The 111,883-nt window shown below is 68.3% G+C and carries 117 protein-coding genes and 1 riboswitch (1 of these 118 cut by a window edge); of the genes, 77 read left to right on the forward strand and 40 right to left on the reverse strand.

The window, feature by feature from the left end; translation table 11 throughout:
• The first annotated feature begins 276 nt into the window (after positions 1-276).
• From pgeF to AB0M24_RS35235, 6 genes are all read left to right on the forward strand, one after another.
• A complete protein-coding gene (gene pgeF / locus AB0M24_RS35210) occupies positions 277-981 on the forward strand; it encodes a peptidoglycan editing factor PgeF (RefSeq protein ID WP_363777797.1) in 705 nt (234 codons plus the stop codon).
• Positions 978-1,676 carry a YggS family pyridoxal phosphate-dependent enzyme gene (locus AB0M24_RS35215; RefSeq protein ID WP_363777798.1) on the forward strand — a complete coding sequence of 233 codons (699 nt, stop codon included), beginning with the start codon at positions 978-980 and terminating at the stop codon, positions 1,674-1,676. Before pgeF ends, AB0M24_RS35215 begins: the two co-directional genes overlap by 4 nt.
• 67 nt (positions 1,677-1,743) lie before the next feature.
• Positions 1,744-2,400 carry a cell division protein SepF gene (locus AB0M24_RS35220; protein WP_363777799.1) on the forward strand — a complete coding sequence of 219 codons (657 nt, stop codon included), beginning with the start codon at positions 1,744-1,746 and terminating at the stop codon, positions 2,398-2,400.
• Positions 2,401-2,409: 9 nt separating this feature from the next.
• Complete coding sequence (locus AB0M24_RS35225) at positions 2,410-2,694, forward strand: YggT family protein (RefSeq protein ID WP_189254380.1); 285 nt, start codon at positions 2,410-2,412, stop codon at positions 2,692-2,694.
• A gap of 47 nt (positions 2,695-2,741) precedes the next feature.
• A complete protein-coding gene (locus AB0M24_RS35230; protein WP_112273169.1) occupies positions 2,742-3,560 on the forward strand; it encodes a DivIVA domain-containing protein in 819 nt (272 codons plus the stop codon).
• Between the two features lie 15 nt (positions 3,561-3,575).
• Entirely contained in the window at positions 3,576-4,088 is a 513-nt protein-coding gene (locus AB0M24_RS35235; RefSeq protein ID WP_363777800.1) for a hypothetical protein, read from the forward strand.
• Between the two features lie 114 nt (positions 4,089-4,202).
• Here AB0M24_RS35235 and AB0M24_RS35240 read toward each other — a convergent pair whose 3' ends face one another.
• The 3 genes from AB0M24_RS35240 to AB0M24_RS35250 form a co-directional block, all read right to left on the reverse strand.
• Positions 4,203-4,667 (reverse strand): hypothetical protein, encoded by a 465-nt coding sequence (locus AB0M24_RS35240; protein WP_363777801.1) that lies wholly within the window; start codon positions 4,665-4,667, stop codon positions 4,203-4,205.
• Between the two features lie 91 nt (positions 4,668-4,758).
• Entirely contained in the window at positions 4,759-5,910 is a 1,152-nt protein-coding gene (locus tag AB0M24_RS35245; protein ID WP_363777802.1) for a BTAD domain-containing putative transcriptional regulator, read from the reverse strand.
• Entirely contained in the window at positions 5,907-6,251 is a 345-nt protein-coding gene (locus AB0M24_RS35250) for a DoxX family protein (RefSeq protein ID WP_363777803.1), read from the reverse strand. Before AB0M24_RS35250 ends, AB0M24_RS35245 begins: the two co-directional genes overlap by 4 nt.
• Positions 6,252-6,507: 256 nt before the next feature.
• Between AB0M24_RS35250 and ileS the strand changes: the two genes are divergently transcribed.
• From ileS to AB0M24_RS35270, 4 genes are all read left to right on the forward strand, one after another.
• Positions 6,508-9,612 (forward strand): isoleucine--tRNA ligase, encoded by a 3,105-nt coding sequence (gene ileS / locus AB0M24_RS35255; protein WP_363777804.1) that lies wholly within the window; start codon positions 6,508-6,510, stop codon positions 9,610-9,612.
• A gap of 117 nt (positions 9,613-9,729) precedes the next feature.
• A complete protein-coding gene (locus tag AB0M24_RS35260; protein ID WP_363777805.1) occupies positions 9,730-10,692 on the forward strand; it encodes a hypothetical protein in 963 nt (320 codons plus the stop codon).
• Complete coding sequence (locus AB0M24_RS35265) at positions 10,689-11,615, forward strand: hypothetical protein (protein ID WP_363777806.1); 927 nt, start codon at positions 10,689-10,691, stop codon at positions 11,613-11,615. Before AB0M24_RS35260 ends, AB0M24_RS35265 begins: the two co-directional genes overlap by 4 nt.
• A gap of 128 nt (positions 11,616-11,743) precedes the next feature.
• Positions 11,744-12,304 (forward strand): methyltransferase domain-containing protein, encoded by a 561-nt coding sequence (locus tag AB0M24_RS35270; RefSeq protein WP_363777915.1) that lies wholly within the window; start codon positions 11,744-11,746, stop codon positions 12,302-12,304.
• Here the strand turns inward: AB0M24_RS35270 and AB0M24_RS35275 are convergent, their stop codons facing one another.
• Positions 12,305-12,766 carry an SRPBCC family protein gene (locus AB0M24_RS35275; protein ID WP_363777807.1) on the reverse strand — a complete coding sequence of 154 codons (462 nt, stop codon included), beginning with the start codon at positions 12,764-12,766 and terminating at the stop codon, positions 12,305-12,307.
• Positions 12,767-12,823: 57 nt separating this feature from the next.
• Between AB0M24_RS35275 and AB0M24_RS35280 the strand changes: the two genes are divergently transcribed.
• Positions 12,824-13,357, forward strand: coding sequence for a TetR/AcrR family transcriptional regulator (locus AB0M24_RS35280; RefSeq protein ID WP_363777808.1), 534 nt, complete (start codon positions 12,824-12,826; stop codon positions 13,355-13,357).
• Here AB0M24_RS35280 and AB0M24_RS35285 read toward each other — a convergent pair.
• Positions 13,354-14,292: a M28 family metallopeptidase gene (locus AB0M24_RS35285; RefSeq protein WP_363777809.1), complete on the reverse strand. Its 939-nt coding sequence runs from the start codon at positions 14,290-14,292 to the stop codon at positions 13,354-13,356. The two genes, AB0M24_RS35280 and AB0M24_RS35285, sit on opposite strands and share 4 nt — an antisense overlap.
• A 139-nt stretch (positions 14,293-14,431) precedes the next feature.
• On the opposite strand from AB0M24_RS35285, the gene AB0M24_RS35290 reads away from it, so the two are divergent.
• The 5 genes from AB0M24_RS35290 to AB0M24_RS35310 all read left to right on the forward strand — a co-directional run bounded on the left by AB0M24_RS35290 (position 14,432) and on the right by AB0M24_RS35310 (position 19,879).
• Complete coding sequence (locus AB0M24_RS35290) at positions 14,432-15,910, forward strand: potassium/proton antiporter (RefSeq protein ID WP_363777810.1); 1,479 nt, start codon at positions 14,432-14,434, stop codon at positions 15,908-15,910.
• A 74-nt stretch (positions 15,911-15,984) separates the two neighbouring features.
• Positions 15,985-16,099, forward strand: a riboswitch (SAM riboswitch).
• Positions 16,100-16,136: 37 nt separating this feature from the next.
• The gene (locus tag AB0M24_RS35295; protein WP_363777811.1) at positions 16,137-17,468 is read left to right on the forward strand and encodes an aminotransferase class V-fold PLP-dependent enzyme; all 1,332 of its coding nucleotides are present in this window, start codon (positions 16,137-16,139) and stop codon (positions 17,466-17,468) included.
• Between the two features lie 23 nt (positions 17,469-17,491).
• The gene (lspA, locus tag AB0M24_RS35300) at positions 17,492-18,283 is read left to right on the forward strand and encodes a signal peptidase II (protein WP_363777812.1); all 792 of its coding nucleotides are present in this window, start codon (positions 17,492-17,494) and stop codon (positions 18,281-18,283) included.
• Between the two features lie 41 nt (positions 18,284-18,324).
• Positions 18,325-19,209 (forward strand): RluA family pseudouridine synthase, encoded by an 885-nt coding sequence (locus tag AB0M24_RS35305; protein ID WP_363777916.1) that lies wholly within the window; start codon positions 18,325-18,327, stop codon positions 19,207-19,209.
• Between the two features lie 73 nt (positions 19,210-19,282).
• On the forward strand, positions 19,283-19,879 hold the full coding sequence (locus tag AB0M24_RS35310; RefSeq protein WP_363777813.1) for an NAD(P)H-binding protein: 597 nt from the start codon (positions 19,283-19,285) through the stop codon (positions 19,877-19,879).
• Here the strand turns inward: AB0M24_RS35310 and AB0M24_RS35315 are convergent.
• The gene (locus AB0M24_RS35315) at positions 19,857-20,750 is read right to left on the reverse strand and encodes a LysR family transcriptional regulator (RefSeq protein ID WP_363777814.1); all 894 of its coding nucleotides are present in this window, start codon (positions 20,748-20,750) and stop codon (positions 19,857-19,859) included. The two genes, AB0M24_RS35310 and AB0M24_RS35315, sit on opposite strands and share 23 nt — an antisense overlap.
• A gap of 23 nt (positions 20,751-20,773) precedes the next feature.
• Between AB0M24_RS35315 and AB0M24_RS35320 the strand changes: the two genes are divergently transcribed.
• Positions 20,774-21,610 (forward strand): inositol monophosphatase family protein, encoded by an 837-nt coding sequence (locus tag AB0M24_RS35320; RefSeq protein WP_363777815.1) that lies wholly within the window; start codon positions 20,774-20,776, stop codon positions 21,608-21,610.
• Here AB0M24_RS35320 and AB0M24_RS35325 read toward each other — a convergent pair.
• On the reverse strand, positions 21,579-22,433 hold the full coding sequence (locus tag AB0M24_RS35325; RefSeq protein ID WP_363777816.1) for an AsnC family protein: 855 nt from the start codon (positions 22,431-22,433) through the stop codon (positions 21,579-21,581). The two genes, AB0M24_RS35320 and AB0M24_RS35325, sit on opposite strands and share 32 nt — an antisense overlap.
• Before the next feature lie 10 nt (positions 22,434-22,443).
• A complete protein-coding gene (locus AB0M24_RS35330; protein ID WP_363777817.1) occupies positions 22,444-22,599 on the reverse strand; it encodes a hypothetical protein in 156 nt (51 codons plus the stop codon).
• Between the two features lie 58 nt (positions 22,600-22,657).
• Between AB0M24_RS35330 and dnaE the strand changes: the two genes are divergently transcribed.
• Complete coding sequence (dnaE, locus tag AB0M24_RS35335) at positions 22,658-26,239, forward strand: DNA polymerase III subunit alpha (RefSeq protein WP_363777818.1); 3,582 nt, start codon at positions 22,658-22,660, stop codon at positions 26,237-26,239.
• Here dnaE and AB0M24_RS35340 read toward each other — a convergent pair.
• Together AB0M24_RS35340 and AB0M24_RS35345 are read right to left on the reverse strand one after the other, a co-directional pair.
• Complete coding sequence (locus AB0M24_RS35340; protein WP_363777819.1) at positions 26,236-27,879, reverse strand: MOSC domain-containing protein; 1,644 nt, start codon at positions 27,877-27,879, stop codon at positions 26,236-26,238. The genes dnaE and AB0M24_RS35340 overlap by 4 nt on opposite strands.
• Positions 27,879-28,367, reverse strand: a complete 489-nt coding sequence (locus AB0M24_RS35345) for a CGNR zinc finger domain-containing protein (RefSeq protein WP_363777820.1) — start codon at positions 28,365-28,367, stop codon at positions 27,879-27,881. The genes AB0M24_RS35340 and AB0M24_RS35345 overlap by 1 nt, the downstream gene beginning before the upstream one ends.
• Before the next feature lie 83 nt (positions 28,368-28,450).
• Between AB0M24_RS35345 and AB0M24_RS35350 the strand changes: the two genes are divergently transcribed.
• From AB0M24_RS35350 to AB0M24_RS35370, 5 genes are all read left to right on the forward strand, one after another.
• Positions 28,451-29,296, forward strand: coding sequence for a DUF427 domain-containing protein (locus tag AB0M24_RS35350; protein WP_363777821.1), 846 nt, complete (start codon positions 28,451-28,453; stop codon positions 29,294-29,296).
• The gene (locus tag AB0M24_RS35355; protein ID WP_363777822.1) at positions 29,293-29,940 is read left to right on the forward strand and encodes an SDR family oxidoreductase; all 648 of its coding nucleotides are present in this window, start codon (positions 29,293-29,295) and stop codon (positions 29,938-29,940) included. The genes AB0M24_RS35350 and AB0M24_RS35355 overlap by 4 nt, the downstream gene beginning before the upstream one ends.
• A gap of 1 nt (position 29,941) precedes the next feature.
• Complete coding sequence (locus AB0M24_RS35360; protein ID WP_363777823.1) at positions 29,942-30,343, forward strand: VOC family protein; 402 nt, start codon at positions 29,942-29,944, stop codon at positions 30,341-30,343.
• Between the two features lie 36 nt (positions 30,344-30,379).
• Positions 30,380-31,585, forward strand: coding sequence for a cytochrome P450 (locus AB0M24_RS35365; protein WP_363777824.1), 1,206 nt, complete (start codon positions 30,380-30,382; stop codon positions 31,583-31,585).
• A 64-nt stretch (positions 31,586-31,649) separates the two neighbouring features.
• Complete coding sequence (locus AB0M24_RS35370) at positions 31,650-32,852, forward strand: adenosylmethionine--8-amino-7-oxononanoate transaminase (protein WP_363777917.1); 1,203 nt, start codon at positions 31,650-31,652, stop codon at positions 32,850-32,852.
• Here AB0M24_RS35370 and AB0M24_RS35375 read toward each other — a convergent pair.
• Positions 32,825-33,067 (reverse strand): glutaredoxin family protein, encoded by a 243-nt coding sequence (locus AB0M24_RS35375; RefSeq protein WP_363777825.1) that lies wholly within the window; start codon positions 33,065-33,067, stop codon positions 32,825-32,827. The two genes, AB0M24_RS35370 and AB0M24_RS35375, sit on opposite strands and share 28 nt — an antisense overlap.
• A gap of 36 nt (positions 33,068-33,103) precedes the next feature.
• Here AB0M24_RS35375 and bioD point away from each other — a divergent pair, with 36 nt between their 5' ends.
• From bioD to AB0M24_RS35395, 4 genes are all read left to right on the forward strand, one after another.
• Positions 33,104-33,823: a dethiobiotin synthase gene (gene bioD / locus AB0M24_RS35380; protein ID WP_363777826.1), complete on the forward strand. Its 720-nt coding sequence runs from the start codon at positions 33,104-33,106 to the stop codon at positions 33,821-33,823.
• A 70-nt stretch (positions 33,824-33,893) separates the two neighbouring features.
• The gene (gene bioB, locus AB0M24_RS35385) at positions 33,894-34,910 is read left to right on the forward strand and encodes a biotin synthase BioB (RefSeq protein ID WP_086666668.1); all 1,017 of its coding nucleotides are present in this window, start codon (positions 33,894-33,896) and stop codon (positions 34,908-34,910) included.
• Positions 34,907-35,095, forward strand: a complete 189-nt coding sequence (locus tag AB0M24_RS35390) for a hypothetical protein (RefSeq protein WP_363777827.1) — start codon at positions 34,907-34,909, stop codon at positions 35,093-35,095. The genes bioB and AB0M24_RS35390 overlap by 4 nt, the downstream gene beginning before the upstream one ends.
• Before the next feature lie 13 nt (positions 35,096-35,108).
• Entirely contained in the window at positions 35,109-35,699 is a 591-nt protein-coding gene (locus AB0M24_RS35395) for a DUF2567 domain-containing protein (protein ID WP_363777828.1), read from the forward strand.
• A 15-nt stretch (positions 35,700-35,714) separates the two neighbouring features.
• Here AB0M24_RS35395 and AB0M24_RS35400 read toward each other — a convergent pair whose 3' ends face one another.
• The 3 genes from AB0M24_RS35400 to AB0M24_RS35410 form a co-directional block, all read right to left on the reverse strand.
• A complete protein-coding gene (locus AB0M24_RS35400) occupies positions 35,715-36,437 on the reverse strand; it encodes a putative hydro-lyase (protein ID WP_363777829.1) in 723 nt (240 codons plus the stop codon).
• Complete coding sequence (locus tag AB0M24_RS35405) at positions 36,434-37,678, reverse strand: MFS transporter (protein WP_363777830.1); 1,245 nt, start codon at positions 37,676-37,678, stop codon at positions 36,434-36,436. Before AB0M24_RS35405 ends, AB0M24_RS35400 begins: the two co-directional genes overlap by 4 nt.
• Positions 37,679-37,789: 111 nt before the next feature.
• On the reverse strand, positions 37,790-38,386 hold the full coding sequence (locus AB0M24_RS35410) for a helix-turn-helix domain-containing protein (RefSeq protein WP_363777831.1): 597 nt from the start codon (positions 38,384-38,386) through the stop codon (positions 37,790-37,792).
• Positions 38,387-38,418: 32 nt separating this feature from the next.
• Between AB0M24_RS35410 and AB0M24_RS35415 the strand changes: the two genes are divergently transcribed.
• Both AB0M24_RS35415 and AB0M24_RS35420 read left to right on the forward strand, forming a co-directional pair.
• A complete protein-coding gene (locus AB0M24_RS35415; RefSeq protein WP_363777832.1) occupies positions 38,419-39,204 on the forward strand; it encodes an alpha/beta hydrolase in 786 nt (261 codons plus the stop codon).
• A 4-nt stretch (positions 39,205-39,208) separates the two neighbouring features.
• Positions 39,209-40,033 carry an alpha/beta fold hydrolase gene (locus AB0M24_RS35420; protein ID WP_363777833.1) on the forward strand — a complete coding sequence of 275 codons (825 nt, stop codon included), beginning with the start codon at positions 39,209-39,211 and terminating at the stop codon, positions 40,031-40,033.
• Here the strand turns inward: AB0M24_RS35420 and AB0M24_RS35425 are convergent.
• The gene (locus AB0M24_RS35425; protein WP_363777834.1) at positions 39,999-40,679 is read right to left on the reverse strand and encodes an LON peptidase substrate-binding domain-containing protein; all 681 of its coding nucleotides are present in this window, start codon (positions 40,677-40,679) and stop codon (positions 39,999-40,001) included. The genes AB0M24_RS35420 and AB0M24_RS35425 overlap by 35 nt on opposite strands.
• Before the next feature lie 10 nt (positions 40,680-40,689).
• Positions 40,690-41,358 (reverse strand): NUDIX domain-containing protein, encoded by a 669-nt coding sequence (locus tag AB0M24_RS35430; RefSeq protein WP_363777918.1) that lies wholly within the window; start codon positions 41,356-41,358, stop codon positions 40,690-40,692.
• A 100-nt stretch (positions 41,359-41,458) separates the two neighbouring features.
• Here AB0M24_RS35430 and nadA point away from each other — a divergent pair, with 100 nt between their 5' ends.
• Genes nadA through nadC form a run of 3 tightly spaced genes read left to right on the forward strand, consistent with a single transcriptional unit; the run spans position 41,459 to position 44,924 of the window.
• Positions 41,459-42,478, forward strand: a complete 1,020-nt coding sequence (gene nadA / locus AB0M24_RS35435; RefSeq protein ID WP_363777835.1) for a quinolinate synthase NadA — start codon at positions 41,459-41,461, stop codon at positions 42,476-42,478.
• Complete coding sequence (locus AB0M24_RS35440) at positions 42,478-44,091, forward strand: L-aspartate oxidase (protein WP_363777836.1); 1,614 nt, start codon at positions 42,478-42,480, stop codon at positions 44,089-44,091. The genes nadA and AB0M24_RS35440 overlap by 1 nt, the downstream gene beginning before the upstream one ends.
• A complete protein-coding gene (gene nadC, locus AB0M24_RS35445; RefSeq protein WP_363777837.1) occupies positions 44,088-44,924 on the forward strand; it encodes a carboxylating nicotinate-nucleotide diphosphorylase in 837 nt (278 codons plus the stop codon). Before AB0M24_RS35440 ends, nadC begins: the two co-directional genes overlap by 4 nt.
• Here nadC and AB0M24_RS35450 read toward each other — a convergent pair.
• From AB0M24_RS35450 to AB0M24_RS35460, 3 genes are read right to left on the reverse strand one after another with little or no spacing between them, the layout of a single operon-like run.
• Positions 44,895-45,323 (reverse strand): hypothetical protein, encoded by a 429-nt coding sequence (locus AB0M24_RS35450; protein WP_363777838.1) that lies wholly within the window; start codon positions 45,321-45,323, stop codon positions 44,895-44,897. The two genes, nadC and AB0M24_RS35450, sit on opposite strands and share 30 nt — an antisense overlap.
• 40 nt (positions 45,324-45,363) lie before the next feature.
• Positions 45,364-45,771 (reverse strand): cupin domain-containing protein, encoded by a 408-nt coding sequence (locus tag AB0M24_RS35455; protein ID WP_363777839.1) that lies wholly within the window; start codon positions 45,769-45,771, stop codon positions 45,364-45,366.
• Between the two features lie 5 nt (positions 45,772-45,776).
• Positions 45,777-46,550: a carbon-nitrogen hydrolase family protein gene (locus AB0M24_RS35460; protein ID WP_363777840.1), complete on the reverse strand. Its 774-nt coding sequence runs from the start codon at positions 46,548-46,550 to the stop codon at positions 45,777-45,779.
• A 25-nt stretch (positions 46,551-46,575) separates the two neighbouring features.
• Between AB0M24_RS35460 and AB0M24_RS35465 the strand changes: the two genes are divergently transcribed.
• Complete coding sequence (locus tag AB0M24_RS35465) at positions 46,576-48,075, forward strand: ABC transporter substrate-binding protein (RefSeq protein ID WP_363777841.1); 1,500 nt, start codon at positions 46,576-46,578, stop codon at positions 48,073-48,075.
• Here the strand turns inward: AB0M24_RS35465 and AB0M24_RS35470 are convergent.
• Together AB0M24_RS35470 and AB0M24_RS35475 are read right to left on the reverse strand one after the other, a co-directional pair.
• On the reverse strand, positions 48,068-48,559 hold the full coding sequence (locus AB0M24_RS35470) for a hypothetical protein (protein ID WP_363777842.1): 492 nt from the start codon (positions 48,557-48,559) through the stop codon (positions 48,068-48,070). The genes AB0M24_RS35465 and AB0M24_RS35470 overlap by 8 nt on opposite strands.
• 10 nt (positions 48,560-48,569) lie before the next feature.
• A complete protein-coding gene (locus AB0M24_RS35475; RefSeq protein WP_363777843.1) occupies positions 48,570-49,058 on the reverse strand; it encodes a hypothetical protein in 489 nt (162 codons plus the stop codon).
• 27 nt (positions 49,059-49,085) lie between these two features.
• Here AB0M24_RS35475 and AB0M24_RS35480 point away from each other — a divergent pair, with 27 nt between their 5' ends.
• Entirely contained in the window at positions 49,086-50,210 is a 1,125-nt protein-coding gene (locus AB0M24_RS35480) for an aminotransferase class V-fold PLP-dependent enzyme (RefSeq protein WP_363777844.1), read from the forward strand.
• Here AB0M24_RS35480 and AB0M24_RS35485 read toward each other — a convergent pair.
• Entirely contained in the window at positions 50,191-51,486 is a 1,296-nt protein-coding gene (locus AB0M24_RS35485) for a M14 family metallopeptidase (protein ID WP_363777845.1), read from the reverse strand. The genes AB0M24_RS35480 and AB0M24_RS35485 overlap by 20 nt on opposite strands.
• Positions 51,487-51,620: 134 nt before the next feature.
• On the opposite strand from AB0M24_RS35485, the gene hisD reads away from it, so the two are divergent.
• From hisD to AB0M24_RS35510, 5 genes are all read left to right on the forward strand, one after another.
• On the forward strand, positions 51,621-52,955 hold the full coding sequence (gene hisD / locus AB0M24_RS35490) for a histidinol dehydrogenase (protein ID WP_363777846.1): 1,335 nt from the start codon (positions 51,621-51,623) through the stop codon (positions 52,953-52,955).
• Entirely contained in the window at positions 52,952-54,058 is a 1,107-nt protein-coding gene (locus AB0M24_RS35495; RefSeq protein ID WP_363777847.1) for a histidinol-phosphate transaminase, read from the forward strand. The genes hisD and AB0M24_RS35495 overlap by 4 nt, the downstream gene beginning before the upstream one ends.
• Positions 54,055-54,654 (forward strand): imidazoleglycerol-phosphate dehydratase HisB, encoded by a 600-nt coding sequence (gene hisB / locus AB0M24_RS35500; RefSeq protein ID WP_045314317.1) that lies wholly within the window; start codon positions 54,055-54,057, stop codon positions 54,652-54,654. The genes AB0M24_RS35495 and hisB overlap by 4 nt, the downstream gene beginning before the upstream one ends.
• Positions 54,654-54,809: a hypothetical protein gene (locus tag AB0M24_RS35505; RefSeq protein WP_363777848.1), complete on the forward strand. Its 156-nt coding sequence runs from the start codon at positions 54,654-54,656 to the stop codon at positions 54,807-54,809. The genes hisB and AB0M24_RS35505 overlap by 1 nt, the downstream gene beginning before the upstream one ends.
• Positions 54,810-54,892: 83 nt before the next feature.
• Positions 54,893-57,598, forward strand: a complete 2,706-nt coding sequence (locus tag AB0M24_RS35510; RefSeq protein ID WP_363777849.1) for a TIR domain-containing protein — start codon at positions 54,893-54,895, stop codon at positions 57,596-57,598.
• Here AB0M24_RS35510 and AB0M24_RS35515 read toward each other — a convergent pair.
• Positions 57,585-58,187 carry a class I SAM-dependent methyltransferase gene (locus tag AB0M24_RS35515; RefSeq protein WP_363777850.1) on the reverse strand — a complete coding sequence of 201 codons (603 nt, stop codon included), beginning with the start codon at positions 58,185-58,187 and terminating at the stop codon, positions 57,585-57,587. The two genes, AB0M24_RS35510 and AB0M24_RS35515, sit on opposite strands and share 14 nt — an antisense overlap.
• Complete coding sequence (locus tag AB0M24_RS35520) at positions 58,184-58,705, reverse strand: RNA 2'-phosphotransferase (RefSeq protein WP_363777851.1); 522 nt, start codon at positions 58,703-58,705, stop codon at positions 58,184-58,186. Before AB0M24_RS35520 ends, AB0M24_RS35515 begins: the two co-directional genes overlap by 4 nt.
• 54 nt (positions 58,706-58,759) lie before the next feature.
• Between AB0M24_RS35520 and AB0M24_RS35525 the strand changes: the two genes are divergently transcribed.
• Positions 58,760-59,725 carry a hypothetical protein gene (locus AB0M24_RS35525; protein WP_363777852.1) on the forward strand — a complete coding sequence of 322 codons (966 nt, stop codon included), beginning with the start codon at positions 58,760-58,762 and terminating at the stop codon, positions 59,723-59,725.
• A 354-nt stretch (positions 59,726-60,079) separates the two neighbouring features.
• Here AB0M24_RS35525 and soxR read toward each other — a convergent pair whose 3' ends face one another.
• A complete protein-coding gene (soxR, locus tag AB0M24_RS35530; RefSeq protein WP_363777853.1) occupies positions 60,080-60,544 on the reverse strand; it encodes a redox-sensitive transcriptional activator SoxR in 465 nt (154 codons plus the stop codon).
• A 55-nt stretch (positions 60,545-60,599) separates the two neighbouring features.
• Between soxR and AB0M24_RS35535 the strand changes: the two genes are divergently transcribed.
• The 6 genes from AB0M24_RS35535 to priA all read left to right on the forward strand — a co-directional run bounded on the left by AB0M24_RS35535 (position 60,600) and on the right by priA (position 66,078).
• Entirely contained in the window at positions 60,600-61,262 is a 663-nt protein-coding gene (locus tag AB0M24_RS35535) for a thiamine pyrophosphate-dependent enzyme (RefSeq protein WP_363777854.1), read from the forward strand.
• The gene (locus AB0M24_RS35540; RefSeq protein ID WP_363777855.1) at positions 61,262-62,155 is read left to right on the forward strand and encodes a transketolase C-terminal domain-containing protein; all 894 of its coding nucleotides are present in this window, start codon (positions 61,262-61,264) and stop codon (positions 62,153-62,155) included. The genes AB0M24_RS35535 and AB0M24_RS35540 overlap by 1 nt, the downstream gene beginning before the upstream one ends.
• Positions 62,156-62,350: 195 nt before the next feature.
• Positions 62,351-63,163: a hypothetical protein gene (locus AB0M24_RS35545; protein WP_363777856.1), complete on the forward strand. Its 813-nt coding sequence runs from the start codon at positions 62,351-62,353 to the stop codon at positions 63,161-63,163.
• Between the two features lie 10 nt (positions 63,164-63,173).
• Positions 63,174-63,809: an imidazole glycerol phosphate synthase subunit HisH gene (gene hisH, locus AB0M24_RS35550; RefSeq protein ID WP_363777857.1), complete on the forward strand. Its 636-nt coding sequence runs from the start codon at positions 63,174-63,176 to the stop codon at positions 63,807-63,809.
• Entirely contained in the window at positions 63,806-65,350 is a 1,545-nt protein-coding gene (locus AB0M24_RS35555; protein ID WP_363777858.1) for a hypothetical protein, read from the forward strand. Before hisH ends, AB0M24_RS35555 begins: the two co-directional genes overlap by 4 nt.
• Positions 65,347-66,078 (forward strand): bifunctional 1-(5-phosphoribosyl)-5-((5-phosphoribosylamino)methylideneamino)imidazole-4-carboxamide isomerase/phosphoribosylanthranilate isomerase PriA, encoded by a 732-nt coding sequence (gene priA / locus AB0M24_RS35560; protein ID WP_363777859.1) that lies wholly within the window; start codon positions 65,347-65,349, stop codon positions 66,076-66,078. The genes AB0M24_RS35555 and priA overlap by 4 nt, the downstream gene beginning before the upstream one ends.
• Here priA and AB0M24_RS35565 read toward each other — a convergent pair.
• Both AB0M24_RS35565 and AB0M24_RS35570 read right to left on the reverse strand, forming a co-directional pair.
• The gene (locus AB0M24_RS35565; protein WP_363777860.1) at positions 66,044-66,745 is read right to left on the reverse strand and encodes a Clp protease N-terminal domain-containing protein; all 702 of its coding nucleotides are present in this window, start codon (positions 66,743-66,745) and stop codon (positions 66,044-66,046) included. The two genes, priA and AB0M24_RS35565, sit on opposite strands and share 35 nt — an antisense overlap.
• 313 nt (positions 66,746-67,058) lie before the next feature.
• Positions 67,059-67,439 carry a PPOX class F420-dependent oxidoreductase gene (locus AB0M24_RS35570; protein WP_363777861.1) on the reverse strand — a complete coding sequence of 127 codons (381 nt, stop codon included), beginning with the start codon at positions 67,437-67,439 and terminating at the stop codon, positions 67,059-67,061.
• 45 nt (positions 67,440-67,484) lie between these two features.
• On the opposite strand from AB0M24_RS35570, the gene hisF reads away from it, so the two are divergent.
• Genes hisF through hisI form a run of 3 tightly spaced genes read left to right on the forward strand, consistent with a single transcriptional unit; the run spans position 67,485 to position 68,946 of the window.
• Positions 67,485-68,243: an imidazole glycerol phosphate synthase subunit HisF gene (hisF, locus tag AB0M24_RS35575; protein WP_363777862.1), complete on the forward strand. Its 759-nt coding sequence runs from the start codon at positions 67,485-67,487 to the stop codon at positions 68,241-68,243.
• A complete protein-coding gene (locus AB0M24_RS35580) occupies positions 68,240-68,599 on the forward strand; it encodes a hypothetical protein (protein WP_363777863.1) in 360 nt (119 codons plus the stop codon). The genes hisF and AB0M24_RS35580 overlap by 4 nt, the downstream gene beginning before the upstream one ends.
• Positions 68,596-68,946, forward strand: coding sequence for a phosphoribosyl-AMP cyclohydrolase (gene hisI, locus AB0M24_RS35585; RefSeq protein ID WP_363777864.1), 351 nt, complete (start codon positions 68,596-68,598; stop codon positions 68,944-68,946). The genes AB0M24_RS35580 and hisI overlap by 4 nt, the downstream gene beginning before the upstream one ends.
• Here hisI and AB0M24_RS35590 read toward each other — a convergent pair.
• Positions 68,943-69,554, reverse strand: coding sequence for a TetR family transcriptional regulator (locus tag AB0M24_RS35590; protein WP_363777865.1), 612 nt, complete (start codon positions 69,552-69,554; stop codon positions 68,943-68,945). The genes hisI and AB0M24_RS35590 overlap by 4 nt on opposite strands.
• 38 nt (positions 69,555-69,592) lie before the next feature.
• On the opposite strand from AB0M24_RS35590, the gene AB0M24_RS35595 reads away from it, so the two are divergent.
• The 6 genes from AB0M24_RS35595 (at position 69,593) to AB0M24_RS35620 (ending at position 75,149) form a co-directional block, all read left to right on the forward strand.
• Positions 69,593-71,131, forward strand: a complete 1,539-nt coding sequence (locus tag AB0M24_RS35595) for an anthranilate synthase component I (protein WP_363777866.1) — start codon at positions 69,593-69,595, stop codon at positions 71,129-71,131.
• Positions 71,121-71,519 carry a hypothetical protein gene (locus AB0M24_RS35600; protein WP_363777867.1) on the forward strand — a complete coding sequence of 133 codons (399 nt, stop codon included), beginning with the start codon at positions 71,121-71,123 and terminating at the stop codon, positions 71,517-71,519. The genes AB0M24_RS35595 and AB0M24_RS35600 overlap by 11 nt, the downstream gene beginning before the upstream one ends.
• Before the next feature lie 132 nt (positions 71,520-71,651).
• The gene (gene trpC, locus AB0M24_RS35605; protein WP_363777868.1) at positions 71,652-72,461 is read left to right on the forward strand and encodes an indole-3-glycerol phosphate synthase TrpC; all 810 of its coding nucleotides are present in this window, start codon (positions 71,652-71,654) and stop codon (positions 72,459-72,461) included.
• Positions 72,462-72,473: 12 nt separating this feature from the next.
• Positions 72,474-73,694, forward strand: a complete 1,221-nt coding sequence (trpB, locus tag AB0M24_RS35610) for a tryptophan synthase subunit beta (RefSeq protein WP_363777869.1) — start codon at positions 72,474-72,476, stop codon at positions 73,692-73,694.
• Positions 73,691-74,482, forward strand: a complete 792-nt coding sequence (gene trpA / locus AB0M24_RS35615) for a tryptophan synthase subunit alpha (protein WP_363777919.1) — start codon at positions 73,691-73,693, stop codon at positions 74,480-74,482. The genes trpB and trpA overlap by 4 nt, the downstream gene beginning before the upstream one ends.
• Before the next feature lie 106 nt (positions 74,483-74,588).
• Complete coding sequence (locus AB0M24_RS35620; protein WP_363777870.1) at positions 74,589-75,149, forward strand: Uma2 family endonuclease; 561 nt, start codon at positions 74,589-74,591, stop codon at positions 75,147-75,149.
• On the opposite strand, the gene AB0M24_RS35625 is transcribed toward AB0M24_RS35620, so the two are convergent.
• Complete coding sequence (locus AB0M24_RS35625) at positions 75,146-76,294, reverse strand: FAD-dependent monooxygenase (RefSeq protein ID WP_363777871.1); 1,149 nt, start codon at positions 76,292-76,294, stop codon at positions 75,146-75,148. The two genes, AB0M24_RS35620 and AB0M24_RS35625, sit on opposite strands and share 4 nt — an antisense overlap.
• Positions 76,295-76,427: 133 nt before the next feature.
• On the opposite strand from AB0M24_RS35625, the gene lgt reads away from it, so the two are divergent.
• From lgt to AB0M24_RS35640, 3 genes are read left to right on the forward strand one after another with little or no spacing between them, the layout of a single operon-like run.
• Positions 76,428-77,420 (forward strand): prolipoprotein diacylglyceryl transferase, encoded by a 993-nt coding sequence (lgt, locus tag AB0M24_RS35630; RefSeq protein WP_363777920.1) that lies wholly within the window; start codon positions 76,428-76,430, stop codon positions 77,418-77,420.
• Between the two features lie 3 nt (positions 77,421-77,423).
• Entirely contained in the window at positions 77,424-78,086 is a 663-nt protein-coding gene (locus AB0M24_RS35635) for a response regulator transcription factor (RefSeq protein WP_363777872.1), read from the forward strand.
• A gap of 48 nt (positions 78,087-78,134) precedes the next feature.
• Complete coding sequence (locus AB0M24_RS35640) at positions 78,135-79,484, forward strand: HAMP domain-containing sensor histidine kinase (protein WP_363777873.1); 1,350 nt, start codon at positions 78,135-78,137, stop codon at positions 79,482-79,484.
• On the opposite strand, the gene AB0M24_RS35645 is transcribed toward AB0M24_RS35640, so the two are convergent.
• Complete coding sequence (locus tag AB0M24_RS35645; RefSeq protein ID WP_363777874.1) at positions 79,474-80,373, reverse strand: TAXI family TRAP transporter solute-binding subunit; 900 nt, start codon at positions 80,371-80,373, stop codon at positions 79,474-79,476. The genes AB0M24_RS35640 and AB0M24_RS35645 overlap by 11 nt on opposite strands.
• Positions 80,374-80,485: 112 nt before the next feature.
• Between AB0M24_RS35645 and dctA the strand changes: the two genes are divergently transcribed.
• From dctA to AB0M24_RS35665, 4 genes are all read left to right on the forward strand, one after another.
• Positions 80,486-81,835, forward strand: a complete 1,350-nt coding sequence (gene dctA, locus AB0M24_RS35650) for a C4-dicarboxylate transporter DctA (RefSeq protein ID WP_363777875.1) — start codon at positions 80,486-80,488, stop codon at positions 81,833-81,835.
• Between the two features lie 532 nt (positions 81,836-82,367).
• Entirely contained in the window at positions 82,368-86,891 is a 4,524-nt protein-coding gene (gene gltB, locus AB0M24_RS35655) for a glutamate synthase large subunit (RefSeq protein WP_363777876.1), read from the forward strand.
• Entirely contained in the window at positions 86,884-88,389 is a 1,506-nt protein-coding gene (locus AB0M24_RS35660) for a glutamate synthase subunit beta (protein ID WP_363777877.1), read from the forward strand. The genes gltB and AB0M24_RS35660 overlap by 8 nt, the downstream gene beginning before the upstream one ends.
• An 89-nt stretch (positions 88,390-88,478) precedes the next feature.
• On the forward strand, positions 88,479-88,898 hold the full coding sequence (locus AB0M24_RS35665) for a hypothetical protein (RefSeq protein WP_363777878.1): 420 nt from the start codon (positions 88,479-88,481) through the stop codon (positions 88,896-88,898).
• Here the strand turns inward: AB0M24_RS35665 and AB0M24_RS35670 are convergent.
• On the reverse strand, positions 88,882-89,214 hold the full coding sequence (locus AB0M24_RS35670) for a helix-turn-helix domain-containing protein (RefSeq protein WP_363777879.1): 333 nt from the start codon (positions 89,212-89,214) through the stop codon (positions 88,882-88,884). The two genes, AB0M24_RS35665 and AB0M24_RS35670, sit on opposite strands and share 17 nt — an antisense overlap.
• 67 nt (positions 89,215-89,281) lie before the next feature.
• Between AB0M24_RS35670 and AB0M24_RS35675 the strand changes: the two genes are divergently transcribed.
• The 4 genes from AB0M24_RS35675 (at position 89,282) to AB0M24_RS35690 (ending at position 92,224) form a co-directional block, all read left to right on the forward strand.
• The gene (locus tag AB0M24_RS35675; RefSeq protein ID WP_363777880.1) at positions 89,282-89,830 is read left to right on the forward strand and encodes a hypothetical protein; all 549 of its coding nucleotides are present in this window, start codon (positions 89,282-89,284) and stop codon (positions 89,828-89,830) included.
• A gap of 102 nt (positions 89,831-89,932) precedes the next feature.
• Positions 89,933-90,247 (forward strand): hypothetical protein, encoded by a 315-nt coding sequence (locus AB0M24_RS35680; RefSeq protein WP_363777881.1) that lies wholly within the window; start codon positions 89,933-89,935, stop codon positions 90,245-90,247.
• Between the two features lie 62 nt (positions 90,248-90,309).
• Complete coding sequence (locus tag AB0M24_RS35685) at positions 90,310-90,885, forward strand: carbonic anhydrase (protein WP_363777882.1); 576 nt, start codon at positions 90,310-90,312, stop codon at positions 90,883-90,885.
• Between the two features lie 13 nt (positions 90,886-90,898).
• Positions 90,899-92,224: a SulP family inorganic anion transporter gene (locus AB0M24_RS35690; protein ID WP_363777883.1), complete on the forward strand. Its 1,326-nt coding sequence runs from the start codon at positions 90,899-90,901 to the stop codon at positions 92,222-92,224.
• On the opposite strand, the gene AB0M24_RS35695 is transcribed toward AB0M24_RS35690, so the two are convergent.
• Both AB0M24_RS35695 and AB0M24_RS35700 read right to left on the reverse strand, forming a co-directional pair.
• Positions 92,183-92,734, reverse strand: coding sequence for a tetratricopeptide repeat protein (locus tag AB0M24_RS35695; RefSeq protein WP_363777884.1), 552 nt, complete (start codon positions 92,732-92,734; stop codon positions 92,183-92,185). The genes AB0M24_RS35690 and AB0M24_RS35695 overlap by 42 nt on opposite strands.
• 81 nt (positions 92,735-92,815) lie before the next feature.
• Positions 92,816-94,069 (reverse strand): CHRD domain-containing protein, encoded by a 1,254-nt coding sequence (locus AB0M24_RS35700; RefSeq protein WP_363777885.1) that lies wholly within the window; start codon positions 94,067-94,069, stop codon positions 92,816-92,818.
• A 167-nt stretch (positions 94,070-94,236) separates the two neighbouring features.
• Here AB0M24_RS35700 and AB0M24_RS35705 point away from each other — a divergent pair, with 167 nt between their 5' ends.
• Together AB0M24_RS35705 and AB0M24_RS35710 are read left to right on the forward strand one after the other, a co-directional pair.
• Entirely contained in the window at positions 94,237-94,686 is a 450-nt protein-coding gene (locus AB0M24_RS35705) for a hypothetical protein (protein ID WP_363777886.1), read from the forward strand.
• An 84-nt stretch (positions 94,687-94,770) separates the two neighbouring features.
• The gene (locus AB0M24_RS35710) at positions 94,771-95,583 is read left to right on the forward strand and encodes a DNA/RNA non-specific endonuclease (RefSeq protein ID WP_363777887.1); all 813 of its coding nucleotides are present in this window, start codon (positions 94,771-94,773) and stop codon (positions 95,581-95,583) included.
• A gap of 4 nt (positions 95,584-95,587) precedes the next feature.
• On the opposite strand, the gene AB0M24_RS35715 is transcribed toward AB0M24_RS35710, so the two are convergent.
• Both AB0M24_RS35715 and AB0M24_RS35720 read right to left on the reverse strand, forming a co-directional pair.
• Positions 95,588-98,452, reverse strand: coding sequence for an NACHT domain-containing protein (locus AB0M24_RS35715; RefSeq protein ID WP_363777888.1), 2,865 nt, complete (start codon positions 98,450-98,452; stop codon positions 95,588-95,590).
• Positions 98,453-98,504: 52 nt separating this feature from the next.
• On the reverse strand, positions 98,505-100,424 hold the full coding sequence (locus AB0M24_RS35720) for a helicase-associated domain-containing protein (protein ID WP_363777889.1): 1,920 nt from the start codon (positions 100,422-100,424) through the stop codon (positions 98,505-98,507).
• A 75-nt stretch (positions 100,425-100,499) separates the two neighbouring features.
• On the opposite strand from AB0M24_RS35720, the gene AB0M24_RS35725 reads away from it, so the two are divergent.
• Positions 100,500-101,156 carry a DUF2461 domain-containing protein gene (locus tag AB0M24_RS35725; RefSeq protein WP_363777890.1) on the forward strand — a complete coding sequence of 219 codons (657 nt, stop codon included), beginning with the start codon at positions 100,500-100,502 and terminating at the stop codon, positions 101,154-101,156.
• Here AB0M24_RS35725 and AB0M24_RS35730 read toward each other — a convergent pair.
• Positions 101,129-102,481, reverse strand: coding sequence for an FAD-dependent monooxygenase (locus AB0M24_RS35730; RefSeq protein WP_363777891.1), 1,353 nt, complete (start codon positions 102,479-102,481; stop codon positions 101,129-101,131). The two genes, AB0M24_RS35725 and AB0M24_RS35730, sit on opposite strands and share 28 nt — an antisense overlap.
• The gene (locus AB0M24_RS35735; protein WP_363777892.1) at positions 102,426-102,794 is read right to left on the reverse strand and encodes a VanZ family protein; all 369 of its coding nucleotides are present in this window, start codon (positions 102,792-102,794) and stop codon (positions 102,426-102,428) included. Before AB0M24_RS35735 ends, AB0M24_RS35730 begins: the two co-directional genes overlap by 56 nt.
• A gap of 64 nt (positions 102,795-102,858) precedes the next feature.
• On the opposite strand from AB0M24_RS35735, the gene pyk reads away from it, so the two are divergent.
• The 5 genes from pyk (at position 102,859) to AB0M24_RS35760 (ending at position 106,941) form a co-directional block, all read left to right on the forward strand.
• Positions 102,859-104,283 (forward strand): pyruvate kinase, encoded by a 1,425-nt coding sequence (pyk, locus tag AB0M24_RS35740; RefSeq protein ID WP_363777893.1) that lies wholly within the window; start codon positions 102,859-102,861, stop codon positions 104,281-104,283.
• A 177-nt stretch (positions 104,284-104,460) separates the two neighbouring features.
• Positions 104,461-105,360, forward strand: coding sequence for an acyl-CoA thioesterase II (gene tesB, locus AB0M24_RS35745; protein WP_363777894.1), 900 nt, complete (start codon positions 104,461-104,463; stop codon positions 105,358-105,360).
• Positions 105,357-105,680 carry a hypothetical protein gene (locus tag AB0M24_RS35750; RefSeq protein WP_363777895.1) on the forward strand — a complete coding sequence of 108 codons (324 nt, stop codon included), beginning with the start codon at positions 105,357-105,359 and terminating at the stop codon, positions 105,678-105,680. The genes tesB and AB0M24_RS35750 overlap by 4 nt, the downstream gene beginning before the upstream one ends.
• Positions 105,681-105,736: 56 nt before the next feature.
• A complete protein-coding gene (locus AB0M24_RS35755; protein WP_363777896.1) occupies positions 105,737-106,276 on the forward strand; it encodes a Uma2 family endonuclease in 540 nt (179 codons plus the stop codon).
• Between the two features lie 113 nt (positions 106,277-106,389).
• A complete protein-coding gene (locus AB0M24_RS35760; RefSeq protein ID WP_363777921.1) occupies positions 106,390-106,941 on the forward strand; it encodes a Uma2 family endonuclease in 552 nt (183 codons plus the stop codon).
• A gap of 1 nt (position 106,942) precedes the next feature.
• Here AB0M24_RS35760 and AB0M24_RS35765 read toward each other — a convergent pair whose 3' ends face one another.
• Positions 106,943-107,449 carry an Lrp/AsnC family transcriptional regulator gene (locus tag AB0M24_RS35765; RefSeq protein WP_363777897.1) on the reverse strand — a complete coding sequence of 169 codons (507 nt, stop codon included), beginning with the start codon at positions 107,447-107,449 and terminating at the stop codon, positions 106,943-106,945.
• Between the two features lie 59 nt (positions 107,450-107,508).
• Here AB0M24_RS35765 and AB0M24_RS35770 point away from each other — a divergent pair, with 59 nt between their 5' ends.
• Entirely contained in the window at positions 107,509-108,102 is a 594-nt protein-coding gene (locus AB0M24_RS35770; protein WP_363777898.1) for a LysE family translocator, read from the forward strand.
• On the opposite strand, the gene AB0M24_RS35775 is transcribed toward AB0M24_RS35770, so the two are convergent.
• Entirely contained in the window at positions 108,099-108,386 is a 288-nt protein-coding gene (locus AB0M24_RS35775; RefSeq protein WP_363777899.1) for a DUF2218 domain-containing protein, read from the reverse strand. The two genes, AB0M24_RS35770 and AB0M24_RS35775, sit on opposite strands and share 4 nt — an antisense overlap.
• Positions 108,387-108,508: 122 nt before the next feature.
• Between AB0M24_RS35775 and gndA the strand changes: the two genes are divergently transcribed.
• Positions 108,509-109,939, forward strand: a complete 1,431-nt coding sequence (gene gndA / locus AB0M24_RS35780) for an NADP-dependent phosphogluconate dehydrogenase (RefSeq protein ID WP_363777900.1) — start codon at positions 108,509-108,511, stop codon at positions 109,937-109,939.
• Entirely contained in the window at positions 109,936-111,480 is a 1,545-nt protein-coding gene (gene dacB, locus AB0M24_RS35785; protein ID WP_363777901.1) for a D-alanyl-D-alanine carboxypeptidase/D-alanyl-D-alanine-endopeptidase, read from the forward strand. Before gndA ends, dacB begins: the two co-directional genes overlap by 4 nt.
• Before the next feature lie 53 nt (positions 111,481-111,533).
• Here dacB and AB0M24_RS35790 read toward each other — a convergent pair whose 3' ends face one another.
• Positions 111,534-111,883, reverse strand: partial view of a bifunctional SulP family inorganic anion transporter/carbonic anhydrase gene (locus AB0M24_RS35790; protein WP_363777902.1) — the end only. The gene runs 1,858 nt beyond the window's last position; the window shows 350 of its 2,208 coding nt (coding positions 1,859-2,208); its start codon lies off the right edge, out of view — the gene reads right to left on this strand; its stop codon occupies positions 111,534-111,536.

Here is a 111,883-nt window from a genome sequence, read left to right on the forward strand (position 1 = left end):
TGGTGGGGTGGGTCCCGTCACGAGTCGCGTCGGAGCGAGCCACACCAGGGAGGGGAGGTCAAGTCGACGAAAAGCGTGTCGACTTGACCTCCCCTCCCTGGCGCGGCAGACGTTCAGCCACGACTCGTGACGGGGGCCACCGGAGCGCACGGTTTCAGGCAGCTCGGCTTCGCCTTCGCCACTGCAGCTCGGCTTCGCCTTCGCCCTGCCTCGGCTTCGCCTTTGGGGCGCCTCGCCTGCGGCATCGGCGGGGGTGCGGCGAACTAGGGTGTGAGGGTGCGTATTCGTCGTGTTGTCACCACTCGTGCTGGTGGCGTGTCCAAGGCTCCGTACGACTCGTTCAACCTCGGCGACCACGTTGGGGACGAGGAGAAGGCCGTTGAGGCCAACCGGGCTCGGCTTGCCGAGGGGATTGGGCTGACGCCCGATCGGTTGGTCTGGATGGAGCAGGTGCACGGGCGGACTGTCGGGGTGGTGGACGGGCCGCAGGGGGAGCCGTTGGAGGCCACCGACGGGGTTGTGACGAAACAGGCTGGTCTTGGGCTTGTGGTGTTGACGGCGGATTGTGTGCCCGTGTTGCTCGGGGATGAGGAAGCCGGGGTTGTCGGTGCTGTGCACGCTGGGCGTGTCGGCGCGCGTGTCGGGGTTGTGGTCGAGACGCTCAAGGCGATGATGGCTCAGGGGGCCGAGCTCGAGCGGATCGAGGTTCTGCTGGGGCCCGCTGTGTGTGGTGAGTGCTATGAGGTGCCCGCCGACATGCAGAAGGACGTGGAGAAGCATCTGCCTGGGAGTGCGTCCAAGTCGCGGAAAGGGACGCCTGCGCTGGATCTCCGGGCCGGGTTGTGGAACCAGTTGGCGAGTGCCGGGGTCGGGAAGATCGGTGTGGACCCGCGCTGCACGTTCGAGGAGAAGGATCTTTTCAGTCATCGGAGGCAGGCGCCGACGGGGCGGTTGGCCTCGGTCATTTGGATCGAGCCGTGAGCAGGCGGGAAGAGCTCGCGCAGAACCTCGCCGAGGTTGAGGAGCGCATCGCGAAAGCGTGCGAGAACGCCGGGCGGCAGAGGGCCGAAGTGATGTTGCTCGCGGTGACGAAAACCTGGCCCGCGAGCGATGTGGAACTGCTGTACGAGCTCGGGTTGCGGAATTTCGCGGAAAATCGCGACCAGGAGGCCGGGGCCAAGGTCGACCAATTGAGACATCTTCAAGGTGCGAGATGGCACATGGTCGGCAGATTGCAGCGGAACAAGGCCAAGTCCGTTGTCGAGTGGGCCGATCAGGTCGACTCCGTGGACAGCGTGCGATTGGCCGAGGCGTTGGCGCGAGCGGCGCACGCGAAAGGCGTGAAGCTGGACGTGTTGTTGCAGGTCAGCATCGACGGCGACACGTCGAGAGGCGGCTGTGCGGTTCCTGATGTTCCGGAACTGGCTGGCGCGATCACTCGTTCGGGTGATCTTATTCTTCGTGGTGCGATGACTGTCGCTCCCCTGACGATGAAGCCATCGCAGGCGTTCGAGGCGTTGGCGTCAGTCGTGTCAGGCCTACGTGATGATCATCCCACTGCCACCCGGGTGTCAGCGGGGATGAGCGGAGACCTGGAAGATGCCATCTCGCACGGATCGACCTGTGTGCGTGTCGGAACGGCGTTGCTCGGCAGTCGGCGGCTAACGTTGCCTTAGGTTGTCGGGAACCTCGGGACCGTCCGCACCGTCCCTATAAGTGGGGCACCGCCGAGGAGGGGCTGGAATGAGCGCTTTGCACAAGCTGAAGGCCTACTTCGGGATGGTCCCCGCCGAGTACGCAGACGACCCCGGCTACGACGACGACCGAGGCCGCTACGGCGACTACCGGTCCGAGTACGCGGCCGAGGCCGACGACTACGACCCCTATCCGCGGCGCAACCGCGTGTTCACGCCGGGCCGGTCGGAGCTCCAGGGCTCCGGGTACCGGACCGAGATCGACGAGTCGGACGACTACGAGCCGGAGACGCGGCGCGGGGGCGGCAGCCCCTCGAGCACGCGGCGCTGGAACGCCGATGCACCCGTGCACGGCGCACTCGCGGTCGAGCCGCAGCGCGAGCCCGTGAGCAGGCTGCGTCCGGTGGCCGAGCCGGCAGGCAACCCGTTGGCGCGCATCACCACGCTTCACCCCCGTAACTACAGCGAGGCGCGCACGATCGGGGAGCACTACCGCGACGGCACTCCGGTGATCTTGAACCTGACCGACATGGACGACGCGGACGCCAAGCGTCTCGTCGACTTCTCGGCCGGTCTCGCGTTCGCTCTGCGCGGGTCCATGGACAAGATCACCAGCAGGGTGTTCCTTCTCTCACCGCCCAACGTTGACGTGACGGCGGAGGACCGGCGGAAGCTGGCGGAGGGTGGGTTCGGGAACCACGGTTAGAGTTGACCCGTGGACCCGATCCGTCTCGTCATCTTCTACGTCCTGTTCGCGTTCTCCCTGTTCCTGACCGCGCGTGTCGTGGTCGAGATGGTGAGGACGTTCGCGAGGGAGTGGCGCCCCGCGGGCGGCGTAGCCGTGACGCTGGAAACCGTATACACCGTGACCGACCCACCGGTCCGCGCTGTCCGTCGGATCATCCCGACTGTGCGGATCGGGGGCGTCGGGCTGGACCTATCGATTATTGTGCTGTGGCTGGTCGTTATCATTCTGATGCGATTCGCAGATCCCAGGTGACGGGGAACCGGGGATGACCGCAGCCCAGGAGTGCGAGAGGTGATCCGATGCCGTTGACCCCCGCTGACGTGCACAACGTCGCGTTCAGCAAGCCGCCGATTGGCAAGCGGGGCTACAACGAGGACGAGGTGGACGCGTTCCTCGACCTGGTTGAGGGCGAACTGGCCCGCTTGATCGAGGAGAACAACGACCTCCGTCAGCAGGTCGAGCAGCTCGACCAGCAGCTCGAGACCGCACGTGCCGACCTCGACGATGCGCGCGCGAAGGCTTCCTCCGCTGGCCCCATGACGAGCCGTATGCCGGTCGAGGAGCCGCGCCGCCTGGCGCCGGTCCCGCCGCCCACGGTGATGGAGCAGACGTCCCCTGGTGGGGGCGGCGACCACCACGTTCAGGCCGCGAAGGTCCTGGGTCTCGCCCAGGAGATGGCGGACAGGCTGACCGGCGAGGCCAAGGCCGAAGCCGACGGCATGCTGTCCGAGGCCCGCACGAAGTCCGAGCAGCTGTTGTCCGAGGCTCGCGCCAAGGCCGACACGATGGTCAACGAGGCGCGCACGCGTGCCGAGACCATGCTGAACGACGCGCGCACGCGCGCTGAGACGCTCGAGCGGCAGGCCCGTGAGAAGGCCACCGCGCTCGACCGCGACGCGCAGCGCAAGCACGCCGAGGTGATGGGCAACATCACCCAGGAGAAGAACACGCTCGAGAAGCAGATCGACAAGCTGCAGACGTTCGAGCGCGAGTACCGCACGCGACTGAAGACGATGCTCGAGTCGTCCCTGCGCGACCTCCAGGACCGCGGCCCGGCCGCTCCGTCCGAGGGTCGTTCCCAGGGCTACTCCTTCGGCGCACGCGCCGAAGCGGGCTGAACTACTGTCCATTAGGTGCTCTTCGTAGTTCTACTTCTGGTGCTGGCTGCCCTCGGGCTGCTCGTTCCTGCGCTGACCACGTCCAACACGATCTGGGCGTGGTCGTCCGTGGGCGCGAGCGTGCTCGCCGCCCTGGTTCTGATCTGGGACTGGTGGCGACGACGTCCGGGGGACCCCGCAGCCGTCGCGCAGAGTGTAGATCAACTCGCTGTAGCTGATGATCAACGGGTAGTGGTGCCGGCAGAAGCCGACACGCCGCCCGCTGACGAGGAACCACCGGAAGAGGACACCGACGCGGCAGACCTGCTCGCGGTGGCCGATCTGGTGGACGAGGTGCGGGTGCTGGACGAGCGGCCCCGGTATCACCTGAGCTCGTGTTCCTGGCTCGCCGGGAGGCCCACGCTGGGCCTCCCGGTGCAGGAGGCACGGCAGCTGCAGTTCACGCCGTGTGCCGTGTGCCGGCCCGACGCGACATTGGTGTCCCGTCACCGCGCACCACGCCAGGCAGTCTCCGACGACCCGGCCTGAGGGCTCGGCTGGGCGCGCCCAGTTCGTCCGAGCTGAACAAGAGCGTGCCGGCCGACCTTCCTCGAACGCCGGCGGCCGTGCTCCGCAGGCGGAACACGACCACCGTGCCCGGTGTCAGCGGCGGTAGCTGACCTTCGCGCGGAACGTCGTGTTCGGCTGATCCTGGTAGTGGTGCTCGACGGCGCCGTCGAACTCCGAGATCAGGCCCTCCGCGTTGTAGGCGATGTGCTCGACGGAGAAGTCGCCGCCCTTGTCGTACCAGCCGAATCCCTGGTTCACGACCAGCACCTTCTGGTCCGCGTAGTGCCCCTCACCGATGCGCTGCCCGTCGTTGCGGTACAGCTCGATCATGAGGTAGTCCCGGCCGTCCGGGGACTCGCCCTTGATCCGGATGAGGTTGTTCTCCTCGGGGTCCTCGCGCACCGAGAAGAGCTCCGGCGGCGTCCAGCTGCCCGAGCGGCCCTGGGTGGGCCACGCGTCCTTGTCGGAGTCCCAGATGAAGTAGCCGGTGGCGTCTGCCGAGGCCGGTGTCGCGGTGGCGACCACTAACGCGGCCGCGGCCAGCACTGAGCGAATCATGAAGCCCCCACTTCTGTCGGCGGTGATCCCCCGATCACCTCGACGGCAAGTCTGGGGGAGGCGGCGACGGGCACGCCATGAGTGGATCTACTCAGAGCACGACGGGGCGGGCGCCGTGGGCCGTGACCAGGCCCGGGAGGCGTTCGCGGCTCGTCACGACCACGCGGCACCGCGGTGTTCCGGGCAGCAGCGGGACGACCTGGGCCGTGTCGGCGGCGTTGTCGAGGACGATGAGCATGCGCTTGTCGGCCAGCAACGTGCGGTAGAGCGCCGTCTGGGCGTGTGGCTCCGGCGGGATGCCGTCCGGTGAGGTGCCCAACGCGGTGATGAACGCGCGGACGACGTCGGCCGGGTCGCTGCCGCTCAGGTCGACGAACAGCTGACCGTCCGGGTAGTCGGCGGCGTGCGCGTGTGCCCAGTGCAGTGCGAGCCACGTCTTGCCGGTGCCCGCGGGCCCGGTGATCGTGACGATCGGCCCGTCCTCGAGTGCCGCGAGCTCGGCTTCGCGGCCCGTGAAACCTTGTGGCGCCAACGGAAGCTGGTGCGGACTCCACTGTGGACGCTGGGTCAGCGACGCGTGCAGGTCGCGCAGGGCGGGTCCGGGGTCGAGGCCAAGTTCGTCGGCGAGCCGGTGCTTGAGCCGCGAGTAGTGGGCGAGGGCATCGGGCCGTCGGTCGGCACCGATCAACGCGCGCATCAGCTGTCCGGCGAGCCGTTCGTCGAGCGGGCGTTCGGTGGTGCGTGCGGTCAGTTCGGTGACGAGGGACCGGTGTTCGCCCGCGGTGAGCCTTTCGTCGGTGTGATCCAGTTCGGCGGCCGTGATCTCGCCGGCGAGCGTCTCGCGCAGACCGTCGAACCACGCGCCCTGCAGCCCTTCGAACGGCACGCCGCGTACGAGCGCCACGGCCTCACCGTGCTTGTTCGCCGCCACGAGAGAGCGGAACCGGTGCAGGTCGATGGACGCGGGATCGGCCTCCAGCACGTAACCCCCGGAACGCCGGAGGATCGGCAGCCCGTCGAGCGCCGTCCGCAACCGGGACATGTAGCTGTAGAGCGCGGACTTGGCCTGCCGCGGCGGCGCCTCGCCCCACACCCGCGAGAGCAGCTTGTCGACGCTGACCACCTGGTTGACGTCCACCAGCAGCACGGCCAGCACACTCAGCTGCCGCGCGTGCCCCACCTCGACCAGCGCGCCGTCGCGCCGGACCTCCGCAGTGCCGAGGACGTGGAAGGAGTAGCTCACCGGTCCAGGAACAGCAGCGTGATCAGCAACGCCAGCAGCACCAGGTCCACGACCATGCCGGTCGGCTTCGAGTCGTACCTCAACCGGGTGATCGTGGCGCCGACCATCAGCAGCCCGAGCCCGACGGTGGCGGCGTGCGCCACCCAGTCCCACGTGACCAGCCCGACGACCAGGCCCACCGCGCCCGCCCACTCCAGCGCGCCGATGGTCCGCCACAGCGTCCCGCTCATCCGGAAGTGGTCGCGAGCCTCGATCGACTTCTTCGCTCCCAGCACCTTGCCGGCACCGGTGGCGACGAAGAGCAGGGCCAGCACGATCGACAACGCGATGGTCAACGTCATCCGGCGAGCATACGGTTTGCGCGCCCCCGTACCCTGTAGCTACAGGCACCGATCCGGCCATCACCGGGGAGCCTCCGGAAGAACAGGTTCAACGTCCGGTTTGAACCTCAGTAGAACCGGACGGGACCGGCCCGTCACAGCCGAAGAACGAGAGGCTCACCCCCGCGGTGAGCAAGCGGGGTGGTACCGCGGCCTGCCGGGCAACGTCCGGCGTGTCGTCCTCGCGTGTCGCATCAGACCGCGAGGAGCAGTGGAGATGGCCTACCCCAGGGCCGGACAGAACGAGGTCCCGGCGCAGCCGTCCTTTCCGAACCTCGAGCAGGACGTGCTCGGGTACTGGAAGGACGACGAGACCTTCCAGGCGAGCATCGACCGCAACCCGGTGGGCGAGAACGGCCAGAACGAGTTCGTCTTCTACGACGGCCCGCCGTTCGCCAACGGCCTGCCGCACTACGGGCACCTGCTGACCGGCTACGTCAAGGACGTCGTGCCGCGCTACCAGACGATGCGCGGCAAGCACGTCGAGCGCCGGTTCGGCTGGGACACGCACGGCATGCCGGCCGAGTACGAGGCCGAGAAGCAGCTCGGCATCACGCAGAAGCACGAGATCGACGAGCTCGGCATCGAGAAGTTCAACGAGGCCTGCCGCACGTCGGTCCTGCAGTACACGGACCAGTGGCGCGAGTACGTGACGCGCCAGGCCAGGTGGGTCGACTTCGACAACGACTACAAGACTCTCGACCTCGACTACATGGAAAGCGTCATGTGGGCGTTCAAGGCCTTGTGGGACAAGGGCTTGATCTACGAGGGCTTCCGGGTGCTCTGGTACTGCTGGCGTTGTCAGACGCCGCTGTCCAACACCGAGACCAAGATGGACGACGCGTACCGCGACCGGCAGGACCCTGCCGTCACGGTGGCGCTGCGCCTCGAGTCCGGTGAGAAGGCCCTGGTCTGGACGACCACGCCGTGGACGCTGCCGAGCAACCTGGCGGCCGCCGTGCACAACGACGTCGACTACGTGACGGTCGTCGGCCAGGACGGTGAGCGCTACCTGCTCGCCGAGGCCCGCGTCGCGGCGTACGCGCGTGAGCTGGGCGAGGAGCCCGAGGTCGTCGCGCGCTACAAGGGCTCGGACCTGGTCGGCAGGAAGTACCTGCCGCCGTTCGACTTCTTCGTGGGCCGCGAGAACGCGCACCAGGTGCTGGCCGCGGACTACGTGACCACCGACGACGGCACGGGCATCGTCCACATCGCACCGGCGTTCGGTGAGGACGACAAGGTCGTGACGGACGCGGCGGGCATCGAGGTCGTCGTGCCGGTCGGGCCGGACGGCAAGTTCACCGCCGAGGTGGCGCCGTACGCGGGCGTGCACGTCTTCGAGGCGAACAAGCTGATCATCCGCGACCTCAAGGAAGCGGGTCTGCTGCTGCGCCACGAGACCTACGACCACCCGTACCCGCACTGCTGGCGGTGTGCGAACCCGCTGATCCAGCGCGCGCTGTCGGCGTGGTTCGTCGCGGTCACGCAGTTCAAGGACCGGATGGTCGAGCTCAACGGGCAGATCAACTGGGTGCCCGGCCACATCAAGGACGGCCAGTTCGGCAAGTGGCTCGAGAACGCGCGCGACTGGAACATCTCGCGCAACCGGTACTGGGGCTCGCCGCTGCCCGTGTGGACCTCGGACAACCCAGAGTTCCCGCGCACGGACGTGTACGGGTCGCTGGACGAGCTCGAGCGCGACTTCGGCGTGCGCCCGGACAACCTGCACCGGCCGTTCATCGACGAGCTGACGCGGCCGAACCCGGACGACCCGAGCGGCCAGTCGGTCATGCGCCGCATCCCGGACGTGCTCGACTGCTGGTTCGAGTCGGGCTCGATGTCGTTCGCGCAGGTGCACTACCCGTTCGAGAACGCGGAGTGGTTCGAGAACCACTACCCCGGTGACTTCATCGTCGAGTACAACGGGCAGACGCGCGGCTGGTTCTACACGCTGCACGTGCTCGCGACGGCGTTGTTCGACCGGCCCGCGTTCCGCGACTGCGTGGCGCACGGCATCGTGCTCGGTGACGACGGCCAGAAGATGTCCAAGTCGCTGAAGAACTACCCGGACGTCAACGAGGTCTTCGACCGCGACGGCTCGGACGCCATGCGCTGGTTCCTCATGGCGTCGCCGATCCTGCGCGGTGGCGACCTGGTGGTGACCGAGCGCGGCATCAGGGACGCGGTGCGCCAGGCGGTGCTGCCGTTGTGGAACTCCTGGTACTTCCTGGCGTTGTACTCCAACGCCGCCGGGAAGGAGGGCACGTGGCGCGTCGACTCGAAGAACGTGCTCGACCGGTACGCGCTGGCGAAGACGCACGACCTGGTGCGCGACGTCCAGGCGGCGATGGACGTCTACGACATCTCCGGTGCGTGCCAGCTGGTGCGCGAGTACCTGGAGGTGCTGACGAACTGGTACGTGCGCCGGTCGCGGCAGCGGTTCTGGGACGGCGAGCAGGACGCGATCGACACCCTGCACACCGTGCTGGAGGTCGTCACGCGGGTGACGGCGCCGTTGCTGCCGTACACGACCGAGGTCGTGTGGCGCGGGCTCACGGGTGGGCGTTCGGTGCACCTGACGGACTTCCCGTCGGTGTCGGACGTGCCGGCCGACGACGCTCTCGTGGCGGCGATGGACGAGGTCCGCGACGTGTGCTCGACGGCGTTGTCGTTGCGCAAGGCGAACAAGCTGCGCGTGCGGCTCCCGTTGGCGCGCTTGACGGTGGCGTCCCCGGTGGCCGGTTCGCTGGCGGACTTCGCGGAGATCGTGCGCGACGAGGTCAACGTCAAGGACGTGTCGCTGTCCACGGACGTCGACGCGTACGGCCAGTTCCAGCTCGTCGTGAACGCGCGCGCCGCCGGTCCGCGCCTCGGGCCGAACGTGCAGAAGGTCATCAAGGCCGTGAAGGCCGGCGACTGGTCCGAAGTGGACGGTCGGGTCGTGGCCGCCGGTGTCGAGCTGTTCGAGGGCGAGTACGAACAGCGTCTGGTGGCGACGGATCCGGCTGCCACCGCGGCACTGCCCGGTGGTGCGGGTGTCGTCGTGCTCGACACGGCCGTGACGCCGGAGCTGGAGGCCGAGGGTGTCGCGCGTGACCTGGTGCGCGTGGTGCAGCAGGCCCGCAAGGACGCCCAGCTCGACGTGTCCGACCGGATCACGCTGACGCTGGAGCTGCCGGACGAGGTGCGCTCGGCCGTGGAGCCGCACCTGGAGTTCGTCCAGGCGGAGACGCTGACGTCGTCGGTCGTCTTCGGCGCTGGTGTCGCCGAGGGCACGGTGGGCGACGGCCTGAAGGTCAAGGTCGCTGTCGCACGAGTGTGATCGCAGTTGTACGGGGCCGCTGTCTTCGGACGGCGGCCCCATGCCATGTCAGAGGCGAAAAAACTGTCGGACCCCCTCGCTACGGTCGAACCAGGCCAACTAGCAAGGGGGATTGCAATGGCTATCTCTGGGGGATGGCGCGTCCTGGTGGGCGCACTGGTCCTTTCGGCTTCCGTGGTGGCACCCGCCACCGCGTCGGCCGATCCGGTCACCTGCGCGCGGTGGACCGAGTCGGACCTGCCGGGGGTCGAAGGGCTGCGGACGAGCAACGTGTCCGATGCCGCCGGGTCCTACGTCGTCGGCAACGGTGTCTTTCGCTGGGGCACCGGCTCGTCGATCCTGATCTGGAAGGACAGGCAGCTGGTCGACGAGCTGTCGTTCGGCAAGCACGGTCCGCACGCCAGCGACGTGAACTCGTCCGGTGTGGTGCTGGTGAACGCGGCCGCCGGTTTCTCGGGGGCGTCGCGCTGGCAGGCGGGCGTGTACACGGGCCTGAAGGGCTGGCAGGGCGAGTACGACGTGAAGGCCGTCGACATCAACGAGCGCGGTGACGTGCTCGGGGAGTCGGGCGGCAAGCCGGTGCTGTGGCCTGCCGGGTCCGACGAGGCCCAGCTCGTGCCGGGCACCGACGAGTCCTGGTCGGCGATCGGCCTGGCTGACGACGGCACGATCCTGGCCGCCACCACAACGGGCGTGTACTGGCTCGGGGGAGCCGAGCCCGTGCAGCTCAGCGGAGGCACCGACGTGCAGGTGAAGGCAATGCGGAACTCCTACGCCGTGGGCTGGTCCGGCCAGGGGATCGTGCGCTGGGACAGGCAGGGGCAGGTGAGCCCCGTGTACACCGGCGCGATGGAGGTTCAGTCCGTGAACTCCCACGGCCAGATGGTGGGCGTCTTCAACAACCAGACGACGGTCGGGATGCCCGCGGTCTGGTATGACCCCGAGCAGTATCCGGTGTCGGCGGGTACGAGCTCGTGGCTCAGTGTCATTGCTGACGACGGCACCCTGTACGGCTCGTACGCCTACGACTCGTGGAGCAGCCGTGCGGTCGTGCTCGACTGCGAGGGTGCTCGACGATGAGAGCCTTGCTGGTCGCGGCTTTCACGGCTTCGGTGGTGTTCGCGCCCGGCTCGGCTTCGGCGGCCGCGTGCTCGTGGACCTCCGCGGACCTGCCGTTACCCGCGGACACGCGTTTCTCGGCGATCACCGGCGCGGCGGACGACGGCAGCCACGTCCTCGGCTACGGCTCCGCGCCGGAGTGGCGGGACGTGGCTCTGTTGTGGCACAACGGTTCCGTTGAGTCGCTGCCGCTGGAGCCCGGCCAGTTCCCGAACGACGTGAACTCGTCAGGCACCGTGCTGGTGAACGCCTCGGAGGGCCGCGCCTTCCGGGGTGGTGTGGAGCTGAACCCGTTGCCGGGGGCCGACTCCGCGTGGGCGGCATTCATCAACTCGGCAGGTGAGGCGGTGGGCCGCTCGGACAGCCGGATGGCGATCTGGCCCGCTGGTTCTTCGGTGCCGCAGATGCTTTCCGGCACCGACGACAACGCGAGCTGGACTCCTGCGGGCATCGACGACCAGGGCAGAGTGGCCGCGTGGCGCTACGGCCTGGTCGAGGAGGCCACGCAGTCCTACGTGTGGGACGCGAACGGCGTCCGCACGCTCTTACGCCCGTTACCCGGTCACACCGAAACGGAGGTTCGCGCCATCCGGAACGGCCGTGTCGTCGGCCTGTCCAGGGGCGTGGACGTGGTGGGCGTGGAGTGGGATCTGCAGGGCGCTGTCGTGCGCACGCTGACCGGGTCGGCCGAGATCAAGGACGTCACCTCGTCGGGCGATGTCCTGGGACTCACGACGGACAGCGGAAGGGTTTGGCGCGCCAACGGTGACGTCGAGCAGCCGCCGGTCACCGCGGTCTACGAGAAGATCGCGGATGACGGGTCTGTGTACGGGGGCTCGTACAGCGAGGGCGTCTACACACCGGTTCGGGCGACCTGCGCGTGATCGGGGAGGGTGAGGCGGCCCGGCGGGGCCGCCTCGCCCTCGGTACGGTCTGCGGAGTGACCGAGCAGCAGAACGCCTTGCACGACACCAAAGTCGCGTACGACGCCGTCGCCGCCCTGTACGCCGAGATGTTCAGCGGCATCCTCGAGAAGCTGCCGCTGGAACGCGCGCTGCTGCAGGTGTTCGCCGACAACATCGGGGCGAACGAGCTGGTGGCGGACCTCGGTTGCGGGCCCGGTCACCTCACCGCGCACCTGAACGCGCTCGGGCTGGACGCGTTCGGTGTCGACCTGTCGTCCGAGATGATCGCGATCGCCCGGCAGGCGCACCCGGACCTGAGGTTCGACGAGGGCACGATGACCGCCCTCGACATCGAGGACGGCAGCCTCGGCGGCGTTCTCTCGTTCTACTCCGTCATCCACCTGCCACCGACGGAGCTGCCGGGTGTGTTCAGGGAGTTCGTGCGGGTGCTGAAGCCGGGCGGTCAGCTGCTGCTCGGGTTCTACGGCGGCGACGACGTCTGGCCGCGGACGTTCGACCACAAGGTCACCACGGCCTATCGCTGGCTGCCCGACGCCCTCTCGGAACTGCTCGGTCAGGCCGGCCTGACCGAGATCACGCGGCTGGTGCGCGCGCCGTACGAGGGCGAGCGGTTCCAGCAGGCGCAGTTGCTGCTGCGCAAGGAGTGATCAGGCGCGGGCCGGCTGCCGGTTGATCGCGCCGAACACCCGCCGCATCAGCCGGACCCACGGAGACCACCGCGCTGGGGTGGCGGGCGGGTCGCCTGCTGCCCGTGAGCAGTTGTCGAGGAAGTCCTCGATGAGCGCGTCGTGCAGCCAGTGGACGATGAACGCCCAGCGCAGGCGGCCCGCGAGGTCGAACGACGCCACCAGCTCGTGGCGCAGCACGTTCCCGTGTGCGGACAACGTGTGCGTGCCCGACACGGTGGTGAACTCGAAGGTGATCGACGAACCCGGCTCGAAGGCCGAGCACCGGTAGCGGATCGGGCCGTGCCCGCCGTCCGCGCCGACACCCAACGGCCGGTCGAACTTCATGGCCGGCCAGCCCGCGACCGGCCACAGCTCCTGGATCCGATCGACGAACGGCCCAGCTGGGACCGGTAACTCTCGTTCGTGCACGTTGCGAACCACGACACACTCCTTCCATACGGCACCGTATGTTGGCGAACCATACGCTAGCGTACGGAAATGCGCCGCACCCGTGACGACTGGACTGAGATAGCGCTGAGAGCGTTGGCGGAAGGCGGGCTCAACGCGGTCGCCGTCGAACCGCTCGCGGCCAGGGCGGGAGCGACGAAGGGGAGCGTCTACCACCACTTCCCGAACCGCGACGCGCTGCTGAGGGCGACGGTCGAGCGGTGGGAACGGGAGCACACCGAGAGGGTCATCGAGCTGGTCGAGTCGGAACGCACGCCGCAGGACAAGCTCAGGACGTTGTTCGCGACGGTGCTCGACCGGCACCGCAAGGGCTCGGTGGAGATGGCGTTGCAGGCAGGCGCCGAGAACGAGGTGATCGCGCCGGTTCTCAAGCGCGTCACGGAGAGAAGGCTCGGCTACCTGACCGAGCTGTTCGAGCAGCTCGGGTTCGACCACGAGCACGCGAAGAAGCGCGCGTTGATCGCGTTCAGCCTCTACCTCGGCCAGGCGCAGATGTACGTGACCCTGCCCGACCTCGTCGAACCGGTGCTCGACGAGGCCGTGCAGGTGCTGACCAGGTTCTAGGCGGCCAGGCCCCACAACGCGATGGCCATCACGTCCGCGTGGCGGTCGAGAGCCGTGGCGTTGATGTTCGACGTGGTGTCGCAGGCCTGGTGGTAGCAGCGGTCCATGTACTGACCGGCCGTGCCGCCCCACTTCGCCACCTGCGCCGCGGTCTTCCGCTCGTCGCCGCCGGCGTACGTGCCCGAGGTCGCGATACCCGCGCTCGAGAACGCCGCGTGGTCGGAGCGTCCGTCGACGTTGGTCAGCTCGGTCTTGACGTTGATCGCCGTGAAGGCCGCCTCCAGGCGCTGCTGCAGTTCGACCGAGCCGGGGGACGACCCGGCTTCACGGCCGTTGTAGACGAAGTAGCCGGGGTTCGGCGAGCCGGTCATGTCGAAGTTCAGGTACGCCTTGATCTTCGACTTCTCGGTGCTGGACAGGGACTTCACGTAGGCCTTCGAACCGATGAGGCCGAGCTCCTCCGCGCCCCACCAGCCGAACCGCAGGTGCTTGGTCGGCTTGAAACCGGTTGCTTTCACCTGGAGGGCGACCTCCAGGATCGAGGCGGAGCCGCTGCCGTTGTCGTTGATGCCGGGGCCCCTGGTGACGCTGTCGAGGTGGCCGCCCAGCATGACGACGTTGTTGGCGTCGCCGCCGGGGTAGTCGGCGATCAGGTTGTAGCCGGTGGCACCGCCGTAGGTGAACGACTGCACGCGCGTGGCGAAGCCCGCCGCGTCGAGCTTGCTCTTCACCCAGTCGATCGAGGCCTTGAAGCCGGGACGACCGTGGGCGCGGTTGCCGCCGTTGTTGTTCGCGATCGTCTGGAACTGGTTCAGGTGCGCCTGGACGTTCGCGACGTTGATGTTCGGTGCTGCCAGGACGGCAGGTGCCGCCGCTTGCGCCGCTGTGGTTCCGGTCACCATCAAGGCGGCCGCCAGCGCGATGAGGATCCTCATGGTTCAACTCCGTGCAGGGTAGGGATTGAGCCACTGATCAACATGCTCCACCGCGCATGAGCCCAGTAGGGGCGAACGGCGGGTGTTGTTAACGCGTCTGATTCGTCCAATTCGGTGGTGATCAACCAGAATGGTCCAGGTGGGTGACATCACGGTCGTGCTGGGCATCGGCGCAGCCGTACTGCTGATCTCCGTGATCGCGGTGCGGGTGTCGATCCGGCTCGGCCTGCCCTCGCTGTTGCTGTACCTGGGCATCGGAGTGCTCCTCGGCGAGTCGGTGTTCGGCATCAAGTTCGACGACGCCGACCTGACGCAGTCTCTCGGCATCGCGGCCCTGGTGCTGATCCTGACCGAGGGCGGGCTCACGACCCGTTGGCACGCCGTGAAGACGTCGCTGTGGTTAGGCGTGGCACTGTCCACAGTGGCCGTCGCGGTGAGCGTCGCGGTCACCGGCACGGCGTTGCACTTCCTGCTCGGTCTCGACTGGCGGATGGCGCTGCTGTGGGGCGCGGTGCTGTCGTCCACGGACGCGGCGGCCGTGTTCAGCGTGCTGCGGTCGCTGGGAGTGGGGGCGCGGCTCACGGGCGCGCTCGAACTGGAATCAGGCCTCAACGACGCGCCGGTCTACATCGCCGTGGTGCTGCTGGCGTCGGCGGACAAGATCTCGTGGACCGCGCCGTTGCTGGTGCTCTACGAACTCGCGGCGGGCGCGCTCATCGGCGTGCTGCTCGGCGTTTTCGGTGCGGCGGCACTGAGACGCGCGGCGCTTCCCGCCACCGGCTTGTACCCACTCGCCACCGTCGCCGTGTGCGTGATCGCTTACACCGCAGGCGATCTGGTGCACGCGTCCGGCTTCCTCGCCGTCTACGTCGCCGCGCTCGCCCTCGGTAACGCCCGCCTGCCGCACCGCGCCGACACCCTCTCGTTCGCCGAGGGGCTGGGATGGCTCGCCCAGATCGGGCTCTTCGTCTTACTCGGCCTGTACGCCTCGCCGTCGCGGCTGCTCGACGCGCTGGTTCCCGCGCTGATCGCGGGCGTGGTGCTGACGTTCGTGGCACGGCCGCTGTCGGTCGTGCTCGCCTCGCTGCCGTTCAAGGTGCCGTGGCGGGAGCAGGCGTTCCTCTCCTGGTCGGGGCTGCGCGGTGCCGTGCCGATCGTGTTCGCGCTGATTCCGTTGATCCAGGGCGTCGAGGGTGCGCGCGACCTGGTCGACGCGGTGTTCGTGCTGGTCATCGTGCTGACGGCGGTGCAGGGTTCGACGTTGCCGTTCCTCGCGCGGCGGCTCGGGCTGGTGAACCTGCACGAGGCGCAGGAGGTGCAGGTCGACTCCTCGCCGTTGGACGAGCTGGGCGCCGAGCTGCTGCAGGTGCACATCCAGCGCGGGTCGAAGCTGCACGGCGTCTACATGACCGAGCTGCGGCTGCCGAGCGGCGCCACGGTGAGCCTCGTGGTGCGGTCGGGGAAGAGTTTCACGCCACAGCCGACGACTCGGCTGCAGGTCGACGACCAGTTGCTCATCGTGACCACCGAAGAGGCGCGCGATGCCGCTGAGCGGCGCATACGTGCCGTGGACCGGGCCGGTCGCTACGCACGGTGGAAGGGCGAGACAGGCGACTAGCTCGGTCTCCGAGGCTTCTCAGCATGTGATCGGTGGTCGACTTCCGCCGCGAGGCTCCGCTAACGTCATCGGCAGGTCATGAGAGCCAGCGTCAAGCCCAAGCTTGCTGGCCGGCAACCCTCCAACCGCGGTGGGGTGCCCTTGGTGAGGACCTGGTCCGGCGCGTGGGGCGCCGGTCAAGCGCGGGCCTTCGCAGAACGGGGCCCCTGGCCTCGGAGGCAGTTCGATGACGCTCGCGATCACCCCTCAGACTGTTACCTCGGTTCCCGCTGTCGTCGGCGCTGACCTGCGCGTTCCTCTCGTCACCGGAGAGCGCGTGACGTATGCGAACCTCGATCACGCGGCCTCTGCGCCCTGTCTGCAGGAGGTGCGCGACGCCGTCGACGAGCTGCTGCCCTGGTACGCCAGCGTGCACCGCGGCGCCGGGTTCGCCTCCCAGGTCTCCACTCGCGTCTACGAGCAGGCGCGGGACCGCATCCGCAAGTTCGTCGGCGCCCACTCGTCCGACACCGTCGTCTTCACCCGCAACACCACGGATTCGCTGAACCTGTTGGCGCGCAGCGTTCCTCGCAACACCGCCGTCGTGCTGTTCGACAGCGAGCACCACGCCGCTCTGCTGCCGTGGCGTGGCCCGAACGTTCAGCGCATTCCCGCCCCGTCGTCGTCCGGCGCTGCTGTTGTCGCGCTGGACCGGGCTCTTGCCGCCGCCCCGGTCGGCCCGAGGCTCGTGATCGTCACCGGGGCGTCCAACGTCACGGGGGAGCTGTGGCCGGTCGCGGAGCTCGCGAAGGTCGCCCGCAGGCACGGCGCGCGCATCGCGCTCGACGCCGCGCAGCTCGCCCCGCACCGCCCGATCAACGTCCGTGAGCTGGGCGTCGACTACATCGCGTTCTCCGGCCACAAGATCTACGCGCCGTTCGGTGCCGGCGTCCTGGTGGGTCGCGCGGACTGGCTGCAGCAGGCTCAGCCGTACCTGGTGGGCGGCGGTGCGACGGCCAAGGTGACCGACCACGGCGACCGGCTCGGCGTGGCCTGGTCCGCGGTGCCGGAGCGGCACGAGGCCGGCAGCCCGAACGTCGTCGGCGTGCACGCGCTGGCGTCGGCCTGCGAGATCCTGTCGCGGCACTGGGAGCAGACGGTCGCGCACGAGCAGGAGCTGCTGACGCGCCTGCAGGACGGGCTGCGCTCGATCCCTGGCTTCCGCGAGCTGTCGATCCTGACCGACGCCGACAAGGTGGGCGTCGTGAGCTTCACGATCTCCGGCTTCGACGCGGGCTTCCTCGCGGCGGCGCTGTCCTGCGAGTACGGCATCGGCGTCCGTGACGGAGCGTTCTGCGCCCACGTGATCGTCGGGCGGCTCGTCAAGCAGGCCGGATCGCACGAGGAGCGCGCCGTGCGTGCCTCGATCGGCCTGGGTACGACCGCCGAGCACGTCGACCGCCTGGTGGCCGCGCTGCGCACTCTCGTCACCGAGGGTCCGAAGTGGACCTACACGCAGCGCGACGGCCGCTGGGTGCCCGAGGACGACAGCCGAACCCTGCCGCCGTTCCTCGCGTAGTTCCGGTAGTGGACAATGACCTGGTGAGTGACGAGTCCAAGGCCGCCGACGAGGTCGCTGAGAAGCCTGCGGAAGAGCAGGTCAGCGAGCCGAAGCCGGTCGCGGATCGCAAGTCCAACGAGTTCGTCGGGGTCGATCTCGCCGACGACGAAGCCGACGACGCCGGCGCGGACACCAAAACCGAGGCCGTGGCCGTGGTCGCGGAGCTGCCGGCCGAGGAGGAGAAGCCCGCCGCCGAGCGGGTCGTGTCCTCCGACGACGTCATCGAGCCGGAGTTCGCGATCAGCGGTTCGCTGCCCGAGCCGCGGATCAAGATCCTCGCGGTGCTGGCCGCCGTCGTGCTGGCGCTGGACGTCCTCACCAAAGTCCTGTCCGTGGCGTTCCTCGAGGGTGCCGACCCGATCAAGCTGTTCGGCGGCGTGCTCTACCTGACGTTCGTCCGCAACCCCGGCGCCGCGTTCGGCATGGCCGAGGGCATGACGTGGATCCTGGCGCTCATCGCGCTGGGCGTCGCCGGGTTCATCCTCTGGATCTCGCGCAACCTCCGCTCCCAGCCGTGGGCCGTCGGGCTCGGGCTGGTGCTGGGCGGGGCCCTCGGCAACCTGGCCGACCGGCTGTTCCGGCAGCCTGGGCCGATGCGCGGCCACGTGGTGGACTTCCTGTCGCTGTTCGACCCGTTCGGCCGAGTGTGGCCGGTGTTCAACGTCGCCGACATGGCGATCGTCTGCGGTGGCGCGACGATCGTGGTGCTGGCGCTTCTGCAGCACGACTACGACGGGACGGTTCACAAAGAAGAGAAGAAGGTCGACGCGTGAGCGGTTACCGAACGCTGCCCATTCCGGACGGGCTGGACGGCATGCGTGTCGACGCGGGCCTCGCGAAGCTGCTGGGTCTGTCCCGCACCGCGATCGCGTCGATCGCCGACGCCGACGACGTGCTGATCGACGGCAGGGTCGTGGGCAAGTCCGACCGGCTGACGGCCGGTGCGATGCTGGAGATCACGCTGCCCGCTCCGCCGCAGCCGGTCACCGTGCAGGCGATCCCGGTCGAGGGCCTGGTCGTGATCCACGAGGACGACGACATCATCGTGGTCGACAAGCCGGTGGGCGTCGCCGTGCACCCGTCACCAGGGTGGACCGGGCCGACCGTCGTGGGCGGGCTCGCCGCCGCCGGCCACCGCATCGCCACGTCCGGTGCCGCCGAACGCCAGGGTGTCGTGCACCGGCTCGACGTCGGCACCACGGGCGTCATGGTCGTCGCCAAGTCCGAGTCCGCCTATTCGGCTTTGAAGCACGCCTTCAAAGAGCGGACCGTCGACAAGGTCTACCACGCGATCGTGCAGGGGCACCCGGACCCGATCAAGGGCACCATCGACGCCCCGATCGACCGGCACCCGAAGCACGACTACAAGTTCGCGGTGATGAACTCCGGCAAGCCGTCGATCACGCACTACGAGGTGATCGAGGCGTTCCGGGCGGCGTCGTTCGTCGAGGTGCACCTGGAAACCGGGCGCACGCACCAGATTCGCGTGCACTTCTCGGCGCTGCACCACCCGTGTGTCGGCGACCTGACGTACGGGGCGGACCCGACGCTGGCCAAGCGGCTCGGCGTGACCCGGCAGTGGCTGCACGCGCGGCAGCTCGGCTTCCACCACCCGGCCGACGGCCAGTGGGTCACCTACACGTCGGAATACCCGGCTGATCTCGCCGAATCGCTGGAAAAGCTGCGCGAAGAAGGCTGATTGCGTCTGGGTAAATCACCGGTTGATGACATTGCACTTGATGTTAATCGGTGTGCTCAATAGCGTTTTCGGCATGCACCTGACAATTCTCGCGGCTTCCGGCCGGACCGGTCTCGCCCTCACCCGCCAGGCTCTGGAGCGTGGCCACACCGTCACCGCGATCGCCCGCGACCCGCGGAAAATCGGCCTGGACCACCCGAACCTGCGCAAGGTCGCCGGTGATGTGAGCGACCCTTCGAGCATTTCCCTCGACGTGGACTCCGTCGTGCTGTCCGGCCTCGGCACGGACCGCGCGGGCGTCCTCCTCGACGGCGCCAAGGCGGTCGTCGCCGCCGGGCCGCGCCGGATCATCTGGCTCGGCGCCTATGGAACGGGCGGGTCGGCAGAGGCCGCGGGCGAGGGCGCCGCTGTCCTCTGGAAGTTCCTGGGCGACCGGATTCCGGACAAGATCGCGGCCGACAACGCCGTCCTCGCCGCCGGGGGCACCGTCTTCCACGCGGGGGTGCTCAGCGATGAACGCGAAAGCCCAGACCGCCGCACGGTCGGGCTGGACGCCGGGCCGCCGTTCGACCTCGGTGCGAAGGTCAGCCGCGAAACCGTGGCGGCCGCGATGCTCGACGAGGCCGAGAACCCGCGTTTTCCCGGCGTCATCGCGCTAGCACTTCCGTGAGAGTCGCCCGCACCTGGTCGCGCAGCCATGCGTGGGCGAGGTCCGAGTCGTAGCGCTGGTGCCAGTTGCAGTTGATCGCCGCCTCCGGTGACTCGACCGGCAGCGGCCGGGTGACCAGCCCGAACGCCTCGATCAACGGCCGGCAGAGGATCGTCGTGGTGGTCACGAGCGCGTCGCTCGCCGCCGCGATCTGCAGGGCGGTGTGCACCGTCGCCACGGTCGCGATCACCTTGCGCTGCAACCCTTCCGCCGCCAACACGTCGTCGATCGGCGCGGTCAGCCGACCACGTCGGGAGACCAGTACGTGCGGGTAGGCCGCGTAGGCGCGCAGATCCAGTTCGCCGCACGGGTGACCGGACCGCATGACCACGGCGAGCGGATCGGTGCCGAGGGTCTCGGAGCGGAACTCCGGCAGATCCGGGGTGCCGCCGCCGAGCTCCAGGTCGACGCGGTGCCGCAGGTCGTCGGTGTCGCCGGAGTGCTCGGCCAGCACCCGCAGCCGCACACCCGGTGCCTGCTCCGCGATCCGGCCCACCAGCGACGGGATGACGGACGAGGCCAGCGCGTCGTGGCACTGCACGGTGAACGTGCGGTCCAGGGCGGAGAGGTCCAGCTCACGGCTCGGCGACAGCACGGCGTTCGCCTCCCGCACCAGCCGGCGCACCTCCTCGGCGATCCCGAGCGCGTACGGCGTCGGCGTCATCGAGTGGCCCGTCCGCACCAGGATGTCGTCGCCGGTCACCTTCCTGATCCGGCCGAGCGTGCGGCTGACCGCGGGTGACGACAGGTGCAGCCGCTGCGCCGCTCCCATCACGCTGCCCTCTTCGAGCAGGGCGTCCAGCACGGTCAACAGGTTCAGATCCGCTTGCATGACAGTCAATCTTGGAGGAAGCCATGCCCACCACCGCTACCGGCGCCACCACCGCCCCCGCGCCCGCAGCTCTCACCGCCGCCACCACCGCGGCAGTCCGGCGTGCAGGGAGCCGGATGCTGAACCGCTACTCGACCGAATCTCGCGCCTCAAGCCTCGCCGAGATCATCGAGGCCGTCCGCGCCAACGACGCGGCCGTCGTCGACCTGCTCCAGCCCGAACTGACCGCGATCCACCTGAGCGCGAACTGGCTCAACGACGAACACGGCTCCGGAGCGCTCGACGAGGGCGACTGGTGGCTCGTCGACCCCGTCGGCGGCAACATGAACGCGGTCCACGGCATGACCGACTGGAACATCGGCGTCAGCCTGGTCCGCGACGGCCGCCCGGTGCTGGCCGTCCTGTACTTCCCGCTGTTCGACGAGATGTTCACGGCCACCGAGGGCGGCGGTGCGTTCCTCAACGGAGTGCGGCTCCAGGTCTCGGACAAGACCTCACTCGACGGCGCGCTGGCGGGCACCGGCCAGGCTCAGCCCGGTCAGGGGCCGGAGATGGCGGACCGGGTCGGCGCCTCGTACGCCGCGATGGCGAAGGAGGCTCTCTACGTGCGGATCTCCGTGCCGGTGACCCATCAGCTCGCCCAGGTCGCCGCCGGTCGGATGGACGTGCACTGGCAGTACGACAACGTGCGCGCGCACGCGTCCGGTGTGCTGCTCGTGCAGGAGGCAGGCGGTGTCGTCACGGATCTCGACGGCAAGCCGTGGGAGCTGACCAGCCGTGAGTACCTGGCCGCGGCGCCGGGCGTGCACGCGGCGGCGCTGGACGTGCTCAGTCCTCTACGGTCCACACCAGCGTGTTGATGTCCACCTCGGGGCGGACGCTCCAGCGGACCTGGATCACCTCGGTCGTGTCCGGCAGGACGAAGACCGTGTGGCCGCCCGCCGTCTCACCGGGCTGCGCGCCCAGCTTGTGCGCGGGGCGCGAGGAGAGCGAGACCGGGGCCTTGGTGACCGTTTCGCCGGTCTTCGTGACCAGGACCAGGTACATGTCCGGCAGCGAGGTGTACGGGACCTGCGAGGTGTTGGTGACCTCGGTGTGGACGACCACGGCCCGTTCACCCTCGGCCAGCTTGTAGCCCGCCGCGGTGAAGAGGAAGTCGGCCGGGTCCACGACCTCGACGAGCTGGATCGAGAGGTGCGCGCCCTCGAGGCTGTCGGCCTCCAGGGTGGAGCCGATCTTGCCGGTCCGCGAGAACGGCTTGGGCTGCGCCTGGTCCGCCCGGACCCAGCCCGCGGACTGCGGCGGGCCCCAGGTGGCCTGCGGCTGGGCCGGGAAGGGCTGGCTGGGCGGGTTCTGCGGGGCGTACTGCGGGGCGTACTGCGGGGGCTGCGCGGGGCCGGTGACGTGGTGGGGGCCGCTCTGGTGCACCGAGTACGGGCCGGAGGGCGGGCCGCCCATGTAGTTGCCGTAGGCGGCGGCGTTCGCGAGGGCTCGGCGGATGCCGTTCGGGTCGCATTCGACGCCGACGAGCAGGGGCAGGCCGCTGCCCGAGAGGGTGATGAGGCGCATGGCGGCTTCGCGCGGGTCCATGCCCAGGCGCTGGGCGATCTCGTGCACGGCTGCACGGCCCGACTCGGCCAGGACGGCGAGCAGGCGTGCGTCTACGGGATCAGGGGCCACCACGCGGTGAACGCTACCTTCCGCCTGCGATCTTCGCGTCACCGCCTACCGGATCGAGATCAAGGTGACGTGCGCTGTCGTGCGCGCGATTGATCGCCGACGAGCTGTAGAATGCCGACCTTTTGCCCTGGCGGAAGATCTTGAAACCGTTGGGCGGGTCGACGTTCATGAACCAAAGCAAGTCGGCTAGTCTCGACGAGCGCCAGGGGCCTTCCCGTCCCCCTCATATGCGCGGAAACGCTTGCTATACAAGGGGGTTGCCCGTGTCGGACTCGTTTGTGCATCTGCACGTGCACACCGAGTACTCGATGCTCGACGGTGCGGCGAAGCTCAAGGACATGTTCGCCGAGTGCGAGCGCATGGGCATGCCCGCCGCGGCCATCACCGACCACGGCAACATGTACGGGGCCTACGACTTCTTCAAGCAGGCGCAAGGTGCCGGGATCAAACCGATCATCGGCATCGAGGCCTACATGGCGCCCGAGTCGCGGTTCAACAAGAAGCGCGTGCTGTGGGGCGATCCCGGGCAGAAGGCGGACGACGTGTCGGCGTCCGGCGCGTACACGCACCAGACGATCTGGGCGCGCAACGCCGAGGGCCTGCACAACCTGATGAAGCTGTCGAGCCTCGCGTCGACCGAGGGGCAGCTCGGCAAGTGGCCGCGGATGGACGCGGAGCTGATCGCCGAGCACAGCGCCGGGCTGATGGCGACCACCGGGTGCCCGTCCGGTGAGGTGCAGACCCGGCTGCGGCTGGGCCATGAGAAGGAAGCGCTGGAGGCTGCTGCCAAGTGGCAGGAGATCTACGGCAAAGAGAACTTCTACATGGAGATCATGGACCACGGCATCGAGATCGAGAGCCGGGTTCGCGGGGGTCTGCTGGAGATCCAGAAGAAGCTCGACATCCCGTTCGTCGTGACGAACGACTCGCACTACACGTTCCCGACGGACAAGGAGACGCACGAGGCGCTCCTGTGCATCCAGACGGGCAAGACGCTGCAGGACCCGACGCGGTTCAAGTTCGACGGCACGGGTTACTACCTGAAGTCGCCGGACGAGATGCGCGCGGTGGACAGCAGCGACGCGTGGCAGGAGGGGTGCCGCAACACCCTGCTGATCGCGGAGAAGGTCGACACGACCGGCATGTTCGCGTTCAAGAACCTCATGCCGGTCTACCCGGTGCCGGACGGGCTGACGGAGGACCAGTTCTTCCGCGACGAGGTCTGGCGCGGCATGCACCGGCGGTTCCCGAACGGGGTCGACGACGAGCACACCAAGCAGGTGGAGTTCGAGATCGGCGTCATCCTGCAGATGGGGTTCCCGTCGTACTTCCTCGTCGTCGCGGACTTCATCAACTGGGCCAAGGCCAACGGCATCCGCGTCGGCCCCGGTCGTGGTTCCGCTCCCGGAGCGCTCATCGCGTACGCGCTCGGCATCACGGACCTCGACCCGTTGCCGCACGGCCTGATCTTCGAGCGGTTCCTGAACCCGGACCGCGTCTCGCCGCCCGACATCGACATCGACTTCGACGAGCGTCGGCGCGGTGACGTCATCCGGTACGTCACGGAGAAGTGGGGCTCGGCGAACGTCGCCCAGGTCATCACGTTCGGCACCATCAAGGCGAAGGCCGCCATCAAGGACTCCGCCCGGGTTCTGTACGGGCAGCCCGGGTACGCGGTCGCCGACCGGATCTCCAAGGCGATGCCGCCCGCCGTCATGGGCAAGGACATCCCGCTGTCCGGCATCTTCGACTCGTCGCACAAGCGGTACAACGAGGCCACCGAGGTCCGCGGGCTCTACGACACGGACCCGCAGGTCAAGGAGATCATCGACACCGGTCGTGGTCTCGAGGGCCTGATCCGCAACGCCGGTGTGCACGCGTGTGCGGTCATCATGTCCGCGGAACCGCTGATGGACCACATCCCGGTCTGGATGCGCCCGCAGGACGGCTCGATCATCACGCAGTTCGACTACCCGACGTGCGAGACGCTCGGCCTGCTGAAGATGGACTTCCTCGGTCTGTCGAACCTCACGACGATCGACGACGCCCTGCGCAACATCGAGCTCAACGGCAAGGGCAAGATCGAGATCACCGACGGCGCGCAGGTGCCGTTGAACGACAAGAAGACGTACGAGCTGCTCGGCCGCGGCGACACGCTGGGTGTGTTCCAGCTCGACGGTTCGGCGCTGCGCGACCTGCTGCGGCTGATGAAGCCGGACAACTTCGAAGACGTCTCGGCCGTCATCGCCCTGTACCGGCCGGGTCCGATGGGCGCGAACTCGCACACGAACTACGCGCTGCGCAAGAACAAGCTCCAGGAGATCACGCCGATCCACGAGGAGTTCGTCGACTCGCTCGCGGACATCCTGGACACGACCTACGGCCTGATCGTCTACCAGGAGCAGGTCATGGCGATCGCGCGGAAGGTCGCGGGCTACACGTTGGCCCAAGCAGACCTTCTCCGCCGCGCGATGGGCAAGAAGAAGAAGGAGATCCTCGACAAGGAGTTCGAGGGCTTCGAGAAGGGCATGATCGACCAGGGGTACTCGAAAGAGGCGATCAAGACCCTCTGGGACATCCTGGTTCCCTTCGCCGACTACGCGTTCAACAAGGCGCACTCCGCCACCTACGGCGTCATCGCGTACTGGACCGCGTACCTCAAGGCGAACTACCCGGCCGAGTACATGGCCGCGCTGCTCACCACGAACTCCGACAACAAGGACAAGTCGGCGATCTACCTCGCCGAGTGCCGGCGCATGGGCATCACGGTGCTCCCGCCGGACGTCAACGAGTCCGAGCGCGAGTTCGCCCCGGTCGGCAAGGACATCCGCTTCGGTCTCGGCGCGATCCGCAACGTCGGCGCCAACGTCGTCGACTCGATCATCAAGGCGCGCAAGGAGAAGGGGAAGTTCGTCGACTTCTCCGACTTCCTGCGCAAGATCGACGCCACGGCCTGCAACAAGAAGGTCGTCGAGTCGCTGATCAAGGCCGGCGCGTTCGACTCGCTGGGCCACCCGCGCAAGGGCCTGCACATGGTCCACGTGGACGCGGTCGACGCCGTGATGATCACGAAGAAGGAAGAGGCCAAGGGCCAGTTCGACCTCTTCGGCGGCGGCGACTCGGACGACGAGGACATCGCGGGCGTCTTCGACGTGAAGATCCCGGTCGAGAACTGGGAGTCCAAGCACCAGCTCGCCCTCGAACGCGAGATGCTCGGCCTCTACGTGTCCGGGCACCCGTTGAACGGCGTCGAGCACGTGCTGGAGTCCTATTCGGACGCGTCGATCGCTCGGATCCTGGAAGGCGACGTCCCCGACGGCCACCAGGTCACGCTCGGCGGCATCCTCGCCTCGGTGACGCGACGGGTGAACAAGAACGGCGAGTCGTGGGCCTCGGCCCAGCTCGAGGACCTCGCCGGTGGCATCGAGGTGCTGTTCTTCCCGAAGAGCTTCATGGTGCACGGCATGTCGGTCGTCGAGGACGCGATCGTGCTGGTCAAGGCCCGCGTGGCCAAGCGCGACGACCGCATCTCGCTGATCGCCAACGACTTGGTGGTGCCGGACCTGAGCGAGATCGGGTCGCGGGCGTTGAAGCTGAAGATGCCGGCCACCAAGTGCCGTACGGAGATCGTCACGCAGCTCAAGGACGTCCTGCGGGCGCACCCCGGCTCGACCGAGGTGCACCTCAACCTGATCATCAACGCGTCGCGCAACACCATGCTGAAGCTGGACGACGCGCTGCGGGTGTCGCCGACGCCGTCGCTGATGGGTGACCTGAAGGCGTTGCTCGGCCCGGGCTGCCTGGGCTAGAGGTCCAAGACCAGATCGGTTTCCGGCCGGGCGCAGCAGACGAGCGCCTGGCCGGGAGCCGGTGGTTCCAGCGGGTCCGGGTCGTGCCGGACGGTGCCGGACACGATCGGTGTCACGCACGTGTGGCAGACGCCGGTGCGGCACGACCAGCGGGTCGGGACGTCGCACGCTTCCGCTAGTTCGAGGATCGACTCGCCACCTCGCAAGGCCGCGGTCAGGCCACTGCGGGCGAACGTGATCTTCCGGCCGTCGCCTTGGCGTTCGGGTTGGTGCGGTGCAACGGTTTTCGTGCCGATCAGGCCGGGGTTGATGGACGAACGCGCCCCGAACAGCTCGCTGTGGATGCGGGCCGGGTCGAAGCCGAGGTCGATGAGGGCGGCGCGCATGTCGGCCATGAAAGCGTTGGGGCCGCAGAGATACGCGGAGGCGCCAGTGGGAAGGGCGAGTCCGGCGAGGTCGGCTCGGGTGAGGCGGCCGCGGCTCTGGGCGGGGGCTGAGGGGTCGTCGGTGAGGTGGACGTGTTCATGGCCTCGAGGCATTCCCGCCAGCACCTCCGCAGCCTCGGCCGCGAAGGAGTGGTCGGCAGAGCGCGTGGTGTGCAGCCACCAAACCTCCCGCTCAGTGCCCTTGAGCGCGTGCAGCATCGCGAGCACCGGCGTGACGCCGACTCCTGCGGACAGCAGGATCACCGGTTCGGTCCCGGCCTCCAGGACGAAATCGCCTCGCGGGGCGGCGACGTCGAGTGTGTCGCCCACCTTGAGCTCGGTGTGGAGGTACGTGCTGACCAGGCCGTCGCGCTTGACGCTGATCCGGTACGCATCGGACGAGAGTGAGTAGCTCCGCACCCCTGCACCTGGCACGCGCACGGTCACGTACTGGCCGGGAGTGGCAGGCGGCAGGCCGTCACCGTCGAGGTGGAACGACGTGACAGTCGGGCTCTCCTGCACGATCTTCGTGACTCGCAGCGGCCGGAATCCTTGCCACTGCGTCGATTCCTCGGGCTGAGGGGTGAGGAGGTCGCGGAACGAGCCCTGCCATCCCGGACTCAGTGCCGGGATGTCGACCGCCTTGCGCAGCTTCTCGGGATCCTTGCCTGGCAGGTAGAGCAGCGCGTCGATGTCCGCCACGCTCATCTCGTGCCTGCCGACGCGGGTGCGCACGATCTCGTCGCCCGCCTGGACCTCGCCCTCGGTGATCACGCGCAGGTAGAAGCCGGGGCGGCCGTGCGCGACCATCAACGACGGCATGCGGGGTTCGCCGAGGCGCATGCCGACGCGGTAGCACGTGACGCGCGGCTGCGTGACCTCGAACTCCGCCTGGCCGATGCGGAACCGGTCGCCGATGTGCACCTCGGTGTCGGCCAGACCGTCGACGGTGAAGTTCTCGCCGAACTGGCCGTACTCGAACTCCCGGCCGAGTTCGGAGCGCCAGTGTTCGTACGACTCCCGTTGGTACACAAGGACTGCGCGGTTCTCGCCGCCGTGCCCGCCGAGGTCGCCCTGGCCGTCGCCGTCGACGTTGAGCCGCCGGACCATCAGCGGACCGGAGACCGGTTGCTTGAAGATTCCGGTGTGGACGGTCTGGCCGCGCCACGAGACGTCCTTGGGCAGACCGACGTTCAACGACAGCAGGTGGGCCATCACTGGGCCTCTCGGGTGCGCTGGTAGTGGCGGCGGGCCTTCATCCTGTTGCCGCACACCGCCATCGAACACCAGCGGGCGGTGTTCGGCTTGCTGGTGTCGATCAGGAACAGCCGGCACTCGTCGTTGGCGCACGGGCGCAGCCGGCCGGGGCTGGAGACGCGCAGCGCGTCCCACGCGAGCACGGCCTGGGCGGCGGCGGAACGACCGGCGGGCAGGTCGAGGTGCCAGGCGACACCCGAGTCGAACCCGGCCGTCTGACGCACGCCCTCGACGAACGGCGCCAACGCAGAGGGCTCGCCACCGCGAACGACGGCCTGCAACGCCGTACGCGCCGACACCAGAGCACGCCACTCGTCCTCCGACACGGGCTGGTCGTGGGCGGAGAGCCAGCTCAGGCCTGCCTCGGGGGAAGCGAGGTCGTCGCGCGGCACGCCGTCGACCACCGGCGTCGTGTTCAGCAGGTCCAGCAGCAGGGCCTCGCTCATCTCTAACCTCCAAAGTTGCCCTTGACAGGTTATAGGACGGTCTGCCTAACTATCAATACCAATTTAAAGGGTTAGGAGAGGTCATGGGACTGTCGTGGCAGCAGGGACCGTTGGGTGCGAAGGCGGTGGGGCAGTTCCTCACGCCGGAGCCGTTTCCGGAGCGTTTGCTGTTCGTCGAACCGTTGCGGCGCCGCATGCGCGTGCGGCTCGACGGGCAGTGGGTGGCGGACAGCGAGGACGTCGTGCTGCTCCACGAACCCGGCCGCTATCCGGTCGCGTACTTCCCGCGCGAAGACGTCACCGGGCTGGACGAGGAAAGCCGCACCACGAACCACCGCGACCTCGGGGCGACGGCCTGGTTCACCGTGCTGGAGAAGAAGCACGCGGCCTGGCAGCACACGGACTTACCGGACCACGCCAAGGTCCTCGAAGGCCGAGTCGCTTTCGCTTGGCGTGCAATGGACGCGTTCTACGAGGAGGACGACCGGATCGTCGGGCACGCGGCGGATCCCTACCACCGCAACGACATCCGCCGGACCTCGCGGCACCTGGTGGTGCGCGACGGCACGAGGACCATTGCGAACACGAAGAGGCCGTTGGTGCTCTACGAGTCCGGTTTCGCGCCGCGGTGGTACGTGCCGCGCGCGGACATCGACACGGCCGCGTTGAAGCACGTCGAAGGCGAGACCTTCTGCCCCTACAAAGGTTTGGCGAGTTACTACGACATCGGCGAACGCAAGCGCGCCGCCTGGTCGTACCCGCAGGCGTGGCCGGAGGTGGCGGCCATCTCGGGCTGGGTGTCGTTCGAACCCGACGTGGTCGACGTGTTCCTCGACGGTCGCAAGCTGGTCCTCGAACCCGGTCAAGGCGTTGTGTCGCACGGCATCGACCGCGGTCTCGACCCCGACGAACTCCAGGAGCGCAAGTGAACGTGCTGGTGATCGGCCGCAACAGCGGCATCGCGCAGGCCGTGGTGAAGAAGGTCGAGGAGGCCGGGGGCACGGCGGTCGTCGCCGGCCGGGACGAGGTCGACCTGACGGACGAGGCCAGCATCGCGAAGCTGGCGGAGAAGGTCGGCGCGATCGACCACGTCGTGTCCACCGGATCGGCCAGGGCCCGTGGCACGGCGAAGGAACTGACCCCGGAAGCGGTCCAGGCGTCGCTCAACGTCAAGGTCGTCGGCGCGATCCTGCTGGCGAAGCACTTCGCGTCGCGCATGCCGGAGAACGGCTCGTTCGTGTTCCTCTCGGGAGCTTCGGCCCGCAAGGTCATGCCGGGCATGCTCGCGGTCGGCGCCACCAACGCAGCCGTCGACGCGGTCGTCCGGGGTCTCGCGGTCGAGCTCGCGCCGATCCGGGTCAACGCGATCTCGCCCGGCACGATCGACACCGGCGCCTACGACGCGCTGGGCGAGGAGAAGAAGGCCGCGTTGTTCGCTCACAAGCAGGCCACCAGCCCGGTGCGCCGGATCGGGCAGGCCGAGGACATCGCCGACGCCGTGTTGTTCGCGCTCACCAACACGTTCATGACCGGTGTTTCGCTCGCGGTCGACGGCGGCGAGGTGCTGGTCTGACATGGACTACGCGATCGAGGTCGTCACGCTTCCCGTCACGGATGTCGACCGGGCGCTCGGCTTCTACGTCCAGGCCGGGTTCGTGCTCGACGTCGACTACCACCCCAACGACGAGTTCCGCGTCGTCCAGCTGACTCCGCCGGGTTCCGGGTGCTCGATCCAGTTCGGCACCGGCCTCTCCGCGACCCTCGTCGTCACCGACATCGAGGCCGCACACCGTGAAATGTCCGAAAGAGGCCTGAACGTCAGTTCGTTGCGGCACAAGGCCGGTTTGCCCGACTGGCAGGGCGGTTTCGAACCGGGAATCGACCCGGGACGCCGCGACTACGCGAGCTTCTTCGACTTCACCGACCCGGACGGCACGACGTGGACGGTGCAGGAACGAGGATCGCTCGAGAAATAGTGGCGAGACATGAGTTAACGGGGTTAACTGGGTGAGGTGACGACACTCACCCAGTTGCCCGCCGACTACGTCCAGAACCCGCACGAAGTGCACGACATGTTGCGTGCCGAGGGGCCCGTGCAGGAAGTCCACATGCCGCGTGGGCTCAAGGTCTGGCTCGTGACTCGTTACGACGAAGCGAAGATCGCTCTCACCGACTCCAGGGTCAGCAAGAACATCCTCGAGGGCGGCCACCTGATGGTGACGCACGCTTCCGATGCCGCCGAGCGCCGCGAGATCGAGCCCACGCTCGCCGTCCACATGCTCAACATGGACCCGCCGCACCACACCCGGCTGCGCAAGCTCGTGACGAAGGCGTTCACCGCTCGTCGCATCGAACTGCTGCGGCCGCGCGTGCAGGAGATCGCGGCCGAGCTGATCGCCAAGCTGAACGACGGCGACGAGGTCGACCTGCTGGAAGCCTTCGCGTTCCCGCTGCCGATCACCGTGATCTGCGAGCTGCTCGGCATCCCGATCGACAACCGCGACGACTTCCGCGAGTGGTCGAACCAGCTGCTGTCCTTCGGCACGCCCGAGCAGGTCCAGAGCGCGGCGACCTCGATGGCCGGCTTCCTGTACCAGCACGTCATGGCGATCGCCGAGGCCGAGCCGAACGACACGTTCTTCTCCGCTCTCGTGCACGCCGACGACTCCGGTGACCGGCTGAACACCGAAGAGCTGGTCTCGATGGCGTTCCTGCTGCTCGTGGCGGGTCACGAGACGACGGTGAACCTCATCGGCAACGCGGTGCTGTCGCTGCTGAACAACCCGGACCAGCTGCAGATCCTGCGCGAGCGTCCCGAGCTGATCCCCGCGAGCACGGAGGAGTTCCTGCGGCTGGAGGGTCCGGTCAACGTCGCGACCTTCCGCTTCACCAAGGAGCCTCTCGACCTCGGCGGCGTGACGGTGCCCGCCGGCGAGATCCTGATGGTGTCGCTGGTCGCCGCGAACCGCGATCCCGCGAAGTACGAGAACCCCGACCAGCTCGACGTCACGCGGTCCGCGCAGGGGCACGTCGCGTTCGGCCACGGCATCCACTTCTGCCTCGGCGCCCCGCTGGCCCGGCTGGAGTTCGACGTGGCGTTGACGCAGCTGCTCGCACGGTTCCCGAACCTGCAGCTCGCCGCCGAGCCGGAGACGCTGGTGTGGCGGGACAGCACGCTGATCCGCGGTCTGCACACGCTGCCTGTTCGTCTCGCTTAATGTCTGGCAGGTGGACGACCTGCTGAAGCTCGACCAGGCGCACGTCTGGCACCCGTACGGCCCGATGCCGGGCACCCAGGAACCGCTGCTCGTCTCGGAGGCCTCGGGTGTCCGGCTCACGCTCGCGGACGGCCGCGAGCTCGTCGACGGCATGTCGTCCTGGTGGGCGGCCATCCACGGCTACCGCCACCCGGTGCTCGACGCGGCCGTCACGGATCAGCTCGGCCGGATGAGTCACGTGATGTTCGGCGGGCTCACCCACGAGCCCGCCATCCGCCTCGCGACCAAGCTCGTCGAGATCACGCCGTCGGAGCTGCAGCACGTCTTCCTGTGCGACTCCGGCTCGGTGTCCGTCGAAGTCGCCGTCAAGATGTGTATGCAGTATTGGCGTTCGCAGGGCCGTCCGGAGAAGCGCCGGATGTTGACATGGCGCGGTGGCTACCACGGCGACACGTTCACGCCGATGTCTGTATGCGATCCAGTAGGCGGTATGCATTCGCTCTGGCATGGAATTCTGCCCGAGCAGGTTTTCGCAGACAGTCCACCGGCTGAATTGGATACTGCATACGTTCAGCACCTCGCCGACATGGTGGAACAGCACGCCCACGAGCTCGCCGCGATCATCGTCGAGCCCGTCGTGCAGGGTGCGGGCGGTATGCGCTTCCACGACCCGCGCTACCTGCATGTGCTGCGTGAGCTCGCGTACACACACGACGTGCTGCTCGTGTTCGACGAGATCGCCACGGGCTTCGGGCGCACCGGCGAGCTGTTCGCCGCCGACCACGCCAATGTCAGCCCGGACGTCATGTGCCTCGGCAAGTCGCTGACCGGCGGGTACATGACGATGGCCGCCACGCTGTGCACGTCACGGGTCGCGGACGGCATCAGCAAGGGCGAAGTACCGATCCTCGCGCACGGGCCGACGTTCATGGGCAACCCGCTGGCGTCCGCGGTGTCGCTCGCGTCGATCGACCTGCTGCTCGCGCAGGACTGGAAGCGGGAGATCGCGCGCATCGAGAACGGCTTGAAGGCCGGTCTCGCACCCGCCCGTGAGCTGTCCACCGTCAAGGACGTGCGCGTGCTCGGCGCCATCGGTGTCGTGCAGCTCCACGAGCCCGTGGACATGGCACGAGCGACCAAGGCCGCGGTCGACAACGGCGTGTGGCTGCGCCCGTTCCGCGACCTGATCTACACCATGCCGCCGTTCATCAGCACGGACGACGACGTCGCGACGATCTGTCAGGCCGTGATCGCGGCCGCGAGCTGAGTGTCGGTCGGCTCGACCAGGAACTCGCCGCTCGGAAGCACGACGACGGGGATCTGCTTGCGACCGGAGATCTCGATCGCCCGGTCGCGCGCCTCGTCGTCGTGCTCGACGTCGACGTAGGTGAACGGCACGTTGTTGCGGGTCAGCCACGACTTGGCCCGGCGGCAGTCCCCACACCATTCGGCGCCGTACATCACGATCGGTTGCTCGGTCATGCCTTCACGGTATGTGACGGCATAGGGTGATTGCCTGTGAGCGTGCTGGTGATCACCGGAACCGGGACAGAGGTCGGCAAGACCGCCGTCACCGCGGGCATCGCTGCCCTGGCCAGGGCGGAAGGTCGCAGGGTGGCGGTGCTGAAGCCCGCCCAGACGGGCCTGCTGCCCGGCGAGCCCGGCGACGTCGCCGAGGTGGCGCGGCTGGCGGGTGACGTGACGACCCGTGAGCTGGCCAGATACCCCGACCCGCTGGCTCCGGCCACCGCGGCGAGACGGGCGGGCATGCCCACCGTGCACCCCGCCGACGTCGCCAAAGCCGTCACCGAGCTCGACGAGACCCACGACCTGGTGCTGGTCGAGGGCGCCGGCGGGCTGCTGGTGCGGTTCGACGAGGGCGGTTCCACCCTGGCCGACATCGCGTGGGCGGTGAACGCGCCGGTCCTGATCGTGGCGCAGGCGGGCCTGGGCACCCTCAACACCACCGCTCTCACGGCCGAGGCGCTGCAGCGCAGGGGCATCGAGTCGCTGGGTGTCGTGGTGGGCAGCTGGCCGTTGCACCCGGACCTCGCCTCCCTCACCAACCTGGCCGATCTGCCCGACGCGGCGGGCGCTCCCCTCCTCGGTGCGCTCCCTCAAGGTGTGACGAAGCTCGGTTCTGTGGATTTCCTGGCGGTCGCCAAGAGATCGTTTTCACCGTGGTTCGGCGGCGAGTTCGACCCGGAGACGTTCGCGGCTCAGTTCGCGGTCCAGTGACCTACGTCGCTCCACGATGAAGGATTCAGTGAGGCATAGTGCTCGCCAGGCCACAGGAGGAGGAGAGACCGTGACCGCAGCTCCGGAACAGATCGACGTGCTCGACGAGGCTCGTGAGCAGGTGCTCGAACGAGGTGTCGGCCTGTCCGAAGCTCAGGTGCTGAAAGTCCTCGAACTGCCAGAGGACCGGATCCCCGAGCTCCTGGCGTTGGCGCACGAGGTGCGTGAGCGCTGGTGCGGGCCGGAGGTCGAGGTCGAGGGCATCGTCTCGCTGAAGACCGGCGGCTGCCCCGAGGACTGCCACTTCTGCTCGCAGTCCGGCCAGTTCCCGTCGCCCGTGCGGTCGGCGTGGCTGGACATCCCCGGCCTGGTGCGCGCCGCCCGGCAGACCCGCGACACCGGTGCGACCGAGTTCTGCATCGTCGCCGCCGTGCGCGGACCGGACAAGCGACTGCTCTCGCAGGTGCGCGACGGCATCAAGGCCATCCGCGAGGACGGCAACGACATCCAGATCGCCTGCTCGCTCGGCATGCTCACGCAGGAGCAGGTCGACGAGCTCGTGGCGATGGGCGTGCACCGCTACAACCACAACCTCGAGACCGCGCGCTCGCACTTCCCCGAGGTCGTCACCACGCACTCCTGGGAGGAGCGCTGGGACACGTTGAGGATGATCCGCGACGCCGGCATGGAGGTCTGCTGCGGCGGCATCATCGGCATGGGCGAGACGCTGGCCCAGCGCGCGGAGTTCGCCGTGCAGCTGGCCGAGCTGGAGCCCGACGAGGTTCCGTTGAACTTCCTCATCCCGAACCCCGGCACGCCCTACGAGAACTACCCGGTCGTCGAGGGTGCCGAGGCGCTGCGGACGGTCGGCGCGTTCCGGCTGGCCCTGCCGCGCACGATCCTGCGGTTCGCCGGCGGTCGTGAGCTGACGTTCGGCGACCTGGGCGCGAAGCAGGGCATGCTCGGCGGCATCAACGCGATCATCGTCGGCAACTACCTGACGAACCTCGGCCGGCCCGCGCAGCAGGACCTCGACATGCTGGAAGAGCTGTCGATGCCGATCAAGGCGTTGAGCCAGACCCTATGACGTACTGCTCCTTCTGCGGCAAAGAGGAAGCTGACGGCGACCACGCGTTCTGCCGTCAGCGCCTGTCGATGATCGACCCGCCGCGGTACTGCTCGGAGTGCGCTCGCCGCATGGTCGTCCAGGTGACTCCGGACGGCTGGGCGGCGCGTTGCAGCCGTCACGGCGAGATCACTTCTGCCCGGTAGTAACCTCTCGCGAATGGACGAGAAAGCAGCCCCGGTTCGCATCGAACCCCTGCCGGAGCCGCCGTACGTCTACCACTACATCCGGCCGCGGCCGAAGGTCGTGGTGAAGCGGGATCTGCTGCCGGGCCTGGTCGTGCTGCTCACGACGTTCGCGTTCGGGCTGCCCGCCGGGTACCTGTGGTCGTGGCTCGCCCCGGCCCAGCTCAAGATCGTCTCGCCGAACGACAACAAGTTCTACCCGATCGGCGTCGAGAGCTACCACCGGCTGGACGCGCTGATGGTGTTCGTGATGATCGGTCTCGGCGCGGGCGCGATCACCGGCATCGCGGTGTGGCTGCTGCGGCAACGGCGCGGGCCCGTGGTGATGCTGGCGATGACGGCGGGGTCGTTCGCGGCGGCGTGGTTCACCCAGTACCTGGGCGGCAACGTGGCGGCGGGCGCGTACCCGGTGCCGGCGACGATCAAGCCCGGCGACACGCTGCTCGTGGCGCCGTCGCTGGAGACGTGGTGGGGGATTCTGGCGTGGCCGCTCGCGGCAGCGCTGGCCTACGGCTGCTGTGCGGCGTGGAACGGCCTGGACGACCTGGGGCGGCGCCTCGGCTGAGACGCCGCCGTCAGCTCACCCGACCCGATAAGCGAAATCCGGCATGTCGGTGACGAACATCTGACCTGGCGCGTGCGTGATCGCGAACGGCGGCCTGGACTTCATCAGCACCGCCTGCGGGGTCACGCCGCACGCCCAGAACACCGGCACGTCACCGGGTTCCGGTTCGACGGCGTCCCCGAAGTCGGGCCGCTCGACGTCGGAGATCCCCAGCATCCGAGGATCGCCAGCACCGACCGGAGCCCCGTGCACCGACGGCATCAGCGCGGTGACCTTGTGCGCTATGTCCACAAGGGACTCCGGAATCCACCGCATCGACACGACCATCGGTCCGTGCAGCCGTCCCGCGGGCCGGCACTGGATGTCCGTGACGAACATCGAGACGTTCTTGCCCTGATCCACGTGCCGCAGCGGCACTCCAGCGCTTTCCAGTGCCGTCTCGAACGTGAAGCTGCAGCCGATCAGGAACGTCACCAGGTCGTCGCGCCAGAACTCCGTGGCGTTCTCGGGTTCTGCCACCAGCTCGCCGTTCTCCCAGATCCGGTAGCGCGGTGCGTGGGTGCGCACGTCGGCGTCCTGCTTGAGCGCGCTGACCGTCTCGCCGGCGTCCAGCACGTCGAGCACCGGACAAGGCTTGGGGTTGCGGTGGGTGAAGAGGAGGAAGTCGTACGCCCAGTCCTTGGGGATGGCGATCAGGTTGGCCTGCGCCTGTCCCGGTGCGGTGCCCGCTGTCGTCATTCCAGCTCCTTGTTGACCGTCTCCGGCAACCAGATCAGTGCGACGACAGCGATCCCGTACGCCGCCGCTCCGAACAGCATCGCACCGCCGATGCCCAGCCGGTCGGCCATGAACCCGACCAGTCCGGGGAACACCGCGCCGAACGCGCGGCCGAAGTTGTAGGTGAAGCCCTGGCCGGTGCCGCGCAGGTGCGTCGGGTAGAGCTCGCTGAGATAGCTGCCGAACCCGCTGAAGATGGCGGACATGCAGAACCCGAGCGGGAAGCCGAGGAACATCACCAACGTGTTGGCACCGTTGGGAATCTGCGTGTAGGCGACGATCAGCAACGCGCTGGCGGTCGCGAAGAGCACGAAGGTCTTCTTGCGTCCCAGGTAGTCCGTGAGGTAGCCGCCGCACACGTACCCGATCCACGCGCCGGTGATGAGGAACGCGAGGTACCCGCCGGTGCCGATGATCGTGAGCTTGCGGCCGGTCTGCAGGAACGCGGGCAGCCACGTCGCGAGCGTGTAGTAACCGCCCTGGACACCGGTGGCGAGCAGCGCGGCGAACAGCGTGGTCTTGAGAGTCTTGCCCTGGAAGATCTTGGGGAACGTGCCCTTCTGGTTCGCGTGCGCCTTGGCTTCCGGCGCGTCGTCGACGTTGCGGCGCACGTAGAAGATGAGGATCGCGGGCAGGGCGCCGGTCCAGAACATGATCCGCCACGACCACGCGGGGTCGGCCAGCGAGGCGACCAGGGTGTTGATCAGGACCGCGAGACCCCAGCCCACCGCCCAGGCGCTCTGGATGAACGCCACCGTGCGGCCGCGGTACTTCGGCTTGCAGTACTCGGCCACGAGGATCGCTCCGGCCGCCCACTCACCGCCGAACCCGAGTCCCTGCAACGCGCGGAAGACCAGCAGCGTCTCGTAGCTCGTCGCGAAGCCGCACAGCACGGTGAAGAACGCGTACGCCGCGACCGTGATGATCAGCGTTTTCGATCGGCCGAACCGGTCCGCCATCACACCCGCGACCGCGCCGCCGATGGCGCTCATCAGCAGGGTGGACGTGCCCAGCAGGCCCGCTTCTGCCTTGGTCAGGCCGAAGTAGCCGGTGATCGCGACCAGGCTCAGCGGCAGGACCCAGTAGTCGTACGAGTCCAGCCCGTAGCCGCCGAACGCGCCGATGAACGCGCGCCTGCCCTTCTGGCCGAGACTGCGGAACCAGGCGAAACGGCCTGTGTCCTCGGTCGTGGTCGTGCTCATGGGACACCTCGCAGCGTGGTGGAGGGGTACTTGACGAGTGTGACGTGGCCCTCAGAGTACGAATTGTTCAACAATCCCACAAGGCCACAATTCAACGATCCGACAACCGCCTCAGCCGATTGCGGCGAACGCGGGCCGGAACACGTCCAGTGCCGTGCGGATCTCAGCCTCCAGGGCGTCGATCTCCTCCTCGGTCTCGATCGTCCCCAAGCGGTCCACAGCCCGCACGAAGACGTGCAACAGGGCATCCGTGAGCGTCCGGGCCACCACAGCGTCGTCGAACCGTCCCGATGGGCGCGCCACCCACACCTCCGCCAGCGCGCTCGACCACGAGTCGGCGAGTTCCAGCAGGTATCTCCGCAGTCCCGCGTCCGTGGCCACGAGCCGGGGCATCCCTCCGGGGTTGCCGATCGCCCGGCGTGCCGACGTCCCGAGCACCGCTGCCGACAGCCACTCCCAGTAGTTTGCGACCACACCGGAGTACTGGTCCAGGTCCAGCAAGGCCGCCCGCAACTCGTCCGCTCGATCGAAGACCAGGCTCTCCTTGGTGGGGAAGTGGTTGTAGACGGTCTGCTCCGACACCTCCGCCGCCTCGGCGACCTCGATCATCGTCACCGCGCGGAACCCGTTGCGCGCGAACAGCTCTGCCGCGCAGGCCGCGATCGTCGCCCTCGTCAGCGCCTTCTTGCGTTCTCTCAGTCCCGCCACATCAGCTCCTTGGTTAGGGTTACTCTAATCTTATGGTCACTCAAGTGAACTACCGCACCACGGGCACCGGACCTGGTCTGGTGGTCGTCCACGGCGCGTTGCAGAGCTCGTCCAGCTACGAGAAGTTCGCGGAAGCGCTCGCGGACGAGTTCACCGTCCACGTCGTCGACCGGCGTGGCCGCCACGGCAGCGCTCCGCACGCCGCCGACCACAGCCTGAAAACCGAGGTCGACGACATCGCGGCCGTGGTGCGCGAAACCGGGGCGCAGCGGTTGTTCGGCCTCAGCTCCGGCGCGGTGATCGTGCTCGAATCCGCGTTGTCGATCCCAGGTATCACGCACGTCGCGGCCTACGAGCCCCCGATCACCGCGCCCGGCCTGAAAGACCACGTCTTCGAGCGGTTCGAGCGGGAGGTCGCGAACGGGCAGCACGCGGAGGCCCTGGTCACGATCGGCCTCGGCCTGGAGGTCGGGCCGCGGTGGCTGGGCCTGCTGCCGCGCCCGCTCCTCCTCGCGGTGACGCGCAAGCTCCTGGCGAACGACGTCGACATGGTCAGCCTGCTGCCGACCGCGCGCTACGACTTCAGGGTCGTGGGCGAGGGCAGCAAGAACCTGGAGCGGTTCAAGGCGCTCGAAGCCGACGTGGTGCTCCTGGGCGGCTCCAAGTCCCCGCGCTACCTCAAAGACGCTCTGGCGATCCTTGAAACGCTTCTCCCCGACGCCACGAGGGTGGAGGTGCGCGGAGCCGACCACGGCAGCCCTACCGAACGCCCGGACCTCGTCGTTCCGGAGCTCAGGAGGTTCTTCGACCTACCCTGATCTCATGGTCACCCGAGCAGCGTCGCGTGACGGCACTCCCATCGGCTACCGCACCACCGGAACCGGGCCCGGCCTGGTCGTGATCCACGGCGCCATGGAATCGGCGAAGGATTACGAGAAGCTGGCGCAAGCGCTCGCGGACGAGTTCACCGTCCACGCCTTCGACCGGCGTGGCCGCGGGCGCAGCGGGCCGCACACCGCGGAGCACAACCTGGGAACCGAGGTCGAGGACGTCGAAGCCGTCGTGGCGGCCACCGGGTCGCAGCGACTGTTCGGGGTCGGCTCCGGTGGCCTGATCGCGTTGGAGTCCGCGCGGGTCCTCCCCAGCGTCACCCATGTCGCCGCCTACCAGCCATCGGCCCACCTGCCTCACCGCAAGCCCGTCTTCGAGCGGTTCGAGGCCGAGGTCGCGGACGGCAGGAGGGCCGACGCACTGGTCACGCTCCTCAAAGGCGCGGGCGTCGGGCCGCTCTGGCTGCGCCTGCAGCCGCGCCCGCTCCTGACCGTGCTGCTGCGCTACCTCGTCCAGGAGGATGCGCAGAACCAGACCGGACTGCTGTCGACCGTCCCCCACGACTTCCGGGTCGCCGGTGAGGTCCACGCGAACTTGGAGCGGTTCAACACCCTCAAGGCCACCGTGGCGCTCATGGGCGGCTCGAAGGCCCCGCGCTTCCTCAAGGATGCCATGGCCACCGTTGGCACGTTCATCCCGCACGTGACCGAACTGCGCGGAGCCGCCCACAACAGCCCGATCAGACGCCCGGAGCTCGTCGTCCCGGAGCTCAAGCGGTTCTTCAGTTCGGGCTCGGCACGTGCCCGAACTCCGTGAGCGGCACGGGAACGGCCTTCAGCGCGCTGAGAATCCCGGTCTCCCGGTGCAGCATCCGCCGGACCAAACGCAACCGCCGCGCCGGCGACGTCTCCTCCAGCAACCGCTGCCGATCTTCCACGGGCAGCAGGCAGTCAGCGGCGAGCAGGTACGACAACGCGCCCAGTTCGACGTCCTCGGCGGGTGCCGACCAGTCCTCGCGGTGCCACGCGGCTCCGCAGTACCGCTCGTGAGCCGCGCGCGCTCCCCGTTCGAGAATCGGCACGACCTCCAGCGCCGCCTCGGGCACCGGTGAGTCGTCCAGGTACTCGACGTGGCCGAGCAGGTACGGCGCGGTCGTCGAGTCGACGTCCAGCAGGCGGAAGCGCTTCACTCCGCGCGTGACGATGTCGAACCGGCCCTCGGGCAACGGGCGGGCGTCGAGCAGGTCGGCGGAGCAGCCGATGTCCTTGAGGGCGCGGACGTTGTCGGCGCCCACCTCCCAGCCGTCCTTGATGCACACGACCCCGAACGTGCGGCCGAACAAGGAACCCGTCATCAGGTCGACGACGAGCTGGCGGTAGCGCGGCTCGAAGATGTGCAACGGCAAAGACGCCCCGGGCAACAGCACCGTGCCCAGGGGGAAGAGGGGGAGCGTCTCTGCCACGCGTCCCACGTTACGGGGTGCCACTCCCGCCCGCCGGACGGCCGGATCCCGGCGGTCTCAGCACGGCGAACGGGTCGGTGACCTTGATTCCCTTGGCGCTGAACCGGAACAGGGCCGCGGGACGGCCTCCTGACGGACCTGGGGGAGCGGTGCCACCCGTCGGTTCCAGCAACAACCGGCGGGACAGGACCCGCTGGAGGTTCGTCGCGGACACCCGGTAACCGAGTGCGGCCGAGTAGTGGTCGCGCAGCAGGGAGATCGTGAACTCCGGTGGCGCGAGGGCGAATCCGAGGTTCGTGTACGACAGCTTCGAGGCGAGCCTGTGCCGTGCTCGGTGCACGATCGAGGAGTGGTCGAACGCCATCGGAGGGAGCGTGTCCACGCAGTGCCACTCGGTGTCCGACGGACGCTCCGGGTCGGCGTCGGAGGGCACCAGTCCGAGGAACGCCGTCGCCACGACACGGGGTCCGGGAACGCGGTCCGGGGCGCTGAAGACGGCCAGCTGCTCGACGTGTGACAACTGTCGCACGTCGACTTTCTCGGTCAGCTGACGGCGGATGGAGGTCTCCACGTCCTCGTCCACCCGCAGGCCGCCACCTGGCAGCGACCAGCGGTGAGCATGTGGCTCCCGTGCGCGCTCCCACAGCATGACCTGGAGTGACGCACCTCTCACCCGCAGCACAGCTGCCAGAACTTCATGTCCCACGCCCGCCACTCGGCTGATACTATCGGCGACGTTTTCGACCAACAGGCGAAAACCTGGAACCGAGGAGGCAGCGATGGTCGCTACCGCAACTGTGGAGCGAACCGCGTCAGGTGTGTTCGGCGGAGTCGAGCCGAACGCGGCGTGGCGGGACGAGGTGTTGCGCCTCGCGAAGGAGCGGGACGCCGTCATCCTGGCGCACAACTACCAGCTGCCCGAGATCCAGGACATCGCCCACCACACCGGCGACTCGCTCGCGCTGTCTCGCATCGCGGCGCAGTCCGACGCGCAGACCATCATCTTCTGCGGCGTGCACTTCATGGCCGAGACCGCGAAGATCCTGGCGCCCGAGAAGACCGTGCTGATCCCGGACGAGCGCGCGGGGTGTTCGCTGGCCGACTCGATCACCGGCGCCCAGCTGCGCGAGTGGAAGGCGGAGCACCCCGGCGCCGTCGTCGTGTCCTACGTGAACACCACGGCCGAGGTGAAGGCCGAGACGGACATCTGCTGCACGTCGTCCAACGCCGTCGACGTGGTGCGCTCGATCCCGGCCGACCGCGAGGTGCTGTTCTGCCCGGACCAGTTCCTGGGCGCGCACGTGAAGCGCGAGACCGGCCGCGAGAACCTGCACATCTGGGCGGGCGAGTGCCACGTCCACGCCGGTATCAACGGGCCTGAGCTGGCCGAACGTGCCGCCGCGAACCCGGACGCCGACCTGTTCATCCACCCGGAGTGCGGGTGCGCGACGTCGGCTCTGTACCTGAGCGGCGAGGGCATCGTGCCGGCGGAGAAGGTCAAGATCCTCTCGACCGGCGACATGATCACCGCGGCTCGCTCGACGAACGCCCGCAAGGTGCTCGTCGCGACCGAGGTCGGCATGCTGCACCAGCTGCGCAAGGCCGCTCCGGAGATCGACTTCCGCGCCGTGAACGACCGCGCGTCCTGCACCTACATGAAGATGATCACGCCGGCCGCTCTGCTGCGTTGCGTGCGTGAGGGTCTGGACGAGGTGCACGTGGACCTGGAGACCGCTCGCAGGGCGCAGGGTGCCGTGCAGCGCATGATCGAGATCGGCCAGCCCGGCGGCGGTGAGTGATGGCCGCGCGCTGGGAGGCGCGGGCCGACCTGATCGTGGTCGGCACGGGCGTGGCGGGGCTGACGGCCGCGCTGCACGCCCGTGAGCTGGGACTTCGCGTCCTGGTCGTGACGAAGGCTGCGGGCGACGACGGCAACACGCGCTGGGCTCAGGGCGGCGTCGCGGTCGTCATGGAGGACCAGCACGATCCCGGAGACTCGGTCGAGCGGCACATCGAGGACACGCTGACGGCGGGCGCGGGCCTCTGCTCTGTCGAGGCTGTCTCGGCGATCATCTCCGACGGACCCGCTGCGGTGGCGCGGTTGCGTGAACGCGGTGCCGTGTTCGACGCCCGTCCGGACGGGTTGCTGGAGCGCACCCGCGAAGGTGGGCACAGCGCGTTCCGCGTGGTGCACGCCGGCGGTGACGCGACGGGTGCCGAGGTCGAACGGGCGTTGCTCAAGGCCACTGTGGACGGACGGGTTCCCCTGCTGGAGAACCACGTCGCGGTCGACGCGGTGAAGACGCCGCTCGGCGCGGTGTGCGGACTGCTGGTGCTGGACGGCAACGGCGTGCCCGGGGTTTTGAGCGCGCCGGCTGTTCTCCTGGCGACCGGTGGTCTCGGCCAGATGTACCAGGCGACGTCGAACCCGTCCGTGGCCACCGGCGACGGGTTGGCTCTGGCGTTGCGCGCCGGTGCGCTGGCCGCGGACGTCGAGTTCATCCAGTTCCACCCGACCGTGCTGTACACCGGTCGCGGTGCTCGTGGACGGTGCCCGCTCGTCACGGAAGCCGTGCGCGGTGAAGGTGCCGTGCTGGTCGACGCGACCGGCGCGCGCGTGATGAAGGGCGTGCACCCGCTGGAGGATCTGGCTCCGCGCGACGTCGTGGCGGCCGCGATCACCCGGCACATGGCCGCTGAGCCCGGTGGTGTCGACGACCACGTGTTCCTGGACGCGACCTCGTTGCACGACATGGCTACCCGGTTCCCGACGGTGTACGCGGCGTGCGTCTCGGTGGGGATCGACCCGGCCGTGGACCCGATTCCGGTGGCTCCGGCGGCTCACTTCGCCTGTGGTGGCGTGGTTTCTTCCGTTGACGGCCGCACCGGCGTGACTGGTTTGTACGCTGTTGGCGAGGTCGCTCGGACCGGGCTGCACGGCGCGAACCGGTTGGCGTCCAACAGCTTGCTCGAAGGCCTGGTCTGCGGCACCCGTGCCGCCGAGGCCGTGGCTTCCGATCTTGCGCTTGGTTTGGTTCTGCCTGCTCGTACGCCCGAGGTCTCGCTGCCCACTGCTCCTGTTGCCGACCGCGATCTGCTCCAGCGCGTGATGTCCCGGTACGCCGCGATCGGTCGTGACGCGGAGGGCCTGGCCGTGGTGGGTTCGGTGCTCGACGTGTCCACTGTGGACAAGCAGCTGGAGTCGCGTGAGCTGGTCGAGGACGCGGCTTTGACCATGGCCGCTCGTGCTTTGATCGCCGCTGCTGCCGAACGCACTGAGTCGCGTGGTTGCCACGTGCGCACGGACTTCGTCGAGCGCTCCGAGGCGTGGCAACGCAGTCAGCTCGTCCGGCTCACCCCGACCGGTCAGCCCGTGCTGGCCGATCCTGTTCTGGCAGAGGGTGTCGCATGACCATCGATTGGGACGACGCGAACCGGGTCATCCAGCTCGCCCTGGAGGAAGACCTCCGTTACGGCCTGGACGCCACGACGCTGGCGACCGTGCCGGAGAAGTCCGTCGCCACGGCGGAGATCACGCCTCGCTCGGCCGGCGTGCTGTGCGGTGTTTCCATTGCCCGCACGGCTTTCCAGCGCTACCTGCCGGAGATCGAGGTGCTGTCCGAGGCCTCGGACGGCGACAAGGCCGTGCCCGGTGAGCCCGCGCTGGTGCTGACCGGTCCGACCCGCGGCCTGCTCACGGTCGAGCGCACGGCGTTGAACCTGATCTGCCACCTGTCCGGCATCGCGACGCAGACCGCGCGCTGGGTCACCGCGATCGAGGGCACCGGTGCTGCTGTGCGCGACTCGCGCAAGACGTTGCCCGGCTTGCGTTTGCTGCAGAAGTACGCGGTGCGGACCGGCGGCGGCGTGAACCACCGGATGGGCCTCGGCGACGCGATCCTGATCAAGGACAACCACGTCGCGGCGGCGGGATCCGTCGGTGCGGCGATCCGTGCGGCCCGCGCGCACGCTCCCGAACTGCTGATGGAGGTCGAGGTCGACAGCCTGCAGCAGCTCGACGAGGCGTTGGCCGAGGGCGCGGAACTGGTGCTGCTGGACAACTTCACGCCCGAGCAGTGCGCTGAGGCTGTTGCCAGGAGGCCTGAAGGCGTGAAGCTGGAGGCGTCCGGCGGGCTCACGCTGGACGTGGCCCGCCGGTACGCCGAGACGGGCGTGGACTACCTCGCGGTCGGCGGTCTCACGCACTCGTCGCCGTCACTCGACCTCGGCCTGGATCTTCGCTAGCGGCTGGTACCGCTCGACACCCACGGGCTGGACACCGGGGAAGTTCTGCACCCGGTGCCAGTCCGCGGTCTTCGAACCGACGCCGTTGCTGCCCGCCGTCACCGCGTCGACGTGGTCCTCGGCGCTGACCCACTCCGCGTAGTTGATGACGCGCTTGCCGTCCTCGCGGATGTGGAAGACCGCGCCGAGGCCGCCGGGATGCGGGTTCGGTTCGCTGGCCAATGCCACGAACACGGAGTCGACCCACGCCTTCGCGGTGGCCTCGTTCTCGGTGTCGACCGTGACGAGCACGACGCAGCCGACCTCGCGGTCACGGCGCGGCGGGCTGCCGCGGTAGACCTGGAAACCGTCGAGATCGCTGCGGCCGTGGACGAACGAGGGCAGGACTGGAAGTGTCATGCCCTCGATCCTGTGAGCTCGACCTAGCTGGAGGTCAAGCTCATTCGAAGGAACAGCCCGGATTCGGCTCGTCGCGGGAGAGCGGCGTGCCCTTGGGGTTCACGTACAGCACTTGCAGCACCATCGGCTCGGTGCCGAGGTTGCGGCCGATGTGCACGTGCGCCGGCTCCTCGATCAGCGTGTCACCGCGGTGGTGCACGAAGGTCGTGGTGCAGTCGGACATCGTGCGCGTGAGAACGCCCTTCTTGACGACGGCGTACAACGTGCCGTCGTGGTGGTGCCAGCCCGTCGCGCCACCAGGGGAGATGGTGATCTCGCGGACGGCGTAGTCCTTGTCGCCGACACTCCACTTGGCGATGTCCTTGGCGGTCACACCCCGTGGCGGCGTGGCGTGGGCGACCCCCGACAGCAACAACAACGCGGCCAACGTGGCCGAAACGATGCGCATGGCGATCAACGTAGCCGTCGGTTCGCCAGCACCGGCAGGACCTCCCGGGCTTGTTCCACTGTCGTGAGGTCGATGTCGACCGGCACGACCTCAGGCTGGTCGGACAGTTGTGTCACGACGTTGCCGAACGGGTCCGCGACGGTCGAGTACCCGATACCGGTCGGCGCGGTGGAGCCCAGGTCACCGGGGTAGGCCTGGCCGCACGCCACGACGAACGACGTGCAGTCGAGTGCGCGCGCCCGCACCAACAGCTCCCACTGCTCCTTCTTGCCCGGTCCGGCGCCCCACGACGCGCCGACCAGCACTGCTTTCGCACCCTCGTCCGCCAGCGCCCGGAACAGCTCGGGGAAGCGGACGTCGTAGCAGGTGGCGATGCCGAGCGTGACGCCGTCGAGTTCGAACGTCAGCGGCTCGGCTCCCGGTGCGACCGTGCGCGACTCCTGGAAGCCGAACGCGTCGAACAGGTGGATCTTGTCGTAGCCGACGTGGATGTCCGGCCCGGTGACGAGCATCGTGTTCGTCACGCGGTCACCGGACGGCGTGAACATGCCTGCCACCACTACTACGTCGTGCTGTGCGGCGATCTCGTGCACTGCGGACGCCCACGGGCCGTCGAGAGGTTCCGCGACCGGCCCAAGTGGCACTCCGAAGCGGCACATAGTGGCTTCAGGCAGCAACACGACCCGTGCGCCCTCTGCTCTGCGCACCGCGTCCCGGACGAGCTCCAGGTTGGACCTGGGGTCGGTGGTGGAGCTGATCTGACTCACAGCGATGCGCATGCGGATCACTGTAGGGTCCGGCCTTGTGCGTTTCCCACTGTTCCTAGTCGTGTTGCTGGCCGTCGCGGGCTGCACCGAGACCGCCACACCCCGCCCGGACGGTGGCACCAACGGCACCTCGATCGTGCTCGCCGACCGCGACGAGCCGACCACGCTGAACCCGCTGCTCGGCTACGGCGCGCAGGGCGTGTCCAAGATCTACGACGGTCTCGTGGAGCACCGCCAGGACGGGTCGCTGGGCCCGCAGCTCGCCGCCGACCTGCCGGAACCGTCAGCGGACGGCCTGAGCTGGACGGTGAAGCTGCGCGGTGACGTGAAGTTCACCGACGGCAGCGCGTTCGGAGCGGAAGACGTCGTCGCGACCTACGCGGCCGCGTTGCAGAACCCGGTCAAGGACAGGTTCAGCACCCTGAAGAGCGTCGAGCAGCTCGACCCGTCGACCGTCCGGTTCTTCCTGAACCAGACGCAGGCGGCGTTCCCTCATCTGCTGACGCTGGGGATTCTGCCCAGTGAGCAGGCGCGGACGGACGGTCAGCCCGTCGGCACCGGCCCGTACAAGGTCACCGAGTGGAAGAAGGGCGACCGGCTGCTGCTGGACGCCAACGAGACGTACTTCGGTGGCGCGCCCAAGGTGAAGAAGCTGACCGTCGTGTTCGTGACGGACGACAACCAGCGCGCGCGCCGCATGCAGGACGGCGAGTTCGACGGCACGGTGCTGCCGCCCAAGCTCGCCACGCAGTTCGCCTCGAAGTCGGGGCTTTCCGTGCAGTACCACCGCAGCGCCGACTACCGCGCGGTGCGGCTGCCCACGACCAACCCTGTCACCGGCAACGCCGCGATCCGGCTTGCGCTGAACTACGCCACGAACCGCCAGGGCATGATCGACAGCCTGCTGGAGGGCAAGGGCACGGCCGGGTACACCCCGGTGCCGGACGCGCTGGCCGAGGAGTTCGACCCGACCGCGAAGTTCCGCTACGACAAGACCGAGGCGATCCGTCAGCTCGACGCGGCCGGGTGGGTTCCCGGCGCGGACGGCATCCGGGTGCGCGAGGGCGTGGCTGCCCGGTTCACCTTGATGTACCCGCTGGGTGACGACCTGCGGGCGGACCTGGCCACGGCGTTCGCCGCCGATGCCAAGGCCGTGGGTGTGGACGTGCAGCTCGCCGGGCTGTCGTGGGAGGCGATCCGGCCGCGGATGGCCGCGGATGCGCTGCTGTACGGCGAGGGGTCGCCGTTCGACCCGGATCTGATGCTCTACGACCTGCGCGGGCAGGGGAGCCCGGCGGCCGACGCGGCGCTCGAGAACGGGCGCAAGCTGATCGACCCGGCGCAGCGGGCGGTGGCGTACAAGCTGTTCCAGCAGGCGTTCGTCGCGGCGCCGTCGATGGTCGTGCTGGTGTTCCCCGAGCACGCGTACGTGATGCGTGACTCGTGGAACGGCTATCTGCCCGTGGTCGACCCGAACTCCTACGGCGCGTTGGCGTGGGGGCCGTGGTGGAACCTCGAGAAGTGGGAGCCTAAGTAGTACGGGCGTTGATCTCCTTGACGGCCCGTTCGGGGTTGTCCGCCCAGAACTCGATGCGTTTGACCTGCTTCGGGCCGCTCTTGCCGAGATCGACCAGCTGCGGCTCGCGGAACGGCACGGACACGTTGGTCTTGGTCAGCGACTGGATGACGACGGCGTCGCCGACGACCTCGACGGTGCGCTGGCCCTTGTGGGAGCGCTCGGCTACTTGTGCTTTCGCGAGGTCCGCTGTGGCGATGCGCCAGTCGAAGAAGCCGAGCTGACGGAGCCGCAGTTCGTCGTCGGTGATGGTGTGCGGTTGGCGGTACAGCACGTAGAGAGCGCCCACACACACGACTGCGTTCAGCACGCCGAGCACGATCAGCGTGATTAGCAGCCACGGGATGTCCAGGGCAAACGCGACCAACGCGATCCCGATCGCCGTGATGATCAGGAACCGCACGTACCGCGGCCGCATGCGCTTGCCGTAGGGGATCTCCACCATGCGCGTGAGCCTATTTTCGCAGAGCACGCACCATCGCGTCGGGGTCGTCCGTCCAGAGCTCGATCTTCGTGATGTCGTGCGTGCCGCGTCTGCCCAGGTCGATGTTCTGGGGTTCGTTGAGGGTGATGTGCACGTTGGTGGAGTTGGAGATCTCCAGCACGAGCGTTCCGTCCACAACGGACCGCGTCTTGTTGAGCGACCTGCTCGTCATGCCCTGTGTGACGTTCTCGATGGCACTTAGTGGGATGCGGTACTCGAACTCGCGCGCGTATCGGAGCCACAGGTGGTCGTCGTCGATCTTGTGCTTGAACTTGTAGAGCATCCACAGCAGCCAGGCGAGCAGCAGTGCGCTGATGAGCCCGAACGCGAGCAGGGCGGCTCTGAGCCAGAACCACGGCACGAGCAGGTCGACGAGCAGGATTTCCACGGGTGTGAGCACGAGGAAAACCCACAGGAACGGCCGGACCTGAGCGCTGTACCCGAACGAGCGATCCCCCATGTCCTCGATAGTGGCAGAGTCGAGCGGGTGAGTGACCTGATCTTTTTGGACAGCGCCGGTTCGTCGATCCCTCCCGCTCCCGTCGTGGACGAGGTCATCGGGCATCTGCGGCGGGAAACCGAGATCGGTGGCTATCGCGCCGCCGCTGAACGCCGTGATGACCTGGAGGCGGGCTACGGGGTGCTCGCTGAGTTCTTCGGGTGTCACCCGTCCGAGGTTGCTTTCACGGACAGTGCAACTCGATCTTGGCTGGCGGCGTTCGACGCGGTGCCGCTGTCGGCAGGAGACCGAATTCTTGTCACCGAGGTCGAATACGGTGGCAATGCGATCCCGGTCCTGCGCCGAGCGGCGGAGGTCGGGGCGGTCGTCGAGGTCATGCCCTCCGATGCTCATGGGCAGGTGGATCTCGACGCCCTGAACCTTGACAACCGAGTCAAGCTGATCTCGCTCGTCCACGTTCCGACGAACGGCGGCTTGGTCAATCCCGTCAACGAGATCACGGCGGCGGCGCGTTCCGTCGGCGCCTTGGTGCTGCTGGACGCGTGCCAGTCCACAGGGCAGCTCGATCTGCGGGGCCTCGACTACGACATGTTGGCGTGTACAGGTCGTAAGTGGCTCCGCGGACCGCGCGGTACCGGTGCTCTGGTCGTGCGCGACGAGGTGCGGGCAAGGCTCCACCCGCGGTTGGTGGACCTGCACAGCGGTGTGTGGACCGGACCCATGGAGTACTCGTTGCGCTCCGATGCTCGCGTGTTCGAGCTGTGGGAGTGCAGCGTCGCTGACCGGCTCGGTCTGATCGCGGCCGCGCGTTACGCCCTGGACAAGGGGCTGGACGTGATCGAGGCCGAGGTCGCGGACCGTGCCAAGCGCTTGCGTTCGGGGTTGCGGGAGATCGCCGGCGTCACCGTGCAGGACCTCGGTGAACGGCAGTCGGGCATCGTCACCTTCACGTCGGAGCGTGTGCCGGCGATGGAGCTGAAGGACCGGCTGTGGGACCTCGGCGTGGCCGTGACGGTCTCGCAGCGCGGGTCGACGATGATCGACATGACCAAGCGGGGCCTGGACGAAGTAGTGCGGGCCTCCCCGCACTACTTCGTCACTCCTGAGGAGATCGACCAGGCGTTGGAACGGATCAGCAGGTCTGCCCGATGACCCGCTTCACGCAGTCCGAGTAGTTCATGAACAGGTCGACGGCGCGGTCGTTGCGGCTCGTCTGGGCCGCGATGACCGTGTCACGCGGGTAGAAGCCGTTCAGGCCGCCGCTGCTCGGGTACATCTCGTAGGTGTACGACCAGATCTTGTGGACGCCCCACATCCAGTCGTCGATGGTGCCGTCGGTGATGTACAGGTCGCTCGCCTGCTCCGGCGTGTAGCCGTTCAGGTTCGCCATCTGCCGGCCCAGCGTCTGGAACGCGCGTGCCTCGTCGGCGTTGAGGCCGGTGTCGGTGTCCGCGTTGGTGTAGCCGTACGGCCACAGCACGAGCTCCGAGAACGAGTGGAAGTCGATGTTCGTCTTGATCTGCTGGACGCCGCCGACGACCCGCGAGTTCACGAAGTTCTTGATGACGTTGGTCTCCGGTGCGGAGAACGCCGCCGTGCCGCGGTAGGTGTCCGAGGTGCTGCTACCGCTGGAACCGCCGCAGCAGCCCCACTTGTAGCCCCAGTTGCGGTTGAGGTCGGTGCCGTTGCCCTGGCGGTTCTTGCGCCAGCCGCGGAACGACCCGGTGGCGATGTCGTACTCGACGCCGTCCGGGTTGACCATCGGGATGAACCAGATCTCGCGGCTGTCGACGATGCTCTTGACCGACGGCGTCGAGTAGTTGTCGGTGTAGCGCTTGATGATCTGCAGGCACTGCTCGACCGTCAGGTGCTCACGGGCGTGCTGGTTGCAGGTGATGATGACCTCGGGCTCGCTCTCGTCGGTCGCGACGTTGTCGCTGATCTTGAGGGCGTAGATGTCCCGGTTCTGGACGCTCTTGCCGATGCTGCGCAGGCTCGCCAGCGCCGGGTGGTCGCGCACCGTCTGCTGCAGCTCCGCGGTCATCTCCGCGAAGTTGTGGTAGCCCGCGTAGCCGGACGGGAAGTCCTGGGTGCCGATCTGGCCCGGCTGCGGGTCTTTGAAGTCGACCTTGCCCAGGCTCTTCAGCTGCTGCTCGAAGTCACCCAGGTACTTCATCGGCAGCCCGGTCGCCTGCAGGGCGCGCAGCTGGTTCTTGTCGGCGACCGCGGAGATCGTGGTGAGCTTGGTCGCGCCGAGCACGTCCACGCCGATCTGGGCGATCTGGGTGCGTTCGGCGGAGGTGTTCGCGGTGACTTCCACGAGGTAGCGGCCGGAGTCGGCCGTGCTGGGCGTCGCCATGCCCGCGACCAGCACGGGCAGGCAGACGGCGAGCACTGCGGCGATCTTGCCGCGGCTCTTGCTGAACATCGTTCCTCCATCATCAGCAGGGGTTTGCGACGGAGTGGTGCCTCGACCGAGCGTGGCCGTGGTGTCACAGGCTGAGGTAGCGCCGTTAGCGGGCTGACCGTTGACAGAATTCGGCAGGAACTACCCTGTAAGTCATGCTCAGCCGCATCGACCTGCGAGGTCGCACCACGACTCCCGCTCAGCTGCGCGCCGTCGTCCCGCGCGCCGAGGTGGACGTGGACGCGGTGCTGCATCAGGTGCGTCCCGTCGTGGACGCGGTCGCCGAGCGCGGTGTCGACGCTGTCCTGGAATACACGGAGAAGTTCGACCGCGTTCGTCCCGCTTCCGTGCGCGTGTCCGCGGCGCAGATCGCCTCCGCCCTGGAAACCCTCGACCCGGCTGTGCGCGAGGCGTTGGAAGAGGTGATCGCGCGCACTCGTCGCGTGCACGCCGACCAGCGCCGCACGGAGACGACCACGCAGGTCGTGCCCGGCGGCACGGTCACGGAGAAGTGGGTGCCGGTCGCCCGCGTCGGCCTGTACGCGCCCGGTGGTCTCGCCGTCTACCCGTCGACCGTGGTCATGAACGTCGTGCCCGCGCAGATCGCGGGCGTCGAGTCGCTCGTGGTGTGCTCGCCGCCGCAGGCCGAGTTCGACGGCCTGCCGCACCCGACGATCCTGGCCGCCGCCGCGCTGCTCGGCGTCGACGAGGTGTGGGCGGCCGGTGGCGCGCAGGCCGTGGCGCTGATGGCGCACGGCGGCGTGGACACCGACGGCGCCGAGCTGGCTCCGGTCGACATCGTCACCGGTCCCGGCAACATCTACACGACGGCGGCCAAGCGCCTGCTGCGCGGCCTGATCGGGATCGACTCCGAGGCCGGCCCGACCGAGATCGCGATCCTCGCCGACTCGTCCGCCGACCCGGTGCACGTGGCGGCCGACCTGATCAGCCAGGCCGAGCACGACCCGTTGGCGGCGTCCGTGCTGGTCACTGATTCGGAAGAGCTCGCGGACGCGGTGGACGCCGAGCTGGAGCGCCAGGTCGGTGCCACCAAGCACTCCGAGCGGATCCGCACGGCGTTGGGTGGCAAGCAGTCCGGCACCGTGCTGGTGTCCTCTGTGGACGAAGGCATCCGGGTCGTCGACGCGTACGCCGCCGAGCACCTGGAGATCCAGACGGTCGACGCGCGGGCGGTCGCGGGGCGGATCCGCTCTGCCGGAGCGATCTTCGTGGGTGCGTACGCGCCGGTCTCGCTCGGTGACTACTGCGCGGGCTCGAACCACGTGCTGCCGACCGGTGGCTGCGCGCGGCACTCGTCCGGGCTGTCGGTGCAGACGTTCCTGCGCGGCATCCACGTGATCGACTACTCCGAGGAAGCACTGCGCGACGTGGCGGACAAGGTCGTCGCGCTGGCCAACGCGGAGGATCTGCCGGCGCACGGGCAGGCTGTCACGGCGAGGTTTCCCCAGAAGGGCGTTGGGACAGCATGAAGCCAGTCGTTGGCGCGCGGGTAGAACTGTCCGATCTGCCTCTGCGCGAGGACTTGCGCGGTCGCACGCCGTACGGTGCGCCGCAGCTCGACGTGCCGTATCGCTTGAACACCAACGAGAACCCGTACGCGCCGACGGATGCGCTGGCGGCGGACGTGGTCGCGGCGGTGGCGGAGATCGCGGGTGAGCTGCACCGGTACCCGGACCGCGACGCGGTGGCGTTGCGCGACGACCTGGCGGCGTACCTGACGGAGTCGACGTCGGTGCCGCTGACGGCCGAGAACGTGTGGGCTGCCAACGGGTCCAACGAGATCCTCCAGCAGATCCTGCAGGCGTTCGGCGGTCCCGGTCGCGTGGCTCTGGGCTTCGAGCCGTCGTACTCGATGCACCCGATCATCGCCGCCGGCACGCGCACCGAGTGGGCGCCGACGCCGCGTCGTTCGGACTTCTCGCTCGACGTGGAGAAGGCGGCGGCGGTCATCGCCGAGACGCGGCCGGACGTCGTCTTCGTGACGTCGCCGAACAACCCGACGGGTCAGTCGATCCCGCTCGAGGACCTGCGGCTGCTGATCGCGTCGTCGAGCGGCATGATCGTCGTGGACGAGGCCTACGCGGAGTTCTCCTCGCAGGAGAGCGCGATCGGGCTGCTCGACGAGTTCGGCTCGCGGCTGATCGTCTCGCGGACGATGTCGAAGGCCTTCGCCTTCGCCGGCGGGCGGCTGGGCTACCTCGCCGCTGCTCCCGCCGTGGTCGACGCGCTGCAGCTGGTGCGCCTGCCGTACCACCTGTCCGCGTTGACGCAGGCGGCCGCACGGGCTTCGTTGCGCCACGCCTCCGAGACGCTGGGTTCGGTGGCGCTGCTCGCCGCCGAGCGCGACCGCGTGGTGGCGGCGTTGACGGACCTGGGTTTCGACGTCGTGCCCTCGGACGCGAACTTCGTGCTGTTCGGCTGGTTCGAGAACGCGCGGGAGACCTGGAAGTCCTATCTGGACCACGGCGTGCTCATCCGGGACGTCGGAATCGCGGGTCACCTGCGGGTGACCATCGGAACGCCCGAGGAGAACGACGCTTTCCTCGCGGCCAGCAAGGAGGTCAGCCGGTGAGTCGTGTGGGCAAGGTGGAGCGCACCACCAAGGAGTCGTCGGTCTACGTGGAGATCGACCTGGACGGCACCGGCCAGGTGGAGATCAGCACCGGCGTGCCGTTCTACGACCACATGCTCACCGCGTTCGGCGTGCACGGCTGCTTCGACCTGATCGTCCGAGCCACCGGCGACACGCACATCGACGCGCACCACTCGGTCGAGGACATCGCGATCGTGCTGGGCCAGGCGCTGCGGGAAGCGTTGGGGGACAAGAAGGGCATCCGGCGCTTCGGCGACTGCTGGATCCCGATGGACGAGACCCTCGCCCACGCGGCGGTGGACGTCTCCGGCCGCCCCTACACCGTGCACCGCGGCGAGCCGGAGCAGTTCAACAGCTTCGTGATCGGCGGCAACTACCCGTTCGTGCTGAACCGGCACGTCTTCGAGTCGCTCGCCTTCCACGCCCAGATCGCGCTGCACGTGCGCGTCGAGTACGGCCGCGACCCGCACCACATCGCGGAAGCCGAGTACAAGGCCATCGCCCGTGCCCTGCGCGCGGCCGTGGAGCCCGACCCGCGCGTCGGCGGCATCCCGTCGACCAAGGGCGTGCTCTGATGCCGAAGGAAGTCGTCGTCATCGGCCTGCTGGCTCTCGCGGGCTTTCTGGCCGGTGGCGTCTACGCGACGTGGAAGACCGCCAAGTTCATGGCGATCATCCTGCTGGTGCTGATCGTCGTCGCGGTCGGCGGCGCGGTTCTCTGGCTGCTCTGAACCGGCCCTGTCGCACGATCGGCACTGCCGTCAGCGGCGCGGTTCGCTGGCTCATTCAGCCCCGAACCGTCAGAATCGAGCGGGTGGCCGAGCCTGAGTACGACGCGTTCATCTCGTACAGCCGAGCTCTGGACGGCAGACTCGCCCCGATGCTCCAGCGCGGCGTGCAGCGGTTCGCCAAGCCCTGGAACCGTCTGCGCGCCTCGAGGGTGTTCCTCGACGACGTGAGCCTGTCCGCGAACCCGGGCCTGTGGACGTCGATCGAACAGGCCCTGGGCCGATCGCGCTGGCTGATCCTGATGGCCTCACCCGAAGCCGCGGCGTCCACGTGGGTCAACCGCGAGCTGCGGTGGTGGCTCGAACACAGGTCCGCCCAGCACGTCCTCGTCGTGCTGACCTCGGGCGAGTACTGCCAGTCCGTGCCCGCTCCCGTCCGCAAGGCGCTGGGCGAGGAACCGCGCTGGGTCGACCTGCGCTGGTTGCGTTCGGCCGAGCACGTCGACGACTCGAACCCGCGGCTGCGCGAGTGCGTCGCCGACATCGCGAGTGCGGTGCGCGAGGTGCCGAAGGACGACCTCGTCGGCGAGCACGTCCGGCAGCACCGCCGGACGCTCCGGTTAGCGCGCGGCGTGGCTGCCGCTCTCTCGCTGCTCATGATCGGTGTGCTGGTCGCCGGGCTCGTGGCGGTGGTGCAGCGCAATTCCGCCGTGGCGCAGGCGCGGACGGCAACGGCACGGGGTCTCGCGTCGGCCGCTGTGGCGAACCTGCGCACCGATCTCGCGCTGAGCCAGGTGCTGGCGGCCGAGGCGTATCGGGTGGAGGCGAACAGCCAGACCCGCGCCGCGTTGTTCCAGTCGCTGACGGCCAGCCCGCAGCTGGATCGGTACCTGCCGGTCGGTGGTGAGGTCACCGCGCTCGCGTCGTCCGCCAACGGCAAGGTCGCGGTCGCCGGCACCGCGGACGGACGGGTCGTGCGGTGGGACCTCGCCAGCGGCAAGCGCAGTGAGCAACAGGTCGGCGCGCGTCCCGTCGATGCGGTGGCCACCAGCGCGAACGGGGCAGTGATCGCCGCGGCCGGCACGGGTTCCGCGTTGCGCTGGGACGTGGTTTCCGGTGCCACGCAACAGATCGACACGCCGGACGAGCTGACCGACGATCTGGTCGCCGTCTCGCCGTCCGGCCGCTTCACCGCCTTCTACAGCACGGTCGTCGACTCCATTGACGACAACGGGTTCACCCGCGGCCATCGGATCGTCCACGATGGACAGACGGGCAAGCGTGCCGAGCGGGAGGAGAAGACCTTCCCGTTGTTCATGATGCGGCTGCCGAACGAGGACCAGCTGCTGGAGATCTCCTACAACGACTGGGTTCGCAGGGCGCCCACCAGCCTCGACGTCGTGTCCACCACGCGGGGGAACGCCGCGCCCGCCAACGGGTTCGGGGTCGGGCTGTCGGCCAACGGCGACCACTTCGGCTTTTCGACCGGCGGGGAGATCCGGTTGTGGCGCACGACCCAGCAGGCGTTCGACTTCACGACGCAGGACGCGTTGCTGAAGGACGGCAGGCCCAACCCGTCCGCGGTGGCGATCGCCGGCAACGGCGCCCGCACCGCCGTTTCGGACACCGGGACGATCTACGTCTACGACATGTCCGGCCCGTACACCGGCGAGCGGATGCGGCTCGAAGGCGACAACGAGACGCCGTTCGTCGAGTTCCTCGGCGACAACGACCACCTGGTCTCCGCCTCGCGCGACCGGCTGGCGGTGTGGGACCTGACCCGCAACACCCGTGTCGGTTCGCCCCTGCCGACGCGAGTTCCCTTGTCCTGCAACGCTTGCCCGCCGCCGTACATCGCCGCGTCGAAGGACGACTTCGCGGTGTCGGCGGGCCCGGACGTGGCGCTGGGCTCGTACACGGAGTCGGCGGCCGCGCCGAGCAGGTTCGGGCCGGTCGTGTGGAACGCCGCCGGTGACGGACTGTTCGTCGTGACGGCGGACGAGGGCATCGGCGAGACGTGGCAGGTCCGCGACGGCCTGCACCGCACCACGCGGTGGAAGGGAGACGTGCTCGCCGAGTACGTCGTGGCGATGGGCGCGGCTCGGGACGACCACCGGGTGGTCACCGTGAACGAGCTTGGTGACGTGCAGGTCTTCGAGGGCGAGGAGCTGGCGTCCGCGCGCACCATCACGATGAACCGCAGGCTGGACCAGCAGGGCTGGCCACCCGCCGGGCACCTCGCGGCGGTGCGTCCGGACGCGGCGATCGCGGCGGTCGTCACCCCGGACTCCGTCGTCCTCGTCGACACCGTCGCCGGCACGCGCCGCGATCTTCCCGGCGGACCGGCCGCCGCGGTGACGTTCACCGCCGACAGCCTGGTCGTCCAGCGCGCGGGCACGGTCGAGGTGTGGGACGGGGCGGGCACCTCCCGTCGCCGGGTCGTGCAGAGCGACCCCAGCTACCTGCCGGGAATCGCGGCCAACCCCGGCACGACCCTGGTCACCCAGCTGCGCCGCGACCACGTCCTGGTCGTGACGGATCTCGTGACCGGAGAACCGGTCGGTCAGGTGCTGGTGACAGACGACCGCGGGCGCTTCGGACGCGTCGGCATGGCCTTCTCCGGCGAACGCGCGGTCGTGACGGCGATCCCGGACACGCCGTTGTTCCGCTGGGATCTCTCGGAGGAGAACTGGGTGCGCACGGCCTGCGCCACCGCGGGCCGGGACCTGACCGCCGACGAGTGGCGGCGGTACGTCGGCACCGAGCCGCCGTCGAACCTCACCTGCGGGTGAGCACCCAGTGGAACGTCGCCGGGCCTGGCTCGTGCATGGTGACGAGGTCGTCGGTGACGATCTCCATGTGCTGGCTGAGCAGCGCGCGGTTCTCGTCGGGGCTGTTGCTGCCGAAGAACATCTCGACGCCGAGCCAGGTCTCCGTGACGTCCGGCGTGCCGACGCCGAGCGAGGCCAGGAAGAGGCCGCCCGGCTTGAGCCAGCGAGCGATCCTCGCGATGAGCTCCGGCTGTTCGGCCCGCGGGACGTGCAGGATCGAGTAGAACGCGGCGATGCCGTCGAACGTGCCGTCCGCGAAGTCGAGCTCGGTCATGTCGGCTTTCTCGAACCTCGCGCCGGGCACGTTGGCCTTCGCGAGGTCGAGCTGCTGCCGCGAGAGGTCGACGCCCAGGACGTCGTGCCGTTCGGCGAGCTTCTTCGTGACCGGAACGCCTGCGCCACAACCGAGTTCGAGGATCCTGGCGTTGTCTTCGAGGCGGCGGTCGAAGTCGTCGAGGTAGCGCAGGCGCGGGTCGTCGGCGATCTCCGCGGACCAGCTGAGGTAGCGCTCGGCCATCGCGTCGTAGCCGGCCTCGACGATCTTCTTCACGAGCTCAGGTAACCCGCCGGGACGTGCTGGGTCAACCAGACCCCGTTGGCGCTGAGCCGGAACTCGTGCCCGTCGTCGCTCATCCTCTTGGCGTCGACCAGAAGGATCACCGGCCGCCCGCGCCGTGCACCGACTCGTCGCGCGGTCTCCCGGTCGGGCGACAGGTGGACGTCGTGCCGGGACATGGGACGCAGGCCGTCGCGCATGATGTCGTCGAGGTACTGCGCGACCGTGCCGTGGAACAACGTGTCCGGCGGCGTCGCCGTAGGCAGCCCGAGGTCGACCTCGACGCTGTGCCCCTGGTTGGCGCGGATGCGGTCGCCGTCGATCGTGAAGCGCTGCTTGTCGTTGCGCGCGACGACCTCGCGCAACTCCTCCTCGCTGACGCCGAGCGCGCTCAGCAGGTCGGCCACCGGCACCCAGCCACTGGGGTCGAGGGTGAGGCCGACGCGCTCTGGCTTGTGCCGGAGTGCCTTGGACATCCGCTTCGAAAGGCGGATCATTCTGTCTTCTTCCATTTCGCCTTCAGCAAACCACAGCGCGTCCACTCCTTTTGCGGTTCCATGGATCCTGTGTGGCCGGTACTGGGGCTGTTCTTCCTCGCGCCGTTCGTCGGCGAGTTCCTCCTGGGCAACATCCCGATCACCGACATGGCGTTAGGCCTGCTCCTCGCACCGCTCTACGGCAGCGGCGCGATCCTGGTCCGCGAACTGGGCAGACGAGCGGGCGGCTGGCCGTCGATGCTCCTGCTCGCAGCGGCCTACGCACTGATCGAGGAAGGCCCGGTCGACCAGCTGATCTGGAACAACTCCTACGCGGGCCACGACTACCTGACCGGCCCGTCCTACGTCCCGTTCCTGGGCACGAGCGTCGAGGTAGTCCAGTCGATCCTGGCGCTGCACACGATCTGGAGCATCAGCGTCCCGATAGCCCTGGTGGAGACCCTCTCGCGCCGCGGCCCGTGGCTGCACACCCGAGGCCTGGTCGTCGTAGGCCTGCTGTTCCTGACGGGCTCGGCGTTCGTCTTCTGGGGCAACTACACCGAGGAACACTTCATGGCCGAGTGGTGGCAGTTCGGCTACGCCTTCGCCGCCATCGCCCTGCTCGTCTTCCTCGCCTTCCGGATCCGCCCGCTGCCTTCGTCGCCCGGCACCGCCCCGCCACCGCTGCGGGTCTGCCTGTTCGCGTTGCTGGGGACCAGCGCGTACTGGGGCTCGGTGACGCTGATCAGCGCCGACTGGTTCGAGTGGCCAGGCGTGACGATCTGGTGCGCGGTAGTGGCCCTCGGCATCGCGCTCGTGACGCGCTGGTCGCGTCTCGCGGGTTGGGACCAACGCCACCGTTTCGCACTGGCCGCCGGCGCCGTGCTGACCTACGTCTGGTGCTCGTTCCCGGTGAAGCCCGAGCTGGGCGGCACCGAAGCCGGCGACTACGTGTTCAGCGCCATCGCCCTCTCGCTGCTGCTCTGGTGCGTCCTGAAGCTCCGCGCCGAGGCCACGACGCCCGCAAACCAGCCGGTGCCCTACTCCAACGGGTGAACCTCGTCCGGATTCACGCCTGACGCCCTCTAGTAGATGTCACGAAACCATGGTCATCTTCCTCCGCAAAATTAGGAGGTACGCGGGCGGCGGCGACAACGGTCATGAGCAGACAGCAGGCGTTCACCAGACAGCAGGTGTGTGGTCATGAGCAGACGGCAGATGTGTCAGGCAGTAGATGTGTCGGGCGGCAGCCGAGTCGGGCAGTAGATGTGTCGGGCGGCAGCCGCGTCGGGCAGCAAGTGTCGGTCAGCAGGTGTGTCCGGCGGCAGCTACGCGGCCGACCTCCCGCCCGCCGACCTCCCGCCCGCCGACCTGGTGAAGGTCGTCGAGGACACCGGCTACACCGGTGTGTCAGGCAGTGCCACCCTCCAGCACGGGCTTGAGCTTGGGGGCGCCGGGACCGTGCGAGGCCTGCTCGTCATCGATGTTCTGCAACGCGCAGCTGCGCAACGAGAGGCAGCCGCAGCCGATGCACCCGGTCAGCCGGTCGCGCAACCGGAACAGGGCGTCGATGCGGGCGTCGAGCTCGGTCTTCCACGAACGGGAGAGGCGCTCCCAGTCGGACTTGGTGGGCGTGCGGTTGTCGGGGAGCTGGGCCAGGGCGTCGCGGACGTCCTCCAGGCTCAGGCCCACGCGCTGCGCGGTGCGGATGAAGGCCAGGCGGCGCAGGACCGAGCGCTGGTAGCGGCGTTGGTTGCCCGCGGTGCGCACCGAGGCGATGAGGCCTCTGTCCTCGTAGAAGCGCAGCGCGGTGTGGGGGACGCCGCTTCGGTCGGCGACCTGGCCGATGGTCAGCATTTCCGGCAACTTGCTCACCCGATCATGGTAGCCGCTTGACCTCCAGCATGGTCGAGGTTGAACAGTTGGTGGCATGCAACGGATACCAGAGCTGTTCGCGAGGATGACCGGGGACGAGAAGCACGAGTGGGCGGCGGCTTCCACGATCGACGTGCTCTGGGTCCTGTACGACAAGGTTCTGAACGTCACGCCCGCGACCGCCGACGACCCCGACCGCGACCGGTTCCTGTTGTCCAAGGGGCACGGGCCGATGGCCTACTACGCCGTCCTGGCGGAGAAGGGGTTCATCGACGAGTCCACTTTGGACGCGTGGACGACGTGGGACAGCCCGCTCGGCCAGCATCCCGACCGGATGCTCGTGGAGGGTGTCGAGATCAGCAGCGGCTCGCTCGGGCACGGGTTGCCGATCGCGGTGGGGACGGCGATCGGGCAGCGGATCGGCAAGTCGCGCGGCAGGACGTTCGTGCTGGTCGGCGACGGTGAGCTGGACGAGGGCAGCAACCACGAGGCGATCGCGGTGGCGGCGCGGCTGAACGTCGCGAACCTCACCGCGATCGTGATCGACAACCAGTCCGCGATGTACGGGTGGCCGGGCGGCATCGCGCGCAGGTTCGCCGTCGAGGGCTGGCAGACCGCCGAGGTCGACGGCCGGGACCACGAGGCCATTTTTGCCGCACTGACCGCGCCGCACGACCGTCCGTACGCGGTCGTCGCCAAGATCGAGAAGAGCTACTGATGACCACGATGCGCCAGGCCTTCGTCAACACCGTCAACGAGGAGATCGACTCCGACCCGCGGATCGCCGTGGTGACAGCGGTGATTTCGAGCAACGAGTTCCCGCGGCAGAACGAACGCGTCGTGGACGTCGGGATCCGCGAGCAGACCATGGTCGGCGTGGCGGGCGGGTTGGCGTTGGCCGGGCTGCGGCCGGTCGTGCACAGTTACGCGCCGTTTCTCGTTGAGCGGCCGTACGAGCAGATCAAGCTCGACATCGGTCATCAGGACGTGGGTGCGGTGTTCGTGAGCATCGGTGCGTCCTATGACGACCCGGCGTGGGGGCGCACGCACCAGTCGCCGGGCGACGTCGCGTTGTTCGACACGCTGCCCGGCTGGACTGTTCACGTGCCTGGACACCCGGACGAGGTCACGCCGCTCCTCCGGCAGGCACTCAAGGACGACAACCGGGTCTACGTCAGGCTTTCGCTGCACGAGAACGCGCAGGCGTATCCGGTGGGTGAGGGATTCACCGCGCTGCGTCACGGGAAGCGCGGCGTGGTGCTCGCCGTCGGGCCGATGCTCGACCGCGTGATGAAGGCGGTCGAGTCGGAGAACGCCGACGTCACGGTGCTCTACGCGGCGACGGTGCGACCGTTCGACTCGGACGGACTGCTCAAAGCCGTGCGGGACACCGATCACGCCGACGTCATGGTGGTGGAGCCGTACCTCGAGGGAACTTCATCCCATCTAATTTCCGAAGCGTTGCAACTAATCCCGCACCGTGTGCGTTGTATAGGCGTCAAACGGCACGCAGAGCTCCGCAACTACGGCACGGCCGAGGATCATGACGCCGCGCACGACCTCGACGTGGTGGGGCTGGGGAGCGCTGTGCGGAGTTTCTTCAGGGGGTGAAGAAACATGTTCGCAGTCATGGGGGATGACTGGACCGGTGCGCCTTCTCGCGCCGTTTAAGAGGTGAAGTGGTCGGCGCGATCGGACCGGATGCCCGGTCGCGCCGCCGCTCGTTCACACGTCTGTCCGCTCCGGAACGCGAAACTTTGGCATGTCTGCCTCGGCCCGCGAGCGGGACCAGGAATGATGTTGCGCGTGAGAATGCTGATCTGGACCCCGCTGAGCGCCGCCGAGCTGCAGAAAGCCATGCACAGCGGCAACGTCGGCCCCGCGGCACTGGTCCCGGTGCAGTCCGGCACGGTGCTGCTGCCCGCGCCGGACACCAAGCTCAGCGAGGCCGCGTACATGGCCAACAAGGTCCGCAAGATCGCGGACGGCGCCGCGCTGGCGGTGTGGAACGACGACGCCGCGCTGCTCTACCTCTTCACCTCGACGATCGGCCGCGCCTCGATGTGGGGCTCGCGCGAGGCGATCCTCGAGCTGTCCGCACAGGCGAAGCAGTCGGGTCCGGTGGGCAGGTTCTTCGACCGGTCGACCGCGGGTTTCATCGCCATGCGGGAGAAGGAGAAGTGGCAGCTCGACGCGATCGACAAGCTCAGCGCGCTGCACCCGCCGGCCAACCGCAAGAGCGCGTTGGAACGGTTGCGCGACTTCGAGAACGGCTACGCGGCGATCCCGGACTTCTTCCGCGCCGCGGGACTGCCCGGCGTCGCACAGGTCGCCGAGCTCACCGAAGAGGGTCGTGCTGACGGCGTGCTCCGGACGCTCCAGCCGCCTCGTGCGCAGAAGTGGCCGCTCGCGCTGATCGTGCCGTTGATCGTGCTGACGGCGCTGGTGACGGTCCTCATGCACCTCCCGACGGTCTTCTACTACGTCGTCGGCGCGTTGCTGATCACCCTGCTGAGCGTGCTCATGGTCACGTTGCAGCGCCAGCTCGTGCGCAGGAAGCCGATCAACACGGTGTTGCCGGTCATACCGGTTACGCAGGGCGCGGCCCCGACCGACTAACCTCAACGTCGTGGCACGTGTCGTCGTACTTGACTATGGCTCCGGCAACCTGCGCTCGGCCGAGCGCGCGCTTCAGCGGGTCGGCGCCCATGTCGAGGTGACGTCGGACGCCAAGGCCGCGCGCGACGCCGACGGCCTCGTCGTTCCCGGCGTCGGCGCGTACGCCGCGTGCATGGAGGGTCTGAACTCCGTCCGCGGCGCCCGGATCATCGGCGAGCGGCTCGCGGGCGGGCGGCCGGTGCTCGGCATCTGCGTGGGCATGCAGATCCTGTTCGAGAAGGGCATCGAGCACGGCGTGCTGACCGAGGGCTGTGGCGAGTGGCCCGGCACCGTCGAGCGGCTCGAAGCGCCGATCGTGCCGCACATGGGCTGGAACACGGTCCGCGCGCCGGAGGGTTCGCAGCTGTTCGCGGGTCTGGACAAGGACACGCGCTTCTACTTCGTGCACTCCTACGGCGTGCGCCGCTGGGAGCTGGAGCCGTCCGAGCACATCAAGCCGCCGCTGGTGACGTGGGCGGATCACGCGGGCGACGAGTTCGTTGCCGCGGTGGAGAACGGTCCGTTGTGGGCGACCCAGTTCCACCCCGAGAAATCCGGTGATGCCGGAGCGCAGCTGCTGCGGAACTGGTTGACTACCTTGTCGTGATCACACGACTGCTGACGGTAGCCGTACTGACGGCTGCCTGCGTTGCTGTGCCTGGGGGCGCACTCGCCGCACCGGCTCCGTTCCACGACAACTTCGACAACGCCGCCGACGCCGACCCGACGTACGGCCTGAACGACAACCTCAAAGCGCGTCAGGGCACCGGAGCTGTCACGTACAGCCGCGTGTCCGGCAAGTGGAACACCGGTGACGTGCCGCGACCGTGGTACGCGCAGGTCAACCACCCGGGCCACCGCGGTGCCCTGTCGATGCACCTCGGTACGACGGCCGTGCGGCTCGACGCGCCGTCCACCGGGTCGACGATCTCGGCGAAGCTCACGCCGGTCGTCGGCAACCGCACGTCCGGCGACTGGTCGTCCATCGCGCTCAGCCGCTCGGCGAACAGCTGGGGCTACGTGTCCAATGCGGACATCGACCTCGGGTTCCTGGTGCGCGCCAACGGAGGCGTGCAGGTCTTCCAGCCCGGCAAGCCGACCGTGACGCTGCCCGCCTTCGCCTCCGCCCACGCCGACGGCTCGTTCGACGTCGCGCTGACGCTCTCGGACGGCACGCTCGACCTCACCGTCAACGGCAACCGCCGATCGATCGCGCTCGGCACGGCGGTGCCGACCGAGAGGCTGTGGGTCTACCTCGGCCGCTACTCCGACAACGACAAGACCGTCAGCCGGGTCGACGACCTGGCGATCGAGCGCCTCATCTCCGACGACCTGCGCAAGCGGCCGGGGTCGAACCTGCGCTACTACGGGTACTTCGGCGCCCGGCTGACCGCGGCGGGCGCCAACCACCTGCCGGAGGTGCGCGGCCGCAGCAACCTGAACTGGGTCCAGATCAGCGACGCCGCCGGCTACCGTCCCGAGGCGCTGAATGACTGCGCCGACCAGGGCTGTCTCGTCTACACCGGCAACGAGTTCTTCAAGTGCGGCTCCGACGCGTGCCCGCTGTACCCGAACGCCGCGGCGCGCTGGCAGGTGCTGGCGGAGAAGGTGCGCCCGTACCTCGGGAAGATCGCCGGGTTCGTGCTGCTGGACGAGCCGTTCCACCGCGGCGCGAGCTTCGCCGACGTCGAGTTCTCGGCTCAGCAGATCAAGAAGACCTTCGGGGACAAGAAGGTCATGCTCATCGAGGCCGGTCCCAAGGTCGACGACAGCTTCTCCGTGCCCGCCGACGTCGACTGGGTCGGTTTCGACGAGTACTGCTCCGGCTACGACCAGATCGAGGCCCGCATGACCAAGCTCGAGGAGCGCGCGCCGGGCAAGGAGCTCTTCGTGCTGCCGGAAGCGGCGCCGCAGTCGTGGTGCGCCGGCAAGACGGATGCGGACCTGGAAAGCACGCAGTACATGTACATGGCGTTGGTGCAGCAGCATCCGCAGTTCGTGGGAATGATGGTCTTCGGGCCGTGGACGGGCGTCGGACCTGCCGCGACCGGACCTGGGACCCCGGTTCCGTCGAAGTTCCCGCGAGCGACGGACGCCCAGGAGCGCGTGGCCGCGCTCGTGCTGGGGGACGCTAGGCTGAGCGGGTGACGTTCACACTCCTCCCCGCTGTTGACGTGGCCGACGGTCGTGCCGTTCGCCTCGTGCAGGGCGAAGCCGGTACCGAGACGAACTACGGCGAGCCGCTGGACGCTGCTCTGCAGTGGCAGCGCGACGGAGCGGAGTGGATCCATCTCGTCGACCTCGACGCGGCGTTCGGGCGCGGCTCGAACCGCGAGCTGATCGCGCGCGTCGTGGGTGAGCTGGACGTGAAGGTGGAGCTGTCGGGCGGCATCCGCGACGACGCGTCGCTGGAGGCCGCGCTGGCCACGGGGTGTGCTCGGGTGAACCTCGGCACCGCCGCTCTGGAGGACCCGGAGTGGTGCGCCAAGGCGATCGCCGCGTACGGCGAGAAGATCGCTGTGGGCCTGGACGTCCGCATCACCGAGCAGGGCCACCGGGTGAAGGGCCGCGGCTGGACGTCGGACGGCGGTGACCTCTGGGAGGTCCTCGACCGGCTCGACCGCGACGGCTGCGCGCGCTACGTCGTGACGGACGTGTCGAAGGACGGCACGCTCACGGGCCCGAACCTGGAGCTGCTGAGCGAGGTCTGCGCCCGCACCGACGCCCCGGTGATCGCGTCCGGCGGTGTGTCCACTGTGGACGACCTGGTCGCGTTGGCGAAGCTGTCGCGTGACGGCGTGGAGGGCTCGATCATCGGCAAGGCCTTGTACGCGGGGGCTTTCACGCTCCCGGAAGCACTCGCTGCGGTCCGTTGACGACCTTCTCGATGTGAGCGGCCGCGGCCGCGTGCGTGACTCCGGTGGAGTGCAGCACGCCGGCCGCGGTCCCGTCTTCCTCGAGCAGCAGGCCGAGCAGGATGTGCTCGGTGCCGATGAACATGTGGCCCATGCGGAGTGCTTCTCGCACGGCCAGTTCCAGCGACTTCTTGCAGTGCGTCGAGTACGGCTGCTTCTCCGGACGTTGCTTGGCCTCGTTGTCGAGCCGGTGCAGCGTGGCGATGCGCGTGCTGCCGTCGCCTGATTCCAGCTTCGCGATGGTCTTGGCCGCGAGCCCGGCCGACTCGTCGAGCAGACCCAGCAGCAGGTGTTCGGTGCCGATGCGCTCGCTGAAGCGCGCGTGGTGCCGGGCCAGCGCGATGACCCGGCGTGAGCGCTGGGTGTAGCGCTCCATCGACGGCTTGGTGAGCTCCGGAGACTCCCTCGGCACGAACCGCTTCTGCGCGGCCTGCTTGGTGACGCCGAGACTCTCGCCGATCTCGGCCCAGCTCGCGCCACCGCGGCGGGCCTCGTCGACGAAGTGGCCGATCAGGTGGTCGCCGAGCTCGTTCAGCTGGCCGCTCATCTCGACCGCCTTGGCGAGGCGGACGAGAGTGTCGTCGGCCTCGCTCGCCACCGTGACGATGAGGTCGGTCAACTGGATCATGCGTCAACTTTAGGTTGACGCTAACCATGCGGTCAACCTCGGGTTGACGCTCAACGTTGACGCTCCCGCCTCAACGTTGATGGTCCCGGTCAACATTGACGCGCCTCGTCAATGTTGAGGCGAACCCGTCAACGTTGAGTCCACGTTGACGCCCGCAGATCAACGTTGACCAGACGCGTCAATGTGCACAAGTGACAACGTTGTCATCGGTCAATGTTGAGTGCGCTGTCCACGTTGATCCCGGCGCGTCAATGTTGAGTCAACGTTGATTCGGGCGATCAATGTTGACCAGGGCGAATCAACGTTGACGACGTCAGGCCGAAGCGGTGATCTCGATGCCGACCGTGCCGGTCCGGCCACGCCGCACCTTGCTGCCGGTCATCGTCAACCAGCCCATGAAGCCGTACTTCTTCACGATGCGGGAGCGGACGTCGTCACTGGCGTCGTCGTCCATCAGCCGGGCGCGTGCCTTGATCGACGGACCCTTCGGGTTGCCGCGCAGGTCGCACGGCCCGATCTCCACGTCGCCGCTGCGCCGGATTCGCTTGACCTTGCCCGTGTCCTTGGCGCTCCAGGCGTAGATCACGTCTTCGGTGGGTCCGGGTGCGACCCAGACCGGCGTGGGCACCGGGGTGCCGTCCTTGCGGAAAGTCGTCAGCAGCAGGTACTGGCCCTCGCCCAACTCGGTGATCATGGCGCCGCAGCGTAGTCCTCAGGCGTCCCTTGTAGGCTTTCGCGCATGTCAGTGGCTGTTCGCGTCATCCCCTGTCTCGACGTCGACCGGGGCCGGGTGGTGAAGGGCGTCAACTTCACGAACCTCGTCGACGCGGGCGATCCCGTCGAGCTGGCCAGGGCGTACGACGCCGAGGGTGCGGACGAGCTGACGTTCCTCGACGTGACGGCCAGCAGCGGCGACCGCGAGACGACGTTCGACGTGGTCCGGCGCACGGCCGAGCAGGTGTTCATCCCGCTCACGGTCGGCGGCGGCGTGCGCAGCCCCGAGGACGTGAACAAGCTGCTCAGGGCGGGTGCGGACAAGGTCAGCCTCAACACGGCGGCCATCGCGCGGCCCGAGCTGCTCAGGGAGTGCTCGGAGCGGTACGGGGCGCAGTGCATCGTGCTGTCGGTCGACGCGCGGCGCGTGCCCGGCGGCACCGGCTTCGAGGTCACCACTCACGGAGGCCGCAACGGCACCGGCATCGACGCCGTCGAGTGGGCCGCGCGGGGCCAGGAGCTGGGCGTCGGCGAGATCCTGCTGAACTCGATGGACGCCGACGGCACCAAGGCCGGGTTCGACCTGGAGTTGATCGAGCTGGTGCGCCGCGAGGTCGACGTGCCGTTGATCGCGAGCGGCGGCGCCGGCGCGATCGACCACTTCCCGCCGGCCGTGCAGGCCGGTGCGGACGCCGTGCTGGCGGCCAGCGTGTTCCACTTCGGGCAGCTCCGCATCGGCGAGGTCAAGGACGGCCTGCGCCAGGCGGGCGTCGTGGTGCGATGAGCCCGGTCGAGGTGCGGGTGGCCTCGGCGGTCGCGCTCGGCGGGGCGGTGGTGTTCTTCGTCGTCGGACTCGTCCTGTGGCGCGCGACCGGGGACGCCGACGTGCTGAAGCTGCCGTCGTTCGTCGCCGCCGTCGAACTGCCCGTGGCGGCAGCCTTGTTGCTGCGCCTCAAATTCATGCACTACCCGGCGATGGTCGTGTTCATCCTCGTCGCGCTGCTGAACCTCGTGATCGTGCTGGCCGACGGACCGGCGTGGGCACGCGTCGCGTCCGGAGTGCTGTCCGCAGTGCACATCTACGGAGTGGTCCTGCTCAACACCGGACCCGCTCGCGAACACCTGGGAGGACCCCGTTGAGCACCCCGCTCGATCCCGCCATCTCCGCCAGGCTCAAGCGCACCCCGGACGGCCTGGTGTGCGCGGTCGCCCAGCAGCGTGACACGCGTGAGGTGCTCATGGTCGCGTGGATGGACGACGAGGCCCTGCACCGCACCCTCACCACGCGCCGCGCCACCTACTACTCACGCAGCCGTCAGCAGCTGTGGGTGAAGGGCGAGACGTCCGGCCACACCCAGTACGTGCACGAGGTCCGCCTCGACTGCGACGGCGACACGCTGCTGCTGATCGTCGACCAGGTGGGCGCCGCGTGCCACACGGGCGACCGCACGTGCTTCGACGCCACGGTGCTGCTCGCCGACGCCTAGTCCAGTGGGCCCGTCAGGTAGCGCTGGATGTTCGGCGCCACCGCGCGCACCACGGTCTCCGGGTCGACCGACGCCAGCGGTTCGAAGTGCACGACGTAGCGGACGATGCCGAGCCCGACCATCTGTGTGGCGCACAACGTCGCCCGCAGCTCGCGCTGGTCGACGTCGATCTCCGCCAGCAGGTTCTTGAAGATCGCGTTGAGGAAGAACGAGCGGAGTGCGTTCGCGACTTCCTGGTGGCTCGTGACGCTGCGGATCAGGGCGGCGAAGGTGCCGCCGCCGGTCGCGTCCCACACGCCCACGAAGGTGCGGATGATGCGCTCGCCCGCCTGCTCCACGGGGCCGTCCAGCAACCTCTTGAGGATCTCCGACGGGTCGAAGGGGAGTTGCAGCACGGCCGCGGCGAACAGGCCTTCCTTGCCGCCGAACCAGTGGTTGACCATGGCGGCGTCGACGCCGGCGCGGGCGGCGATCGCGCGGACCGTGGCGCCGTCGTAGCCCTTTTCGACGAAGGTCTCGCGGGCCGCGGCGATCAGGGCCGCTCTGGTGTCCTCGCCCGCGGCGCGGCGGCCCCGCCGTTTCTGGTTGACTTGCTCCACACGGGTCATAGTTCAACAGATGTTGAATTTATGCAACAATTACCGGCATGGTGAGCGTCATCGGGGCTGTGGCCGCCGCTGGTCTGGGGGCCGTGAGCCCCACGCGTGAGGAGTTCCGCGAGCTGGCGGTCAACCGCCGGGTGATTCCGGTGGTGCGCAAGCTGCTGGCGGACGCGGAGACGCCCGTCGGCCTCTACCGCAAGCTGGCCGCGGACAGGCCTGGCACGTTCCTCCTCGAGTCGGCCGAGAACGGGCGCTCGTGGGTGCGCTGGTCGTTCGTCGGGGTGAGGTCCTCCGCCGCGCTCACGGCGACCGGGGGCGAGGCGTACTGGACGGGGACGCGGCCTGTTGGTCTGCCGGACGGTGGTGACCCGCTGCAGGTGCTGCGCGAGACCATCGAGGTGTTGCGCACCGACCCGTTGCCCGGCATGCCCCCGCTGACCGGCGGCATGGTCGGCTACATCGGCTACGACGCGGTGCGCAGGCTGGAGCGGCTGCCGGTCATCGCCGAGGACGACCTGCAGCTTCCCGAGCTGGTCATGCTGCTCGCGACCGACATGGCCGCGTTCGACCACCACGAGGGCTCCGTCACGCTGATCGCCAACGCGATCAACTGGGACGACTCGCCCGAGCGCGTCGACGAGGCGTACGACGACGCGGTGCGCCGGCTCGACGAGATGACGACGCAGCTGCACACGCCCGCGCCGCCGACCGCCGCGGTGTTCTCGAGGCCCAAGCCCGAGTTCCGGCGCCGGCGTTCGCAGGCCGAGCACTTCGCGGCCGTCGAGAAGGCCAAGGAGGCCATCCGGGCGGGCGAGGCGTTCCAGGTCGTCGTGTCGCAGCGGTTCGAGATCGAGACGGACGCCGACGCGCTCGACATCTACCGGGTGCTGCGCGCGACCAACCCCAGCCCGTACATGTACCTGCTGCGCCTCGAAGGCTTCGACATCGTGGGTTCCAGCCCCGAGTCGCTGGTGACGGTGCGCGACGGCAAGGCGACCACGCACCCCATCGCGGGCACCCGCTGGCGCAGCGAGGACCCCGAAGAGGACGCGCTGCTGGAGAAGGACCTCCTCGCCGACCACAAGGAACGCGCCGAGCACCTGATGCTCGTCGACCTCGGCCGCAACGACCTGGGCCGCGTCTGCAAGCCGGGTTCGGTGCACGTCGTCGACTTCTTCAAGGTCGAGCGGTACAGCCACGTCATGCACATCGTGTCGACCGTGACCGGTGAGCTCGCCGAGGGCAAGACCGCCTACGACGCGGTCGCGGCCTGCTTCCCGGCCGGCACGCTGTCCGGTGCGCCGAAGCCGCGCGCGATGGAGCTCATCGAGGAGCTGGAACCCACCCGTCGTGGCCTCTACGGCGGCGTTGTGGGCTATTTCGACTTCGCCGGGGACGCGGACACCGCCATCGCCATCCGGACCGCTCTCGTGCGCGATGGAGTGGCCTACGTGCAGGCCGGTGGCGGCATCGTGGCCGACTCGGACCCGCTGGCCGAGGACAACGAGTGCCTCAACAAGGCGGGCGCCGTGCTGGCCGCGATCGCCACGGCCCAGACGATGCGGCCCGCCGTTGAAAGCTAGTCCACTGTGGATCGCCGCACTCCTGCTCGTGGGTGCGGCGGGTGCCTTCTGGGGCGCGGGCTCCGTGCCGCTCGCGCTGCTGAGCCTCGCGGCGGTCGCGGCGGCAGTGGCGCTCAGCGGCGTGGCACGCCGGATCCTCGGCGTGTTGCTGATCGTCGTGGGCGTCGCGGCGGCGTTCAACGGCCACTGGCTCGCGATCGTCGGCGGCGTGCTCGTGGCGGGTTCCGGCGCGCTTCAGGTAGCGCTGGGGGCCCGGATGCCGAAGATCGGGGTAGGCGGGCAGAAGACCCGCAAGACCGACCCCGAGACCGACATGTGGCGCGCGCTGGAGCGTGGAGATGATCCGACCGACGATAAGGCCCCCGGCGGACCTTCCTCGAACGAGTGAAGATCATCCATCCGCGTTCACGCATGTGACACGTGCACAACCTCGGCTAGCTGCATCGACACTGAACCCCCGGTGGCTGGGGCGTTACTCCGCCGGGGTTAGCATCCCCATAGCGGGAAGGGGAGCAAGACTGTGACGGTTCTCGAGTCGATCCTCGAAGGTGTGCGTGAGGATCTCGCCGCTCGCGAGGCTCAGTTGTCCTTCGACGTCCTCAAGGAGCGCGCGGCCAAGGCAGCCCCGCCGCTCGACGTGATGTCTGTGCTGCGCGGGCCCAACGTGGGTGTCATCGCCGAGGTCAAGCGCCGCAGCCCCTCCAAGGGCGCGCTGGCGGAGATCCCGGAGCCTGCCGAGCTGGCGGCCGCCTACGAGGCGGGTGGCGCGTCGGTCATCAGCGTGCTCACCGAGCAGCGGCGGTTCGGCGGGTCGCTCGCCGACTTCGACGCGGTGCGCAGGACGGTGAAGATCCCCATGCTGCGCAAGGACTTCATCGTGTCGCCGTACCAGGTTCACGAAGCGCGCATGCACGGCGCGGACCTGGTGCTGCTGATCGTGGCGGCGCTGGAGCAGAACGCGCTGGTGTCGCTGCTCGACCGGGTGGAGTCCCTCGGGATGACGGCGCTGGTCGAGGTGCACACCGCCGAGGAGGCCGACCGCGCTCTCGAAGCCGGGTCGTCCGTCATCGGGGTGAACGCGCGCAACCTCCACACGCTCGAGGTGGATAAAGACGTTTTCGGCCGCATCGCTCCCGGACTACCCTTCGAGACGATCAAGATCGCCGAGTCGGGCGTGACCGGGCCCGGCGACCTGATGGCGTACGCCGGAGCGGGTGCCGACGCGGTGCTCGTCGGCGAAAGCCTGGTGACCAGCGGCGACCCCAAGGCCGCCGTGAACAAGCTCGTGACCGCCGGCTCGCACCCCGCGTGCCCGCGGCCCAGCCGATAGAGGAGTCGCTCGATGGGCCAGTTCTCGCCCACGCCGCACGATCCCGACGACCGTGGCCACTTCGGCCCGTGGGGTGGCCGGTTCGTTCCGGAGGCCCTGATCGCGGCGGTGGACGAGCTGGCCGCCGAGTACGACAAGGCGCGCATCGACCCGGACTTCGTGAACGAGTTCCAGCGCCTGCTGAAGGACTTCGCGGGCCGCCCGTCGCTGCTGACGGAGGCCCCGAAGTTCGCGGAGCACGCCGGCACGCGCGTCTTCCTCAAGCGCGAGGACCTGAACCACACCGGTTCGCACAAGATCAACAACGTGCTCGGCCAGGCGCTGCTCACCAAGCGCATGGGCAAGAAGCGCGTGATCGCGGAGACCGGCGCCGGGCAGCACGGCGTTGCGACCGCGACGGCGTGCGCGCTGCTCGGCCTCGACTGCGTCGTCTACATGGGCGAGGTCGACACCGAACGGCAGGCGCTCAACGTCGCCCGCATGCGACTGCTGGGCGCCGAGGTCATCCCGGTGAAGTCCGGCTCGCGCACCCTGAAGGACGCGATCAACGAGGCGTTGCGCGACTGGGTCACCAACGTCGACGAGACGCATTACCTGCTCGGCACGGCGGCGGGCCCGCACCCGTTCCCGCTGCTGGTCCGCGACTTCCACCGGATCATCGGCATAGAGGCGCGCGAGCAGATCCTGGAGAAGACCGGCCGCCTGCCCGACGCGGTCGTCGCGTGCGTGGGTGGCGGGTCGAACGCGATCGGCATCTTCCACGGCTTCATCGACGACGCGGACGTGCGCCTGGTCGGTGTCGAGCCGGGTGGCGCGGGTGTCGAGACCGGCAGCCACGGCGCGACGCTGACGGCCGGCACGCCCGGCTCGCTGCACGGCGCGATGTCGTACGTGATGCAGGACGAGGACGGCCAGATCACCGAGGCCCACTCGATCTCCGCGGGTCTCGACTACCCCGGCGTGGGTCCCGAGCACTCGCACCTGAAGGACATCGGCCGCGCCGAGTACTTCCCGGTGACCGACGCCGAGGCGATGGACGCGTTCGCGCTGCTGTCGCGGACCGAGGGCATCATCCCGGCGATCGAGTCGTCGCACGCGCTGGCAGGTGCTTTGAAGCTCGGCCAGGAGCTCGGAACGGACGGCCTGCTGGTCGTCAACCTCTCCGGGCGTGGCGACAAGGACATGGACACGGCCGTCAAGTACTTCGGCCTCGCTGACGGGGGACAGGCCTGATGTCGTTGTCTGAGGTTTTCGCGACGGCCAAGGCCGAGTCGCGGGCCGCGCTGGTCGGCTACCTGCCAGCCGGTTTTCCCACGGTCGAAGGCTCCAAGGACTACCTGCGCGCGATGGTCGAGTCCGGCTGCGACCTGATCGAGGTCGGCCTGCCCTACTCCGACCCCGTGATGGACGGCCCGACGATCCAGCACGCCGCCGAGCAGGCTCTGAGCGCTGGTTTCCGGGTGCGCGACGTGTTCGACGTCGTCACCGCGGTCGCCGACGCCGGTGGCCGTGCGGTCGTGATGACGTACTGGAACCCGGTGCTGAAGTACGGCGTGGACGCGTTCGCACGTGACCTCAAGGCGGCCGGTGGGCTCGGGCTGATCACGCCGGACCTGGTGCCGGACGAGGCCGCGGACTGGATGGCCGCGTCCGAGGCGCACGGGCTGGACCGGACGTTCCTGGTGGCGCCGTCGTCGACCGAGGACCGCATCGAGATGACGGCTCGCGCGTCGTCCGGGTTTTTGTATGCAACGGCGGTCATGGGCGTGACCGGTGCTCGTGACGTGGTGTCGCACCAGGCGCCGGAACTCGTCGCACGGGTGCGGGCGCACTCGTCGATTCCGGTTGGCGTCGGACTGGGCGTGAAGTCCGGGGCGCAGGCCGCCGAGATCGCCGGGTACGCGGACGGTGTGATCGTCGGGTCGGCGTTCGTGTCGGCGGTGAACGAGGGCGAGGCCGCGGTGCGTGCTCTGACCGCTGACCTGGCGAAAGGCGTGCGTTCAGCAGCCGCGATCGTGTGATGGCTTGGAGTTCGTCCAACCACGAAAATGGCTGTATGCACAAGCCAGCTACCCGCCCGGCGTGCCACACTGGTGGTCGCCGGGCGGTTTTCGGAGGTGATGCCCTGTGGCGGCTCCAGCTGAAGTGGCACCAGCCGCTTACCTGCTGCCGAGGCACGTGGGCCCCTGGACGCTCGACGACGTCCTGTCATTGCCGGAGGACAACAGTCAGCGCGTTGAACTCGTCGACGGGATGCTTCTCGTGAGCCCGTTGGGGTCCTGCCGACACCAGGACTTGGTGTTGGACGCTGCGGCCGCCCTGCGCCCGGCATGCCCGGACCACCTCAAGGCGACGGTCGAGCTGAACGTCCTCCTCGCCAGCGGGCGTCTGCTGATTCCGGACTTCACCGTCGTGAATCGACGTGAGGCCGGCGTGATGTTCCCCGTCTCGGACGTAGTGCTCATCGGCGAGGTGCTCTCGCCGGCCACGCGGCTGAACGACCGGGGTCTGAAGCGCGAGTTGTACGCCCAAGCCGGCGTGCAGTTCTACATGATCGTCGATCCCGAGCCGCGGATCGCCGAGGCGACACTGCTCGAACTCCAGGGCACCGAGTACGTCGAGATCGCCAAGAGCGTGGACGGCGTGCTGGAGATCGAGAAGCCGTTCCCGGTCACCATCAAGTTCTAGCCGTAGAGCCACTCCAGCTGTTCGTGCAGGTCAGCCGTGGTCCACGAGGCGAACATCGCGTTGCGGGCGTCGGCGGCGGCACCGGCCGGGTGGTAAACCTCGCGTCCCATCAACCGTGAGACGTGGTGGACGCGCGCGGTCCGAGCACTTCGCATTGAGACATAACGCGCAAAAGAGCCAACCACGTCCTGCGGGTCGAACGTCGAGGCCAAACACACGGCGTCCTCCAACGCCTGGCACGCACCCTGAGCCGCGTACTGCAGCACGGGGTGGGCAGCGTCGCCGAGCAGCACGACGCGCGAGTCCTGCCAGGTAGACACCGGCTCGCGGTCGCACAGCACCCACGCTCGCCACTCGTCGGCCAGCTCCATGATCTGCGCGGCCTCGGCGCACAACGGCTGGAAGTGCCGCACCACGTCGTCGTGCTCGACGGGCTTGCCGGTCATCGGGTCCGCAGCGCCGTTGTCGGTCGTCGCCACGAGGTTCACGTACCGCCCACCAGCGATGACGTACCAAACGACGTGGTAGCGCGGCCCCGCCCACAGCGTGACGACGTTCTCCTTCAAAGCGGCAGGCACGTCAGCAGCGGGGATGACCGCGCGGAACGTCGTGTGCCCGGACACCTGCGGATCGCCGTCACCCACGAGCTGACGGCGCACAGCCGAGCGCAACCCGTCGGCGCCGACCAGCGCCGTCCCTTCGACCAACTCGCCTGATCGCAGCACCGCGGTAACCGAAGAAGAGTCCTGCGTGTAGGCCTCGACGCCGCTGTTGACCCGCAGGTCGACGCGCTCGTCGTTCTGGCACGCGTCGAGCAACGGCGTCAGCACGTCGTTGCGGTGCACCACGGCATACGTCCCGAACCGCGACTGAAAACCGGAGTCCAGGGCTAACGACGAGATCAGCGCGCCGGACACCCCGCAGCGCAGCCGCAACGAGTCGACGTGCACGGCTCGCGAACGGACCACCGGGCCGACGCCCAGCGAGTCGAGCATCCGGAACCCGTTCGGCCCCACCTGGATACCGGCGCCGATTTCCTCGAACACCGCGGCGGCCTCCAGGACCGTCACGCGGTGCCCCGCCCGAGCCAGTCCGAGTGCTGTTGCCAGACCACCGATACCGCCGCCGACCACCAGGACAGTCATGCGACGAGTATCTCGGCTCGACGATCACGAACCCCCTAAGAACCTCATGCGAAGCTCACCTAGGTCGCGAACCCCTAACGAAGGAGCGTCGCCAGGAGACGTCAGGGGACCCACCGGTACGGTGAGCGACGTGTTGAACGGCATCCTGGCCACGATCCCGAGCCCCGACCAAGGTGTGTGGTACCTCGGTCCGCTCCCCATCAGGGCCTACGCGCTGTGCATCATCGCCGGCATCATCGTCGCCATCTGGTGGGGTGAGCGCCGCTGGGTTGCCCGCGGAGGCATCAAGGGCGAGGTGACCGACATCGCCGTGTGGGCGGTGCCGTTCGGCCTCGTCGGCGGGCGGCTCTACCACGTCATCACGGACAACCAGAAGTACTTCGGGCCGGGGAAGAACCCCCTCGCGGCGCTCGAGATCTGGAACGGTGGTCTCGGCATCTGGGGCGCGATCGCCCTCGGTGCGGTGGGTGCGTGGATCGGCTGCCGGCGCAAGGGCATCCCGCTGCCCGCGATGGCGGACGCGCTCGCTCCCGGCATCGTCGTGGCGCAGGCCATCGGCCGTCTCGGCAACTACTTCAACCAGGAGCTCTACGGCGGCGACACGACGTTGCCGTGGGGTCTGGAGATCTACCGCCGCGTCACGCCGGACGGGCGGGACGACGCGCTGGCCGGTGTGGCGATCGACCACACGCCGATCCAGGTCGTGCACCCGACGTTCCTCTACGAGCTGCTGTGGAACCTCGGTGTCGCACTGCTGATCGTGTGGGCCGACCGCAAGTTCCGGCTGGGTCACGGACGGGTGTTCGCTCTCTACGTCGCGGGCTACACGGCCGGGCGGACGTGGATCGAGCTGATGCGCACGGACGAGGCGACGCTGATCTTCGGCACGCGCGTCAACGTGTTCGTGTCGGTGCTGGTGTTCATCGGCGCGGTCGTCTACTTCATCCTCGCCCGGTCGCGCGGTGAGCGCGAGGACATCGAGGCGTTGCGAGCGGCCGCCAAGCCGGAAGACGCCGAACCCGCCGCGGAGCCTGAAGACGTCGTTGAAGAGAAGTCCGACGACGTGAAGGAAGAAGAGACTGCCAAGGAGCCCGTCAACTCCACGGAGTCCGTCAAACCGGAGTGATCTGTGCGCGTGCTCGTCGTCGAGGATGACGACCGGGTGGCCAGAGGCCTGCTGACCGCACTGCGGCACGCCGGCTACGAGGTGCATCGGGTGGCCACGGCCGCCGACGCTCTCAAAGCCGCACCGGCTGACGTCGTGCTGCTCGACCTCGGCCTGCCCGACGGCGACGGTCTGGACGTGCTGCGGGAGCTGCGGCACCGTCCGGGCACGGCGGTGATCACGGTGACCGCCCGCGGCGAGGAGCGCGAACGCGTGCTCGGGCTGCGGGCGGGTGCCGACGACTACGTGGTGAAGCCGTTCGGCACGTCCGAGCTGCTCGCCCGCATCGAGGCCGTGCTGCGCCGCACCCGCACGCACCGCGCCGGGCCGGAGAGCGACACGTCCGTCCAGGTGGGAGCGTTGCAGATCTCCCCGGCGACCAGGGCCGTGACGCTGGCGGGCGCGCCGTTGTCGTTGACCCGCAAGGAGTTCGACCTCCTCGCCCTGCTCGCGACCAGGGCGGGTGAGGTGGTGAGCCGCGACTTCATCGTCGACCAGGTGTGGCAGGCGCACTGGGAGGCGCCGTCGCGGACGCTCGACACGCACATCGCGGCGTTGCGCGGCAAGCTCGGCGAGCACGTGAAGATCGAGACCGTGAGGGGCGTCGGCTACCGGCTGGCGGCGTGACCTAGCTCCGAGAGACATCCACAGCCTGTTGCGGAACAATCACGGCTGATGCTCCGCCGACTGCTCGTCATCACCGTTCCGCTGCTCGTCGCACTGGTCGCGGCGCTCGGCATCCCGCTCGCGTCCGCGGTGGTGCAGCGCGAGACCCAGACCACGTACCTCGACCGGCTCGGTGACGCCAGCCGGTTCGCCTCGCTGGCCGAGAGCGGGCTGCAGTCGGACCGGCTCACCGCGCTCGACTCCGAGTTCCAGCAGTACGACCAGCTCTTCGACATCCCGGTGGCGCTGGTGAGCGCCGACAAGCGGGTGCTGCTGACCTCGCGTCAAGGCTTCAACCCGACCAACGACCCCGAGGTCACCACCGTCCTCAACGCGGCGCTCAACGGCATCCAGCCCGACGTCACCTACGCGGCCTGGCCGTGGCGCACCGGGCCGATGGTCGTCGTCGAGCCGGTCGGCAGGGACAGCGAGGCGGTGGCGGCGGTCGTCTCGGTGTCGTCGACGAGGGCGCTGCGGACCGAGGTGCTGCGGCAGTGGGGGCTGATGGCGCTGGCAGGGCTCGCGCCGATGCTCGCCGTGGTCGCGGCCGCGTGGCCGATGTCGCGGTGGGTGCTGCGGCCGGTCAGCAGGCTCGACGAGGCCACCGCGGCGGTCGCGGCGGGCAACCTGGACGTGCGCGCGGACGAGGTCGGCGGGCCTCCCGAGCTGCGCAGGCTCGCGCGCAGTTTCAACACCATGGTCGACGTCGTCGGCAAGGCCCTGAACAGGCAGAAGGCGTTCGTCGCCGACGCGTCGCACCAGCTGCGCAACCCGCTGGCCAGTCTCCGGCTCGCCGTCGACAACCTCTCGCCGCACGTGGACGGCGAGCACGGCCGCGAGGCGCACCAGATCGCCGTCGAGGAGGCCGAGGAGATGGGCCGGGTGCTCGACACGCTGCTGGCCGCGACCCGCCTGGACAGCGCGCGCAAGACCGAGCCCGTCGAGATCGACCAGCTGCTCGCCACCCACCGGCCGGCCTGGCAGGCGCTCGCGAAGTCCTCCGGCGTCGACCTCAGGATCGAGGTCCCCGCCGGGCTCACCATGCAGGAACCGCCCGGCGGGCTCGGCAGCGTGCTGGACGAGCTGGTCAGCAACGCGCTGCGGCTCGCCAACGCCACCGAGGTACGGATCATCGGCGAGGCGGGGGAGCTGCACGTCGTCGACAACGGCGACGGTCTGACCGACGAGGAACGGGAGCTGGCGCTGCACCGGTTCTGGCGTGCCACCAAGCACCAGAACGTCGCCGGCACCGGGATGGGGCTCGCGATCTGCGCCGAGCTGATCTCGTCGGCGGGCGGCGAGCTCACGTTGCACGACGCCGGGCCTGGGCTCGACGTGAAGGTCGCCCTCAGCGCTTGACGGACCGGAACCAGCGCGCGGCGCCGTCGTGCAGCGGCACCAGACCGGTCGCGATGCCGGTGCGGACGTTGATCCGCGCCGCCTCCGGGTGGCCCTCCACGATCCGCGCGGTCTCGGTGAACACCGTGCGGGTGACGACCTCGACGACGTCCGCGCTCAACGACTCGTGCGCGAGCAGCAGGTTCGGCACCGCGAACGTCCGGTTGGACGGCAGCGCCTCGTAGGTCTTTCCCGGGATCGTCGCCGGGATGTACGGGCCCTTGAAGGTGTCGGCGAACTCGATCGCCTCCTTCGGGATGTCGATCAGCCGCACGTTGCCCTTCAACGCGGTGATCGCGGGCGTCGGGATGCCGGTCAGCGCGAGCATCGCGTCCAGCGACCCGTCGGCCACCCGGCGGGACGCCTCCGAGTGCGCCATCCGTTCGTCCAAAGCGGACAGCTTGAAGTGGTTCATCATCCGCGTGGTGGTGAACTCCGTGCCGGAACCGCTGGGGCCCAACGAGATCCGTTTGCCCGCCAGGTCGCGGAACTGCTCGATCGGTGAGATCGTCGGCACCGCGATCTGCATGAAGCTGTCGTAGAGGCGCCCGACCGCGCGGACGCTCTTCGGGTCGTCGATGGGGTCCAAAGAGGACAACGCGAGCTGCGCCTTGCCGGACTTCAGCAGCTGGAGGTTCTCGACCGACGCACCGGTGGGCAGCGGGATGACCTTGGTGCCGGGCAGCTGTTCCTCGAGCGCCTCGGCCAGCGCGCCGCCGACCTCGCGGAAGACGGCACCGTCCGGCCCGGTCGCGAGCACCAGTTCGGAGGGTGCCTCGACCTTGCGCTGGGTACACCCGGCGAGACCGAGCGCGGCTCCCAGCAGAAGTGTGCGACGGCTGAGTGACACGGACAAAGACTAGCCGTTACGTCAGAGCTGTCTGAAGTTTCCGTGCGTCGCCTTGTAGGTGCCCGTGGCGCGGCTCACCCTCACTACCCAACGCGAAGTTCAAGGAGGAACCGTGGCGACCACCACCACAGGCCGCAAACCGATCTACAAGCACCTGTACTTCTGGGTGCTGGTCTCCATCGTGCTGGGCGCCGCCGTCGGTTTCCTGTTCCCCAAACAGGCCTCCGAGATGAAGTGGCTGGCCGACCTGTTCGTCAACCTCGTCAAGGTCGTCATCGCGCCGACCATCTTCGCGACGATCATCGTCGGCATCGCGGGCCTCGGAAACCTCGCCAAGGCGGGCGGGCTCGCACTGCGGACGATCCTCTACTTCACCGCGATGACCACGGTGGCGCTCGCCATCGGCCTCATCGTCGTGAACGTCGTGGCGCCGGGTCACCACGGCGGTGAGATCGAGCTCAACGCGAAGGCCGCCGACGCCACCCTGAAGTCGGCGTCGAGCACGGAAACCGGTGTCACCGGCTTCATCCTGAGCCTGATCCCGAAGTCGTTCGTCAGCGCCTTCACCGACGGTCAGCTGATCCAGGTGCTCGTCGTCGCGATCCTCGTGGCCGTCGCCGTGGCGGGCATGGGTGAGCGCGGCGCGCGGGTCGTCTCCGCGATGGAGACGCTCTCCAAGGTCATGTTCGGCATCATCAAGATCGTCATGTACGCGGCGCCGATCGGTGCCTTCGGCGGAATCGCCTACACCGTCGGCAAGTTCGGTGGCGGCATCCTCAGCAAGCTGCTGTGGCTGATGGGTTCCTTCTACGCCACCTGTCTGCTGTTCATCGTCGTCGTGCTCGGCATCGTGGCGCGCATCGCGGGCTTCAGCCTGTTGAAGTTCCTGCGCTACATCAAGGACGAGATCCTGATCGTGCTCGGCACCTCGTCGTCCGAGTCGGTGCTGCCGCGCATGATGGTCAAGCTCGAGGCGGCGGGCGCGCAGAAGTCGGTCGTGGGCCTCACCATCCCGACGGGGTACTCGTTCAACCTCGACGGCACCTGCATCTACCTGACCATGGGCGCCATCTTCATCGCCCAGGCCACCGGCCACGACGTCTCGATCGGCGTCCAGATCGGCCTGCTGCTGTTCATGCTGATCGCGTCGAAGGGCGCGGCGGGCGTCACCGGCGCCGGCCTCGTCACCCTGGCCGCGTCGCTGCAGGCCTTCGAAGCCCACTCGGCCATCCCCGCGGTCGGCATCGCGCTGATCGTCGGCATCGACCGCTTCATGTCCGAGGCCCGCGCCATCACCAACGTGATCGGCAACGGTGTCGGCTCGCTCGTGGTCGCGGCCTGGCAGAAGGCGCTCGACAAGGACCGGCTCAACGAGGTGCTCGACAACCCGGACATCGTCGACGTGGACGACCTGCTGGAGAAGCAGCACGCCGAGTCCGACAAGACGGCGGCTGCCCACTAGGTGGACTCCGTGGCCGGGGACGACTCTCCCCGTCTCCGGCCACGTGACCGAGCCTCATGAATGCCGAGGTCCCGTTCTCCCCGCATGCGGCGCGGGGTGAACGGGACCTCGGTCTTTTGGTTCTGAACAACGGAGTGGACAGTGGTCAGGTGGCTACACCTGGTCGCGAGTGAACGTCCACTAACTGAGACGACCATGGCCTGAGCAGCGCGGACTTGTGAATACCCGCCGGATCCAGTGTCAAACCGTGAATGTCACGCAGCTCTCACCAGGCTGAACGGTCTTGAACGTTCGGTTACGCTTACCCGGCTGTAACGAAGCTCGACGTCCGCTGCAATGTCGCTCAGCGCTGGGAAATCGTTACGCTTCCATGACCTAGATCACCCATTGGCGGGTGTCCCTGGGTTTCGCGGCTGTTAAAGTCGCGTCAACACGCGGGCCATCGTCGTCCCGTGCTCCCACCTGTTGGTACGAGGTCTGAGCACGAGGGACATCCGTTCTTTACGCGAGGACGACGAAGGAGGTCTGCGCAGTGATCTTCTCCGCCATCCCCGGCCCCCAGGGTCTTTACGACCCCGCTGACGAGCGCGACGCCTGTGGTGTCGCCATGGTGGCCGACATCCAGGGCAGGCGTTCCCACGGCATCGTGAGCGATGCCCTGACGGCGCTGGCCAACCTGGAACATCGCGGCGCGGCAGGCGCCGAACCCACGTCCGGCGACGGTGCCGGCATCCTTCTGCAGCTGCCGGACGAGTTCCTGCGCGCTGTGGTCGAGTTCGACCTGCCGGAACGCGGGCGGTATGCGGCGGGAATCGCTTTCCTGCCGTTTGAATCCGAAGAACGCGCCGCTGCGATGGAGCAGATCGAGCGCATTGCCGAAGAAGAGAACCTAGAAGTTCTCGGCTGGCGCGATGTTCCGGTCGACGCGGACAAGGCCGGCGTCGGACCGACCGCGATGTCCGTGGCGCCGCATTTCGCGCAGTTGTTCGTGAAGGGCACGCGCGACGAGGCCGGGATCGCCCTGGACCGCCTGGCTTTCTGCCTGCGCAAGCGGGTGGAGCACGAGGGCAGCGTGTACTTCCCGTCGCTGTCCGCGCGCACGATCGTCTACAAGGGAATGTTGACGACCGAGCAGCTGCCGGCGTTCTTCCCCGACCTGCACGACGAGCGCCTCTACACGGCGATCGCGTTGGTGCACAGCCGTTTCTCCACGAACACGTTCCCCTCGTGGCCGCTCGCGCACCCGTTCCGGTTCGTCGCGCACAACGGTGAGATCAACACCGTCCGCGGCAACCGCAACCGCATGCGTGCCCGCGAGGCGTTGCTGGAGAGCGAGCTCATTCCCGGCGACCTCGCGCGGCTCTTCCCGATCTGCGACCCGTACGGCTCCGACTCGGCGTCGTTCGACGAGGTGCTGGAGCTGCTGCACCTCGGCGGCCGCAGCCTGCCGCACGCGGTGCTGATGATGATCCCGGAGGCGTGGGAGAACCACGCCACGATGGACCCGAAGCGCCGTGCGTTCTACCAGTTCCACGCCTCGCTCATGGAGCCGTGGGACGGCCCGGCGTGTGTCACGTTCACCGACGGCGAGCTCGTCGGCGCGGTGCTGGACCGCAACGGCCTGCGTCCCGCCCGCTGGTGGCAGACCGCGGACGGCCGTGTGGTGTTGGCGTCCGAGACCGGTGTGCTCGACGTGCCGTCCGACCAGGTGGTCGCGAAGGGCCGCCTGCAGCCGGGCCGCATGTTCCTGGTGGACACCAAGCAGGGCCGGATCGTCGACGACGAGGAGTTCAAGTCGGGGCTGGCTTCCGAGCAGCCCTACGACGAGTGGCTGCACGCAGGTCTGCTCGACCTCGCCGACCTGCAGGACCGCGAGCACGTGCTGCAGAGCCACGAGTCCGTCGTGCGCCGCCAGCTCACCTTCGGCTACACCGAGGAGGAGCTGCGGATCCTGCTCACGCCCATGTCGATCATGGGCCAGGAGCCGCTCGGCTCGATGGGCACGGACACGCCGGTCGCCGCGCTGTCTCAGCGTTCCCGGTTGCTCTACGACTACTTCGTGCAGAACTTCGCCCAGGTCACGAACCCGCCGCTGGACGCGATCCGCGAGGAGATCGTCACGTCCGTCAAGCGCGTGATGGGTCCTGAGCAGAACCTGCTCGACCCCGGCCCGGTGTCGTGCCGCCACGTCACGCTCGACTACCCGGTCATCGACAACGACGAGCTCGCCAAGCTCATCCACATCAACGACGACGGCGACCTGCCGGGCTTCGCGTGCACCGTCCTCTCCGGACTGTACGAAGTGGACGGCGGCGGCGAGGCGCTGACCGCCGCGATCGAGCGCGTGCGTCGCGAGGCGTCGGAGGCCATCGCGAACGGCGCTCGCACGCTGGTGCTGTCGGACCGCGACTCGGACCACCGCATGGCGCCGATCCCGTCGCTGCTGCTCGTGTCCGCGGTGCACCACCACCTGGTGCGCACCAAGGAACGTCTGCGCGTCGCGCTGGTCGTCGAGTCCGGCGACTGCCGCGAGGTCCACCACGTCGCCGCGCTGCTGAGCTACGGCGCCGCCGCGGTGAACCCGTACCTCGCGTTCGAGACGATCGAGGACCTGATCAGCCAGGGCGCCATCACCGGCGTCCCGGCGCACAAGGCGATCCGCAACTACGTCAAGGCGCTCGTCAAGGGCGTCCTGAAGATCATGTCGAAGATGGGCATCTCGACCGTCGGTGCCTACACCGCGGCGCAGATCTTCGAGGCCGTCGGCCTGTCCAACGACCTGCTGGACGAGTACTTCACCGGCACGCAGTCCAAGCTCGGCGGTGCCGGCCTGGACGTGCTGGCCGAGGAAGTCGCGCTGCGCCACCGCCGCGCGCACCCGGAGAACCCGACGGACCGCGTGCACCGCCGGCTCGAGGTCGGTGGCGAGTACTCGTACCGCCGCGAGGGCGAGCTGCACCTGTTCACGCCGGAGACGGTGTTCCTGCTGCAGCACGCCACGAAGACGCGCAAGGAGGACGTCTTCCGCCAGTACACGGCGGAGGTCGAGCGCATCTCGCGGCAGGGCGGCACGTTGCGCGGCCTGTTCAAGTTCCGCACCGAGGGCCGCACGCCGATCCCGATCGACGAGGTCGAGCCGGTCAGCTCGATCGTCAAGCGCTTCAACACCGGTGCCATGTCGTACGGCTCGATCTCGGCCGAGGCGCACGAAACCCTTGCCATCGCGATGAACCGGCTCGGTGGCCGGTCGAACTCCGGTGAGGGTGGCGAGGACCGCGAGCGCCTCTACGACCCGGAGCGCCGTTCCGCGGTCAAGCAGGTCGCGAGTGGACGGTTCGGCGTCACGAGCGAGTACCTCGTGAACTCCACGGACATCCAGATCAAGATGGCGCAGGGCGCGAAGCCCGGCGAGGGTGGCCAGCTGCCCGGTTTCAAGGTCTACCCGTGGGTCGCGCGCACCCGGCACTCCACGCCGGGCGTCGGTCTGATCTCGCCGCCGCCGCACCACGACATCTACTCGATCGAGGATCTGGCGCAACTCATCCACGATCTTAAAAACGCGAACGAGCAGGCGCGCGTTCACGTGAAGCTCGTCTCGTCGATCGGTGTCGGCACGGTCGCCGCGGGTGTCGCCAAGGCGCACGCGGACGTCGTGCTGATCTCCGGCTACGACGGCGGCACCGGCGCGTCGCCGATGAACTCGCTGAAGCACGCGGGAACGCCGTGGGAGATCGGGCTCGCCGAGACGCAGCAGACGTTGCTGCTCAACGGTTTGCGCGACCGCATCACCGTCCAGGTCGACGGCGCGATGCGCACCGGCCGTGACGTCGTCGTGGCTGCTTTGCTGGGTGCCGAGGAGTTCGGGTTCGCGACCGCGCCGCTGATCGTCGCGGGCTGCGTGATGATGCGCGTCTGCCACCTGGACACGTGCCCGGTCGGCGTCGCCACGCAGAACCCCGACCTGCGCGCCCGCTACACCGGCCAGGCCGAGCACGTCGTGAACTTCTTCGAGTTCATCGCGCAGGAAGCCCGGGAGCTGTTGGCAGAGCTCGGTTTCCGCACGATCGACGAGGCCGTGGGCCACGCCGAGCTGCTCGACAAGGACGAGGCGATCGAGCACTGGAAGGCCGACGGTCTGAACCTGGACCCGGTGTTCGAGGTGCCGGAAACCCCGTACCCGACGGCGAAGCGCAAGATCCGCGACCAGGACCACGGCCTCGACAAGGCCCTGGACCGCACGCTGATCCAGCTCGCCGAGGCGGCGCTCGAGGACGCGCACCAGGTCAACCTGGAGCTGCCCGTCCGCAACGTCAACCGCACGGTCGGCACGCTGCTCGGCGCCGAGGTCACCCGTCGCTTCGGCGGCGAGGGCCTGGAAGACGACACGATCAAGGTGAAGCTCACCGGGTCGGCCGGCCAGTCGCTCGGCGCGTTCCTGCCGCGCGGCATCACGCTGGAGATGGTCGGCGACGCGAACGACTACGTCGGCAAGGGCCTGTCCGGCGGGCGGATCATCGTCCGTCCGCACGACGACGCGCCGTTCCGCGCCGAGGACCAGGTGATCGCGGGCAACGTGATCGGCTACGGCGCCACGTCCGGTGAGGTCTTCCTGCGCGGCCGGGTCGGCGAACGCTTCTGCGTCCGCAACTCCGGGGCGTTGCTCATCGCGGAAGGCGTGGGCGACCACGCGTTCGAATACATGACCGGTGGCCGGGCCGTGGTGCTCGGGCCGACCGGGCGCAACGTCGCGGCCGGCATGTCCGGCGGCATCGCGTACGTGCTCGACCTGGACCCGTTGTCGGTGAACCAGGAGATGGTGCAACTGCAGCGCCTCAACGCCGAGGACCTGCGTTGGCTCAAGGACGCCATCACCAAGCACCACAAGGCGACCGGCTCTGCCGTCGCCGCGTCGCTGCTCGGTGACTGGACCCGGCGAGCCGGTGCGTTCACGAAGGTCATGCCCGGCGACTTCCAGCGGGTGATGGACGCGATGCGTCTCGCCCGCGCCGAGGGCCGGGACGTCGACCAGGCTGTCATGGAGGCGTCTCGTGGCTGATCCACAGGGTTTCATGAAGTACTCCCGCTCCGACGCGCCGAAGCGCCCGAAGCCGGAACGGTTGCAGGACTGGAACGAGGTCTACCTCGCCGAGGAGCCGGCCGAGCGCAACGCCGCCGTGCGCACGCAGGCGACGCGGTGCATGGACTGCGGCATTCCCTTCTGCCACAGCGGAACCGCCGGTTGTCCACTCGGGAACCTGATTCCCGAGTGGAACGACCTGGTGCGCCGCGGTGACTGGGAGCTCGCGTCGGACCGCTTGCACGCCACCAACAACTTCCCGGAGTTCACGGGTCGTCTGTGCCCGGCACCTTGTGAGGCCGCGTGTGTTCTCGCGATCTCACACGACGCCGGTGGTGCCGTCGCGATCAAGCGGGTCGAGGAGACCATCGCGGACATGTCGTGGGAGAACGGCTACGTCCAGCCCTCGACCGCCGCGGTGTCGTCCGGCAAGCGCGTGGCCGTCGTGGGTTCCGGGCCGGCCGGTCTCGCCGCCGCTCAGCAGCTCACCCGCGCTGGGCACGAAGTCGTTGTGTACGAACGGGACGACCGTCTTGGTGGGTTGCTGCGGTACGGCATTCCCGAGTTCAAGATGGAGAAGAAGGTTCTTGATCGGCGGTTGGCTCAGCTTCGCCGTGAGGGCACCAAGTTCGTGACCGGCTGCGAGGTCGGCGTCGACATCACGGTCGAGCAGCTGCGCGCCGAGTTCGACTCGGTCGTGCTGGCTGTGGGCGCTCTGCGTGGCCGTGACGACAAGACGACGCCCGGACGTGAGCTGGCCGGCGTTCATCTCGCGATGGACCACCTGGTGCCCGCGAACCGCGCGGTCGAGGGCGACGGTCCGTCCTCGATCTCCGCTGAGGGCAAGCACGTCATCGTGATCGGCGGCGGCGACACGGGCGCCGACTGCTACGGCACCGCGACCCGCCAGGGCGCGCTGTCCGTGACGCAGCTCGACCAGTACCCGATGCCTCCGACCGTGCGGGACGACGACCGCTCGCCGTGGCCGGTGTGGCCGCACATCCTGCGCACCTACCCGGCGCACGAGGAGGCGGGCGAACGCCGCTTCACCGTGGCAGTGCGCCGTTTCGTGGGCGACGACGACGGTCACGTGCGCTTCATCGAACTGCAGCACGTGCGCGTCGAGAAGGACTCGTCCGGCCGCCGCTCGGTGATCCCGGTGTCCGACGAGGTCGAGCTCCTGCCCGCGGACATGGTGCTGCTGGCCATCGGCTTCGAGGGCGTCGAGCACATGCGTCTGCTGGACGACCTCGGGATTTCTTTGAGTGCGCGCGGCACGATCTCGTGCGGCTCCGACTGGCAGACCTCGGCGCCCGGCGTGTTCGTGTGTGGAGACGCCCACCGCGGGGCATCCCTCGTGGTGTGGGCGATCGCGGAGGGACGGTCCGTGGCCAACGCCGTGGACAAGTTCCTGACGGGGTCGTCGAACCTGCCCTCGCCCGTGATTCCCAACCAGCTTCCGCTCGCTGTGGTCTGACAACGGCGTCCGACCAGCGGAGAGCAGCATGACGCCCCGGTGGACAACGACGTCGACCGGGGCGTTCGCCTCTCGGTAGCGTGTGCGGCGTGGAGAGCGCCTCGGAATGGCCGTATCAGCCGGTCGGCGACGGGTTCCTGGACATCGGGTGGCAGTCGCTCAGTGATGGGTTCCGGGAGTCGTACGTCACGGGCCCGCTGGCGGAGCACGGCTTCGGGTACCTGGCGGAGATCATGGACAGCGTGCTGGCGAGCGGGGTGGCCGATCAGCTGCTCGTGAACAAGGGCATGCACGACATCGTGATCATGCCCGCGCACGCGAAGGCCGGTGAGTGGGAGTCGGTTCTCGTCGTGTCACCGGCGAACTACCCGCTGTTGCGCGGCCACTTCGGGCTCGCTTTCTGGAGCGAGCATCGTCGTTGGGAGTACCGGCAGTACCCGGTCGAGCACGCCGTCGAGGCGTTCTGGGACCTGGTCGGCGAGAAGTTCGGCATCACGCGCCAGGCGTGATCCGGCGTGTGCCCGGCAGGTGCCGCACGCCCCAGGTCGCCATCGCGTCCACGACCAGGCCCAGCTCACGGCCGGCCTGCGTCAACCGGTACACCGCGCGCGGCGGGTGTTCGCTGTACAGCTCGCGTGCCACGATTCCCGCCTGCTCCAGCTTCTTGAGCCGGTCGGCCAGCGTGTTGGTCGGGATGTGCTCGCCGCCGCCCAGGAAGTCGCCGTAGCGCATCTCGGTCGTGGCGAGCAGATCGCGCACGATCAGCAACGACCACCTGTCGCCGACGAGGTCCAGGGTGTTCGCCACCGCGCAGTCCGAACGCATGACTTGCATCTTACAAGTGACCTGGCTAACTTGTCACTTGCAATTCACAAGTGACAAGAGGTGCGCCATGATCGCTGTGCTCTGGTTCGTCGCCGTGTTCGTCGCGGGCGCGTTGGGCTGGTTCGAGACCGGAGGTGCGGAACCGCCGATCGTGCTCGGCATCGCCGCCGGGCTGCCGCCGCTCGTGGTCGCGGCCGGTCTGCTGTGGTCGCCGGGCTTTAGGAGATGGGTCGACACGCGGGACCACGGGCTGCTGATCTCGTTGCAGGGGTGGAGGATCGCCGGGTTCGTGTTCCTGGTGCTGTGGGCGGAGGGGCTGTTGCCCGCCGGGTTCGCGGTGGCGGCGGGTCTCGGTGACGTCGCGATCGCGGTCGCGGCGCCGTTCGTGGCCAAGTACGCGCCACGCGGGAAGATCTTTCTGACGTGGACGGTGCTGGGGATCCTCGACCTCGTGAACGCGGTCGCGCTCGGCATCGCGCACGGGCTCACCGATCCGGCGATGGCGATCATGGGGCGGTTGCCGCTCGTGCTGATTCCGACGTTCGGCGTGCCGTTCCTGCTCGTGGTGCACGTGCTGTCGCTGCGCACGGTGAAACGAGAAAATTCTTTCGGGTGAAACTGATGCTTGATGCGGGCGAACTACCTGCCGGGTATCGCGAAGGTTGTCCAGTTCGGGCGAAACTGGTAGCTGTAGATCAACTCGGTCGGGGGGTGAGCAATGCGCAGCGTTCTGCTGGCTGTCGTGATCGCCCTGTGCGCCGTGCTCGCTCCAGCCGTGAGCACCGCGTCGATCGGGGCGCCGCCGCCGAAGTCCAAGACCTCCGTGCCCAAGGAGGAAGCGCCTCGCGAGGAGCGTGAGCCCAGCCGGGTGCGCCTCAAGGTCGCCGCTGTCGAGCGGGTGGCCCGCATCGCGACACCGAAGCTCGTCGCCGAGTTCGCGCAGCGGGAAGAGTCCGCTGTTGTTCTCGTGTCCGCCGCCGAACCGATAGCGGTGTGGCGAACACCCCCTGCGCTGCAGGTGTTCCGGAACTGATCCCGGTTTTTGCCCCACCGGATCAAAACCGAAAACACTTCCTATAGCAGTGAGGGATTCCCATGGACTTCCATCGCTTTGTTCAGCATGCCCGCGCACACGCCAAGTCGCGCTCGCACGCCGCGGGCAAGAAGCTTGCGGCCGGTCAGCAGCCGACGACGATGTTCATCACGTGCGCCGACAGTCGCATCGTCACGGCCGAGATCACCGGCGCTGAGCCGGGGTCGTTGTTCGAGCTGCGGACCGCGGGCAACGTCATTCCGCCGTACTCGCTGGCCACGCCGTCCAGCGAGATGGCCACGATCGAGTTCGCGGTGCTGCAGCTCGGGGTCAGCGAGATCGTCGTGTGCGGGCATTCGCACTGCGGTGCGGTGGCGGGGCTGCACGGCGCGAAGATCGACCACCTGCCGGCGATGCGGGGATGGTTGAGGCCGCGGCAGAAGACGAAGCAGCCGAGCGACCCGGCGATGCGTGCGGAGGGGCAGGAGCACGTGCGCAAGCAGTTGCGGGCGCTGCTCGAGTATCCGTTCGTGGCCGAGAAGGTGGCGAACGGGGATCTCAGGGTGCACGGGTGGTTCTACGACATCGAGACCGGCGAGGTCTCCGTGTGTGCCGAGCACGCTTTCCTGCCGCTGTAAGGGTTTCTCGGACATGAAGAAGTATTGGGCCGACTTCGGTTCGTCGGTCGTCGTGTTCCTCGTGGCGCTGCCGCTGTGCGTTGGTGTGGCGGTGGCGTCCGGGGTGCCGGCCGAGCTCGGCATCGTGACCGGGGTGGTCGGCGGCGTCGTCGTCGGGCTGCTGCCGGGGAGCACGATGCAGGTGAGCGGGCCGGCTGCCGGGCTCACGGTGCTGGTGGCGGATGCCGTGGGCAAGCACGGGATTCAGGCGCTCGGTGTGATCGTGCTGGGTGCCGGGGCGCTCCAGATCCTGCTGGGTTTAGCCAGGTGCGGGCGGTGGTTCCGCGCGATCTCGCCGTCCGTGGTGCAGGGGATGTTGGCCGGCATCGGGCTGGTGCTGGTGTTCGGTCAGCTCAAGCACCTGGCCACACCGTTGACGCTCGCACTCGGGCTGCTCACGGTCGTCATCATGCTGTTGTGGCAACGGACTCCGTTGCGCGTCGTGCCGGGCGTGTTGGTGGGTGTGGTCGTGTGCACCGCGCTGGCAACGGCTTTCGCGTCACCGGTCGCGCGGATCGACGTGGGCACGCTCTCGGCCGACGTGCACCTGCCGGACTTTTCGTTGCTGAGCACCGGAGTCATCGGCACGGCGGTGGTGTTCGCGCTCGTCGCTTCGGCGGAGAGCATGTTCAGCGCGGCGGCGGTGGACCGGATGCACAACGGGCCGCGCACGCGGTACAACCGCGAGCTGGTGGCGCAGGGCGTGGGCAACACGATCTGCGGGCTGCTCGGGGCGTTGCCGATGACCGCGGTGATCGTGCGCAGCGCGGCGAACGTTCAGGCCGGTGCGCGGACCAAGGCATCGCGCGTGCTGCACGGCGTGTGGCTGTTGCTGTTCGTGGTGCTGGCGCCGGGGTTGCTGACGTTGATCCCGGTCGCGGTGCTGGCCGCGGTGCTCGTGCACGCCGGGTGGAAGCTGCTCGGCCTCAAAGAGCTGGTCTCGTTGTGGCGCAAGGACAAGGCCGAAGGCGCGGTGCTGGTCCTGACCGCTGGGCTCATTGTGGCGACGGACCTGCTGACCGGCACATTGGTCGGGTTGCTGGCCGCGATCATCAAGACGGCGTGGGACGTGTCCAGGCTGTCGGTCGTCGAGACACCGGAAGGCGTTGCTCTCAAAGGAAACGCGACGTTCCTGCGGTTGCCCAGACTGCTCGACGCGCTGGACCGGGTCGACCGCGAGCACGTCCGGATGGACCTGAGCGGGGTCCGGCACCTCGACCAGGCCTGCGGGCAGGCGATCGACCAGTGGGTCGACGAGTCACGGCGAGCCGGACGGACCGTCGAGCTGGTCGGGAGGTAGAGCGGTCCTCTTCGCCTTCACCTGCCGCACGACGTCGTCCATCTGGCGTTGCAGAGGTTCGGCCAGAGCGTCGAGGTCGTCCTCCGGCAGGCCGAGCTTCTGGCGCATCTGGCGCCGGCCGAGGGCGTAGACGCTGAGGGTTTTGTCGTTGGCGTCCAGCCGGGCGACCGCGAGGTCGTACCAGTTCAGCGCTTCCTCGAACTCGCCGCGTTTGCGCATCAGGTCGCCGGCCTGGTCGTACGGGGAAGGGTCGTCCGGCCACGTCTTCCTGAGGGCGCGGAGCTGAGTTCGTGCCGTGTCGTCCTGGCCGAGGTCGAACAGGATCTCGGCCAGGAGGACTCTCGGGTGGTCGGAGTCCTCGATGCCGAGCTCGATCGCTTCGGTGAGCAGCGCGATCGCCCGGAAGTGGTCGCCTGCCTCGCGCCACGCCCTGGCGGCGTCCATCAGGAAACCCTCGCGATCCTCCTCGAGATCTTCGTCGAGGAGGCGGGCTTTCTCGGTGGCGTCCATTCGGAGCAATCTACTCCGGAAACGGGGCGGCGCCTCGGCCGTGGGGGTCGCGGCCGAGGCGCCTCTATTCAGATGGTCTGGCTAGTGAGACGTGAACTGACCGCGAACGGCTCCACCGGGGAACGAACTGGTGTGGATGTTCGAGTAGAAGTCCTTCGGCGACTTCTTCAGCGCGTCCAGCGTGGCCTTGTCGGCGGTGGTCGTGCCCGAGACCGCGAAGATGCCGTTGGGGATCGCGGTGCCGAAGAACGTGATCTTCACCGGGCCATTCACACCCTTGGCGCCCTGGTGGACGTGGCCGAGCGTCGGCGCGTCGATGTTCACCCACGCCAGCGAGAAGTCGACACCGTTGTTGCCGGGCTGCACGAACGTGATGGCCTGGCCGTCCGGGTCACCGACCTTCGGGCCGTCCTGCACCGGCACCTCGTTGCGGCCGTTGGAGAACGCGCGGAGCTTGCCGCCCTTGATGATGTCGAGCGGGTTCACGTTCTTGCCGAGCGGCTTGAGCTGGGCGCGGACCGCACCGCCGGGCTTCTCGGTGCTGTGCAGGTTCACGTAGAAGCCGGCCGGGTTCTTGCGGATGTCCTCGGCGAGCTTCGGGTCGATCACGGTCTGGCCGGCGGCCGCGGACAGCGTCTCCGGCATCGGCGTGGCGAACAGGTTGACCTTCACCGGGCCGTTCTGCCCCGCGTTGCCCTGGTGGATGTGGCCGAGCGTGAGCTGCGAGGTCTTCTTCCACTCGACCGCGAACGTCACGCGGTCGCCGCGCACCTCGACCAGCGCCTTCGCCGACGCGTCGGGGTCACCGACAGCGGGGCCGCCGGCGGTGGGCACCTCCTGCTTGCCGTCGAGGTCGGCGGAGAAGAAGAACGGCTTGCCCTTCACCGGGCTGGGTTTGGGCTGGTCCGGGTTGGGCTGGCCGGGGGCGGGCTGAGTGGGCGCGGGGTTGTGGCCGCCGTGCTCACCACCGTTGCCGCCACCGGAGCCGACCTTCGTCGCCGTCGGCTTGTCCTTCGAACCACCGGCCTCGATGTTGAGCGTCGGGCCGTCCGGGGCGAAGAACTGGAAGTCCGAACCGCCGTTCTTCACGACGACGCGCACCTCGATCTTGCCCTTCCCGGGCTTCACGGTGAAGGTGCGCGACTCGCCCTTCTTGGCGCCGTCGAGGCACCGGCCTTCCAGCTGGTCGGCCGCGCAGAACGTGGCCTCGTACCCGGCGGTGTTCGTGATCTTCACGGTCACGGCGTCCTCGGCGGCGGACGCCGGTGTCACCACGGCCAGCCCGACCGCGGCGCCGAGAAGGCATGCGGCAGCGACAGTTTTGTTGCGAGACATGGGGTGTACTCCAAGGCTCCTCAGTGGGAGTCGGGGGGTCTTGGCGGACCCGACACCACCAACACGGACCCCGGCGCGGATCGGTTCAAAGAAAGTTCGTTAGTGAACCGAACGAGGCCGCCGCACGTGTCGACGGCGGGAACAGGACCGACCACTTGGAGAAGAAGATGCGTGCACGTATGGGAATCCTGCTGCTTCCTGCTCTGCTCGCGGGCCTGGCTGCCTGCGGAAACGAGGCGCCACAAGCAACTCCGCAGCAGGAGGCGCCCGTCAACGTCGAGGTGAAGATCGCGCAGTCCGACCTCGGCCCGATCCTGGTCGACCAAACGGGACGGACGCTTTACGCATTCACCAAGGATGAAAACAAGTCCAGCGCGTGCGACGCCGACTGCATCGCGGTCTGGCCCGCACTCACCGCGCAGTCCACAGTGGACGCCAAGGGCGGTGCGGACACGAAGCTGGTGTCGAAGATCGACGAGAGCTCGCAGGCCGTGTACGGAAAGTGGCCGCTCTACTACTACGTGGGAGACCAGGTCGCCGGCGATCTGAACGGCCAAGGCGTCGACGACGAGTGGTTCGCGATCGCGCCCGACGGCAAACTGGTCAAGAAGTCCTGATGAACACTGGGCCGTTCGGGTGTATCCGGCTAACGGCCCCATGGGATGTGTCGACCTTGCAGATGAACCAACAGGGGGCGACACATGACCAGTGCAGGCTTTGACGCGAAGTTCCTCGGCACCGCCGCGGGACTCCCCGTGCTGACCGAGCCGGGAGCCGACGACGCGGTCGAGCTGAACGGCTCGACCACGATCGACTACACGCACTTCTCGCTCGCGTTGAGCAAGACGCGCAAGTTCGCGATGTGGGTCGCGTGGAACATCGACGGCGGCGAGATGAAGGCCCTGAGCCGCAGCAACATCCCGTTCGTCAAGGATCCCAGGATCCCGGCCGAGTTCCAGACCGGCGACGAGCTCTACCGCGACAACAGGCTCGACCGCGGGCACCTCGCACGCCGGGCGGACCTCTGCTGGGGCCCGAAGGCGGAGGCGCAGAAGGCGAACAAGGACTCGTTCTTCTTCACGAACATCACGCCGCAGATGGACGACTTCAACCAGAGCACCAAGGAAGGGCTCTGGGGCCGGCTGGAAGACGCGGTGCTGGAGGACGTCGACGTCGACAACCTCAAGGTCAGCGTCTACGGCGGGCCGGTGTTCAACGTCGACGACAGGGTGTTCCGCGGCGTCGCGATCCCGCGCGAGTTCTACAAGGCGATCGCGTTCGTGGTGGACGGCGAGCTGCGGTGCAGCGCGTTCCTGCTCACGCAGAACCTGGTGCTCGCGGAGGCGCTGGACCTCGACGAGTTCCGCGTGTTCCAGGTGTCGGTGGCCGAGCTGGAGAAGCGGGTGAGCTTCACCTTCCCGGCCGAGCTGCACGCGGCGGACACGGCCGCGGTGCAGCTGCTCGACGAGTCGGAACGGAAGCCGCTGGGAAGCCTCGCCGACATCCAGTGGTGACGCATCACGTCGAGAACCGGATCGCGGGCAGCTCCTGACGCAGCTCCTCCAGCCGCGCCAGTGACTCCGGCTGGTGCACGACCACGTGCTCCAACGACGGCAGCACCCGCAGGTCGCTCGCCGAAGGCACGCCGAACACCTCCAGCGTCGTGATCGTCGGCCACCGCTCCAGCCCCGCCAGCGAGTAGGGCGGGCGGTGGTCGATCGCCAGTTCGCGCAACGCGGGCAACGCCGGCAGCGCTGCCAGCCCGTCGTCCGTCTCCGTGTCGCGGATCTGCAGGCGCCGCAACGTCCCGCCGTCCAGTGACGCCAGGTCGACCCGGCTGAAGTGCAGGTGCAGCTCGTCGAGGTCGCGCACCGGCGACAGGTCGATCCGCCCGAGCGGACGGCACCGGCTCAGGTGCAGCTCCTTCAAGGAACCAGAGATCCCCAACGGCGAGAGGTCGCGCATGACCTCGTTCTGCCACAGCTCCAGCCGGTGCAGCGCGGGCATCGCGCCGAGCGGGTCGAGCGGGTTGATGTTGCCGATGCACCGCACGTACCGCAGCTTCTCCAGGTGCAGGATGAACTGGATCCGGTGCCAGCCGCGCACGTCGACGCGCCGGTCACCGAAATCCACTTTGGACAGCACGGTCTTGGCGTAGTTCTCCGCGTCCGGTGTGTTCCGCCACGCCCGCAGCAGCTCGTCGATCACCATCGCGTGGTCCACCGCGACGAACTCCGCGATCCGCTCCCACGCGCCCTCGCCGCCGATGTTGGCCAGCGTCCGCACGATGTACGCGGCCGCCTCGGTCGCCTCGGGGCCGGGCAACAGGTCCACGACGAACGACCCGGCCTCGGACAACGCGTCGGCGTGCGCGAAGCTCTTCGGCGGGATGAGCGAGGCGGCGGCAGCAGTCACCTGTGCCCGTGCGGTCTCCGGTTCGATCACGTCGGCCTGTTCGAGGCACGCCAGAGCCAGCAACCGCAGCTTGTCCCGGCCGCGCTCGTCCTTGCGCGTGTCGTCGTTGCCCGCCAACAGGTCCATCAGCACGCGGGCCCGTTCGCGCGGCCGGGCGTGCGCGACGGCCATCACCACGACGTCGTGCCACTCGTCGAGATGTGCCCTGTCCACCAACAGGTTCAGGTCACCCGCGTCCACCACCTCCTTGGCCGCCAGGTAGTCGCGGAACGTCCGGTGCACGAACTGCACGCGCTCCGACGACACCTCCCGCAGCAGTCCGGCGCGTTCGAGCAACCGCTGCATCGCGTCGTCCGGGTCGATCTCGTGCGACCGCAGCCCGCGCATCGCGTTGCCCAGTCGGTGCACCGCCTCGGAGCGCGGCACCATCAGCTCCCGGTTGCGCACCAACGAATACGCGAACCGTTGCAGCAGAACGAGCTGCTCCTCCTTGGAGAACGACGGCAGCGCGAGCCCGCGGTCCTCGTCCCACCGCACCAGCAGCAGGTCCAGAGCAGCCTCGTACAGCGAGCGCCGATCACGTGGCAGGTGCATGTTGCGGTCCTGGTGCAACGCGCACAACAGCCCGGCCAGCAAGGGACTCGACGCCAGCCGCCGCAGGTCCGGCCGCTTCGCCAGCGTCGCCACCAGCCGCGTCTCGCACTCGGTAAGCCACACCCGCGCGTCCCGCGTCAGGCCCGGCTCGTCGCGCGCCGCGGTGTGCCAGGCCTCCACGAAGTCGCGCACACCCTTGTCGCTCAACGGCAACAGGTCGAACGTCTCGAAGCCGACGTCCTCCAGCCAGTCCTCCGGCACCGCCGCCGGACGGGTCGTGATCGCGTACCGGGCGTCCGGGTAGGCGTTGACGAGCTGCTGCAACCACAGCCGCGCCTCGGCCCGCCGCTCCCACACCACCTCGTCCACGCCGTCGACGAGGACCAGCGCGCGGCCTTCCTTGAGCCGCGCGGTGACCCACCCGGCGGGCTTCTCCTCCTCGATCATCGAGGCGGTCGAGGAGATGAAGTCCTCCGGTTTCGGCAGCGTGGTGAACTGCCGCAGCGGCACGAAGAACGGCACCAGCCCGAGCCACTCGTTGCCCGAGGTCCGCGTCTCGCCCAGCGCGTTCATCGCGAGCCAGCGCAGGAACGTCGTCTTGCCCGCGCCCGCGCCACCCCGGATCAGCACGCGCGGGGTGTCGGTCAACGCGGCGGCCACCGGCAGCCCGGCGCCGGTCAGCTCGTCCGTGTCGCCGACCCGTGCGACCGCCAGCGACACGTACGAGCTGTCGAACGAGTGCCGGCGCGGCGCACGCCCGCGCGACACACCGAACAGCTCCAGCCCACCCAGCGAGTGCGCGACCTGATCGGCGTACCGGTCCTCGAAGTCGCGATGTGACGCCACCAGAGCCAGTTGCTGCTGGTCCGCGAGCCGTGCCACGGCATCTGCGGTCGCCCTGCTGATCCGGAACATCTCCACCGCGAGCCGCCGCGCGTACTCCGGCTGCGACCACACCAGCTCGACGACCGCCACGCACACCCGCAGCAGCAACGCGTCGTAGACGGCCGTCGCGTGGTCTGAGAGCCCCGCGGCACGCCGGATCTGCTGCGACTTGGAGTGCACGTAGTTCCGCAACGACTCGGGCGTCAGCATCACGCGCAGAGCTTCGTCGTCGCGCAACGGCAGCGAGGCCTCGATGGACTCGCGCACGGCGTCCACCGCGGCCTGCCACTCGTGCTGCTCGACGGAGCTCAGCTCACCCTTGGCGAGCTCGCTGGACACCCGCTCGACCAGCGGTCCCGGCCTGGTCAGCTCGCGTTGCCGCTTCTTGTCCCTGGAACCCTTGTGCACGACGTCGAAGAGACCGACCAGAACGCGCTCCAGCACGGTCTCCAGCACCATCAACAACCCGGCGGAAAACGGATCGGCCATCTTCCCAGTATCAGCACGTGATCACCCGCGAAGCCGCCACTTCACTCACTGTTCATGCGAGTACGGCGACCTTGCGCACGTGGCCGATGGAGAACTCGCGCGTCGACCCGTCGTCGCAGTCCGCCGTCAGCACGCCTTCGAGGTGCTTGGCCGGCGTGATCACGTGCGTCTCCATCTGCCGTGGACCGCTCGCGTACCCGATCACGACAGGGTTGCCGTCCACCAGCGCCGTCGCCAGGATCAGCACCTCCTCGTCGCGCAGGAAGACGTTCTGGTCGCGCAGCATCCGCGCCGCGCTGGCCCGCGGCGTGCCCCGGCCGACGCTCGGCCGTTCCTGCTCGACCAGCCTGATCGCGAGCTGAGCCAGCTCCAGATCGTCCAGTTCGGTCCGCCACCACTGGTCCGGCTTGCGCTCGCCGCGAGCAGGAGCCCGCCGCCGTTCCACGTGCTCCACAATGGACTGATCACCGGCGTCGAGCCCGGTCGGCGCGTAGCCGGCCCTGCGCAACGCGGCCAGCGTCTCCTGCATCGGGTGCGCGGAGGCCAGCACGGTGGGCGCCAGGAACCTGAGCTGCAACGACGTCAGCCGCTTCGACTTGGCGATCTCCTGCAGCAACGTCGGATCCTCCGAGCGCACACAGCTCGCCACCTCGGTCACCGTCAGCTGTCCGTGCCGTCGTGCCACGTCCTGCACCTGGTACTCGATCACCTGCGGCAACGGCGCTTCCGAGACCGCCGCGAGCTTCCGCAACACCTCGTCCGCGGTCAGTCCGGTGTCGAGCGCGCGCCGCACCGACCCCGCGGACAGGCGCCACACGCGTGCGGCGTCGTTGTCCTCCAGGTCGGCCGCGAGGTTCAGCGTCGCGGACAGCTCCGGCGACGGCAGCCCGTTCACCACCGCCGTCATGTCCGTCTGGAACGCCGCTTTCTCCGCCGCGGGAGGCATCAGCTCGGCGGCTTCACCGTCGATGTCGCCGTTGTTCAGCACCGCGGAACCCAACGGCGTCAGCGCTCCGCCCGCGATCAGCCCGAGCGACTCCATCTCGCTGATCACCGCGGCCGTCGCGCGCGAGTCCTGTACCGCCGGCCGTTCCCAGACGAGGTCGGCGACCAGTTCGTCCAGGTCGGTGAAGGCTTCCTCGGCCGAGAACCGTTCCAGCGCGGTGCGCCGGAGTGTCAGCCCCGCGGCCCCGGTGTAGTCGCGCAACGCCGCCCGCGCCTGGTCCGGTTCCGGCCGCCAGTCCATCCGCTGCCACGCCTCGACCAGCGCCGCGAGCCGCGCGCCCGGCTGCGAGTCGAGCCAGGCGTCCGCGTGCCTGGTCGGCAGCAGCCGGGAGCGTTCGATGCCGATCAGCTGCGCCTCGACCGCGAGCTCCAGCCACAACCGCAGCACGCCGTCCGCGACCCGCAGCGCACGCGCGACCCGCCGGATCTCGACCGTCGCGACGCCACCGGTGTAGCGGGCGTCGAAGCTGTCCTGTTCGCAGTGGGCCAGCAGTCGCACCACACCGTCCACAGTGGACATCGCGGCGACCACGGGGGACGTCGTGGACGCCTTGCGCCTCGCAGGTGTCCTGGGCCGCAACGTCAGCTGGTCGTGTTGAGCGCCGTTCGCCCGCACCGAGTTCACCGCGATGAGCCTGGAGCCGTCCGGCCACGCCAGCGCACGTTCCTTGAGCTGCCCGAAAGCCCGTTCGAAGTCGTCGATCGTGCAGTGCAGATCGGCGCACACCGCGTCGATCGTGCCGGCGTTGCCCCGCGCCACGATCGCGCCGAGCACGTCCAGCGCGCCCTGGTCGAGCGTGTCCTCCACGAGGTGCACCGAATCGGAGTCGGTGAGCTGCGTCGCCAGGTCCTTCAACGTGCGGACGTACCGATCCGCCACGTCCCGGCGGTGCACGAGCATCGCCGCCACCTCGTCCGGCTCGAGGGTGTGAAGCCAGGTCGCGAGCGCGTTGATACGGCGGGCCATTCAGCTGATTATGGCCGTGATTGTGTGCGCTCAAACGAATTTCACGCGCATGGGCGATGTAACTAGGCTGACTCGGTGACGTTCACGGGTTTCGGCGAGTACGCCATTGACTTCTACGACGGCCTGGAGCTCGACAACTCGAAGGCCTACTGGGACGACAACAAGGAGACCTACCTGCGGGACGTGAAGGCGCCGATGGAGGCGTTGCTCGCGGACCTTGCGAAGGAGTTCGGCGAGGGCAAGGTGTTCCGGCCGTACCGGGACGTGCGGTTCTCGAAGGACAAGACGCCCTACAAGACGCACTGCGGTGGCGTCATCGAGAAGGGCCGCGGCGGCGGCGCGTACTACACGCAGGTCAGCTCGGAGGGACTCGCGACCGGTGGCGGTTCGTACCACATGGCGCCGGACCAGCTGGCTCGTTACCGCGCCTCGGTCGACGCGCACGGCGTGCTGCTGCGCAAGATCATCGACAAGCTGCTCAAGCAGGGTTGGTCACTGCACGGCGACGTGATGAAGTCGAAGCCGCGCGGGATCGCCGAGGACCACCCGCACCTCGACCTGCTCAAGCACAGGTCGATCTGGGTGCGGAAGGTCTGGGAGCCGGACGACGTGCTGCACGAGCCGGGGTGCCTCGACCGGGTGCGCAAGTCGTGGCGGCAGCTCAAGGAGTTCAACGCGTGGTGCGAGGACCACGTCGGGGTGAGTCAGGAGCCGAACCAGCGGGGCAGGTGATCGTCCAGGTCCCGCTGGTCCTCGCCGATCCACGCGACGTAGCCGTCGGGCCGCACCAGGACGGACGGTTCCGCGGCAGGTTCGACGACGAGGTCGACGCGGTCCGACCAGCGTCCGGTCTTCAGCTGTCCGGTGCGGTCGAGCAGCAGGCCGCGGCCCTGCCTGAGGTCGAGGCCTGGCAGGTAGCGTCCGAGCAGGTCAGGGCCCTCCCCGAAGTCGTGGCGGAGGTCGATCGCGGTGATCTTGCCGATCAGGTGCCGGTTGACCTCGTCGAACCGCAGGAGCTCGGTGAACAGCCTGCGCAGGGCCGGTTCGCCGGACATCAGCGCGACCTGGGCACGGGTGTTGTCGAGCACTGCTTCGGCGACTGGATGACGTTCGGCGTGGTAGGTGTCGAGCAGACCGGAAGGTGCCCAGCCGTGGACCTGGCCAGCCAGTTTCCAGCCCAGGTTGACCGCGTCCTGGACGCCGAGGTTGAGGCCCTGGCCGCCGGCGGGCGGGTGGATGTGCGCCGCGTCGCCCGCCAGCAGCACCCGCCCGGTCCGGTAGCGCTCGACAAGCCTGGTGGCGTCGCCGAAGCGGGACAGCCAGCGCGGGGAGTGCACGCCGAAGTCGGTGCCCCCGAGTCGGCGTAGCTCCTGCTTGAAGTCGTCGAGAGATGCTGTGCGGTCGTCGCTGACGGCCTCACACGGGACCACCACGCGATAAACGCCCTCGCCGAACGGGCTGATGCTGAACGCCGGAGCGGTTTCGCGGATCTTGGCGACGAGCTCCTGGTCCGGCACGTCCGCCGCCATCTCGCCCATCAGGGTGTCCTGCCGCGAGGGCTCGCCGGGGAAGCCGACGCCGAGCAGTTTCCGGACGGTGCTGCGAGCGCCGTCGCAGCCGACGAGGTAGGGGGCCCGGAACCGCTCACCGGCCGCCGAGACGGTCACGCCGTCGTCGTCCTGCTCGATTCCCGTGACGGCACAACCGCGCCGAACCTCCGCGCCCAGTTCGATCGCGTGCTTCTCGAGCAGGCCGGCGACGATCGGCTGCGGGATGCCCAGCAGGTACGCGGATTTCAGGCCCTCAGGCGCGGGCGCGGGAATTCCGGCGAAGATCCCGCCGACAGGACGTTGCCTGCCGCGTTCGAGAAGAGGGTCCAGCAGCCCTCGCATCGCCATCAGCTCGAGACTGCGAACGTGCAGGCTGACCACCCGCACGAACGACGACACAGGCTCCGGTTCCTTCTCCAGAACCAGCACCTCCACGCCGTGCAGGCGCAGCTCAGCTGCCAGCATCGCTCCCGTCGGCCCGCAGCCGGCGACGATCACGTCGAGCATTGACCACCTTGGTGAACACGAGCCAGCCCAGGCCGATCCCGAGCACGTCCACGAGAGCGTCGATCACGTCACCACTGCGGTGCAACGGAGTTATCAGCTGCTGCAGAACCTCCGAAACGCCCGCGTAGGCGACGAGCAGCAGGAGAACGCGAGAAATCTTCGCGTACAAGCCGGTGAACGCGAGCAGGGCGAACAGCAGCGTGTGCACCACCTTGTCCGTTCCGGGTGGCGAGCTCGGCACACCTGACTCCGGGGTGAACAACACGACGACGCTGAGCAACGCCGCGATCACGAACGGGAGTACTCGACCCATGGTCGAAACATTACCGAGGAGTAGTTCGGGATCGGTCCAGGAAGGAGGTCTAGTCTCTTCAGACGTGAGTCGACGCGCAAAGATCGTCTGTACCCTCGGTCCCGCCACTGGCACGCCGGACAAGGTCCGCGACCTGGTAGCGGCCGGTATGGACGTGGCCAGGATGAACTTCAGCCACGGCAGCCATGCCGACCACAAGCAGGTCTACGACATGGTCCGCGCGGCAGCCGACGAGTCCGGCCGCGCCGTGGGCATCCTCGCCGACCTCCAGGGCCCCAAGATCCGCCTCGGCCGTTTCGCCGCGGGTCCGGTCGACTGGAACACCGGCGACGTGGTCCGCGTGACCGTCGAAGACGTCGAGGGCACGCACGACCGCGTGTCGACGACGTACAAGGAGCTCGCGAAGGACGCCAAGGTCGGCGACCGCCTGCTCGTGGACGACGGCAAGGTCGGCCTCGTGGTCGTCGACGTCGAAGGTTCCGACGTCGTGTGCGAGGTCACCGAGGGTGGACCCGTCAGCAACAACAAGGGCCTTTCGCTGCCCGGCATGGACGTCTCCGTGCCCGCGCTGTCCGAGAAGGACGTCGAGGACCTCGAGTTCGCGCTCTCGCTGGGCGTGGACTTCATCGCTCTGTCGTTCGTGCGCTCGCCGGCGGACATCGACCTGGTCCACCAGATCATGGACCGCAACGGCAGCAAGCGCCTCCCGGTGATCGCGAAGATCGAGAAGCCGGAGGCCGTGGACAACCTCGAGGCCATCGTCCTCGCGTTCGACGGCGTCATGGTCGCCCGCGGTGACCTGGGCGTCGAGCTGCCGCTGGAGCACGTCCCGCTGGTGCAGAAGCGCGCGATCCAGATCGCCCGCGAGAACGCCAAGCCGGTCATCGTCGCGACCCAGATGCTGGACTCGATGATCACCAACTCCCGCCCGACCCGCGCCGAGACGTCCGACGTCGCGAACGCGGTGCTGGACGGCGCGGACGCCCTGATGCTCTCGGGCGAGACCTCGGTCGGCCGCTACGCCATCGAGTCCGTGCAGACCATGGGCCGCATCATCGAGGCCGTCGAGACCGAGTCGGTCGTCGTGCCGCCGCTGACCCACGTCCCGCGCACCAAGCGCGGCGTGATCTCCTACGCGGCCCGCGACATCGGCGAGCGTCTCAACGCCAAGGCTCTGGTGGCCTTCACGCAGTCCGGTGACACCGTGCGCCGTCTGGCCCGTCTGCACACGCACCTGCCGCTGCTGGCCTTCACGCCGGAGCCGTCGGTGCGCTCGCAGCTGGCACTGACGTGGGGCACGGAGACGTTCCTGGTCCCGCGCGTGGAGTCCACCGACGAGATGGTCCGCCAGGTCGACGTGTCCATGATCGAGATCGGCCGTTACTCCGCCGGTGACCTCATGGTGGTCGTGGCCGGATCGCCTCCTGGCACCATTGGGTCGACGAACCTCATCCGGGTGCACCGGCTGGGGGAGGACGACCACGCGTAGTGCCTTGAGCACTAACCTTCGCCGGGTGGTTCGCGCGCTCGGACGGGTGCATCGCGATGCCGACCCCGCGTCCTCATACTGGTTGTATGGGGGCGCGGGGTCGGCATCGCGAGGTGCCCTGCCGAGTGCCCGAAACGCCCGGCGAAGATTGTGCTCAAGGCACGTAAGGAGCTTGACGTGACCGAGGCTGCCCGTGCCGCCGCTTTGTCGCCTTCGGGCCTGAGCGGGCAATCCGCAGTGGACGACCTGGTCGCGTTGCTCGACCTGGAACGCATCGAGGAGAACATCTTCCGAGGCGTGTCGCCCGCCGAGTCGCCAGTGCGCGTCTTCGGCGGGCAGGTGGCGGGTCAGGCGCTGGTCGCCGCCGGCCGGACCGTGCCGGTGGAGCGCCGGGTGCACTCGCTGCACTCGTACTTCATCAGGCCCGGCGACCCGCGCGTGCCGATCGTGTACGAAGTGGACCGAATCCGGGATGGACGGTCCTTCACCACTCGGCGCGTCGTGGCCGTGCAGCACGGCAAGGCGATCTTCGCCCTGTCCGCCTCCTTCCAGCTGGAGGAGCAGGGCAACGAGCACTCGTCGCCGATGCCTTCCGTGCCGTCGCCGGAGACGTTGCCGACGTGGACCGAACAGGCAGAGGGCTACCTGCTGCACTCGTCGAAGTTCCCGCGGCCGATCGACGTGCGCTACGTGACCGAGCCGCCGTGGGAGTCGCGTGAGGACGGTCCGGGCGAGGCCGCGTCACAGGTGTGGATGAAGGCGGACGGCAAGCTCCCGGACGACCCGATGCTGCACATCTGCATCATGACCTACGCCTCGGACATGACGCTGCTCGACGGAGTGCTGGCGCGGCACGGTGTCTACTGGGGACTCGACAAGGTCCTCGGCGCCTCGCTGGACCACGCGATGTGGTTCCACCGCCCGTTCCGCGCCGACGAGTGGCTGCTGTACGACACCTCGTCGCCGTCCGCCTCGGGCAATCGCGGGCTGGCGACCGGGCGGTTCTTCTCGCAGGACGGTCAGCTCGTCGCGACCGTGGTGCAGGAGGGGCTGATCCGGGTTCTCAAGCCGTCATGAGCGATGTGTGGCGGCTGCACCGCGGTTCCCAGGTGGTCGCTTTGCTGACGGTGACCGGTGGGGACTTCCCTTGGATGCACGCCCGTGTCGAGACTCTGCCGGGGTTCGACGAGTTCCGGCCGGTGTTCCTGGAGCTGGAGCAGGCGCTCGACGCCGAGGAGTACGAGCGGGCCGCTGTGCTCGACGAACGGGTCTGCGAGTTGTTCACCATGACGTACCCGGACGGCGAGCAGGTGCCCGAGTTCTGGCTGCGGATCTACGCGGACGGAACCGCTGGGTGGCGGTGGAGCGACGAACCGTTCGACGACGAGGACGACTGAGGTCGAACACCTGTTCGAGTGATCAAGGCTGAGTTGCCTTGCGTCGATGATCTGGCGTGATCATCACTTTGGCTGACTACGACGCCATGACCGAAGACACCTGCCGTCGGCACGAACTCGTCGACGGAGAGCTGGTGGAGATGCCGCCGCGGTACCCGCGTCACCAACACGCACTCATGAAGCTCTTGTGTCAGTTGGACGAGCAACTGCCGGCCGGTCTCGACGTGCTGCACTCGTTCGACGTCCTGCTCAGGGACGACAAGTGGCCGATGATGCGCAAGCCGGACGTCGTCGTGGCGCGGGTCGAGGCGTTCCGGGACGACGTGACCCGGTTCGACGCTGAGGACGTGGTGCTGGTCGCCGAGGTGCTGCAAGAGGAATCGGAGGACGTCGACCTGCGGGTCAAGCTGCGCGAGTACGCGGCGGCGGGAATCCCGAACTACTGGATCGTCGCTCCTGATGATCCGGTCAGCATGGCTGCGTATTCGTTGGTGGACGGGCGGTACGCACTCGCTGCCGGCGGCACCGGGATGCTCGACGTGGTGGATCCGGTACCGATGTCGCTCGACCTCGACGCCCTGATCCGGCGGCGGTAGGCGACCTCTGCCCTTGTGAGTGATCGCATGGAGTTCCTCCAAGGCAGATACTGGAGTGAGCTGGTGGCGAGAGACTCCAAGGCGGAAGAAAGGGTGTCCACATGACCGCGGAAATGCGGCCGAATCACCTGGTGAGCCTGGACGAGTGGGACGCGATGCCAGAGGAACAGTGTCGTCGTCTCGAACTCGTTGATGGAGTTTTGCAAGTGATCGCTGCACCCCTTCCCAAGCACCAGCGTGCCGGGCGTCGGCTTGCGCACTGGCTGGAAACGCAGCTGCCTGAAAGTTTGGCAGTGGACACCGACGTGGATGTCGTGCTCAAGGTTCATCCTCGCGCGACTGTTCGCAGGCCTGACGTCGTCGTCATGCCTGCGGAGATCTGGGGCGACGGAGGCCGTCGGTTCGACGGCGCGGACATGTTGCTCGTGGCGGAGATCGTGTCTCCCGGCTCGGAGCGGATCGACCAGGAGATCAAGCCGGGCGAGTATGCCGCAGCCGGTATCCAGTACTACTGGATCATCGATCTCGGTGATCCGCACAGCATGGCGGCACACGTCCTCGTGGATGGTCGCTATGAGTACGTCGGTGGTGGCACCGGCAAGGTCGAGCTCGTGAGTCCGGCGCCGTTGGTGTTCGACCTCGAAGCGTTGCTGCTGAACCGATAGCTCACGCTTTGCGCCGCCGGTGAGTCGGCCGCAGGTTCGCCGGCGGCGTCAGAGCCCGAGTCTCCACCCGCTCCAGCACCACTGAGCTCGTCAGGTTCCGCACCTCGGTCCGCGACGCGATCTTGTCCATCAGAAACGCCTGCAGGTGCGTCGAATCCGCAACGGCGATGTGGATCAGAAAATCAGCCTGCCCGGACACGTGGAAAACAGCCCGAGTCTCCGCCTGAGCCATCACGAACGCACGAAAAGCGGCGACCACCGGACGGGTGTGCGGCCGCACGTTCACGGCCACCACGGCCTCCAGGGGCAGACCCGTCGTGGCCGGGTCGACGACGGCGTGACAGCCGGTGATCACGCCGAGGTCGCGCAGCCGCCGGACTCGCTGCAAACAAGAAGACGGTGCCAGGCCGACGATCTCCGCCAGCGCGCGGTTCGGGATGGTCGCGTCGTTCTGCAACTCCTCCAGGATGTGCCAGTCGACCGAATCCAGTTCGGCTTGTTCGCGCATAAGCGAACATCGTACTGACCAGGTGGAATGCCGCAGAACAACGCACAACGATCAACGGCATGCACATCGCGTGGACGTCGTTCCTGGTTGCCCTGCTGATCATCATGATCGTGCCGGGGCCGGACTTCGTGCTGATCATGGGGAACGCGGTGCGGAGTCTCAGGAAGGGCACTGAAGCGGCTCTCGGGGTGATCACCGGGCTGCTGATCCACGCCACGCTGGCGACGATCGGACTAAGTGCGCTCGTCGCCGCGGTGCCGACGGCGCTCATCGCGGTCAAGGTGATCGGCGCGCTGTACCTGGCCTACATCGGGTTCATGACCTTCAAGCAGGCCAAGAGCACCGCCGCGCACCAGCAGGACAAGGGCAACGTGTTCCTCAAGGGCCTGCTGTGCGACCTGTTGAACCCCAAGGTGATGCTCACGTTCCTGAGCCTCATCCCGCAGGCGATGGACCCGAACAGCGCGCCGCTCCCGCAAGCCGCGCTCCTCAGCGCGGTCACGGTCGCCGTCTTCGCGCTGTTCTGGGTCATCGTGGTGCCGTCAGCGCGTCAGCTCGGCACGATTCTGGGCAAGCCCAGGATTCGAGCGACGTTCGAGCGGGTCTGTGGTACCGCTCTCATCGGTATGGCGGCAAGCGTCCTCGCGGCCTAGGACCACGTGACGGTCAGCTCGTCGCGGGTGCCGAACCGGACCAGGTGCCGTTCCACGACATCCCGCAGCCGGGCCACGTCCTCCTCCGACGAACACTCCACGCGCATCACCAAAGCGTCGTCCAGTGCCTCGAACGATGCCAGGCCCAGGGAGAAGCGCACGAAGCCGCGGGTGTCCTCCCAGGACCCTTCGAGGTCCTTGTGCGTGAAGTGCTTCACCAGCTGCGATCCGTACCTGGAGGCACGGTCGGTCGCCGAGCGTCCCACGCTCGTGAATTCCGTCATGCAAGCCAACTTACGCCTAGCCATACGTACCGGCACGTGACACGGTTCACCTGCTCAAACGGAGGCTGAGAACACCCTGTGACATCTCGCGTAAACCTGAAGAACACGGCAGGCTGTCGCGTATGACGGAAGGCAAAGCACGTATCGCGGTCACCGGTCTCGCCACCATGGGCAGCAACCTCGCGCGCAACCTCGCGCGCCACGGCTTCAAAGTCGCCGTGCACAACCGGACGCCCGCGAAGATGAAGGCCCTGCTCGACGAGCACGGCCACGAGGGTGACTTCGTCGGCGCCGAGACGTTGCAGGACCTGGTGGACAGCCTGCAGACGCCGCGCCAGATCATCATCATGGTCAAGGCGGGTGGCCCCACCGACGCCGTCATCGACGAGCTGAGTGACATCCTCGAACCCGGCGACATGGTCATCGACGGCGGCAACGCCCACTTCAACGACACGCGCCGCCGTGAGGCCGCGTTGAAGGAGAAGGGTCTGCTGTTCGTCGGTGCCGGCATCTCCGGTGGTGAGGAGGGCGCGCTCAACGGGCCCAGCATCATGCCGGGTGGCCCCGCCGAGTCGTACAAGCACGTCGGGCCGGTCTTCGAGGAGATCGCGGCCAAGGTGGACGGTCAGCCGTGCTGCGTGCACGTCGGACCGGACGGCGCCGGGCACTTCGTGAAGATGGTGCACAACGGCATCGAGTACGCCGACATGCAGCTCATCGCCGAGGCCTACGACCTCCTCAGCAGGATCGGTGGCCAGACGCCCGCCGAGATCTCCGAAGTCTTCACGCAGTGGAACTCCGGCGTTCTGGAGTCGTACCTCATCGAGATCACCGCCGAGGTGCTCAAGCACGTCGACGCGGACGGAAACCCGCTCGTGCAGGTGATCGAGGACGCGGCGGAGCAGAAGGGCACCGGTCGCTGGACCGTGCAGGAGGCGCTGGAGCTGGGCGTCCCGGTCACCGGTATCGCCGAGGCCGTGTTCGCGCGCAGCCTGAGCGGGCACACCGACCAGCGCAAGGCCGTGCGCGACGCGTTCGGTGCCAGCGAAGTGATCGCGAAGCCGGACGCCGAACTGGTCGACGACGTGCGCCAGGCGCTCTACGCGTCGAAGGTCGTCGCGTACGCGCAGGGCTTCGACATGATCCGCGAGGCCTCGAAGAACTTCGACTGGAACATCGACCTCGGCGCCATGGCGACGATCTGGCGCGGCGGCTGCATCATCCGCGCGCAGTTCCTCAACCGCATCCGCGAGGCCTATGACGCGAACGCCGATCTCGCGTCTCTGTTGGTGGACAACTACTTCCGCGACGCCGTCCAGAATGCCGAGGCCGCTTGGCGCAGGGTTGTGGTCCGTGCGGTCGAATCCGGTGTCCCGACTCCTGGCTTCGTGTCCGCTTTGGCCTATTACGACGGCCTTCGTTCCGAGCGTCTGCCCGCTGCTTTGGTTCAGGGACAACGGGACTTCTTCGGTGCCCACACGTACAGGCGGATTGATCGTCCCGGTAGCTTCCACACGTTGTGGTCGGGCGATCGATCAGAGGTGGAAGCGTGAAATTTCGTTTACTGGGGGCGGTCGTCGTTGCGGCGGCAGGGTTGACCCTGACGTCCAGCGGCGGCGCGGTGGCCGTCGGGAACGAGGCACTGACCCGCGATCTCGACGCGATTCTGGCGGACGGCGGCCTCAAGGGCGCCGACGTCGGCATCACCGTGCGGGACGCGAACACCGGTGAGGTCGTCTACACGAGATCGGGGAGCAAGCGCTCCCAGGTCGGCTCGAACCTGAAGGTGCTCACCACGACGGCGGCGCTCGAGCTGCTCGGACCGGACTACCGGTGGAAGACCGAGCTGCAGTCGTCGGGTGCCCAGAACGGGGCGACGCTGAACGGCGACCTGGTGCTGCGCGGCACCGGCGACCCGACGATGTCCGCCCTGCGCTACAAGGCGCTGGCGGACTCGTTGAAGAGCAAGGGTGTCACGTCGGTCAGCGGCTCGCTCGTGCTGGACGACACGGCGTTCGACTCCCAGCCGTACGGTCTGGGCTGGGCGTGGGACGACGAGCCGTACTCGTACAGCGCGGAGACGTCGGCGCTGACGCTGTCGCCGGACGCGAAGTTCAGCTCCGGCACGGTGGTCGTGCGCGTGAAGCCGGGTGCCGCGACCGGTGCCCCGGTTCAGGTGAGCGTCGAGCCGGCGAACGACCAGGTGCAGATCCGGAACACGGCCACCACCAACGGTGACGCAGGGATCAGCGTCGAGCGCGAGCACGGCACCAACGTGATCAACGTCAGCGGTTCCACCTGGGTGGAGACGACGGCGCTGGCCACGGTCAAGGATCCGACCTCCGTGGTCGGTTCGGTGTTCCAGAAGGCGTTGCAGGACAACGGCATTCAGGTCGTGGGTGGGGTCAAGAAGGGCAAGGCTCCGCAGGGCGCCGCGGTGCTCGCGACCGAGACGTCGATGCCACTGGGCCAGCTGATCAACCCGTTGCTGAAGAACAGCAACAACATGCTGGCCGAGGTGCTGGTGAAGTCCGCGGGTGGCTCGTTCACCAACGGCGTCAACCAGCTCAGCCGCAAGTGGGCCGGTCTGGGTGTCGACCCGAACTGGGTCGAGATCTTCGACGGTTCCGGCATGTCCCGAATGGACCAGATGTCGCCGGACGACCTGGCGTCGATCCTGATCAAGGCGAAGACCAAGCCGTGGTTCGGCACGTGGCAGTCGTCGCTGCCGGTGGCGGGCCGCGACGGCACGCTGGTCAACCGCATGAAGGGCACGCCCGCCGAGGGCAACGTGATCGCCAAGTCCGGATCGATGTCCGGTGTCTCGGCGCTGAGCGGCTACGTCACCACGGCGGCCGGCCGTCAGCTGGTGTTCTCGTTGGTGCAGAACAACGTTGTCTTGTGGGTAAGCCCGAAGACGATCGAGGACAAGGTCGCGGTCAGGCTCGCGTCCGACGGCGGTGCCCAGGTGGCCACGCCGAAGATCGAGCAGAAGACCGTGCCGCAGCAGCGCACCGCTCCGGCACAGGAGCGCACCAAGGTTCCGGCCAAGGAGCGCTTCGACGTCGAGTGCTCGTGGATCGGCACCTGCTAGAAGAGCGTTGAACTGGAGCCGCCCCGGGGAAACCGAGGCGGCTTCAGTGCTTTCTAGGCCGGCGACGGCACCGGTTCGAGCCCGTTGCGGTCCGGGTCCACCAGGTAGACGCGGGCGTTCGAGATGTCGAAGTACATGCCCTTCAACGTCAGCGTGCCCGCCGAGATGGCCTCGCGGACGCTCGGGTAGCCGAGCAGGTTGTCCAGCTGCTGAGCCACGTTCGCGACGGCCAGGCGGTCCGCCACCGGGAGTTCGGTGCAGCCGGACGAAGTCGGTGCGTGGAACCGGATCAGCGACGGCTCGGCGTTGCGCAGCCACGAGTGCAGGTGCGAGCCGCGCGACGCGGATCCCTTCACCAGCGCCTTCATCGCGCCGCAGTCGGAGTGTCCACACACGACGATCG

The organism is Lentzea sp. NPDC051838 (assembly GCF_040681245.1).
Classification (GTDB): domain Bacteria; phylum Actinomycetota; class Actinomycetes; order Mycobacteriales; family Pseudonocardiaceae; genus Lentzea.

Coding starts and splice junctions, on each gene's coding strand:
- AB0M24_RS35220 (WP_363777799.1), top strand. CDS start 1,744: ATGAGCGCTTTGCACAAGCTGAAGGCCTACTTCGGGATGGTCCCCGCC.
- AB0M24_RS35230 (WP_112273169.1), top strand. CDS start 2,742: ATGCCGTTGACCCCCGCTGACGTGCACAACGTCGCGTTCAGCAAGCCG.
- AB0M24_RS35240 (WP_363777801.1), bottom strand. CDS start 4,667: ATGATTCGCTCAGTGCTGGCCGCGGCCGCGTTAGTGGTCGCCACCGCG.
- AB0M24_RS35250 (WP_363777803.1), bottom strand. CDS start 6,251: ATGACGTTGACCATCGCGTTGTCGATCGTGCTGGCCCTGCTCTTCGTC.
- ileS (WP_363777804.1), top strand. CDS start 6,508: ATGGCCTACCCCAGGGCCGGACAGAACGAGGTCCCGGCGCAGCCGTCC.
- AB0M24_RS35260 (WP_363777805.1), top strand. CDS start 9,730: ATGGCTATCTCTGGGGGATGGCGCGTCCTGGTGGGCGCACTGGTCCTT.
- AB0M24_RS35265 (WP_363777806.1), top strand. CDS start 10,689: ATGAGAGCCTTGCTGGTCGCGGCTTTCACGGCTTCGGTGGTGTTCGCG.
- AB0M24_RS35270 (WP_363777915.1), top strand. CDS start 11,744: ATGTTCAGCGGCATCCTCGAGAAGCTGCCGCTGGAACGCGCGCTGCTG.
- AB0M24_RS35280 (WP_363777808.1), top strand. CDS start 12,824: ATGCGCCGCACCCGTGACGACTGGACTGAGATAGCGCTGAGAGCGTTG.
- AB0M24_RS35285 (WP_363777809.1), bottom strand. CDS start 14,292: ATGAGGATCCTCATCGCGCTGGCGGCCGCCTTGATGGTGACCGGAACC.
- AB0M24_RS35295 (WP_363777811.1), top strand. CDS start 16,137: ATGACGCTCGCGATCACCCCTCAGACTGTTACCTCGGTTCCCGCTGTC.
- AB0M24_RS35305 (WP_363777916.1), top strand. CDS start 18,325: ATGCGTGTCGACGCGGGCCTCGCGAAGCTGCTGGGTCTGTCCCGCACC.
- AB0M24_RS35310 (WP_363777813.1), top strand. CDS start 19,283: ATGCACCTGACAATTCTCGCGGCTTCCGGCCGGACCGGTCTCGCCCTC.
- AB0M24_RS35315 (WP_363777814.1), bottom strand. CDS start 20,750: ATGCAAGCGGATCTGAACCTGTTGACCGTGCTGGACGCCCTGCTCGAA.
- AB0M24_RS35320 (WP_363777815.1), top strand. CDS start 20,774: ATGCCCACCACCGCTACCGGCGCCACCACCGCCCCCGCGCCCGCAGCT.
- AB0M24_RS35330 (WP_363777817.1), bottom strand. CDS start 22,599: ATGAACGTCGACCCGCCCAACGGTTTCAAGATCTTCCGCCAGGGCAAA.
- dnaE (WP_363777818.1), top strand. CDS start 22,658: ATGCGCGGAAACGCTTGCTATACAAGGGGGTTGCCCGTGTCGGACTCG.
- AB0M24_RS35340 (WP_363777819.1), bottom strand. CDS start 27,879: ATGGCCCACCTGCTGTCGTTGAACGTCGGTCTGCCCAAGGACGTCTCG.
- AB0M24_RS35345 (WP_363777820.1), bottom strand. CDS start 28,367: ATGAGCGAGGCCCTGCTGCTGGACCTGCTGAACACGACGCCGGTGGTC.
- AB0M24_RS35350 (WP_363777821.1), top strand. CDS start 28,451: ATGGGACTGTCGTGGCAGCAGGGACCGTTGGGTGCGAAGGCGGTGGGG.
- AB0M24_RS35360 (WP_363777823.1), top strand. CDS start 29,942: ATGGACTACGCGATCGAGGTCGTCACGCTTCCCGTCACGGATGTCGAC.
- AB0M24_RS35370 (WP_363777917.1), top strand. CDS start 31,650: ATGCCGGGCACCCAGGAACCGCTGCTCGTCTCGGAGGCCTCGGGTGTC.
- AB0M24_RS35375 (WP_363777825.1), bottom strand. CDS start 33,067: ATGACCGAGCAACCGATCGTGATGTACGGCGCCGAATGGTGTGGGGAC.
- AB0M24_RS35390 (WP_363777827.1), top strand. CDS start 34,907: ATGACGTACTGCTCCTTCTGCGGCAAAGAGGAAGCTGACGGCGACCAC.
- AB0M24_RS35395 (WP_363777828.1), top strand. CDS start 35,109: ATGGACGAGAAAGCAGCCCCGGTTCGCATCGAACCCCTGCCGGAGCCG.
- AB0M24_RS35400 (WP_363777829.1), bottom strand. CDS start 36,437: ATGACGACAGCGGGCACCGCACCGGGACAGGCGCAGGCCAACCTGATC.
- AB0M24_RS35405 (WP_363777830.1), bottom strand. CDS start 37,678: ATGAGCACGACCACGACCGAGGACACAGGCCGTTTCGCCTGGTTCCGC.
- AB0M24_RS35415 (WP_363777832.1), top strand. CDS start 38,419: ATGGTCACTCAAGTGAACTACCGCACCACGGGCACCGGACCTGGTCTG.
- AB0M24_RS35420 (WP_363777833.1), top strand. CDS start 39,209: ATGGTCACCCGAGCAGCGTCGCGTGACGGCACTCCCATCGGCTACCGC.
- nadA (WP_363777835.1), top strand. CDS start 41,459: ATGGTCGCTACCGCAACTGTGGAGCGAACCGCGTCAGGTGTGTTCGGC.
- AB0M24_RS35440 (WP_363777836.1), top strand. CDS start 42,478: ATGGCCGCGCGCTGGGAGGCGCGGGCCGACCTGATCGTGGTCGGCACG.
- nadC (WP_363777837.1), top strand. CDS start 44,088: ATGACCATCGATTGGGACGACGCGAACCGGGTCATCCAGCTCGCCCTG.
- AB0M24_RS35450 (WP_363777838.1), bottom strand. CDS start 45,323: ATGACACTTCCAGTCCTGCCCTCGTTCGTCCACGGCCGCAGCGATCTC.
- AB0M24_RS35455 (WP_363777839.1), bottom strand. CDS start 45,771: ATGCGCATCGTTTCGGCCACGTTGGCCGCGTTGTTGTTGCTGTCGGGG.
- AB0M24_RS35460 (WP_363777840.1), bottom strand. CDS start 46,550: ATGCGCATCGCTGTGAGTCAGATCAGCTCCACCACCGACCCCAGGTCC.
- AB0M24_RS35470 (WP_363777842.1), bottom strand. CDS start 48,559: ATGGTGGAGATCCCCTACGGCAAGCGCATGCGGCCGCGGTACGTGCGG.
- AB0M24_RS35475 (WP_363777843.1), bottom strand. CDS start 49,058: ATGGGGGATCGCTCGTTCGGGTACAGCGCTCAGGTCCGGCCGTTCCTG.
- AB0M24_RS35485 (WP_363777845.1), bottom strand. CDS start 51,486: ATGTTCAGCAAGAGCCGCGGCAAGATCGCCGCAGTGCTCGCCGTCTGC.
- hisD (WP_363777846.1), top strand. CDS start 51,621: ATGCTCAGCCGCATCGACCTGCGAGGTCGCACCACGACTCCCGCTCAG.
- AB0M24_RS35495 (WP_363777847.1), top strand. CDS start 52,952: ATGAAGCCAGTCGTTGGCGCGCGGGTAGAACTGTCCGATCTGCCTCTG.
- AB0M24_RS35505 (WP_363777848.1), top strand. CDS start 54,654: ATGCCGAAGGAAGTCGTCGTCATCGGCCTGCTGGCTCTCGCGGGCTTT.
- AB0M24_RS35520 (WP_363777851.1), bottom strand. CDS start 58,705: ATGGAAGAAGACAGAATGATCCGCCTTTCGAAGCGGATGTCCAAGGCA.
- AB0M24_RS35535 (WP_363777854.1), top strand. CDS start 60,600: ATGCAACGGATACCAGAGCTGTTCGCGAGGATGACCGGGGACGAGAAG.
- AB0M24_RS35540 (WP_363777855.1), top strand. CDS start 61,262: ATGACCACGATGCGCCAGGCCTTCGTCAACACCGTCAACGAGGAGATC.
- AB0M24_RS35565 (WP_363777860.1), bottom strand. CDS start 66,745: ATGATCCAGTTGACCGACCTCATCGTCACGGTGGCGAGCGAGGCCGAC.
- AB0M24_RS35570 (WP_363777861.1), bottom strand. CDS start 67,439: ATGATCACCGAGTTGGGCGAGGGCCAGTACCTGCTGCTGACGACTTTC.
- hisF (WP_363777862.1), top strand. CDS start 67,485: ATGTCAGTGGCTGTTCGCGTCATCCCCTGTCTCGACGTCGACCGGGGC.
- AB0M24_RS35580 (WP_363777863.1), top strand. CDS start 68,240: ATGAGCCCGGTCGAGGTGCGGGTGGCCTCGGCGGTCGCGCTCGGCGGG.
- AB0M24_RS35590 (WP_363777865.1), bottom strand. CDS start 69,554: ATGACCCGTGTGGAGCAAGTCAACCAGAAACGGCGGGGCCGCCGCGCC.
- AB0M24_RS35595 (WP_363777866.1), top strand. CDS start 69,593: ATGGTGAGCGTCATCGGGGCTGTGGCCGCCGCTGGTCTGGGGGCCGTG.
- trpB (WP_363777869.1), top strand. CDS start 72,474: ATGGGCCAGTTCTCGCCCACGCCGCACGATCCCGACGACCGTGGCCAC.
- AB0M24_RS35625 (WP_363777871.1), bottom strand. CDS start 76,294: ATGACTGTCCTGGTGGTCGGCGGCGGTATCGGTGGTCTGGCAACAGCA.
- AB0M24_RS35640 (WP_363777873.1), top strand. CDS start 78,135: ATGCTCCGCCGACTGCTCGTCATCACCGTTCCGCTGCTCGTCGCACTG.
- AB0M24_RS35670 (WP_363777879.1), bottom strand. CDS start 89,214: ATGCGTTCGGACTGCGCGGTGGCGAACACCCTGGACCTCGTCGGCGAC.
- AB0M24_RS35675 (WP_363777880.1), top strand. CDS start 89,282: ATGATCGCTGTGCTCTGGTTCGTCGCCGTGTTCGTCGCGGGCGCGTTG.
- AB0M24_RS35680 (WP_363777881.1), top strand. CDS start 89,933: ATGCGCAGCGTTCTGCTGGCTGTCGTGATCGCCCTGTGCGCCGTGCTC.
- AB0M24_RS35685 (WP_363777882.1), top strand. CDS start 90,310: ATGGACTTCCATCGCTTTGTTCAGCATGCCCGCGCACACGCCAAGTCG.
- AB0M24_RS35690 (WP_363777883.1), top strand. CDS start 90,899: ATGAAGAAGTATTGGGCCGACTTCGGTTCGTCGGTCGTCGTGTTCCTC.
- AB0M24_RS35695 (WP_363777884.1), bottom strand. CDS start 92,734: ATGGACGCCACCGAGAAAGCCCGCCTCCTCGACGAAGATCTCGAGGAG.
- AB0M24_RS35700 (WP_363777885.1), bottom strand. CDS start 94,069: ATGTCTCGCAACAAAACTGTCGCTGCCGCATGCCTTCTCGGCGCCGCG.
- AB0M24_RS35705 (WP_363777886.1), top strand. CDS start 94,237: ATGCGTGCACGTATGGGAATCCTGCTGCTTCCTGCTCTGCTCGCGGGC.
- AB0M24_RS35710 (WP_363777887.1), top strand. CDS start 94,771: ATGACCAGTGCAGGCTTTGACGCGAAGTTCCTCGGCACCGCCGCGGGA.
- AB0M24_RS35715 (WP_363777888.1), bottom strand. CDS start 98,452: ATGGCCGATCCGTTTTCCGCCGGGTTGTTGATGGTGCTGGAGACCGTG.
- AB0M24_RS35720 (WP_363777889.1), bottom strand. CDS start 100,424: ATGGCCCGCCGTATCAACGCGCTCGCGACCTGGCTTCACACCCTCGAG.
- AB0M24_RS35730 (WP_363777891.1), bottom strand. CDS start 102,481: ATGCTCGACGTGATCGTCGCCGGCTGCGGGCCGACGGGAGCGATGCTG.
- AB0M24_RS35735 (WP_363777892.1), bottom strand. CDS start 102,794: ATGGGTCGAGTACTCCCGTTCGTGATCGCGGCGTTGCTCAGCGTCGTC.
- AB0M24_RS35750 (WP_363777895.1), top strand. CDS start 105,357: ATGAGCGATGTGTGGCGGCTGCACCGCGGTTCCCAGGTGGTCGCTTTG.
- AB0M24_RS35760 (WP_363777921.1), top strand. CDS start 106,390: ATGCGGCCGAATCACCTGGTGAGCCTGGACGAGTGGGACGCGATGCCA.
- AB0M24_RS35765 (WP_363777897.1), bottom strand. CDS start 107,449: ATGCGCGAACAAGCCGAACTGGATTCGGTCGACTGGCACATCCTGGAG.
- AB0M24_RS35770 (WP_363777898.1), top strand. CDS start 107,509: ATGCACATCGCGTGGACGTCGTTCCTGGTTGCCCTGCTGATCATCATG.
- AB0M24_RS35775 (WP_363777899.1), bottom strand. CDS start 108,386: ATGACGGAATTCACGAGCGTGGGACGCTCGGCGACCGACCGTGCCTCC.
- gndA (WP_363777900.1), top strand. CDS start 108,509: ATGACGGAAGGCAAAGCACGTATCGCGGTCACCGGTCTCGCCACCATG.